This is a genomic window from Actinoallomurus iriomotensis, from assembly GCF_030269445.1.
Taxonomy (GTDB): Bacteria; Actinomycetota; Actinomycetes; order Streptosporangiales; family Streptosporangiaceae; genus Actinoallomurus; species Actinoallomurus iriomotensis.
This window is the reverse complement of record NZ_BSTJ01000001.1, coordinates 826135-939734: the sequence shown is the minus strand read 5'-3', so window position 1 is coordinate 939734 and position 113600 is coordinate 826135. Positions and strand designations below refer to the sequence as shown.

Below are 113600 nucleotides of genomic sequence, written 5' to 3'. Positions count from 1 at the left end.
CGGCACCGTACGGTGGACGACACCCCGTACGGCGGCGGCCCCGGCATGGTGATGAAACCCGAGCCGTGGGGCGAGGCCCTCGACGCGATCGCCCCGGCCGGGTCGACGCCGCGGCTGGTCGTGCCCACCCCGAGCGGGCGCCCGTTCACCCAGGAGACGGCCGTCGCGTACGCGGCGGAGCCGTGGCTGGTGTTCGCGTGCGGTCGCTATGAGGGCATCGACGCCCGGGTGATCGAGGACGCGCGGTCGCGGATGCCGGTCGACGAGGTGAGCATCGGCGACTACGTCCTCGCGGGAGGCGAGTCGGCCGTACTCGTCATCGTCGAGGCGGTGACGCGGCTCCTGCCGGGCGTGCTGGGCAACGCCGACTCGGTCAGCGACGATTCCTTCGCGCCGGGCCGGATGGCGGCGCTGCTCGAAGGCCCGGTGTACACCAAGCCTCCGACCTGGCGCGGACGCGAGGTGCCCCCGGTGCTCATGTCTGGCAACCACGGCGCGATCGCCCGGTGGCGGCGCGACCAGGCCCTGCGCCGTACGGCCGCCACGAGACCCGATCTGATCGCCCGCAACACCCTGGACGACGCCGATCGGAGTACCCTGGCGGACGCCGGTTTTCCGATCGACGGCGAACATATGGCACACTGAGATGTCGGCCCGGCTTCATGCTGGGCGCGCCCAGACTTCCCAGAAGACCCCATCGCGTTGTGGCACCGTGTGCCGCGCGCGTGTCCAACACGAGGAACCTCAGTCATGCACACCCTGATCCAGGAGATCGAGAACGCCGCGAAGCGGTCGGATGTACCGGACTTTCGCCCGGGTGACACGCTCAAGGTTCACGTGCGCGTGACCGAGGGAAGCCGCAGCCGTATCCAGGTCTTCCAGGGCGTTGTGATCCGGCGCCAGGGCGGCGGCGCCCGCGAGACGTTCACGGTCCGTAAGGTGAGCTACAGCGTTGGCGTGGAGCGCACGTTCCCGCTCAACAGCCCGTCGATCGACAAGATCGAGGTCGTCACCCGCGGCGACGTCCGCCGTGCGAAGCTCTACTACCTCCGCGACCTCCGCGGCAAGGCCGCGCGCATCAAGGAGAAGCGCGACAACTGACCGCGCCTCCGACGAAGCCCTCCTCCCGAACGTGATCCGCCGGAAACGGCGATGTTCGGGAGGATCGGTGCTTTTAGCGCAGGGATCGTTCGGTGCACCGAGTGCCGTGACCGCGGAGGCGGTGTTGCTGCTTCCGGTCATCGGTGCCGTGACGCGGGGCCGCCCTCTTCCGGAAGGTCAAGTCTCGGCAAGGTCGAGTTGAGCCGACGGGGCCTTACGGGTACAACGGGCACTGCGAATCGTCCGGGACGGCGCAATGGCGTTCCAGGGCGAAGTTCTCTATTCGGATGACTCCGGCGCCCTTGCTGGAGACGACACGCGGCCGATAACCTCCCGTGCGGCCTTAGGGCATTAGGCTTCCTAATGATGAGCGACGACGAGCAGGGCCTGCGCGAGCCCGCGCCCACTTCCGGTGAAACGCGCCACGACCTGTCCGGGAACTCCCGGGACGGCGTGAGGCACGAAGGGCGCGAGCCGAACGGTACGCCCGACGATGCGGCCCTGGTCGGAGACGAGGCCGACTCCGGTGACGACGACTCGTCACACAAGGGGCGGAAGAAGAAGCAGGGGTCGTTCTGGAAAGAACTCCCCATCCTCGTCGTCGTGGCGCTCGCCCTGGCCATGGTCATCAAGGCCTTCGCCGTGCAGGCGTTCTACATCCCGTCCCAGTCGATGGAGAACACCCTCAAGGTCGGCGACCGGGTCCTAGTCAACAAGATCGTCTACCACACGCGCGACATCAAGCGCGGTGACGTGGTCGTCTTCAACGGGCTCGACTCCTGGGACCCGGAGGTCCAGTACCCCCAGCCGAAGAACCCGGTGTCGAAGGTGCTCCACGCCGTCGGCAGCGCGTTCGGGGTCGTGCCGGGGGAGAAGGACTACATCAAACGCGTCATCGGTGTGCCAGGCGACCACGTGGCATGCTGCGACGCCCAGGGCCACGTGACCGTCAACGGCCACCCGCTCGTCGAGACGTCCTACATCTACACCGACCCGCAGACGGGCGAGCAGAACCGGCCGTCGGACAGCAAGTTCAAAATCACCGTGCCGGCGGGCCACCTGTGGGTGATGGGCGACCACCGCGAGGTGTCGTACGACTCGCGCGGCCACATCGGCGACCCGGGCGGCGGCACGATCCCGGAGAGCCGCGTGATCGGCCGAGCCTTCGTCGTCGTTTGGCCGCTGTCCCGGCTCAAGACGCTGCCGATCCCGTCGACCTTCAGCACCCCGGGGCTGGCCTTGGAGAACGGCGTCCTGCCGGAGACACCACTGGCACTGGGCCTGATCGGCGCCATACCGGTCACGCTCCTACGCCGCCGTTTCCGCATCCGCCGCTCCCGCTGACCGCCTGTCGCTCGATCGCGTCGAGCTGACTTACGCGTCCTGCTGGACAGCGTGTTAGGGCGGGCAGATTCCGCTGTCCGGTTGCCCGCCGCCTCGCCCCGGTGTCGTCGGTCGACGGCCGAACCAGGGCGACTCCCTCCTCCGAGTTGAGCCGCGCCACCCGGCCGCCGCTCGTGACGGACGGACGCCCGGAGAGAAGTCGTAGGCGCGGCGGATCCCGTATGGCGTGGGAGCCCTTCGCTGGACTAGAGCCACGCCGCGCGCTGTTTGAAGGCCGCCGTTTCGGCCGTGTCCCTTGGCAGCGCGCAGCGTCTTTCGGCCCAGCTCGCCGCGCCGGACGCCGGACGCCGGACGCCGGACGCCGGGCGCGGGGTACCGGGACGCCGGACGCCGGGTGCTGGGCGCCGCTTCGCCGGGATGGACGATCGCGCGTCGGCCCGGCCGCGGCGTCCGTCCGGTCAGGCGTGCCGCAGCGGCTGCTCACCGCCCCTGCGTACCGCCGCGCGGCCGTGTGACGGCGGTCCGCGTCGAGCCGGCCTGCCAGGAAGCCGTCGGCGACACACTCGGCCACCGAATGCCGGCAGCCCCTGTACGGGGCATTCCCGAAGCCTTACCGCAGGCCCGACCGCATGCGTGGCTTGGCCGGTCCTGGTCTCTTTGTGGGGCGGAGAGTTGTTTTCCTCCCTTATGGGGCGGAAGTCAACGTCTGGTGGCTTTGATGCCCGCACTGCCGTTCAATCGAGGTGCGGCCGCGATCCGAACGACGGATCACTTCCTTCTGCGCCTTCCTGAAAAAGATATGCCAGGTCTTTCGGTCGCCGTGGGTGGGGCGATCAGCTCTTCTCACCTGCGCCATCTCGGTTTCGGACGTCCTTTCCCGCCGGTGTTCGAGCGCGGGCTCGGCCGTTGGCGACGTACCCTGCGTCATGTGCACATCGATGTCCGGGCTCACCGGCCCCGAGGTCTCACTCCCCGGCGCGACGCCGGGCTGTACGCCTACGAGCGGGTGCTCGAACGCGCCGGGCTCGGTCCCGTCGCAGGGGTCGACGAGGCGGGGCGGGGAGCGTGCGCGGGACCACTCGTCGTCGCCGCGGTCGTGCTGGCGCCGGGACGCCGCGGGCGGCTCGAAGGACTGGCGGACTCCAAGTTGCTCACCGCCGCCCGCCGGGAACGCCTCTACGTGGAGATCACCGAGACGGCCTCCGCCTGGTCCGCGCTGGTGATCCCTCAGGAGGAGATCGACCAGATCGGGCTGCACCGGTGCAACATCGCCGGCATGCGCAGGGCGCTGGCCGGCCTGACCATGGTGCCGGGTTACGTCCTCACCGACGGGTTCCGGGTACCCGGCCTGGTGGCGCCCGGCCTCCCGGTGCCCAAGGGCGACCGGGTGGCCGCCTGCGTCGCCGCCGCCTCGATCGTGGCGAAGGTGACACGAGACCGGATCATGATCGACCTGCACGAGCGCTATCCGGAGTACGGTTTCGCCGTACACAAGGGATATGTGACACGAGCGCACACGGCGGCGCTTCGAAAGCATGGTCCATGTCCTGAGCATCGGCGTTCTTTCATCAACGTGGCACGCGCGGCGAACGGGGAGATCGAAGAGACTTGCGTGGTCACGGGCTCGGCGGAGGAGGAGGATGCTCCGGTCACCGGGGAAACCGACTGGGACGCGTCAGAGTACGAACGCACCGCCGGCCGGGCGGATGTCGCCTGAGTCGGTAGTACGGGGAGGGGAACGGCCATGAGCGCAGAGGATCTCGAGAAATACGAGACCGAGATGGAGCTCCAGCTCTATCGGGAGTACCGCGACGTCGTCGGCCTGTTCGCGTACGTCGTGGAGACCGAGCGCCGCTTCTACCTGACCAACACGGTCGACCTGCAGGTGCGCAGCACGGACAACGGTGAGGTCTTCTTCGAGGTCACGATGCAGGACGCCTGGGTCTGGGACATGTACCGCCCTGCCCGCTTCGTCAAGAGCGTCCGCGTGGTCACCTTCAAGGACGTCAACGTCGAAGAGCTCGCCAAGAGCGACCTGGAGCTCCCCGAAGGCTGACATCTTCTCCTCATGGCCGGGATGAGTCACGGCGCAGCCTCCACCCTTTCGCGCAGCGTTCGACGAATCCGCCCGCGGCGAGCGCGCCGAGGCAGGTGAGCGCGGTGTCGAGGTCGACGCCGGCGGTCACCGCGATGCGAGCGGCGCCCGCTCCGCCCCGCGCCGGAAGCGCTTCGAGGACATCCCGCGCCGCCGGGCCGAGCTGATCACGGTCGAGCACCGGGCCTCGGCGTACCGGTGCGAGGTCATCGCCGATCAGCCCGACCCGGTCGAGTACGTCGGCGGTGTCAGTGACGCAGACGGCCTCCGCCCATTCGCGCAGGATCGTGTGGCAGCCGGCCGACGTCGGTGACGTGACCGGCCCGGGCACCACCATGACCGCACGCCCGAGGTCACGGGCATGGCGAGCCGTGCTGATGGCGCCGCTGCGCTGGGCCGCCTCGACCACCACCGTGCCACGGGTCAATGCCGCGATCACTCTGTTCCGGATCAGAAAACGCGGACGGGTCGGCGTCGCTCCAGGCGCGAGCTCGCTCACCAGCAGCCCGCTCTGGGCGATCTCCGCGAACAGCGCCGAATGCGAACTCGGGTAGGTCACATCCACTCCACAGGCGAACACCGCCACCGTGGTCCCGTCGCCGCTGAGCGCACCACGATGCGCCGCGGCATCGATCCCGTAGGCGCCGCCGCTGACCACGGTCCAGCCGTTGTCCGCCAGTTCGGCCGCCATCTCGGCGGCGACGTGCACTCCGTACGGCGATGCGGCACGGGCACCGACCAGCGCGACCGAACGCAGACAGCCGAACCGCAGATCCTGGTCCCCGAGGACCCACAGTGCGTACGGCCGGGCCGCCCCGAGATCGTCGAGCTGGGACGGCCACTCGGCGTCACCCGGGCAGAGCAGCCGCCCGCCCTGCTCTTCGCAGCCGGCCAGAAGGCGTTCGGGGTCGGCCTCGGACAGCCGGGCGCGCCAGGCGGGGAACCGCCGTCGGAGTTCGGTCTCGTCGTCGCCGTCGGGCGCTTCACCGGCCCGTATCGCCTCGATCGCGCCTTGGGCTCCTGCCAGGCCGACCAGGCGGCCTAAGCGTTCATCACCGGGCTCCGCCACAGCGGTCAACAACGCCCGCGCCAACCGCTCTTGGGCAGGGACGGTCATCAGAGCTCTCCTTCGTCTGGATGCTGAACGCGGCCGCCGGTCTCCGTGCCGCCGGCCAGCGTGCCGTCGGACGCTGCGCTGTCAGGCCCGGCTGTCGGCGACCGTGGTGGCGGGCGCCGTGCTGTCGGAGGCACCGCGCCGTCGGGCGCCGTGTCGTCGGACGCTGCGCTGTCAGGCCCGGCTGTCGGCCACCGTGGTGGCGGGCACCGTGCCGTCGGACGCTCGCCGCTGGGCACCGTGCCGTCGGACGCTCGCCGCTGGGCACCGTGCCGTCGGGCGTCGTGCCGCTTGGCCGTGGGGATGTCGTCGTCGGCCCGAGGGCGTACGTCGAGTGTGCGCAAGGGGCGGATGCTCGCCGGCGTCGGGTCATCGGGGGCCGTCGGGGGAGGGCCGGCTGGTCGATGGTGATGGTGGGTGGGGTCAAGTGCGGCCTTCCCAGAGGCCGAGGGCCTCGTTGACCTCGTCGGCGGTAGGGGTCTCCTTGCCGCGTAGATCGGTGAGGGTCCAGGCGACGCGGACCACTCGGTCGAGGCCTCTCGCGCTCAGGCGGCCGTCGGCCAACGGGCGGTCGAGGGCTGCGAGGGCGGCGTGCGGTGGGGCGAAGCGACGGCGTAGTTCGCGGCCGGGGATCTCCGCGTTCGTGCGCCAGGGGGTGTCGGCCAGGCGTCTTCTCGTGCGTTCCCGTGCCGTGAGCACCCGTTCGGCCACCACCTCGCTGGACTCGGCGAGAGTCAGGTCGTAGCGGAGTTCGGCTCTGGTCACCTCTTCCAGCTCGGACTTGAGGTCGACGCGGTCGAGCAGCGGCCCGGACATGCGCGCGAGGTAGCGCCGGCGTACGGAAGGGGCGCAGCTGCAGTCTCGGAACCTCGGAGCCGCGCAGGGGCACGGGTTCGCGGCCAGGAGCATCGTGAACCTGGCCGGGAAACGGGCCGTCGCGCCCGACCTGGCGATCACGACCTCGCCCCCTTCGAGGGGCTGCCGTAACGCGTCCAGGACGCCGCCGCCGAACTCCGGGCTCTCGTCCAGGAAGAGGATGCCCCGGTGCGCGAGCGAGGCGGCCCCCGGCCGGATCAGCCGCCCGGCGCCGCCGCCGACCAGGGCCGCTCGCGAAGCCGTGTGATGCGGTGCCTGGAACGGCGGCCTGGTGATCAGCGGCTGGTCCGCCGGAAGCGTGCCGGCGACCGAGTGGATCGCCGTCACCTCCAGCGCCGCGCCGTGGTCGAGGTCGGGCAGCAGCGTGGGGAGCCGTTCGGCCAGCATCGTCTTGCCGCAGCCCGGCGGGCCGGTGAAGCACACGTGGTGACCGCCCGCCGCGCTGATCTCCAGCACCTTGCGCCCCACCGGCTGCCCGCGGACGTCCGCGAGGTCGAGGTCGCCACGCCGGGCCTCGGCCCGTGACGCCAGCACGTCGGCCGGTGCGCGGCTCGTCAGGTCGGCGGCCTCGTCCTCGGGCTCTTCGGGCGGTGGCAGGTCGCGCAGCAGCGCCAGCAGGGCACGGAGCGAGCCCACGCCGACCACCTTCACGTCCGGCACGAGCGATGCCTCCGAGACGTTGCCCTTCGCCACGATCACCGTCTCGGCTCCGCTCTCGGCCGCGGTCAGGACCGCCGGCAACACGCCGGACACGGGCCGGATGCGGCCGTCGAGACCCAACTCGCCGATCATCACGAGGCCCGCGCAGGCCTCGATGGGCACGGCTTCGTTCGCGCCGAGCACCGCTACGGAGATGGCCAGGTCGAACCCGCTGCCGCGCTTGGGCATGCTGGCCGGGAAAAGACTCACGGTGACGTGACGGTTGGGCCACGTCTCCCCACTGTTGAAGATGGCCGCCCGTACGCGGTCGCGCGCCTCGCTGAGCGCGGTGTCCGGGAGGCCGACCAGATGCAGGCCGGGCACGCCGTTGGTGATGGCGGCCTCGACGTCGACGATCTGGCCGTCCACCCCGAGGAGGGCGACGGCTCTGGTGCGGGCGAGCGCCATTCAGCACACCGCCTTGAGATGGTCGACGTCGAACCGCCCGGGCCCGGCGCGTAAGAGCCCGATCACATCGATGCGGACGGCGGCGGCCTGGCTGATGCCGTGCGACGCCAGCCACCGCATCGCGAGCCGTCGCAACCGCTCCGCCTTGGCCGGCGTGATCGCCTCCAGCGGAGTGCCGTACGCCGCCCGTGAGCGCGTCTTCACCTCGCAGACCACCAGGCCGGATCCGTCATGGGCCACGATGTCGAGCTCGCCCTCCGGGCATCGCCAGTTGCGCTCGATGATCGTCCAGCCGAGCCCCATCAGATGCCGGACGGCGGCGTCCTCTCCGAGCCGTCCGAGCACGTCCTTCGCGCGCATGTCCTCACCTCCGACCATCGAAACTGCCGGAAGATCACGCTCAGTGGTAGAGGGTGTACGGACTGTGGATAACTCGGCGTTCAGGCTCGTCGTCCCACCAGGGCAGAAGGCGTACGGGGGATCGGCCCACGAGGATCAGCGGGTCCAGATACGAGAGCCCCCGCCGAAGCCCCCAGTGCAGGCACGCGACCTGACCGCAGTGGCCGAGCGCGCCCTCCACCACGCCGATGCGCGTCCCCGCCGTCACCGCACGTCCAGGCCGCACCGTCGCACGTACGGGCAGGTAAGTCGTGCGCAAGCCGCCGTGGATCACGGTGACCACCCCTCGCCCCGCCAGGTCTCGTGCGTAACCCACCCGGCCGGGCCCGGCCGCGTACACCGCCTGTCCCGGGCGGGCCGCCAGGTCGACGCCCCGGTGACCGGGCTCCCACGGGTGCGCCGGAGGATCGTACGGCCGTAGGACCTCGGGCGCCGGGCGCAGCGGCCACCGCCACGTCGTCCCGCCGGCGTCATCGGCGGGACCGGAGGGCAGCAGCGTCGTGATCACCAGTAGCAATCCGCTCCACGTCATGCCGCCACAGCCTGCGTTCGCCCGGCGTCCGCCACCAGAGCCTCCGCTCCGATGTGGATAACTCCCGCTGATTCCACGCCAGGGGCGCACCGCCGGTACACTGACTGAACGGTCGCATGACCGAATTCGCGCGCCCGCCGGCCATCGGCGAACGGTGGGGCGGCCCTCTCGGTCCGTGACGGCAGTCACGGCAGGGGCACGCACGGGCGCAAGACAACCGAGACCGGCCCGAAAAGGGCCAGACAGGAGCGGAACGGGCATGGCACCCGTCGTTACGATGAAGCAGCTGCTCGAGAGCGGCGTGCACTTCGGGCATCAGACCCGGCGCTGGAACCCGAAGATGAAGCGTTTCATCTTCACCGAGCGCAACGGCATCTACATCATCGACCTGCAGCAGTCGCTGTCCTACATCGACCGCGCCTACGACTTCATCAAGGAGACGGTCGCGCACGGCGGCACGATCCTGTTCGTCGGCACCAAGAAGCAGGCGCAGGAGTCGATCTCCGAGCAGGCGCAGCGCGTCGGCATGCCCTTCGTCAACCAGCGCTGGCTGGGCGGCATGCTCACCAACTTCTCGACCGTCCACAAGCGCCTGACGCGCCTGAAGGAGCTCGAGGAGCTCGACTACGACGACGTCGCGGGTTCGGGTCTGACCAAGAAAGAGCTCCTCATGCGCAAGCGTGAGAAGGACAAGCTCGAGCGCACTCTCGGCGGCATCCGGGACATGGCGCGTGTGCCCAGCGCGGTGTGGATCTGTGACACCAAGAAGGAGCACATCGCCGTCAACGAGGCGCGCAAGCTCGGCATCCCGGTCGTCGCGATCCTCGACACCAACTGCGACCCGGACGAGGTCGACTACCCGATCCCGGGTAACGACGACGCCATCCGCAGCGTCAGCCTGCTCACCCGCGTGGTCGCCGACGCCGTCGCCGACGGTCTGATCGCCCGTGCGGGCGCCTCCGCCTCCGGCGACGAGAAGCCGGCCTCCGTGGGAGCCGAGGAGCCCCTGCCGGAGTGGGAGCGCGAGCTGCTGGAGAAGAAGGCCGAGGCCGACGCGGCCGAAGCCCAGGCCCCGGCCCCGGCCGAAGCCCAGGCCCCGGCTGAGACCCCGGCCGAAGCCCAGGCTCCGGCCGAGGCTCCCGCTGAGGCGCAGGCTGAGACGGCGGAAGCGCAGCCCGCCCAGGAAGCCTGACGGCCGGCCGACAACCGAAGACGAAAGAGACAGACCACAATGGCGAACTTCACCGCCGCCGACGTCAAGCGGCTACGTGAGCTCACCGGCTCCGGCATGATGGCGTGTAAGAACGCCCTCACCGAGGCGGAGGGCGACTTCGACAAGGCCGTCGAGCTCCTGCGTCTCAAGGGCGCCAAGGACGTCGGCAAGCGCGCCGAGCGCACCGCCGGCAACGGCCTGGTCGCCCAGCACTTCAAGGGCGACAACGACGGCACGCTGATCGAGCTCAACTGCGAGACCGACTTCGTCGCGAAGAACGAGCAGTTCATCGCGCTGGCCGACCAGATCGCCGCGTTCGTCGCGAACACCGACGCGGCGGACGTGCCGGCGCTGCTCGGCGCGGAGATCGAGCCGGGCATCACCGTTCAGCAGCTGATCGACAACAACAGCGCCAAGATCGGTGAGAAGCTCGAGCTGCGCCGCTTCGCCCACTTCACGGGCGGCTACGTGGCCAGCTACCTCCACAAGTCCGACCCGTCCCTGCCGCCGACCACCGGCGTGCTGGTCGAGCTGGACACCGAGAACGCCGAGGTCGCCAAGGACATCGCGCAGCAGATCGCCGCGATGTCGCCGAAGTACCTCAGCAACGACGACGTTCCCGAGGACGTCGTCGCCAAGGAGCGGGCCCTCGCGGAGCAGATCACGCGTGAGGAGGGCAAGCCCGAGCAGGCGATTCCGAAGATCGTCGAGGGACGCGTACGGTCCTACTTCAAGGACTTCGTCCTTCTCGAGCAGCCCTTCGTGAAGGACCCCAAGAAGACGATCGCTAAGGTCCTCCAGGAGTCCGGCGTGAGCGTCAAGCGCTTTGCCCGGTTCAAGGTCGGACAGGCCTGAGGGTCGCCGAAGACAGAACGAGAGACGAGGGAGCCGCCGCCGTGCAGGAGAAAGAACCGACCGACACGACGGCGGCTCCGTCGTCCCAGTCCCACGGCTGGAAACGTGTCCTTCTGAAGCTGTCCGGCGAGGCGTTCGCCGGCGGTGAGGGGCTCGGCATCGACCCGGCGATCGTGCAGCACATCGCCAAGGCGATCGCCGAGGTCACGCGCGAAGGGGTCCAGGTCGCCGTCGTCTGCGGCGGCGGGAACATGTTCCGCGGCGCGCAGATGTCGGCCCGCGGCATGGACCGCGCCCGTGGCGACTACATGGGCATGCTCGGCACCGTGATCAACTGCCTGGCTCTGCAGGATTTCCTGGAGAAGCTCGAGGTCGAGACGCGGGTGCAGACCGCGATCACCATGGGCCAGGTGGCCGAGCCGTACATCCCGCGGCGCGCCATCCGCCACCTCGAGAAGGGCCGCGTGGTCATCTTCGGAGCGGGGATCGGCCAGCCGTTCTTCTCCACCGACACCGCCGCCGCCCAGCGGGCCCTGGAGATCTCCGCCGACGCGGTGCTCAAGGGCACGCAGGTCGACGGCGTGTACGACGCCGACCCGAAGAAGAACCCGGACGCCTTCCGGTTCGACCGGCTGGAGTACGGCGAGGTGCTGCAGCGCGGGCTCAAGGTCATGGACGCCACCGCGATCAGCCTGTGCATGGACAACGGCCTGCCTATTGTGGTCTTCGACCTGATGGGACAAGGCAACATCGTGCGTGCCGTACGTGGTGAAAAGATCGGCACATTGGTATGTCCGGCGGACAGTTGAAATACAGGAGCCTAAGGTGATCGACGAAATCCTCCTCGAGGCCGAGGAGAAGATGGACAAGGCCGTCACGGTCGCCAAGGAAGACTTCACCAGTATCCGTACCGGCCGGGTCACGCCCGCGATGTTCAACAAGATCACCGCGGAGTACTACGGGACGCAGACGCCCATCAACCAGCTGGCGTCGTTCCAGCTTCCCGAGCCGCGCATGGTCATCGTCCAGCCGTACGACGCCTCGTCGATGAACGCGATCGAGAAGGCCATCCGCGAGAGCGACCTGGGTGTCAACCCGGGCAACGACGGGAAGATCATCCGTGTGGTCTTCCCCGAGCTATCGGAGGAGCGCCGCAAGGAGTTCATCAAGGTGGCCGGGCACAAGGCGGAGGAGGCGCGGGTCTCGATCCGCAACATCCGCCGTCACGCCAAGGACGCCTTGGACAAACTCGCCAAGGCCGGTGACGCGGGCGAGGACGAGGTGCACCGCGCGGAGAAGGATCTCGACGACTTCACGCACAAGCACGTCGCCAAGATCGACGAGTTGCTCGAGCACAAGAAGGCCGAGCTGCTCGAGGTCTAGTGGGACTCGAACAAGCCCCCATGCCGGCACCGGAGATCCCGGAGGAGCAGGCGGACACGGGCAAGAAGAAGCGCGGATCCAGCCGTAACCTCCCCATCGCCGTCGCGGTCGGTGTGGGGCTGGGCGCCGTGGTGCTGCTGTCGCTCTACACGATCAAAGAGATCTTCCTCGGCGTCGTCGTCGTCTTCCTGGGCGTCGCCGTCTGGGAGTTCATCCGGGCGTTCGCCTCGCGTGGCATCCGGATCCCGTGGGTGCCGGTCATGGTCGGCGGGCTCGCGACGCTGCTCTGCACCTACTTCTGGGGTACGACCGCGCTGGTCGCGGGCTTCGGCCTGACCGCCCTCGCCGTCCTGCTCTGGCGGCTGCCCCAGGGCCAGGACGGCTACGTCCGTGACGCGACGGCGGGTGTCTTCGCCACGGCGTACATCTGGTTCCTCGCCGGGTTCGTCGTGCTCCTGCTGGCCGCTCCGGACGGCGCCGACCGCGTACTGATCTTCATCGCGGTCACGGTCGCCAGCGACATCGGCGGATTTTTCGCCGGTTCCTTCCTCGGCAACCACAAGCTGGCCCCCACGATCAGCCCGAAGAAGACGTGGGAGGGCGTCAGTGGCTCGGCGCTGACCTGCATGGTCGTCGGAGGGTTCCTGCTGCCGTGGCTGCTGCACGGCCACTGGTGGCAGGGCGTCATCGTCGGCGTGGCCGCGGTCTTCTCGGCGACTCTCGGCGACCTGATCGAGTCGGTGATCAAGCGGGACCTGGGGATCAAGGACATGGGCAGCCTCCTGCCCGAACACGGAGGAGTCATGGACCGCCTCGACTCCCTGCTGGCCACCGTTCCGGTGGTCTGGCTGCTGTTCCAGGTGTTCGTGCCGCCCGCGTAGACCTGTGACGCCGGGCGGCCGATCGGTGCCGCCCGGCGTGTCGTACGGGCCGGGCGGCGGCCCGCGGTTCGGCTATTCGCCCACGATCCAGCTGCGGCCCTGGCGGGCGAGGCGTTCGATGAGGGCGTCCGGACCCTCCTGCTTGCCGTACTGCCGCTCCGCCTCGGTGATCGGGACGATCCACAGCCACTGCACCGGGTCGCCGCCGAATGAGAACGCCGTCAGGTCGGGAGCGTTCGGCCCTTCGAGACGGTTCGGATTGTCGAGCAGGAGGACGCCCTCCCACTTCGGGCCGAGCGGGAATGTCCGAGCCTCGTGATACCACTTCACGTTGTCGCCCGGCGCGAAGGAGGTGACGGCCTGCCATGGATACTGCGCCAGCCACGGGAAGACCCGTCCCGCCTGCACGCTGGGCAGCGTCGTGGCGACCGCGAGTTCGATACGGGCGTGTTCGCCCACATTGTCCTCGTAGAGCTCGACCGTGGGCATCCGCTGGCAGCTCATGCCGACGGTCGACAGCACGTTGTACGACCGGTCGCCGCGCGCCGGGCGCTCGGAGACGCCCACGACCGGCTCGCGCCGTGGCGGCGTGGTGGTCGCCGGAGTGGCGGGTACGGCGGGCCGTGGCGCGGGTGTGGCGGGCTGCGACCCGTTCTCCGTACGGCTCGGCTGGCGGCCGATGTCATGCCAGTAGTAGCCGCCCGGTCCGAGGCGGCTCAGGAGATGGCCGAGCAGTGACTGCTGGAAGGCCTCCCAGGCGCCCGATCCACGCCGCCAGCTCCAGAACGCCTCGGCCTGCAGTATCCGCGGACCGAGCTCGTCGATCTCATCGTCCAGCGCGAACGCGAACGGGCTCCGGCCGATCGCCTCCCGCGCGTATCCGGGGATGCCGCGGTCAATGTCGGACCAGCCGGGGATGACGCACAGCGGCTGCCCGGCCTCCATCAGCGCGACCCCGTCACCCTCCTCGAACCACACGACCTCCAGCGTCCGGGGGTCGAGCGGCGGCCGCCCCTTGGGGTGTTTCGTACGGCCGCTGGGCAGCGCGGGCACCAGGCCGGCGTTGAGCCGCGCCAGATCCGCGTGGTACGGCGCCTCCTGGTGATTGGCGACCCAACTGGCCGCGACGGTCCCCCCGTCACTGGTGCGCAGGTACGCCGCCGTGGCGACCTGGTCGTACTCAACGTCGAGGACACGGCTTCCGTAGGGACTCGTGTCACTGAGCAGGACCCGCGCCTCCCGCGGCGTTCTACGCAATACCGGCATAGGAAGGGACTGTAGTGATTCCGGAGCCCGAGCGGAGCCACGACCTGCCGACAGAACACCCTCTTGTCCAAACCGGCCCCTGAGACGCACATGCCGGCCCGAATTCGTGCCGGTCCGGGGGTTCCTGATTGGGACGCGCCGGTTCGGCACCACGCCTGTTCGGGTCCATTCGGGGCCTGACTGGTTGTGCCGGTTGAAGGCTCTGCCTGGTCGGGTCCATGCCTGCGTTGGCCGGGCCTGCGCCTGGACGGTCCGCGCCTGGTCGGGCCTGCCCCTGGCTGGGCGGTCCGAGCCTGGTCGGGACTGCCCCTGGTCGGGGACTGCGCCCGCCTGGTCGGATCCGCGCCTGCCCGTCGGGTCTGCGTCGGGGCGTGGCAGCGTCTGGGTGGGTCCGCGCCGGTTTGAGCCGGCGTCTCTTCGAGTCCGGCCGGGTGTGCGCCTGTTCGGGGTGTGCGTCGACTCCGGACATGTGCAGGTTCGGGCTTGTTTCGCGGCTGTCGGAGGCTGCCGGTCGCTTCCTCGCGGGGCGGGTGTCGGTGCTGGTGACACCGTTTCAGGCGGGGCCGTGCCGGGCGGAGGTGCCGCCGGTGACTGACGTGCGGTCAAAGCTCTCCCGGGCGTCTGCCACACTGGTACGAACATGTCCGCTCAGCTCACCTTCGCCGCTCCGCGGCGGGCCAAGCCGCCCCGGCATCTCGCAGACCTGTCCCCGGACGAGCGCCGGGAGGCCGTCGCGGCACTCGATGAGAAGCCGTTCCGTGCCGACCAACTGTCCCGGCACTATTTCGGCCGGCTGGTCGACGATCCGGCTGACATGACCGACCTGCCGGCCGCGGTTCGGGACCGTCTCGTCGCCGAGCTGATGCCGTCCCTGCTCACCGCGGTGCGTGATCAGGTCTGCGACGAGGGCATGACCCGTAAGACGCTGTGGAAGGCGTTCGACGGCACGTTGATCGAGTCGGTGCTGATGCGGTACCCCGACCGCGTGACGATGTGCGTGTCCTCGCAGGCGGGCTGCGGTATGAACTGTCCGTTCTGCGCGACCGGACAGGCGGGGCTCACCCGTAACCTGTCGACGGCCGAGATCGTCGAGCAGGTGGTCGCCGGCGCCCGTGCGCTGGCCCGAGGCCAGATTCCCGGCGGCGCCGGACGGGTCAGCAACATCGTCTTCATGGGGATGGGCGAGCCGCTCGCGTCGTTCAACAACGTGGTCCGGGCGATTCATCGGTTCAGCGACCCCAGCCCGGCCGGGCTCGGCATCTCCCAGCGCAACATCACCGTCTCGACGGTCGGTCTCGTCCCCGCGATCGGGCGGCTCACCGACCTCGACCTGAAGGTGCGCCTCGCGGTGTCGCTGCACGCACCCGACGACGAACTGAGGGACGAGCTCGTCCCCATCAACACGCGCTGGAAGGTCGCCGAGGTCCTCGACGCCGCCTGGGCGTACGCCGACCGCACCCGGCGGCGCGTCTCCATCGAGTACGCCCTCATCCGCGACATCAACGACCAGGCCTGGCGCGCCGACCTGCTGGGGCGGCTCATCAAGGGCCATCCCGTGCACGTCAACCTGATCCCGCTCAACCCGACGCCCGGCTCGAAGTGGACCGCCTCACGGCCCACCGTCCAGACCGAGTTCGTCCGGCATCTGGAGGCACACGGCGTGCCGGTCACCGTACGCGACACGCGTGGCCAGGAGATCGACGGAGCCTGCGGTCAGCTCGCGGCGATGCCTCAGGAAGCCCCGCTGCGGTCCCAGCAGGGATAGGGCACAAGCCACTCCGGTGCCCCGGCACCGGTCCTCGGCGAGGCGGGCCCCGAGAGAGCCGATCGTCTGCCGCAGGCGAGCGTCCGAGGAGGTCGATCCCCGCGCTTCGAACGTGATTCGAGAAGGCCGATCTCGTACTCGGTAGGAGGACGATTCCTGCGCTGCAGGTGGGGCTGGCGGAGGCTGATCCCGTACCTCGGGCGGGTTCGAGCAGGCAGATCCTCGCCCTCGGAGAGATCCGAGAAGGCCGGTCCTGTCTCGCGGGCGGGTCAGGGGGCGGCTGATCTTGTATGGGGGTGAGCCCGGGGAGGCCGGTCCTGTCTCGCGGGCGGGTCAGGGGACGGCCGATCCTGTACGGCGGTTGGACCCGAGGAAAGCCGATTTTGTACGGCGGGTGGGGCTGGAGGAGGTCGATCCTGTATCTCGGGTGGGTCCGAAGTCAGGCCGATCCCGCGTGCCTCGGGTGGGGGTCGAGGAGTCCGACCCGGGCCGCAGGCCGGATACGGCCATGACGTATCGCCTGTTCGTGCATCGCCTGTCCGGCGGAGATCGGAAACAATGATCAGATGCCAGACTTTCCGCGTGCCCTCCGCGGCTACAGTCCCGCTCAGGTGGACGCGCTCATCGGCCGGATCGAGGGGACGCTCGGCCGGCGTCCGCTGTACGCGCCGCCGGTGACGGCCGATGAGGTCAACGCCGCGAAGTTCGGGCGGGCGGTGCGCGGATACCGGATGAAGACCGTGGACGAGGCGCTCGAGGAGTACATCCGCACGCTGGAGGACAAGGCCGGCGGCAACCGCATGGCGTCCGGTGAGGTGGACCGGCTCGTCGGCCTGGTGAGAAACGTGCAGTTCAGGACGACGCGGGTCGCCCCGGGGTACGACGAGCAGGAGGTCGACGACTTCCTCAACGCGACGATCACCGCCCTCCGCGAGGGGACCGCCCGCGCGTCGGTGGTGAAGAAGTCGGTGTTCGCGGCGACCCGGATGCGGCCCGGCTACCGCCAGGCGGAAGTGGACGCCTTCCTGGACCGTCTGGCATCCGAGATCGAACGCCTCCGCTCCGACAGCTGACGGCGGTCGCGATCATGGGCAGGTGCGGCGCAGCCTGACCTACAGGGTGATCGCGATCAGGTCCAGCCGAGGATATGTGCGGGGGCGGCGGTTGCGGTCGTGGCAAGGTGCGGCGCAGTTGGACCTACAGGGCGATCGCGATCGGAGTCCAGGCGGGGTGTGTGCGGGGCGGTCGCGGGCGGGCGCGATGTCGCCGGGCGTACAGGGTGGGCGGGTGCGGCGCAGCCAGACATGCAGGGTGACCGCGATCGGGTCCAGCCGAGAGTGTGTGCGGCGGGCGGGGGTAGCGGTCAGGGGCGGGTGCGGCGTAGTCGGACGTACAAGGCGATGGCGATCGCGGTCCAGGCGAGGGTGCGTGCGGCCAGTTCCGGGAAGGCGTGTGTGAGGTCGGCGGGGCCGTGGCCGGCTGACCGCATCCAGTCGATCATCGGGACCGCCAGGAAGCGTAGCCCCGTCATGCCGAAGATCAGGTTGAGGGCGCAGACGCCCAGCAGGACGAGGATCGAGGTGCCCGTCGACGGGATGACGGCGCGGCTGGTCAGCGCCCCCACCGCGGTCGCGCCCAGCGCCGACAGAGGGGACAGCGCGGCGCAGACCAGCATGGCCTGGACGCCCAGCCCGGAACCGGCGGCCATGGCCAGCAGGTAGATCGGGGCGATCAGCGCGAGTACGACGCTGAAGACGTACGCCGACAGCAGGCCGGCGATGAGGGCCCGCCGGCGGCCCGCGGTGACCGCGGACACGTACCGCTGGACGTCCGGTTCGGTGTCGAGGAGGCCACGCGCCGCCCAGGCGCAGATCGGGAAGACCAGCACGGCCGCGTCGGCGATGGCGTTCACCGTTCCCTGCCGTACTTCGGCCGGTGTGCCGCCGACCGGGCTGGAGAACATGATGGCCAGCAGCAGCGCCAGCGCGAGCACCGGATGCAGCGCACGCACCGACCGCACGTACCCGCTGAGCTGGTAGCGCATCACGGCGACCGTCGACCGTCGTAGGGGGAGCGGCGGGGCGGCGAGCGGCGACCGGCGGCGGTCGAGGCGGGCGGTCATCGGCGGCGGGCGTGGTAGCCGTCGGCGGTCAGGCGTTCGACCAGGGCGTCGGCCTCGTCGGAGCGTACGGTGACCTCCACGATCGTGTGTTCGTCCGGTATGTCTCCCACCGTCACCGTGTGGCCTGACACCCGCCACCGGACGACGTCCGGGAGTTTTCGCAGGTCGCCCTGATGATCGCTCACGACCACGGACGTGCCCTCCGCGGTGAGGGCGGACAGGATCGACGGCAGCGCCGCGCGGGTCTCGGAGTCCAGGCCCGCGAAGGGTTCGTCCAGCACCAGGAGTTCCGGTTCGGCGATCAGTGCCTGGATCAGGCCCGCCTTGTGGGCGCTGCCCTTGGACAGGTCGGGCAGCCGGGTGCCGAGCAGGCCGGAGAAGCCCAGGCGCGCCGCCCATTCTCCGACCGTGGACTCGTCGACGCCCCGGATCCGCGCCATGTGGCCCAGGTAGGCGCCCGCGGTGAAGGGCTGGGCGGCCGGGAAGATCTCCGGGGCGTACCCGATGCGCGGCGGCCGGTCCGACACCTGGCCGCGCACCGGGGGGACCACTCCGGCCAGCAGCCGCAGCAGCGTCGACTTGCCCGCTCCGTTGGCCCCACTGACCTCGATGAGCCGCCCACGGGGTACGGTCAGCGTCACATCGCGGAGTACCCATGGCGCGCGTCGCCGGTAGCGGAACGCGACCTGCTCCAACTGCACGACCCTGGACTCTACCGGCGTCACGTAAGACCAACGTAAGCGGAAGAATGCCACCATGGACTGCGCGTTCTGCGAGATCGTCGCGGGGAGGCGACCCGCCCACGTCGTGCTGGACGACGACGGGCCCGCCGTGGCCTTCCTCGACACCCGGCCCCTGTTCAAGGGGCACACGCTGCTCGTGCCGCGGGAGCACTACGAGACCCTGCCCGACCTGCCGCCCGAGCTGCTGGCCCCCTACTTCGGCGCCGCCCAGCGGCTCGCCGAGGCGATGGAGACCGTGCTGGGGGCCGCCGGGTCGTTCGTCGCGATGAACAACCGGGTCAGCCAGAGCGTGCCGCACCTGCACACCCATGTCGTGCCGCGCAACCGCAAGGACGGCCTGCGCGGGTTCTTCTGGCCGCGCACCAAGTACGCCTCCGACGACGAGGCGCGCGAGTACGCCAAGCGTCTGCGCGAGGCGCTCGGCTGATGCTCGCCGAGGCCACCGAACCGCGCACCGGGACGCCCCGCCGCCAGGCGGTGGCGGTCGGGGCCCTCACCGTGGTGGTGGCGGCCGTCTACTCGGTGTACGCCCTCGTACGGTTCTGGGCCTTCCGCACCACGACGTACGACCTGGTGATCTTCGACCAGGCGGTACGGTCCTACAGCCGCCTGCACCTGCCCGTCGCGATCGTCAAGGGCGTGCACAACGGGTTCGGCGCGCAGTTCAACGTGCTCGGCGACCACTTCTCGCCGATCCTCGCGCTGCTCGCCCCGCTGTACTGGATCCACGACGGGCCGCAGACCCTCCTCGTCGCCCAGTCGGTGCTGCTGGCGCTGACGATCGTCCCGCTCTGGGCGTTCACGCGGCGGCGGCTCGGGAGCGGGCCGGCGTACTGCGTCTCCGCCGTGTACGCGCTGGCGTGGCCGGTGGCCGAGACGCTGGCGTTCGACTTCCACGAGATGGCGTTCGCGCCGGTCCTGTCGATGCTCGTGCTCGAACGCCACGAGGCCGGCCGGCGGTGGCAGAGCGCGGCGGCGGCCGGCGCTCTGCTGCTGGTGAAGGAGGACATGGGCCTGCTGGTCGCCGGCTTCGGGCTGTACCTGCTGACCCGGCCGGGCGAACGGAGACGTGCGGCCTTTCTCGTCGTGGCCGGGGTGTTCTGGACGTGGCTCGCCTCACGGGTGCTGATCCCGGCCTTCGGCGGCTCGGCCGACTACTACTGGGCGTACGACGCGCTCGGCCGCGATCTGCCGCACGCGGCCTCCGGTGCGCTCACGCATCCGTGGACCGTCGGCCGGCTCCTGGTCACCCCGCACGTCAAGGTGACGACGATGCTGTGGCTGGTGGCCCCGCTGCTGCTGCTTCCGCTCCTGTCACCGATCACGCTGGCGGTGCTGCCGCTGCTGGCCGAGCGGATGCTGTCGAGCCGGTTCGGGCACTGGTGGGAACCGCGGTTCCACTACAACGTCGCGCTGGCCGCCCTCCTCGTCGCGGCGGGCGTCGACGGCGCGGCCCGCCTCGGGCGGCTGCTGCCGCGGCTGCGGGCCGAGCACGTGTGGCCGGTGGCCGCCCTGGCCGCGACGCTGGCGGTGGTCCCGCACTTCGCCTTCGCCAAGTTCGTCGAGCGCGGCTTCTACCGGCGCGACGCGCGGGCCAGGGCCGTGGCCGCGATCCTGCCGGCCATCCCGGACGGCGCGCTGGTCGAGGCGCCCAACGGGGTGGGCCCGCAGCTGAGCGGCCGTACGCGGGTGCTGTTGTGGGACGACCGGCCGCGCTGGGCGCCGTGGGTGGTGGCCGACGTGGCGGCTCTGGACTTTCCGTTCCCCTCGCTGCAGGCTCAGCGCGACCGGGTGAGCCTGCTGCGGCGCGAGGGCTATGCGGTGGTCCGGCAGCAGGACGGGTACCTGCTGCTCAACCGCCCGGGGTCGGTTCCCGATCTGCGCCCTGCCCGCTGACCGCTCGGCCGTGGGTCAGACGGCGGCGCACGGTCGCCGCTCTCCGTGCGGCACTCGGGAGCGATGAGCCCGTGTGATGGTCGTCTCGATGGCCAGCAGTGCCAGTGCGACGCCGGCGAGGCATGCGCCGATCCAGGCCACCGCCGGGTAGCCGAGCCCCGCGGTGAGCGCCGTCCCGCCGAGCCACGGGCCGACGCTGATGCCGATGTTGAACGCCGAGGTGTTCCCCGCGACCGCCAGTGTCGGTGCCGCCGGGGCGATTCCGAACACCCGTGAGTTGAGCGCCGGGTTGGTGCCGAACCCGGCCAGTCCCAGCAGCAAGACCAAGATCACAACGGCGACGGCATGCGGTGCGGCGAGCCCGAGCATGACCGAGGTGACCAGCAGCCCGGTGAAGCCGGCGGCGAGGACGCCGAGGGGCCGAGTGTCGGCGGCGCGGCCACCGACCGCCATGCCGAGCAGTGCACCGATGCCGTACACGAGCAGGACGCCGGGCACCCAGGCGGCATCGAGGCCGGTCGTGTCGACGAGCATCGCGCCCAGGTAGGAGAACGTACCCAGTAGCGCGGCGGTGGAGACCGCCGTCATGGCGTACGACAGCCACAGCCTCGGCGGGGCGAGCCCGCGCAGCTCTTCGCGCACTCGCGGCGTGGTCGTGGGGCGGAGGTCGGGCACCTTGGCGAGCACGGCGAGGATGGCCAGGGCGGCGAGCGCGGCGACGCACCAGAACGCTCCTCGCCAGCCGAGGTGCTGGCCGATCCAGGTGCCGGCGGGCAGTCCGATCACGGTGGCGACGGTGAGACCGCCGGCGACGATGCTCATCACGCGTCCGCGCCGGTCGGGTGCGACGAGTGCCATGGCAGTGCTTCCACCGACGGCCCAGAATCCGGCATAGACGAATGCGCCGACGAATCGGGCGGCGAACAGCACGGCGTAGCTCGAGGTCAGCGCGCCGACCACGTGCGCGAGGACGAAGATCGCCAGGAAGGCGGTCATGGCCCGTTTGCGCGGCCAGCGCAGCGTGACGATGGCCAGGGTGGGCGCGCCGATGAGCATGCCGAGCGCGAATCCGGAGATCAGCAGCCCTGCCTGCGAGATCGTGACGTGGAGATCGGCGGCGAGTTCCGGCAGCAGGCCGGCGAGCATCAGTTCGCTGGTGCCCTGGGCGAAGATCGCGAACCCGATGATCAGGACCGGGACGGGCATCAGAGCATCGACCCGCCACTCGCGTCGATCCACTGCCCGGTCACCCATCGTGCGTCTTCCGAGGCGAGAAAGGCGACGACGTCGGCGATGTCGTCCGGCTGCGCGACGCGGTTCAGCGGAGACAGAGCGGCGATCGCGGCGCGGCCCTCCTCCGTCGCGAGCCTCGCGGTGTTCATGTCGGTGTCGGTCGCGCCGGGGCCGACGGCGTTGACCGTGATCGCGCGCGGTCCGAGTTCCTTGGCCAGGGACGCCGTCAGCGAGTCGACCGCGGCCTTCGACATCGCGTACGCCATCAGCTCCGGGAGTCGCGCGCCGTGGGTGAACCGGGTGGAGACATTGATGATCCGGCCGCCGTCGCGCAGCCGCGACAGGCCATGCTGGGCGAGGAAGAACGCCGCCTTGGTGTTGACCGCGAAGACCTCGTCATAGCGCGCCTCGTCGACCTCGGCGAAGGGGATCCGCCCGCCCAGGACGCCCGCGTTGTTGACCAGGATGTCCACCCCGTCGGCGTGTTCGTCGAACGCCGTCCACACCGTCTCGGCGTCACCCGGGATCCCGAGCCGAGCCTGGATCGCGAAGGCCTGGCCACCGCCGTCGCGGATCGTCCCGACGGTCCGTTCGGCGGCTTCGGCGCTGCTGCCGTAGTGCACGCCGACACGTGCGCCGTCGCGAGCCAGCCGAAGCGCGATCGCCCGGCCGATTCCCCGGCCCGCACCGGTGACCAACGCCGTCTTACCCGTCAGCGATCCCATGAGCACTCCTTTCTCTAACGGCCGTTACAAAACGAACCGTAGCATATTGTCTAACGGGCGCTATAAAATGGGCTCATGGCGACGACGCGTGGACGTCCCTCCTCCTTCGACCGGGACGCGGTCCTGGACAAGGCGATCCGGCTGTTCTGGCGGCGGGGCTACGAGGGCACCTCGGTACGGGATCTCAGCGAGGAGCTCGGGATCGGTGCTCCGAGCATCTACAACGCCTTCGGCGACAAGCGGACGTTCTTCGCCGAGGTCCTCCGCGTGTACGACGAGAAGTACGGCGGGTTCATCGACGCGGCCCTGGCCGAGGAGCGCACCGCCAAGGAGGCGGCCGCACGCGTCTTCGCCGAGGCGCCGACCCGTTACAGCCGTCGCGGCCTGCCGACCGGATGCCTCATCATCAGTGGCGACGCCGGTACCGCCGACGTCACGGTGGCGACGCGGTTGCGGCGCATCCGGGAGGCCAAGGTCGCCGCGTTCGCCGACAAGATCCGCGCCGACCTGACCTCCGGTGAGCTTCCCGCCGACACGGACGCACAGGCATTGGCCCGCTACACGATGTCGACGCTGAGCGGAATCGCGCAGGCGGCCCGCGACGGCGTACGCAGGACCGAACTCGAGCACGCCGCGCGGATCGCACTGGGCGCGTGGCCGTGAACGTCAAGCCCGGTCACATCGGTTCCCGGCCTGCGCCCGGAGGGAGCAGGCCGGCGATGTGGGCGGGCGCCGGGAGGCCGTCCGGAAGCGCCGGGTCGGGTACGGGCGGACGGGAGACGACCTCCAGCGGCACGACCCCGGCCCACAGCCCCAGCGAGGCGTCCGGGCCGTCGCCGTCCGCCGGCGGTCCCTCCGCGACCTTCACCGACGCCTCGTCCAGGGGCAGGGCGAAGATCACTGTGGCGGCGAGCTCCTTACGGCTCGGTCGCCGCGCGTAGTCCCACTGGCCGGGCGCCGCGTGCTCGGTCAGCACGCGCAGCCCCTCCACTTTGGCCTCCCCGGACAGCGCGCGCGGCAGGCCGTACACCATCGCGCTGCGGTAGTTGACCCCGTGCTCGAACACCGAGCGGGCCAGCACCAGCCCGTCCACGTGCGTCACCGTCACGCACACCGTCCGCCCGCCCGCCAGGCTCCGGCTGGCGACCGACCCGTGGAAGTACAGGAAGGAGTCGTCGAAGCCGTACACCGTCGGCACGACCATCGGCGCGCCGTCGACGATGACGCCCAGATGGCAGACGAATCCGGCGCGCAGCACGGCGAACAGGGCCGCACGGTCGGTGCGGCCCTGGTCGCGCAGCCGCCGATGCCGCGTGCGCTCCGTGCCGGACAGCCCCGAGGCCATCAGACCCGCGTCCACGCCTCCGTCAGCACCGACCGCAGGATCCGTTCGATCTCGTCGAAGTGCTCCTGGCCGCAGATCAGCGGCGGGGCAAGCTGGATGACCGGGTCGCCGCGGTCGTCGGCGCGGCAGACCAGGCCCGCGTCGAACAGCGCCGGCGACAGGAACCCGCGCAGCAGCCGTTCGGACTCGTCGTCGTCGAAGGTCAGCTTGGTGGTCTTGTCCTTCACGAGCTCGATGCCGTAGAAGTAGCCGTCGCCGCGTACGTCGCCGACGATGGGCAGGTCGTTCAGCCGTTCGAGGGTGGAGCGGAAACCGGCCTCGTTCGCGCGGACGTTCTCGAGGACCTTCTCCTTCTCGAACACCTCCAGGTTGGCCAGGGCCACGGCCGTCGAGACCGGGTGGCCGGCGAAGGTGATGCCGTGCAGGAACGTCGCGGTTCCTTCGTTGAACGGCTCCATCAGCCGGTCGTCGACGAGCATGCCGCCCAGCGGCGAGTAGCCGGAGGTCAGGCCCTTGGCGAAGGTGATGATGTCGGGCCGGTAGCCGTACCGGTCGGCGCCGAAGTAGTGGCCGAGCCGGCCGAACGCGCAGATCACCTCGTCGGAGACGAGCAGCACGCCGTGCCGGTCGCAGATCTCGCGGACCCGCTGGAAGTAGCCGGGCGGCGGCGGGAAGCAGCCGCCGGAGTTCTGCACCGGCTCCAGGTACACCGCGGCCACCGTCTCGGGCCCCTCGCGCTCGATGGCCCGCTCGATCTCGTCCGCCGCCCACTGCCCGAACCGCTCCAGCGAGTCGCCGTGCTCGGGCGCGCGGTAGAAGTTGGTGTTCGGCACGCGTACGGATCCGGGCACGAGCGGTTCGAACGGCGGCTTGATGCCGGCCAGGCCGGTGATCGACAACGCGCCCATCGACGTGCCGTGGTAGGCGATGTCCCGGCTGATCACCTTGTAGCGCTCCGGCTGCCCGACCAGCTTGAAGTAGTTGCGGGCGAGCTTGAACGCCGACTCGACGGCCTCGGACCCGCTGGTGGTGAAGAACACCCGGTTCAGGTCGCCGGGCGCGAGGCCGGCCAGGCGCTCGGCCAGCTCGACGGCGTTCGGGTGGGCGTAGGACCAGAGAGGGAAGTAGGCCAGCTCGCCGGCCTGGCGGCCCGCGGCCTCGGCGAGCTCGGTCCGGCCGTGGCCGAGCTGGGAGACGAACAGGCCGGACAGCCCGTCCAGGTAGCGACGGCCCCGGTCGTCGTAGACGTACGGGCCCTCACCGCGCACGATGACCGGAATCTCGCTGTCCTTGTACGCCGACATCCGGGTGAAGTGCAGCCACAGATGGCGTTTTGCCGAATCCTGTGTGGTCATGGGCCGCTCAGCCTCCTTACGCTGGGTCATCGCGTTCCCCAGGAGTAGATCTGCTTGCGCAGTTTGAGGTAGACGAAGCTCTCGGTGCTGGTGACGGTCGGTACGGCCCGGATGCGGCCCAGGAGTTCGAGGAGGTGGTCGTCGTTCTCGCAGACGAGCTCGGCGAGCAGGTCGAAGGACCCGGCGGTGATGACGACGTAGTCGATCTCGTCGATCGCGGCCAGCGCGTCCGCGACCGCGGTGAGGTCGCCCTCGCACTTGACGCCGATCATCGCCTGCCGTGGGAAGCCCAGGGACAGCGGGTCGGTGACCGCGACGATCTGCATCACGCCGGCTTCGAGCAGCCGCTGCACCCGCTGGCGCACCGCCGCCTCCGACAGGCCGACGGCCTTGCCGAGCGCCGCGTACGAACGGCGCCCGTCCGCCTGCAGCAGCTCAATGATCTTCTTTGACGTCTCGTCGAGGTTCACACCGGTGCGCCGCCCGCTCGGCGTCTGCCGGACCGGCGGTGGGTGTTCGTCGCTCATCGAGTCCTCCTCGATGCGACATCGTGTCACCTGTGCCGTGATTGTCAAGGAATCCATCGTGAAATCCGATTGTAACAACGGAATCCCTTGTTTCACCTCGACGGTTCTGCCATGGTCGGGGCCATCCGTTCCGGACCCCGGAGGTCGAGGGTGACGCTGCGAAACTTCGTGGGCGGCGAGTACGTCGAGGCCAAGGACGGCCGCGTCTCCGACGTGGTCGACCCGAGTACGGGCGAGCCGTACGACCAGGCTCCGGTCTCCGGACCCGCGGACGTCGACGCGGCGATGACCGCGGCCGAGGCCGCCTTCCCGGGCTGGCGCGACGCCACGCCCGCCGAGCGCAGCCTGGCCCTGCTCCGCATCGCCGACGCCGTCGAGGCCAGGGCGGAGGAGTTCGTCCAGGCCGAGTGCCGCAACACCGGCAAGCCGCTCCAGCTCACCCGGGACGAGGAGATCGGCCCGATGGTGGATGAGTTCCGGTTCTTCGCCGGCTGCGCCCGCCTGCTCGAAGGCCGGTCGGCGGGGGAGTACCTGGCCGGCCACACCTCGATGATCCGCCGCGAGCCCATCGGCGTCTGCGCGCAGGTCACACCGTGGAACTACCCGATGGTCATGGCCACCTGGAAGATCGCGCCGGCGCTCGCGGCGGGCAACACCGTCGTGCTCAAACCCTCCGATACGACGCCTGTCACCACGCTCCTTCTGGCCGAGATCGCGGCCGAGTTCCTCCCGCCCGGCGTGCTCAACGTCGTCTGCGGCGACCGCGACACCGGGCGCGAACTCGTGGCACACCGGATCCCGCAGATGGTCTCGGTCACCGGATCCGTACGGGCGGGCAAGGAGGTCGCCCGGCAGGCCGCCGACACGCTCAAGAAGGTGCACCTCGAGCTCGGCGGCAAGGCCCCGGTCATCGTCTTCGACGACGCCGACGTGGAACGTGCCGCCCAGGGCATCGCCGAGGCGGGCTACTTCAACGCCGGGCAGGACTGCACCGCGGCCACCCGCGTGATCGCCGGTCCGGGCGTGCACGACGACTTCGTCGCCGCACTGGCCGAGCGGGCGCGCACCACCACGGTCGGCCCGCCGTCGCAGGAGGACGCCTTCTACGGCCCGCTGAACAACGCGAACCAGTTCGCCCGCGTGAGCGGCTTCCTCGACCGCGTGCCCGCGCACGCCGAGGTCGTCGCCGGCGGCGAACGCCTGGGCGACCGCGGCTACTTCTACGCGCCCACCGTCGTCACCGGGCTCGCCCAGGACGACGAGATGATCCAGGACGAGATCTTCGGCCCGGTCATCACCGTGCAGCGCTTCACCGACGAAGAACAGGCATTGCGCTGGGCCAACGGCGTGGACTACGGCCTGGCGGCGAGCGTGTGGACCAGGGACCACGGCCGTGCGCTGCGGATGGCCAAGGGCCTCGACTTCGGCGCCGTCTGGATCAACACGCACATCCCGTTCGCGTCGGAGATGCCGCACGGCGGCTACAAGCACTCGGGGTACGGCAAGGACCTGTCGATGTACGGGTTCGAGGACTACACGCGGATCAAGCACGTGATGAGTCACATCGGAGTCTCGTGACCGAGCGGAGCGAGGGAACCATCGAACACAGCACGGTGGTCACGAGGCCGACGAAGGAGGTCTCGTGACCGATACGAAAGAGGCGGGGACGCCCGTCGGCGCCGACCTCGCGGCGATCGAGCTGAACGGCGTCAAGAAGACCTTCCACGCGCACGGTGACGCGGTCGCGGCGGTCAAGGGCATCGACGTGTCCATCGGCGAGGGCGAGTTCTTCTCGCTGCTCGGCCCGTCCGGGTGCGGCAAGACCACGACGATGCGGATGATCGCCGGGTTCGACGAACCCACCGAGGGCGAGGTCTTCCTGCACGGCCGGAACGTCGTCGGCGTGCCGCCGAACAAGCGGGACGTCAACATGGTGTTCCAGTCGTACGCGCTGTTCCCGCACATGAGCGTGTTCGAGAACGTCGCCTTCGGGCTGCGCCGCAAGGGCGTCGCCAAGAGCGAGGTCGCGCGGCGCGTCGGCGAGATGCTGGAGATCGTCGACCTGAAGGGCCGGGAGAAACGGCGACCGCGCGAGCTGTCCGGTGGCCAGCAGCAGCGGGTGGCGCTGGCCCGCGCTTTGGTCAACCGCCCGCGCGCCCTGCTGCTCGACGAGCCGCTCGGCGCGCTGGACCTCAAGCTCCGCCAGGCGATGCAGGTCGAGCTCAAGCGCATCCAGCGCGAGGTCGGCATCACGTTCGTGTACGTGACGCACGACCAGAACGAGGCGCTGACGATGTCGGACCGCATCGCGGTGATGAACGACGGCCGGATCGAGCAGCTCGGCACGCCGCGGGAGATCTACGAACGGCCCGCGACCACCTTCGTCGCCGGCTTCATCGGCACCTCCAACGTGCTGTCCGGCACCGTCGCCCGCGCCGGTGCGGGCCGCGCGGTCATCGAGCCGGGCCTGGGGGAGCGGATCGTGGTGCCCTGCACCGCCGCGCCGGGCGAGGAGATCGAGCTCACCGTACGGCCGGAGAAGATCGACGTCCGCTCCGATCCTCCGGCCGGCGACGGCTGCGCGCTGCGCGGCACCGTGACCGAGGTCGTGTACCTCGGCATGTTCACCAACTACAACGTGACGACCTCCACGGGCGCCGAGGTCGTCGTCTTCGTGCAGAACGTCTCCTCCGCGGACGACGTCGCCACCCGGGGGGACAGCGTCTGGCTGTCGTGGGATCCGCGCCACTCCTACGTGATCGGAGCCTGACATGAACACCAACCCCGCTCTTCTCCGCGGCATGACCGGCCGCCGGGACGCGCTCCGGCTCTTCGGCCTGGCCGGCGCGGGTCTCGGTCTGGCCGCCTGTGGCGTCAAGGGGCAGAAGGCGGCCCCGCCGAAACAGAACGACGTGCAGAAGTACTGGGCCGGCAAGACCAAGAAGGGCCACCTGAACTTCGCGAACTGGACCCTCTACATCGACAAGAACCGGACACCGCTGAAGGAGTTCACCCGGCAGACCGGCATCACGGTCACCTACCGCGAGGTCATCTCGGACGACCCGCAGTGGTTCGGCAAGATCGCCCCGCAGCTTCAGGCGGGCCAGTCGATCGGCTACGACCTCATGGTGGTGACGAACGGCCTGGAGTTCACCAAGCTCGTCGAACTCGGCTACCTCGTGCCGCTCGACCACTCCCAGATGCCGAACTTCACCAAGAACGTGGGGGCGGCGTACAAGCAGGAGTCCTTCGACAAGGGGAACGTCTACAGCGTCCCGTACGCGACCGGGCTCACCGGCATCGCGTACGACCCGAGCAAGACCGGGCGTGAGATCACCAGCATCCAGGACCTGTGGGACCCGAAGTTCAAGGGCAAGGTCGGGATGATGTCCGACGTGCAGGAGATCGGGAACTTCGGGATGTTCGCCGTCGGCATCGACCCGGAGAAGTCGACCCCGGACGACTGGAAGAAGGCCGGCGCCAAGCTGCAGGAGCAGAAGGACAAGGGCATCGTCCGCAAGTACTACGAGAACGACTACATCGACGCGCTGTCGCGCGGCGACGTGTGGCTCACCATGGCCTGGTCCGGCGACATCTTCCAGCAGAACCTCAACGAGGGATCGAACCTGAAGTTCGTCATCCCCAAGGAGGGCGCCACGATCTGGACCGACAACATGATGATCCCCAAGACCGCGGACAACCCGGTCGACGCCCTGATGATGATGGACTTCTTCTACCGGCCGGAGATCGCCGCCAACCTCGCCGAGTTCATCAACTACGTGACGCCGGTGCCGGCGGCCAAGGACGTCATCGCGGCCGACGCGGCCAAGGCCACCGGCTCGAAGAAGAAGACGCTGGAGTCGGTGGCGTCCAGCCCGCTGGTGTTCCCCACCGACGCCGACTACGCCAGGCTGCGGCACTACCGCTCGCTGACCCCCGCGGAGGAGAAGGACTACACCGCGGTCTTCCAGCACATCACGGCGGGTTGACCGATGCGCCGACGCCTCGCGCCGTACGCGCTGATCCTGCCCGGGGGGCTCTGGCTCGCCATCTTCTTCGTGGTGCCGATGGTCGTGATGCTGTCGTTCTCGCTGATGCAGGGCGACGTCGTCAACGGTTTCTCGCTCACCTGGCACTGGCAGAACTACAGCGAAGCCCTGTCCGACTACGACGACCAGCTCATCCGGTCGCTGGTCTACGGGGTGATCGCCACCGCCGCCTGCATCGTGCTGGCCTACCCGGTGGCGTACTGGATCGCCTTCCGCGGCGGCGCGCGCAAGACGACGTTCCTGTTCCTGCTCCTCCTGCCGTTCTTCGTGTCGTTCGTGCTGCGGACCTTCTCCTGGAAGTTCCTGCTGGCCGACGACGGCATCGTGCTGTCCCCGCTCAAGCACGCCGGACTCCTGCCGCAGGACTTCCACGTGATCGCCACCGGGTTCGCGGTGGTGGCCGGTCTCACGTACAACTACCTGCCGTTCATGGTGCTGCCGATCTACGTGGCGCTGGAGCGGGTGGACCCGAAGATGATCGAGGCGGCGCAGGACCTGTACGCCTCGCCGGCGCAGGCGTTCGCGCGGGTGGTGTTCCCGCTCTCGCTGCCGGGGGTGTTCGCCGGGGTGCTGATGACGTTCGTGCCGGTCAGCGCCGACTACGTGAACGCCACCGTGCTCGGCGGCACCAACAACACGATGATCGGCAACATCATCCAGAACCTCTACCTGGTGAACAACGACTACCCCCAGGCCGCGGCGCTGTCCTTCACACTGATGGCGATCCTGCTCATCGGGATCTTCCTGTACGCCAGGGCGCTGGGCACCGAGGACGTCCTGGAGGTGGCGACCCGATGACGTCGGTCGCGGCGGAGGAGAGCACCGGTACGGCATCGCGGAGGACGCGCGGGCGCTGGGGCGACCGGCTGCTCTTCGGCTACACCTGGCTGATCATCGTCTGGCTGTGCCTGCCGATCGCGGTGATGATCGCGTTCGGGTTTAACGACACCAAGGGCCGGCTCAACCTCACCTGGCAGGGCTTCACGGTCAAGTGGTACGGCCGGCTGTTCTCGGTGCCGGACCTGACCACGGCCCTGGTGAACTCCCTGACGATCGCGCTGGTCGCCACGGCCGTCAGCGCCGTCCTCGGCACGCTGATCGGGCTGGCCCTCGGCAGGTACCGCTTCCGCGGGCAGGGCGCGCTGAACCTCGTGCAGTTCGCCGCGATCTCCGCGCCGGAGACGGTCATGGGCGCGTCCCTGCTGTCGTTCTTCGTGCAGCTGAACGTCGGGCGCGGCTACTGGACGATCGTCATCGCGCACATCATGTTCTCGCTGTCGTTCGTCGCGGTGACCGTGCGCTCGCGGGTGCTCACCCTCGACCCGGCGATCGACGAGGCGGCCCGCGATCTGGGCGCGACCGGCTGGACCGCCTTCCGGCTCGTGACCCTGCCGATGATCTTCCCGGCGGTGCTGGCCGGCGGCCTGCTGGCGTTCGCGCTGTCGATCGACGACTTCATCATCACGAGCTTCAACAGCGGCTCCACGCTGACGTTCCCGCTGTGGATCTGGGGCGCGCAGAAGAACGGCCTTCCCCCGCAGGTCAACGTCATGGGGACGCTGATCTTCGTGGCCGGGGTGCTGCTCGCGGTCGGCAACGCGCTCCTCGCCCGCCGGCGCAGGTGATGAACGCGCTGAGGGCGCTGGCCGAGGCCGAGCCCACTCCGTACTGGCTGGCCGACCCGGCCGCGCCCGAGCCCGCCGCCGCCCTGACCGGCCCGGTCTCCTGCGACCTCGCGGTCGTCGGCGGCGGGTACACCGGGCTGTGGACCGCGCTGCGCGCCCGGGAACGCGACCCGTCGCTCGACGTCGTCCTCCTGGAGGCCGACGTCGCCGGCGGCGCCGCCTCCGGGCGCAACGGCGGCTTCTGCGCGGCGAGCCTCACGCACGGGCTGGGCAACGGCCTGGCCCGCTGGCCCGGGGAGATCGCCACGCTGGAGCGGCTCGGCCGGGAGAACCTCGACGGCATCGAGGCCACGCTCGCGCGCCACGGCATCGACGCGGAGTTCGAACGCACCGGCGAGCTGGACGTCGCCACCGAGGACTGGCAGCTCGCCGACCTCGCCGAACTGGCCGAGCGCGCGGACGAGGCCGGGCGGTCCCTCGAACTGCTCGACGCCGGCGCCGTACGGGCCGAGGTGGACTCGCCGACCTACCACGGCGGCCTGTGGGACCGGGACGGCGTCGCGCTCGTGCACCCGGCCAAGCTCGCCTGGGGCCTGCGGCGCGCGTGCCTGGCGGCGGGAGTGCGGATCTTCGAGCGCACGCCGGTACGCGCCATCGAGGAGGAGGGCCGCGGACTCCGGCTGCGGACCCCGTACGGCACGGTCACCGCCGGGAGGGGCGCGCTGGGCACCGGCGGCTTCCCCGCGCCGCTGCGCCGCCTGCGCCACTTCATCGCGCCCGTCTATGACTACGCGCTGGTCACCGAGCCGCTCTCCGACGCGCGGCTCGCCTCGGTGGGCTGGCGGAGCCGTACGGGGGTGGGCGACTCCGGCAACCGGTTCCACTACTACCGGCTGACCGCCGACAACCGGATCCTGTGGGGCGGCTACGACGCGATCTACCACTTCGGCGGCGCGGTGCGCGCCGAGCTCGAACGCCGGCCGGCCACGTTCGCGACGCTCGCCGGGCACTTCTTCACGACGTTCCCACAGCTCGACGGCGTGCGCTTCACTCACGCGTGGGGCGGGGTCATCGACACGTGCAGCCGGTTCTGCGCCTTCTTCGGCACCGCGTACGGCGGGCGGCTCGCGTACGCCGCGGGCTACACCGGGCTCGGCGTCGGTGCGACGCGGTTCGGCGCCGACGTCATGCTCGACCTGCTGTCGGGCGAGGAGACCGAGCGCACGCGGCTGGCGATGGTCCGCTCCAAACCGGTGCCGTTCCCGCCGGAGCCACTGCGGTACGGCGCGGTACAGCTCACACGCTGGTCCCTGGCCCAAGCGGACCGCCACCAGGGCCGCCGCAACCTGTGGCTACGCGCCCTCGACGCCTTCGGCGTCGGCTTCGATTCGTGATGATGGTCGGGCTCGCCTCCTCACTCGCTACGCGGACGGCTCGTACCTCACCGGCCGCTCCGCTCGCTCGTCGGCTCGCCGCTCCGGTCAGTCGTCCCCGTGGCCGAACGCCACCGCGGAGATGTCGAGGTAGATCGCCTCGGGTTCGGGGACGTACTCCACCCGGGACAGGGCCTGGTCCTGGCCCGCGGACTCCAGCACGATCGTGCCGTACCCCAGCATCCGGCCCAGGATCGAGCGGTCGACCGTCAGGTCGGTGACCTTCGACAGCGGCATCATGTCGACGCGCCGCGTGACGATGCCGTGGACGAGCATGGCGCGGACCTTGGTGACCGCGAAGAACTCGTCGGACCACTCGAACACCTTGAAGACCAGCCGGGAGGCGACCATCAGGAAGCCCACCCAGATGACGGTGACGGCCGTGGAGTTGTGTACGAAACCGGTGAGCACGCCGGCGAGGATCAGCGCGCCGAGCGTCTCGAAGACCTGCTGCAGGAACACGGCGGGATGACGGCGGATCAGCACCGTGTCGTCGTCCATCTCCTGCGGAAGCAGGTACTTCTGGAGATGGTGCGGATTGACGTTGCGTACGGCCAGAAAACCCGGGATCGGCACGTCCGCACTCTAACCCGAGGCCGCCGCGTTCGTGATCCATTTGGCCGCGCGTGGCCTGTTCCGGGGGCTCAGTCGCCGGTGACGCCGTCGAGCATCTCCCGCAGGATGTCGAGGTGGCCGTTGTGCCGGGCGGTCTCCTCGATGAGGTGCACGATGATCCATCGGAGCGTGACGTGCCCGCCCCGCCCCCGCTCGAGCTTCGACTCGGTGTCCAGGCTCAGCGAGCGCAGGACCTCGTTGTTGGCCGAACACTGCCGCTCGTACGCCGCCAGCAGCTCCGACAGCGGCGTGCCGTCGGCGCGGAAGTCGGCGTCCGGGTCCTCTTCACTCCACGGCTGGTCGTCCGGGCCGCCGAGCAGTGTGTGCTCGACCCACCCGCGCTCCACCCAGTAGAGGTGGCTGACGAGCCCGGCGACGGTCATGAGGGGAGAGGAGGCGAGCAGCGGGCGGTGCGCGAGGTCCTCGGCCAGTCCCTCGGTCTTGACGAAGACGGTCGCCCGGTGCCAGTCGAGCCAGGAGATGAGCATCGAGCGCTCATCGGCGGCGTGCGGTGCGTCAGTACGGTTCATGACCTGGGATCATGCCGGTCGGCCCGGCCTGCGGCAACCGGCTGCTCACGGCCGGCCGCGCTCGTCTCGTAGGCGGTCACGATCGCGTCCAGCAGCCCGGGGAAGCGGCGGTCGAGATCCTCCGCGCGGAGCGTGGTCCACCGGCGCGTGCCCTCCTCGCGCTGCCGGATCACCCCGGATTCACGCAGCACGCGGAAGTGGTGGGACAGCGTCGAGGGCGCGACGTCGACCGGGAACGTCCCGCACGCGCGCTCCGGCGCGGAGCGCAGGGTCCGGACGATCGTCATCCGGGTCGGGTCGGACATCGCGTGCAGGATGTCCAGCACGTCGAACTCCTCCGGCTCGGGATGGGTGAGCGCCGTGCGGCGGCGCTGAGATCTCGGCATCGTTCCCTCTTTCATTCGACAAACATCGTACAACGGTTGTACGGTTTTCGTCGTTCTACGAACGTCGAAACTAGAAGGAGTCCTCATGCGCGCGTTGGTCATGACCGGGCCGTCCCAGGACGCCGGCCGAACGAGGGTCGCGGAGGTCGAGGAGCCTCATCCGGGCGCGGGCGAGGTGACCGTCGAGGTGGAGTACGCCGGGATCAACTTCATCGACGTGATGGCCCGCCGCGGCGACCCCGGCTACGCGAAGGAGTGGCCGTACCGGCCCGGCCTGGAGGTGTCCGGCACGGTGCGGGAGACCGGACCGGGCGTCACGGGCCTCGAACCGGGGCGGCGGGTCGCCGCGTTCACCGGTGGCGGCGGCCTGGCCGAGGTGGTGCGCGTGCCGGCCGCCTCCGTCGTGCCCGTGCCCGGCGGCGTCCCGTCCCCGGTCGCCGCGGCGGCCCCGCTCATGTTGACCACCGGGCTCCTCCTCCTACGCGACGCCGCGCGCTTCCGGCCCGGGGAGACCGTGCTGGTGCACTCGGCCGGCGGCGGGGTCGGGGGCGCGGTGGCCCGGCTCGTGCCGGCGCTCGGCGGAGGCCGCCTCATCGGGACCGTGGGCCGGCCCGCCGGCGTCGGCTCGGCGCTGGAGAGCGGGTACGACGCCGTGGTGCCGCGCGACGCCGGCCTGGAGGAGGCGATCCGCGCGGCCACCGGCGGCACCGGGGTGGACGTCGTGCTCGACCCGCTGGGCACCCGGGCGCTCCGCACCGACCTCGCCGTCGCCGCGCCCGGCGGCCGGATCGTCCTGTTCGGCAACGCCGGTGGCGGGGAGCAGGACGCGCTGCCCGCGGCCGGCCGGCTGATCGGCGGCAACCTGTCGATCGGCGGCTTCAGCATGAGCGGGCTGTGGGCGCACGCCACGCACCGCGCCGCGGCCGGCCTGCGCGATGTCCTCGGCCTGGTCGCCGACGGCACGCTGGACCTGCCGGTCACCGAGGCCGGCTCACTCGCGGAGGTGCCGGAGATCCATCAGCTGCTCGCCGAGGGACGGGGGAGGGGCAAGTACGTCGTCCGGCCCGGGGCGTGACCGGCCCTTCGAGGAACAACCGAACGAAAGTCGCGGTAGCTCGGCTTCCACCACCGGACCACCACCCGGCGAGCGTCAGCGGCGGGGTGCGGGAGTAGCCCTCGAAAATGATGCGAAGGCGGTGTCGGATCGGGTCGGTCGTGTTCGTGGAAGTGGTGAAGCCGCCCAGCGGTGGTGGCCTGAGAAAACGGAGCAGCACCATGAGCACCACCTTCACAGTCGACTACTTCTGCAGCCTCGACGGCTACGGCATGGCCGAAGGCTGGCCCGGGTACTGGGGGAAGGAAGGCCCTGAGGTCCGCGAGGACCGGGTGCGCACCTTCGCGCAGGACCAGGTGCTCGTCTTCGGCGCGACGACGTTCCGGCAGTTCCGGAAGTTCGTGCGCATGTTCGACGAGCCCTACTACGACAGCCTGAACGAGCTGCCGAAGGTCGTGTTCTCCAGCACGCTCGAAGATCCGCTCGGGTGGCAGAACTCGACGGTTCTCAACGAGGACGCCGTGACGGCGATCGAGCGGCTGAAGCGCACCACGGACGTCCCGATGCGTTCGCACGGCAGCATCTCGCTGAACCGCGCTCTGCTCGCCGCCGGCCTCGTCGACCGGCTCGAAATCCTCATGTTCCCCGCCATCTCAGGTCGCGCTGGGCAAGCGGCGCTCTTCCACGACGGGGCGGAGTTCGACCTGGAGCTCATCGATTCGACCGTGCTCGATGGCCGGACGCAGAAGCTCGTGTACGTCCCGCACCTTCACGGCGAGATCCCCAAGGGCGTCGGGCCGCACCTCCGAAACGCGGACTAGTCGTGGCAGGACAGGACCGAGAGGATGTGGGCACGCTGGATCAGTGCGGCCTGTCCTGAGGAGTGATCGACGCGCAGGATGCCCCGACCCGCGCCCACCGAAACGCGTGGGCGCGGGTCGTTGCGTCGTTCGCCAAGCGGTTCGGTAACCTCGGCACCGCCGAGGACGCGGTTTCAGAAGCCTTGGTGACCGCCGCCGAGCGATGGCCGGTGAAAGGCATCGCGCCCGACCCCGGCGCGACAGCAGCCGCGACCGGCCCGGATCCGCGCTCGACCTGGCCGGGTTGCGACTCGACTCCAAGGGCGTGACGATCCGGGTTCACCGAGCGCCCGCAGCAGGCGCCGGCTGGAACACCGGACCGCCCCACCACACTGTCTTGACGCCACCGGAGATGACCTTCAGATGCAGTACCTGATTTCCGTGATCCACGACCAGGCCGGCCTTGCCACCCCGGAGGAGCACGCTGCGATCGACGTGTTCAATGACCGGCTCCGGGCCGAGGGCCACTGGGTCTTCGCCGGCGGCCTCGCGGCGCCCGGCACGGCCACCGTCATCGACAACCGGGGCGGGGAAACGATGTTCTCCGACGGGCCGTTCGTGGAGTCGAAGGAGTACCTCGCCGGCTTCTACGTCATCGAGGCCCCTGACCACGACGTGGCGCTCAAGCTCGCCGCCGAGGGGTCGAGGGCGTGTAATCGGAAGGTCGAGGTGCGGCCGTTCCTGTGAGCGGGGTCGATGTGCGGGAGGCGACCACCCACGTCCAGCCGTGAGGAGTGGCCCGGGACGAACTCGGGCCTGATGTTCTGAAAAAGATTTCGAAGGCGGTGTCGGATCCGGTCGCGGGTCTTCGTGGTGGGGGTGAGAGGTCGCCCACGAGGGGCGCCCCGACGGAATCGAGAAGGACGTTCCTCATGACCACCTTGATGGAGCCGGGCACGGTCACCGCACGCCGCTCCGGCCGCCTGATGTGGGCGATCCTGGGGCTGGTGCTGCTCGCCGACGCCCTCGACGTGATCGATGGAACGGTCACGAACATCGCCGCCCCGACCATCGCCCGAGAGCTCAACGGCGGTGAGAGTTTGATCAAGTGGCTGGGACCGGCGTACATGCTCGCCATGGGGGTCCTGCTCGTGGTCGGCGGACGGCTGGGTGACAGGTTCGGCCAGCGCAGGCTTTTCCTGACCGGCATGGGCGGGTTCACCCTGGCCTCGGCGGTCGCCGGGTTCTCACCCGACCCGGCCCTGCTCATCGTCGCCCGGGTCGCTCAGGGAGCGTTCGGGGCCCTGCTCATCCCGCAAGGAATGGCGATCATGACGAAGGCGTTCGCCCCCGCCATGCTCGCCAAGGCGTTCGGGCTGTTCGGCCCGGTTCTGGGCCTGTCCAGTGTCGGTGGCCCGGTCCTGGCCGGTTTCCTCATCAGCGCCGACGTGTTCGGTCTGTCCTGGCGCCCGATCTTCCTCATCAACATCGTCCTTGGCGTCATCGGGCTGGTCATGGCCGTCAGGATTCTGCCGCGTGACGACGGCGACCGGTCCGCCGTCGTCGACGGCTGGGGCTCCGGCCTGCTCGGGGTCGCGATGCTCGGGCTGCTGTACGGCCTGATCGAGGGCTCGACCAACGGCTGGAGCGTCCTCCCGATCGTCTCGATCGTCGTCGGCGTCCTGTTCTTCGCCGCCTTCGCCTACCGTCAGCGCACCGCGACCCACCCGCTCATCACGCCCTCGCTCATGAAGAACCGGGGTTTCACCTCCGGACTGCTCGTGTGCCTGGTCGCCGTCGCCGCCGGCACCGGCCTGCTCTTCGTGCTGTCGCTGTTCCTGCAGGAAGGGCTGCACGTCAGCCCGCGGGACGCCTCGCTCGGTCTGGTGCCGCTCACCCTGGGGCTCGTCGCCGCCGGGTTCGCCGCCATGGGAGGCCTGGTCGCCAAGCTCGGCCGCCGGCTCGTCTTCATCGGCCTCACCGTCGACCTCGCCGGTTGCGGGTGGGTCCTGGTCCTCATCGATCACTCCGGGACGAACGCCGGCCTCTGGGCGCCGGCCCCGGCGTTCTTCGTCATCGGCATCGGCCTCGGCCTCAGCTTCGCCACGATCCCCACCGTCGCTCTCGGCGACGCCAAACCCGACGAAGCCGGCAGCGCCAGCGGCGCGTTCAGCTCCATCCAGCAACTCGCCTCAGCGATCGGCTCGGCCGCGATCACCTCGATCTTCTTCCAAGCCACGACCTCCGGACCCGCCCACGCGATGAAAGTCAGCCTCATCGTCGTCCTGGCCGTCACCGCTCTCAGCCTCCCGGTCGTCGCCCTGATGCCCCGCACGGCACCATCAGAACCCCAGCAGTGAGCGACCGGCCGCACATGACCCCCGAACGATGAGACCCTCGGGACCACACGGTCCCGAGGGTCTCATGCCGATCCGGCGGGTCGAGGTCTGGCCGGAGGATCAGTAGACGCTGACGCCGTACGCGCTCAGCGCCTCGGTCACCGGCTGGAAGAAGGTCGTGCCGCCGGAGGTGCAGTTGCCGCTGCCGCCGGAGGTCAGACCCAGGGCCGTCGTCCCCGCGTAGAGCGGGCCGCCGCTGTCGCCGCCCTCGGCGCAGACGGTGGTCTGGATCATGCCGTACACGGTGCCCTCGGAGTAGTTCACCGTGGCGTTGAGCGCGGTGACCCGGCCGGAGTGGACGCCGGTCGTGCTGCCGCGCCGGGAGACCGTCTGGCCCACGGTCGCGTTGCCCGCGCTCGTGATGTCCTGGCTGCCGACCGTGCCGGACGGCGTGCCGCTGGTGGTGTAGCGGACGATCGCGTAGTCGTTGCCCGGGAACGAGCTGCTCTGCGTGTTACCCAGCGCCGAGGTGTGGCTCGAGTTGGAGTACCACGTCGAGGCGATGTTGCCGCAGTGACCGGCGGTCAGGAAGTAGTACGTGCTGCCGCTGCGGACGTTGAAGCCGAGCGAGCAGCGGTACTGCCCGCCGTAGATGGCGTCGCCGCCGCTCAGCCGCGTGGTGAACGCGCCCGCCACGTGGTTGACGCGGACGGTGCCGCCGAGCTGCTGCGCGGCCTTGGTGACCTGGGCCAGCCGGGCGCCGGTGACGGTGCTGTCGACCGACAGCACGACCTGGTCGGTGGCCGGGTCGACCGCCCACGCGGTCCCCGGCACGCGCGCCGTGCTGTCCAGCGTGCTCGTGGCCTGGGCGAGCCGGGCGCCGCTGTAGGCGACCGTCTTGGGCACGGCGCCGGCCGCCCGCACGACCTTCGCGTCGGACGCGTTGGTGACGGTGACGACGAGCTTGTTCGTGGCGTGGTCCAGGTAGGACCCGGCGGAACGGGACCCGAGCTGGCCGGCCAGTTTGCCGGCGACCTGCGACGGATCCACCTGCGAGGCGGACGCCTGCGCGGATGCGGCGACGAGTGTGCCGCCGACCAGCCCGGCCGCCGCGACGATCAGTCCGGCGCGTCGGGATGCAGTGAACCTCACACGAGCCTCCCTCAGGGGTGGCGGGCGCGCCCTGGTGGCGCACCCGAGGGATGGCGCGGTACGGCGGGGCCCGCTCGCGCGGAAGGTCTGGGGGCATCCGCGCTCACGGGGCCTGAGAACCGAGTACCTTGCCTGCCGAGAGGTTCACGCATCTAGTAAAATTTTGCAAGATTCCTTGTAAGTCCGGTTATGGCCATGGAGCCCGTATCCTCGGGGCTGATCGGGCGTTGGACACGAAGCGGGGCGTCAGGCGGGGAGTCCGGAAGCGCCTACGTGGGGTAGCCGATCGATCACGGATCACTCTCGAAGGTCAAGAGCTACCTGAGAGTTCGCTGTAAATACCCGGCCCAGGTCAGACGACCTGCCCGAATGTGAGAGCCTTGCCTAACGATGGACCATCCTGTATTCGTAGCATTCATCCTGGTAGCAGGCCTGATCATGGCCGTCCTCGCGCAGTGGCGCGGGTGGCGGCCATCGTTGCGGACCTCCCTCGCGGTGGGCATCGGACTGCGGCTGATCCTCCTGGTGGTCGCCGCGACCGCCGCATGGCAGCCGGTCGACTACAACGAGGGTTTCCGGCACGCCGGGCGCGCCATCCTGCACCACCAGGATCCGGTGCTCGCGACGCAGGGGTCCTGGCACTTCCTGCCGATGATCCCCTACTTCTACGCGCTGGTGCTGGCCACCGGTCTGCCGTGGGAGGTCGCCGGCCGCGTGGTCACGTTCGTGGCCGACGCCGTCCTGATCGTGCTGGTCGGCAAGCTGGCCGGGCCGAAGTACCGGGCACAGGCGCGGTTCCAGTACGCCTGCAACCCGATAGCCCTGATGGTCGCGATCATTCACGGCCAGGTGGAGCCGGTCGCCCTCGCGTTCCTCGTCGGCGCGTACGTCGTGGCACGTGCCACACCCGCACCGGACGGTGAGGGCCGAAACCGGGCCGCGATGTACGCCGCGTGGGCCGGGGCGCTGTTCGGGTTCGCGCTGTCGGCCAAGAGCTGGCCGATCATCCTGCTGCCGGTGCTGCTGGCCATGCTGCCCACCTGGCGCCAGCGCCTGTACGGGCTGGTCGCGGCCGGTGCGGTGCCGGTGTTCTTCCTGGTGACGCTGCCGCTCGTGGTGGACAGCTCGTGGTCGGGCATCCTCGACGTCGCCCGCTATCTCGGTGAGGTGCGGCCCATCGTCGGCGAGTGGGGCTGGACCGCCGTGATGACCGGTGGCGACTGGCAGCTCGTCTCGGCCGCCGCCTCGATCGGCCAGGTCATTCTCTACTCCACGATCGCCCTCGTCATGTGGCTGTGGTGGCGCTCGGACCGGATCGACCAGACCTCGGCGATCCTGCTCGCGTTCATGATCGTGACCCCGCGGATGGGCGCGCAGTACCTCCTCTGGTTCGTGCCGTTCCTGTGCGCCCGCCCGACGCGCTGGAGCCGCCCGGCCCTGGGGCTGGCCGCCGTCTGGGCCGGGCTGGGCTACCTCTACCTCACCCAGTTCGACGACAACGGCTGGTGGAAGAACCACGAGTGGTGGGCGATCAGCTCGGTGGCGGTCATCCCGCTCCTGGCCCTGGCGATGCCCTGGGCCCGCCGCGTGTCCCGCCCGACCAAGGAGACCGCGCTCCCGGAGACCGAACTCGTCACCACGGGATGATCTAGGCCCTAGGCTGCCCGCATGGCGGCAACCCGTGTGGAGCAGGTGACGGTCCCCGGCGGCGCGTACGACCTGACGGTCTGGCTTCCCGGCTCCGGCGGCGGGCCGGGAGTCCTGCTCGTCCCGGAGATCTTCGGCGTCGGCGACTACATCCACGCCGTGGCCGAGGACCTCACCGGCCTTGGGTACGTCGTGGCGGCGCCGGACCTGTTCTGGCGGCTGAGCCCCGGCTGGCGGGCCGTACACGACGAGGAGGGCGTCGCGCGCTCCCTCGAACTCGGCGGGCGCCTCGACTTCGAGCAGAGCGTGGCCGACGCCGCCGGCGGGCTGCGGCACCTCATGGCCCTGCCGGAGGTCGCCCGTGGCGAGGCGACCGGGACGGCGGGCATCCTCGGCTTCTGCCTCGGCGGGTCGATCGCCTACTTCCTCGCGGCCCAGAACGCCGCGGCCGCGGTCGTGTCCTTCTACGGCTCGGAGGTGCCCGGCCGGCTCGACCTGCTCGACGCGATCGAGTGCCCGCTGCAGTTCCACTTCGGCGGCAGCGACCCGTACATCCCGCGCGCGGACGTGGCCGAGGTCGAGAAGGCGGTCCGCGGCCGGCCGAACGCCGAGATCCACGTCGAGGAGCAGGCGGGGCACGCCTTCCACAACCGGAAGGCGCCGATGTTCCACGACCCGGAACCGGCGGCCCGCGCCTGGCGCCGCGCCGAGGAGTTCCTCGCCCGCCACCTGCCCGTCTGACGCCGCCGGGATCAGCGCCGGTCGACGAACTCCAGCAGGCGGTCCGGGTCCAGGGCGTACGCGGTGACGCCGTCGCGGCCGGTCATCGTCTCGGCCGCCAGCAGGGCGTTCACGACGGCCTCCTCGGTGGCCTCGATGACACCGTGGAAGAGCGGGTCGAGGTACGCGTCGGCCAGCACGTCGACCTGGAAGACCCGCGGCGGCTCGGTGCCCGGCGCGTCGGAGGGCAGCCGGCCGCGGTTCGCGGTGGAGAACGCGAGGAAGCCGTCGCCGCTGAAGTTCTCCCCGGCGCCGCCCGTACGGGCGATGCCCAGGCCCGCGCGCTGGGCCAGCCGCCGGCACTGGTGGGGCAGCAGCGGCGCGTCGGTCGCCACGATCGCGATCACCGATCCCGCGCCCTCGGCCGCCGGCGCCACCGGGCGCGGCACGTCGTCGATCCGCACGGGGACGCCGTCGACCGTGAGGCGTTCGCGCCGTCCGTGGTTGGCCTGCAGGAGCACGCCGACCGTCCAGCCGCCCTCCACGACGCGCGAGGACGTGCCGATGCCGCCCTTGAAGCCGTGGCAGATCATGCCGGTGCCGCCGCCGACGTTGCCCTCGGCCACCGCGTCGCCGGGCCCGCTCCGGGCCGCCGCCTCGTACGCCTCGCGCACGTGGGCGGCGGTCACGTGGCCGCCATCGATGTCGTTGAGCACGCCGTCCCAGGTCTCGCCGACGACCGGCAGCCCCCAGGAGCCGTGCCCGCGGCCCCGGCGTTCGACGTCGATGAGCGCGTCGCGGACCACGCCGACGCTGTGGGTGTTGGTCAGCCCGATCAGCGTGGTGAGCATGCCCCCGTCGTGGATCCACGCGGTGCCGGTGATCTCGCCGTTCCCGTTGAGCCAGTGGAAACCGGCGTACAGCGGCTCGTCCTCCAGCACGCCGTCGTGCGGCAGGACCACCGTCACGCCGGTACGCACCGGGCCCTCGCCGACCCGCAGCGGCCCGTCGCCCCGGATGATCGTCGTGTGCCCGACCCGGACACCGGCCACGTCGGTGATCGCGTTCGCCGGTCCGGTGTCCGCGGTGCCGATCCGGATCCCGAGGTCACGTGCGCGTTCTCTCAAGAGCGGTCCCTTCGTACGGAGTCGAGTGCGAGGAGGGCGACGTGCAGGGACGCGCAGGACTCCACGTCCTCCAGGTCCGTGTCGAGGACCCGTTCGATTCGCCGCAGCCGTTCGTACAGGGCCGGGCGTGACAGGTGGGCCCGCTGGGCCGCGAGCGCCTTGTTGCGCCCGCTGTCGAGGTAGAGCGCGAGCATGTGGACGAGGTCGCCGCCGCGGCGTGCGTCGTGGGTGAGCAGCGGGCCCAGCTCGCGTTCGATGAAGGTCTGCAGCCGGGCGTCGTCGCGCAGCAGGTGCAGCAGCCCGCGCAGGCGCAGGTCGGGCAGGCGGTAGAACGGCCGCTCGTCGCCTCGCCGCGCGGCCACGTCGGCGACCTGCTCGGCCTCCAGGAACGAGCGGCGTACGTCGCGGATCGACTCGACGATCGACCCGGCCGCCATGACGAAGCCCCGTCCGGCGTCCGCGGCGCCTCCGACGGAGCGGTGGGCGCGCAGCCGCTTCGCGACCTCGCGCAGGATCCGCTCGTCCTCGGCGCGGGCGGGCAGCGAGGCCAGCACTCCGACCCGTGCCTGGGGCGACCCCTCGTCGAGGGCCCCGACGAGGGCGGCGAGACTCGCGTCCCGGCAGGCGGCGGCGGTCGCGTCGGCCAGCTCCGCGAGCGGCGGGAGCTCGGTCGTGCCGGCGGGGCAGGGGAGCACCACGATGCCGAGGAGACGGCGCCCGGTGAGCGGCACACCGAGGGCCCGCGCGCGTGCCGCGGCCTCCTGCGGGTCGGAGTAGGCGTGCGCGAGGATCCCGGCGATGACGGAGCCGTGGGCCTGGCGTTCGAGGCTCTGGGCGTGCTGGTCCAGCAGGCGCCCGAGCGCGAGAGTCGTCGCCGCGCGCTCGATCAGGACGACGTCGCGCGGGGACGGCGGCCCCTCACCGGCGATGATGAGCCGCCCCCAGTCCTCGCCGCGCGCCCCGACGACGGTCACGAGCCACCGGGACGACGCGTCGTAGGCGGTGCGTTCCTCCGTGCGCACCGCGCGGGAGCGGGTCTCCCAGCTCGCCAGCAGGTCGGCGGGGTCGGTGCCCGCGGCGTCGGCGGCCAGCACCTGGTGGGCGAGGTTCTCCAGCACCACCGGACGGCCGGACAGCCGGGCCGCCTGGCGGACGACCTCGTCGGGCGGCGCCCCGTCCACCGACAGCTGCGTGAACACCTCGTGCAGCTTGTCCGAGGCGCGCAGCTCGGCGAGCTGCGCGTCGATGATCTGCGCGTGCACGGCCTCGGTGACGTCCACGAACGGTGTCTCACGCGCCCAGGCGATCAGCGGCAGCCCGTACTCCTCGGCCGCGGAGATCAGCGCGGCCGGCAGCGTGCTGGCGTACTTGCGCCCCAGCTCCACGATGAGTCCGCAGGCGCCGACCTCGGCCAGCTCGGCGACGTACCGCCGCAGCCGGCCCGGCTCGTCCGGCAGCGCGATGCCGGTGGTGAGCACCAGCTCCCCGCCGCGCAGCAGGTGGGCGATGTCGGTGACCTCGGCGCTGTGCACCCACCGCACGCGGGCGTCGAGCCGGTCCGCGCCGGCCACGACACGTGGCTCGCCGCGTCGTACCGCGTCCAGGTGCAGAACGTCGGCCAAAGTGGGCAGCACATTCGTGATGTTATGAAACGGGAGAGAGGAGTGCCGAAATGAAGCGGTTGAGCGTGGCCGAGATCGAGCGCGAGCTGGCCGGGACGCCGGGCTGGGAGCTCGTGGAGGACTCCATCGTCCGCACCGTGAAGTTCCGGGACTTCAAGGAGGCGATGGCGTACGTCAACCGGGTCGCCGAGGTGGCGGAGGAGCTCAACCACCACCCCGACGTCGAGATCCGGTGGAACGTCGTCGTCCTCACCCAGACCACCCACGCCGCCGGCGGCCTTACCGAGCACGACTTCCACCTCGCCCGGCGGCTCAACGCGCTGTGATCGCCGGCTCGCCGAGGATGACAGGCTGCCAGGCGCGGAGCGCGATTCCTGACACTGTGCTGCCTGGCGCTTGGCACGGAAGGACAGGAAGACTCTAGACATGTCGGACTTGCTTGCACGCCATCGCGCGGTCATCCCCACCTGGGTGACCCTCTACTACGACGAGCCCATCGAGATCGTCAGCGGCCGGGGCAACCGCGTCACCGACTCCGAGGGCCGTACCTACCTCGACTTCTTCGCCGGCATCGTGACCAACACCCTCGGCTACGACATCGCCGAGGTGCGCGAGGCCGTCGAGCGCCAGCTCGCGACGGGGGTCGTGCACACCTCGACGCTGTACCTCCTGCGCGGGCAGGTCGAGCTGGCGGAGAAGATCGCCCGGCTGTCCGGCATCGAGAACGCCAAGGTGTTCTTCACCAACTCCGGCACCGAGGCGAACGAGACGGCGCTGCTGCTCGCGACGTACACCCGTAAGTCCAACCAGGTGCTCGCGATGCGGCAGAGCTACCACGGCCGGTCGTTCGGCGCCACCTCGATCACCGCCAACGCCTCGTGGAAGAACAGCGCGCTGTCGCCGCTCAGCGTCTACTTCCTGCACGGCGGCGACCGGCACCTCGCGCAGTTCCGCGGGCTGTCGGACGACGACTACGTCAAGGTGTGCGTGGAGGACCTGCGGCACACGCTCGCCACCGTCGTCGGCGGCGACGTGGCCGCGCTGATCGCCGAGCCGATCCAGGGCGTCGGCGGCTTCACCGCGCCGCCCGACGGGCTGTACGCCGCCTACCAGGAGGTCCTCGCCGAGCACGGCGTCCTGTTCATCGCCGATGAGGTGCAGACGGGCTGGGGCCGTACCGGGCAGAACTTCTGGGGCATCCAGAACCACGGCGTGACGCCCGACATCATGACCTTCGCCAAGGGGCTCGGCAACGGCTTCGCGATCGGCGGTGTGGTCGCCCGCGGCGAGCTGCTCGACGCGCTGCACGCGACCGGGCTGTCGACGTTCGGCGGCAACCCGATCTCCACCGCGGCCGCGAACGCCACGCTCGACTACATCCTCGATCACGACCTGCAGGCGAACGCCGCCAAGGTGGACGAGCGGATCATCGACGGGCTCCGGGCCGCGGGCGCACGGCTCGACGTCGTCACCGACGTGCGCGGCAGGGGCCTGATGTTCGCCATCCAGCTGTCCTCACCGGAGGCGGCGAAACGCCTGCTGGAGGCCACGAAGGCCCGCGGGCTGCTCGTCGGCAAGGGCGGCCTGTACGGCGACACCGTCCGGATGGCGCCGCCGCTCACGCTCACCGAGGACGAGGCGGAAGAGGGCCTGAACATTCTCATCGACGCGCTGGAAGAGATTTCATGACCGATGCACGGATCACCCACTGGATCGGCGGCAAGCCCTGGAGCGGCACGGCCGAGCGCCGGGGCGACGTGTACGACCCCGCGACCGGGCAGGTGAGCGCGCAGGTCGACTTCGCGACCGCCGACGACGTCTCCTCGGCCGTCGCGACGGCCAGGGAGGCGTTCCCCGCGTGGCGTGACACCTCGCTGAGCAAGCGTTCCGGCATCCTGTTCGCCTTCCGTGAGCTCGTACGGGAGCACCGGGACGAACTGGCCGCGCTGATCAGCGCCGAGCACGGCAAGGTGCGGTCGGACGCGGCGGGCGAGGTGGCGCGCGGGCTGGAGGTGGTGGAGTTCGCCTGCGGGATCCCGCACCTGCTCAAGGGCGGCTTCTCCGAGAACGTCTCGACCCGGGTCGACTCCTACTCCATCCGCCAGCCGCTGGGCGTCGTCGCGGGCATCACGCCGTTCAACTTCCCGGCGATGGTGCCGATGTGGATGTTCCCGGTGGCGATCGCGACCGGGAACACCTTCGTGCTCAAGCCGTCGGAGAAGGACCCCTCCGCCTCGGTCCGGCTCGCCGAACTGTGGCGGGAGGCGGGCCTGCCCGACGGCGTGTTCAACGTCGTGCACGGGGACAAGGTGGCGGTCGACTCCCTCCTCGCGCATCCGGACGTACGCGCGGTGAGCTTCGTCGGCTCCACGCCGATCGCGCGCTACGTGTACGAGACCGCCACGTCGCACGGCAAGCGGGTGCAGGCGCTCGGCGGGGCCAAGAACCACATGCTGGTGCTGCCCGACGCCGACCTCGACCTGGCCGCCGACGCCGCCGTCTCGGCGGGCTTCGGCTCGGCGGGGGAGCGGTGCATGGCGATCTCCGTGGTGGTCGCCGTCGAGCCGGTGGGCGACGAACTGGTCGCCAAGATCAAGGAACGCGTCGCGCGGCTCCGCGTGGGCCCGGGCACGTCGCCGGAATCGGAGATGGGCCCGCTGGTGACCCGGCAGCACCGCGACAAGGTGGCGTCCTACCTCGACGGGGGCGTCGCCGAGGGCGCCACACTGGCCGTCGACGGGCGCTCGCACCCGATGCCCGAGGGCGAGGGCTTCTGGCTCGGGCCGACGGTCCTCGACCAGGTCAGGCCGGAGATGACCTGCTACCGGGACGAGATCTTCGGCCCGGTCCTGTCGGTGGTGCGCGTGCCGTCCTACGACGCCGCGATGGAGGTCATCGCGGACAACCCGTACGGGAACGGCACCGCGATCTTCACCAACGACGGCGGCGCCGCCCGCCGGTTCCAGAACGAGGTGGAGGTCGGCATGATCGGCGTGAACGTGCCGATCCCGGTGCCGATGGCGTACTACTCGTTCGGCGGCTGGAAGGCGTCGCTGTTCGGCGACACCCACGTCCACGGCACCGAGGGCGTGCACTTCTACACGCGGGGCAAGGTCGTCACCGCCCGCTGGCTCGAGCCCGAGCACGGCGGGGTCAACCTGGGCTTCCCCACCAACGGCTGAGCGACCCGCCGGCGACCGGGCGAACCCGGCTCCGGTCGCCGGCGGCGCCGGTCACGGCTCTCCGGCGGCCTCGGCCGAGCCCCAATAAAGGCGCGTCGGTTTTCGTAATTATGCGCACCTTTTGGTGGTCTCACCTTTTCGCCGGGCGGAAAAGACGGGGTTCCCGGATTTCGCGGCGCACGCTGCGGGTTTTCCGGGCGGGGCGAAACGCGCTGCACGGTGATGTGGCCGAGAAGGGGCGGCCTCGGAGGGTGGTCACCGGCCGCCGAGTAGGTCACCATGGCCTCAGGGGGACCGCTCAACAGGTCCAAGGCGGACGGCGCCTCGGCCGGCGCCGTCGAAACGCAGTCCGTGGACGGCGGGGAAGATCTTTTCTGTCGCCATGCCGAGCGTGGCGTTGAACAGCGCTTTTGTCCTGCCTAACTTCGTTGACTGGGCAAACTACAAACAATAGCTAGGCCTCTTGACCTCCTCTGTGGCATACGACACACTTCGTACTGTCGACTTTTGCTTCTCGCGAAAAATAAGACGTTCCCCGGTCGTCAGGGAGCCCCCATGTCTGCCGACGAATCGCTCGACCAGCAGCCGTATTCGTTACTGGCCATGCTGGCGGCACGTTACCCGCACTGGACGATCTGGTTCGGGCAGGCGACTCGTCACTGGTGGGCGCTCCCGCCGCACGAGCGGGGATCGAACCACTTCATCGAGGCCATCAACTTCATCGAGGCCATCAACGTGAAAGAGCTGGTCGAGTCGATCGAGGTCCTCCAGGCACGCCGCCGTGTGCCGGGCCCGGCACCGCAGCCGGGCGGCATTCTCTTCGGCGAGGCCGAGACGTCACGGGCCGGCCGGGTTCCGGCGGCCGCGTGGCCCGGTGGCCCGCGATGACCGCTCATTCACCGGCCACCGACCGCCGCGGTCTCCGCCGCCTCCAGAGCCGCGGTCTCGGGCGAGCGATTTTCAGTCGCGCCGCCTCCCCCTCCAACACCTCCGTGACAGGCGTGACTGCAGAGGGGTGCTCACCCGAGGCCGCATGACGCCCGGACAACCGCGTAGCCCCCGGCGCGGTTGTCCGGGCCTCTCCCTTTCTCCCCGCTTCCCACCGGCGTTGATCCGGACCACGTGCACATCCGCTCCCGTACGTCGTTACGCTCACCGCAGAGGTTCCAACGCGACGAACGGAGCGGCATGAGGCGTTCGCGGATGCTCGCGGCGGCCGTGATGGCCACCGCACTAGGTCTCGCGGGCTGCAGCGGCGGGGGCGGCGAGGATGTCCGGCGCACCAAGGAGGTGCGGGCCGCGCAGACCATGGGCCAGGGCGAGGGCCTGGTCTCCCTCGTGAGCTGGAACGGCTATGCCGAGAGCGGGGGGAACGACCCGCGCGTCGACTGGATCACCCCGTTCGAGAAGAAGACCAAGTGCCAGGTCAAGATCAAGTACGCGGCGAACCCGCAGGAGATGCTCGACCTGATGTCCAAGCCGAACCTCCACTACGACGGGGTCGCGGCCACACCGGAGATCGCCGGCGAGCTCATCGCCTCCAAGCAGGCCGTGCCGATCAACACCGATCTCATCGACGACTACAAGGACCTCGAACCGGAGCTGCGCTCCCAGCTCACCGTGAAGGGCAAGCACTACGCCGTGCCGTTCACCTGGGGGGCGAACCTCCTCATGTACGACCCGCGCACCGTGCGCCCGCAGCCGGACAGCTGGGCGGCGCTGTTCGATCCGGCGCAGGCGAAGAAGTACGCCGGGCACCTGGTCGTGCGCGACAGCCCGTTGACGCTGGGCGACGCCGCGCTCTACCTGCGGTCGCACAACCGCAAGCTGCACATCAAGGACCCGTTCGCGCTCACGCCCAAGCAGCTCGCCGCGGCGGGCGCGCTGGTGGCCAAGCAGCGGCCCATGGTGAAGACCTACTGGCTCAACCCCTCGGACGCGATCGCGGCGTTCGCCACCGGCGACGCGGCGCTGGGCGAGGTCTGGCCGTACCAGGTCGACGTGCTGAGCCGCAGCGGAAGGCCGGTCGCGGGCGTCACGCCGCGCGAGGGCGTGACCGGCTGGATGGACGCGTGGATGATGAGCCCCCGCGCCGACCATCCCAACTGCATGTACCAGTGGCTCAACTGGGCGAGCTCGCCCGAGGTGCAGCAGCAGGTGGCCGAGTGGGACGGCGTCGCGCCCGCGAACCCGGACGCCTGCGCCCGTGACCGGCTGCGCCCGCAGTTCTGCAGCGCTTACCACGTGGGGGACCGCGGCTACCTGAGCAAGGTGATGTTCGCCCGGATGCCGGCGGCGAGCTGCGTGAACAGCAAGAGCTGCGCCGACTACGCGGACTGGAACCGCGCCTGGCAGGACGCCCGCGGCTGACCGGCCCCGGACATGTGAAGAGACGCGCGCCCGGCCGCCCCCGCCGGGCGCGCGTCTCTCATGAGCGTCCTGGGCTCCCCCCGGACTCAGGACGCTCTCCAATTAGGCTCTGGTCAGGCTCTCTTCCAGGCTTTCGGTTCGCCTGGCCGGCCGGCGCGCGGTGGCTCGTCGGCGTACGGGCTGCGGGATGATCCGCAGGGCCGGCACACAGTCGTCGCACGCGAACACCCGCGAATCGTCCGGCAACCGGCCCACGTGGGCCCTCGGCCGCGGCCACTTCTTGTGGCACACGACGCAGGCCTCTCCGTAGCGCTGCGCGGCGGTCAGACCGTCCGGGTCGAATGTCGGACCGGAACGGGCCATGAAGCTCAGCTCCCCCCAACTTCGTCGGCTCCGCTTCGGCTCCATTTCTATCGCCGTGAAGGTGTTTATTCAGTCGCCGAAATCGCAAAGCACGGCAAAACTGCGGCAACGGCCGATTACCTTACGCCGCGACCGTCCCACCGGACCAGAATCCGGAATGCCGACCACAAACCACCTGGTCACACCCTCTTGCCGACGTAGCGCGGGCGACCTTCAGGGCAGGTCCTTCTTCAGCCCGATGGTCTTCGCCAGGTCATTCAGTTCGGCTTCGAACAATGGATTCATGTCGTCGATCATGAAGTCCATGTGACCGAAGACCTCAATGGCCACCAAGCCGTACAGGCGCACCCAGGACCCCGCGAACAGCCGGATGACGCCCAGCGGGGCGTCGTCGTCCTCTCCGCAGCACGCGGTGGCGAACAGCCGTAGCTGACGCCTCAGCGCAGGCGGGATCTCCTCGTCCGGCGGCACGGGGAACGGCTGCCGCCGCCAGAGTTCGATGAACAGGGCGAAGAAGATGGCGCCCAGCCGTCCGCCGGCCTGCTGCACGCCGGCCTCCTCGGGCTCGGTGAAGCCCGGCACGGGCGCGCCGAAGACCATGGCGAACTCCGGCCGGTGCTCCAGCGACCAGTCGCGGAAGGCGCGGGTCACCGCGACGAGGCGCCCGTCGAGGTCGTCGGCGGGCAGCGCGTCGCGCGCCACCTCCATCGCGTCGCACATCTCGTTCGTGTACGTCTCGATCATCGCGGCCAGCAGGTCGTCCAGGCTCGCGTAGTACCGGTAGAGCGCCGGGGCGGTCATGCCGAGGTCCCGGGCGATGCCGCGCAGGGAGATGCCGGACGGGCCCTGGACGCGCAGGTGCTCCCTCGCCACTTCCTTGATCTCCAGCAGCGTCGCGTCGCGCATGCGTTCCCGGCGGGTCGTCGGCACGGTTCTCCCTTGACGGTCGTGAACAGTGTGTGCTTGAGTAAACGCCGTTAACGGTAAACGGTGTTTACTCTTGCTATCACCGATAACAGACTACTCGGAGAGCAGGCACATGTTCGAATCTCTCGGCCGCTTCGTCCAGCGGCGACGCCAGTGGGTCATCGTCGGCGCCCTGGTCCTGATCGCCGCCGCCTCCGTGTGGGGGACGGGGGTCTTCGGAGCGCTCAAAAACGGGGGCTTCGACGATCCGAGCTCCGGTTCCTCCCACGCCGCCAAGATCATCAACGACCGGATCGGCCCGGCCGACGACGAGCTGGTCGTGCTGTACGAGAGCGCGTCCGCGACCGTGGACGACCCGGCGTTCCGCGCCGCCGTAACCGGCACCCTGGCCCGCCTTCCCTCGGCCGACGTCCCCCACGTCACCACCTACTGGAACACCGGCTCTCCGGCACTGGTCTCCCATGACCGGCACGCGACGTACGCCGCGATCCGGCTGGCCGGCGCGGACCTGCCGGATCGCCTGAAGACCTACGACCGGATCCGCGACCACCTGGCCGCGCCGGGGCTGCGCACCTTCCGCGGAGGCGTCATCGGCACCAACGCCGAGCTGAGCCGGCAGACCTCCGCCGGCCTCGCCCGCGCCGAGATGATCTCGACGCCGATCCTGCTGCTGCTGCTCGTGGTGATCTTCGGCAGCCTGGTGTCGGCGCTCCTGCCGCTGGCCATCGGCGGCGTGGCGATTCTCGGCGCGTTCACCGCGCTGCGGCTGATCACCCTCGCCACCGACGTCTCCACCTTCGCGATCAACATCGTGACGATGCTCGGGCTGGGCCTGGCCATCGACTACGCCCTGTTCATCGTGACCCGCTACCGCGAAGAGCTGCGCCGCACCGACTCCGAGCGGGAGGCGCTGGTGCGGACCATGGCCACCGCCGGCCGTACGGTCGCCTTCTCCGGCATCACGGTCGCCATCGCGCTCGGCGGCCTGCTGTTCTTCCCCCAGATGTTCCTGCGGTCGATGGGCCTCGGCGGCATGGCGGTCGTGCTCGTCGACATGCTCGCCGCGCTCACCGTCCTGCCCGCGCTGCTGGCGCTGCTCGGCCGTCGCGTCGACGCGCTGCGGTTCGGACGCCGGCGCCGGGGCGAGAACAGCCGGGACGAGCGGGAGCGGGGTGCGTGGTCGCGGCTCGCGGGCAGCGTGATGCGGCGGCCCGTCGCGTACGCCACCGGCTCGGTGCTGGTCCTCCTCGTGCTGGGCGCGCCGTTCCTCGGCATCCGGTTCGGCGGTATCGACGTGCGCGCGCTGCCGCCCGGCGCCGAGCCGCGCACCGTCTCGGCGACGCTCGACCGCGACTTCTCCCACGGCGCGCTGTCCCCGATCGACGTCGTCGTCGCGGGTGATGTGGCAAAGGCGGACCTGGACGGGTACGTCGGCCGCCTGCGGGGCGTGCGCGGGGTCGCCGGCGCGGACGTCGCCGGTACGGGCCGGAGCGCGACGCACGTCGCGGTGCGCACGCCGGCCGACCCGCAGTCGGAGCAGGCGCGCGACCTCGTCCGGCGGATCCGCGCGCTGCCCGCCCCGGGACAGGTGTACGTCGGGGGCCAGAGCGCCGAACTCGTGGACCTGCTGAGCAGTCTCGGCCACGTGCTGCCGTGGACCGCGCTGTTCGTCGGCGTGGTGACGTTCGCGCTGCTGTTCGCCGCACTCGGCTCGGTGGTGCTGCCGCTCAAGGCGCTCGTGATGAACGCCCTGTCGCTCAGCGCGGCGTTCGGCGTGATGGTCTGGGGCTTCCAGGACGGGCACCTGGCCGGCCTGCTCGGCTTCACCTCCACGGGGGCGGTGGAGGCGTCGCAGCCGGTGCTCATCCTCGCGGTGGCCTTCGGGCTGTCGATGGACTACGAGCTGTTCCTGCTCAGCCGGATCCGCGAGGAGTGGGACCGTACGGGGGACAACGCCGCCGCGGTCGCCGCCGGGCTCCAGCGCACCGGCGCGATCATCACGAACGCCGCGCTGCTCCTGGCCGTCGTGATCGGCGCCTTCACCACCTCCGGGATCATGTTCATCAAGCTGATCGGAGTGGGACTGCTGACCGCCGTGGTGGTCGACGCCACGCTCGTACGGGCGCTGCTGGTTCCGGCCACGATCCGCCTGCTGGGGCGGGCCAACTGGTGGCTGCCCAGCCCGCTGCGCCGCCTGCACTCCCGCGTCGCCCTCAGCGAGGCCGGTTAGCGGAGGCGCGAGCCGGGCCGCCGCGGTCCGGTGGATCGAGGTCGATCCACCGGACCGTCTCCGCCGGAAGGGGTATTTCCCCCGGCGATGACGCTATTTTTCGTTATATGAACACTGGTGTCGGGGCGGTGCTGGCGGGCCGGTACCACATCCTCGGGCAGCTCGGCCGGGGCGGGATGGGCGCGGTGTGGCAGGCCCGGGACGTCGACCTCGACCGTCTGGTCGCCATCAAGGAACTCCGGCTCCCCGAGCACGTCGCCGCGGAGGAACGCCGCGTCTGGTACGCCCGGATGGAACGCGAGGCGCGGGCCGCGGCCCGGCTGAGGCACCCCGGCATCGTGACGGTGTACGAGCGCGTGCTGGGCGACGACGGGCGCCCGTGGATCGTCATGGAGCTCATCCAGGGCGGCTCCCTGCAGGACCTGCTCCGCGAACAGGGACGGCTGCCCGTCCCGCAGGCCGCCGCGATCGGCGGGCAGGTGCTGGCGGCCCTGTCGGCGGCGCACGAACGGGGCATCGTGCACCGCGACATCAAGCCCGCCAACGTCCTCCTCGAGGGCGACCGGGCCGTCCTCACCGACTTCGGCATCGCCGCACTGGACGGCGACGCGACCCTCACTCACACCGGCACGCTCCTGGGCACGCCGGCCTTCATGGCACCCGAACAGGTACGCGGCGACCGCGCCACCCCTCGATCGGACCTGTGGTCCCTGGGCGCCACGCTGTACGCCGCCGTCGAGGGCCATCCTCCCTTCTCCGGGCCCACGCACGGGTCCGTCTTCATCGCCATCGCGACCGAGAACCCCGCCCCGCCCGTGCACGCCGGCCCGCTCACCGAGGTGCTGGCGGGGCTGCTGCGCAAGAATCCCGCCGAGCGGCTGACCGCCGACGCCGTCCGTGGCCTGCTCACCTCCATCACGGACGAGGAGCGACCGCCGAGCCGGCCCGACGCGACGCCGGCGCTCGCGCCACCGCAGGGGACGGTCCCGCGCCCGGCCGCGGGACCACAGCCGCCGACTCCCTGGTCGCCGCCCGTCCGTACGCTGGTCCGCCGGCCGGGCCGGACCCGGACGGCGGCCGTCGCGCTGGCGGCCGGCCTCGCCCTCGTCGCGGCCGTCACCGCGGGCGGCTGGATGGCGTGGTCGTCGGATTCGGGGCACCATGCCGGAAGGGCCGGTCGCTCCGCCCGCGCCACGGCCACGTCCGCGCCGCGTGAGATGACCCTGTCCACGGGCGACAAATGCATCTTCGACCTGGCGTTCGCCCCCGACGGCAAGAGCCTGGCGAGCGCCGGCGAGGACGGCACGATCCGGCTTTGGGACGTGGCCACCGGCTGTCAGACGGCGACGCTGCTGAACGAACCGGGCGACGAGAAGTTCCACGTGCTGTTCAGCCCCGACCGCAGGACCCTGGTCACCGACGGCGAACGCAACGGCGAACTCCGGCTGTGGGACGTGGCCACCCGTCGTGTCATCGCCACCCTCACCGACCCGGACGGGGCCTCGGTCGACTCGCTGGCGTTCAGCCCGGACGGCGGCACCCTCGCGGTCGGCGCGGACATCATCCCCACCATCGGCGATCCGGGGACCCGCCTGATCCGGTTCTGGGACATGCGCGACCGGCGTGTCACCGCCACGGTCTCCGGCATGAAGTACGCCATGGACACACTCGCGTTCACCCCGGACGGCGGGACGCTCGCCTACCCCGACAACAAGACCGTCCGGCTCATGGACGTCGCCACCCGCCGTGTCACCGCCAACCTCACCGGCCACGACGACTTCGTCCGCTCGGTGGCGTTCAGCCCGGACGGCAAGCTCCTCGCCAGCGCCAGCGACGACCACACCATCCGGCTCTGGAACATGTCCACTCACCGGTCGGACGCGGTCATCACCGGCAGCGAGGGCGGCAGCATCGCCTTCAGCCCGGACGGCACGACTCTGGCCGCCCGCGGCGGCGATGACACCAAGGTCGTTCGTCTCTGGAACGTCGAAAGCGGCGACCTCGACGCCTCGTTCACCGGTCACACCGACACGATCTACCCGGTGGCGTTCAGCCCGGACGGACGGACCCTGGCGACCGGCGCCAACGACGGCACCATCCGGCTCTGGAAGGTGAGCTGACCCGTCAGCGGGACGGGCGCCCGATGGCCGGCAGTGCCTTCTCGAAGCAGACGCTGGGCGAGGGCCGCCGCCCGAACGGCGCGATACGGACGTAGCCGCGCGAGACGTACAACCCGGCGACGCGCAGATCGGCCGCCGCGAGGCGGACGACCGCGAACCCACGCCGCCGGGCGAGATCCTCCACCCCGGCCAGCAGCAGCCGCGAGAGGCCCTGCCCGCGGTACGGCGGCCGTACGTAGAGGCGCTCGACCTCGGCGGTGTCGTCGGCGATCCGCCGCAGCCCGGCGCAGCCGACCGGGCCGTCCGGCGCGTCCGCCCGCCGGGCGACGACGAACACGACTCCGGCGTCGGGCACGTGCCCGCCGTACGGGGCCGCCCCGGACCGGGGACGGGGAACGACCACCGGGCCCATCACCTGGCCGATCACCGACGCGTCCGCGCGTGGCCGCGCCTCCGCCAGGAGACCGGTCACGATCGGGTCGTCGAACGAGGCCACGACCAGCTCGACGCGCGCGCTCCGCTCGCTCATGAGCCCTCCTTCGTCGGGGAGAGACCGGGCGCGCGTGCTCATTGACTCACTCGCTCCGCTCGCTCATGCGGGACAACAGTAGGGATCCGGGGGCGGGCAGGCCCGTATTTCACGCCTGCTGGGCGCGGTCGTACATGCGGCGGATGGCGTTCCCGAAATAGGGGCCGTACATCGTGGCCGGGTCGTCGGCGTACTTGAAGCTGCTCACCGACGTCACGACGCCCGTGCCGGTGCCCGCGTCGAACCGGGTCAGCCACGGTCCGCCGCTGGAACCCTCGGTCATGTCGCAGCGCAGCCCCTCGTCCTTGGTGATCTTGTGGGAGTCGGGGTAGGTGCGTCCGCTGCAGTAGGTCAGCCGCTCACCGTCGTACCGCCCGCCGGCGGGGTAGCCGAAGCCGTACACCAGCGCGCCGCGCGGCTGGTCGAAGGCGATGCCCTGCGCGCCGACCACGTCGGTGACGTGCCGCTTGCCGGAGGTCGACAGCGCGACGAGCGCGACGTCGTAGTTCTCGTCGCCGCGCGTCGTCCACGGCCCGGGCACGAACAGGTGACGGGCGGGGAAGGCGCCGTACGGCCGGCGGCCCTGGTCATAGCCCGGCACGTAGATCCAGTGCTCGGCCCAGTTTCCGGCGGCGTCCCGCGCGCAGTGCCCGGCGGTGACGACGAGGTCGCGGTTGGCGCTGGCGACCGTGCCGGCGGAGCAGACGTAGTCGCCTCCGTTGATGGTGAAGAAGACCTTGCCGGTGGTGGCGCGCACGGCGCCGCGCGAGGTCCAGGGTGCGCCCGGGGTCGCGACGGAGCGGCGGCTGGACTGCTGCTCGGGCACGCTGCCGGGGATGGTGACGGGGGTGCCCGCGGCCGGCCCGCCGTCCGCGCCGCCCTTGGCGGACAGGTGTGAGCGCTGCGGGGGGACGACGGCGCGCCGCATCCGCTCGACCGTCCAGTAGCGGAGGGTCGCGGACGACGCGGTCGCGATCACGTGGTCGGTCACGGCGGTCACACCGGGCGCCGGATGCGAGGTCGCGGAGCCGAGCATGCCAAGGGCGGCGCTGACGGCGGGGACCACGAGAGCGAAGGGGGATCTGGTGAACATGAGCCAAAAGTGTGCAGCACCGAGGGTGATCACAGGCTCACTTTGAGTAAAACGGCGCTCGTGATCGGGTGATGTGTGCTTTGACCTCGCGGCGCCGTCCGGTCCTGGTGAGAATGGAGGAGTGATTTACGAGGAGAACTCCGCCGCGAGCGGTCCGAAAGACGTCGTGATCCTGGGTTCCACCGGGTCGATCGGCACGCAGGCCATCGACGTGATCCGGCGCAACCCCGACCGGTTCCGCGTGACCGGGCTGGCGGCCGGCGGAGGCCGGGTCGACCTGCTGGCCGCGCAGGTGCTGGACCTGCGCCCCGAGGTCGTCGCGGTGGCCAAGGGCTCGGCCGCCGAGGACCTGCAGCTCGCCCTGTACGCCGAGGCGCAGAAGCGGGGATACTCCTCCGGCGACTACCGCCTGCCCCGGCTCCTCGCCGGCCCGGCCACCATCGCCGAGGTGGCGGCGTGGCCGTGCGACATCGTGCTCAACGGCATCGAGGGCGCGGCGGGGCTCGCCTCGACCCTCGCGGCCCTCGACGCGGGGCGCGTCCTCGCGCTCGCCAACAAGGAGTCGCTGATCATCGGCGGGCCGCTCGTCCGGCAGCGCGCCAAGCCGGGCCAGATCGTCCCGGTCGACTCCGAGCACTCGGCGCTCGCGCAGTGCCTGCGCGGGGGAGACCGCGGGGAGGTGCGGCGGCTCGTCGTCACCGCGAGCGGCGGCCCGTTCCGCGGCCGGAGCCGCGCGGAGATGGAGGATGTCACGCCCGAGCAGGCGCTCGCGCATCCCACCTGGGCGATGGGCCCGCTCGTGACGATCAACTCCGCCACGCTGGTCAACAAGGGCCTGGAGGTGATCGAGGCGCACCTGCTCTACGACGTGCCCTTCGACTCGATCGAGGTCATGGTGCACCCGCAGTCGGCCGTGCACTCGATGGTGGAGTTCGCCGACGGCTCGACGATCGCGCAGGCCAGCCCGCCCGACATGCGCCTGCCGATCGCCCTGGCCCTGGCGTGGCCCGACCGGGTGCCGGACGCCGCCCCCGGCCTCGACTGGACCCGCGCGCACACCTGGGAGTTCTTCCCGCTCGACAACGAGGCGTTCCCCTCGGTACGCCTCGCGCGCGAGGTCGGGGCGGCCGGCGGCACCGCGCCGGCGGTCTACAACGGCGCGAATGAGGAGTGCGTCGCGGCGTTCCTCAACGGAAGCGTCAGATTCCCGGCGATTGTCGACACCGTCGCGCGGGTAGTGTCGGAGCACATGAGCGGATCCGGCGCCCGTACACCGGCCGCGCTGACGCTCGACGACGTGCTGGCCGCCGACGACTGGGCACGGACCCGGGCACGGGAGCTGACGACTGGTTGACCCACCTCTACGGCCTCCTCGGAGTCGTCGCCTTCGTGGTGGCGCTCCTGCTGACCGTCGTGCTGCACGAGGCCGGGCACCTGATCACCGCGAAGCGCTTCGGCATGAAGGCGTCGCAGTTCTTCGCGGGGTTCGGTACCACCCTGTGGTCGCGCCGGCGGGGTGAGACGGAGTACGGCATCAAGGCGATACCGCTCGGCGGCTTCGTGAAGATCGTCGGCTACACCCCGCTGGAGGAGGTCGACCCCGCCGACGAGCCGCGGGCCTTCTACCGGCAGCCCGCGCCGCGCCGTGCGGCGGTCATCGTCGCCGGCGTGGTGATGAACCTCCTCCTGGCGTTCCTGTTGCTGGTCGGGCTGGCCGCCGGGGTCGGCCTGCCGTCCGACCGCGCCGCCACGACCGTCGTACGGCGCGTGTCGCCCTGCGTGACGGCCGCCGCGACCTGTGCCGTCCGCGACCCGGAGTCCCCGTCGAAGAAGGCGGGCCTGCGGGCGCACGACCGGATCGTGTCATTCGGCGGACGCCCGGTGCGCGACTGGGACCAGCTGTCCGCGGCGATCAGGGACACCAGCCCCGGCCGCCCGGTGACGGTCGTGGTCGAGCGGAACGGCCGGCGGCTCTCCCTGCCGGTGACCGTCGCGGCCCTCGACGGTCGCGGCTACCTGGGGGTGGAGCCGGTCGCGCGCACGCGGCGGCTCGGCCCGGTGGCCTCGGTCCGGTTCGCCGGGCGGTTCATGGGCGACATGACGGTCTCGGTCGCCAAGGTGGTCGCGGACATCCCGCACGCGATCCCCAAGCTGTTCGGCCACGAGCGCGCCAGCACGCCCGGCGGCCAGGCGGGGAGCATCGTCGGCGGCGCGGAGGCGTCGGGACAGGTCTTCTCCTCCAGCGACACGTGGCGCGACAAGCTCACCTCGTTCGTCCTGCTCATCGTCTCGCTGAACCTGTTCGTCGGGCTGCTCAACCTGGTGCCGCTGCTGCCGCTGGACGGTGGTCACCTCGCGGTGGTCTGCTACGAGCGGATCAAGGCCCTGGTCTTCCGCGTGCGGGGGCGGCCGGATCCCGGGCCGGTCGACATGACGAAGCTCATGCCGCTGACGTACGTCGCGGTGACGCTGCTCGTCGGGCTCGGGGTTTTGCTGATTCTCGCCGATGTCTTCAACCCACTCAAAGTGCCTCAATAGACCCTTCGGGTCCGCATAACTCCACCCGTTGCCTAGGCTTATACCTGTACGTCCATGTGACAGTGCCAACTCGAAGGGAGGGCGCGGCAGCCCCCGGAGCACACGGCTCCGTGCCGCGTTATCGATGAGCGTCGATCTCGGGATTCCGCAGGCGAGGCCCAAGCCGATCGCCCCGCGCCGCAAGTCGCGGCAGATCATGGTGGGCTCGGTTCCGGTGGGCGGTGACAGTCCGGTGTCGGTGCAGTCGATGACGACCACCCTGACCTCGGATGTCAACGCCACTCTTCAACAGATCGCCGAGCTGACGGCGTCGGGTTGTCAGATCGTACGGGTGGCGGTGCCGTCGCAGGACGACGCCGACGCGCTGCCGGCGATCGCCCGCAAGTCGCAGATCCCGGTGATCGCCGACATTCACTTCCAGCCCAAGTACGTCTTCGCCGCGATCGACGCGGGATGCGCGGCGGTGCGGGTGAACCCGGGCAACATCAAGAAGTTCGACGACAAGGTCGGCGAGATCGCCCGCGCGGCCAAGGACGCCGGCATCCCGATCCGCATCGGCGTTAACGCCGGGTCGCTGGACAAGCGCCTGCTGGAGAAGTACGGCAAGGCGACCCCGGAGGCGCTGGTCGAGTCCGCGCTGTGGGAGTGCTCGCTGTTCGAGGAGCACGACTTCCGCGACATCAAGATCTCGGTCAAGCACAACGACCCGGTCGTGATGATCAACGCCTACCGGCAGCTCGCCGCCCAGTGCGACTACCCGCTCCACCTCGGCGTCACCGAGGCCGGGCCGGCGTTCCAGGGCACGATCAAGTCCTCGGTGGCGTTCGGCGCGCTGCTGGCCGAGGGCATCGGCGACACGATCCGAGTCTCGCTGTCGGCGCCGCCGGTCGAGGAGGTCAAGGTCGGCCTGGCGATCCTGGAGTCCCTGGGCCTGCGGGAGCGCGGCCTGGAGATCGTCTCCTGCCCCTCCTGCGGGCGCGCCCAGGTCGACGTCTACTCCCTGGCCGACCAGGTCACCGCCGCGCTGCAGGACTTCCCGGTCCCGCTGCGGGTCGCCGTCATGGGCTGTGTCGTCAACGGCCCCGGCGAGGCGCGCGAGGCCGACCTCGGCGTCGCCTCCGGCAACGGCAAGGGCCAGATCTTCGTCAAGGGCCAGGTCATCAAGACCGTGCCCGAGTCCGCCATCGTCGAGACCCTCATCGAGGAGGCCGTGCGCATCGCCGACGAGATGGGCGTCGACGTCACCGGCGAGGGCCCCGGAGCCGCCGTCACCGTCTCCTGAGCGTGGTTGACGGCTCCGCGCCCGCCTGACCACTAGGCTTTCCCGAGCCCCCGGCCGAACGGCCGGGGGCTTTGTCGTGGCTGGCCACTGTTGGCCTGCCCCTTCCCGGCCGTACGGCGTCGTCACGAAAATCGTGCGTTACCGCATGAACCGGGGTTCATCGCCGAACCCCGCGCGAAAGGGGTTACGTGAAAAAGCTTGCCATCACGGCGGCCGCCGCCGGAGCCGGTCTGGTCGCGTTGGCGCTGGCGCCGACCGCCGCCCAGGCCCGCCCCGCCCAGCCGACCGCGAGCCTGAGCTGGTCGGCGTGTACCGATCCGGGCCTGAGCGGTCTGGAGTGCAGCAGCCTCCAGGTGCCGCTCGACCACTCCAAGCCGCACGGCCGGCAGATCACCCTGGCGCTGTCCCGCTACAAGCACACGGGCACGACCGGCTACCAGGGGTCCCTGCTGGTGAACCCGGGCGGACCGGGCGGCACCGGCCGTGACTTCGCGCTTCGCGTGGCGAACGGTCTGCCGGCCGGTCTCAAGGCCACCTACGACGTCATCGGGTTCGACCCGCGCGGCGTCGGCGGGAGCAGCCCGTCGCTGAGCTGCGACCCGAACTACTTCCAGCCGGTACGGCCCGACTACGTGCCGACCACCAAGGCGCTGGAGACGACCTGGCTGAAGAAGGCGGCCGGGTACGCCAAGGCCTGCGGGAGCAAGTACGGCTCGCTGCTCCAGCACATGAAGACGACGGACGCCGTCCAGGACATGGACGACATCCGCGCGGCGCTGGGCCAGAAGCAGATCAACTACTACGGCGCGTCCTACGGCACGTACCTCGGCTCGGTGTACGCGACGATGTACCCGTCGCACGTCCGCCGCATGGTGCTGGACAGCAACGTCAAGCCGAGTGACGTCTGGTACGACGCCAACCTCGAGCAGGACAAGGCGTTCGAGGGCAACATCAACGCGCTGTTCGCGTGGGCGGCCAAGTACGACTCGGTGTACCACCTGGGCACGACCCAGCAGGCGGTGCGGAAGGTCTTCTTCGACACGCGCGAGAAGCTGATCAAGTCGCCGGCCGGCGGTGTCGTGGGCGGCGCCGAGTTCATCGACACCTACCTGGTCGCCGGGTACATCGACCTGGGCGCGTACTGGCCGTACCTGACCAACGCCCTGGCCCAGTACAAGGCCGGCAACAGCCAGCCGCTGGTGGACGCCTTCAACCTCCTGGGCGCGACCACCGACGACAACGGCTACGTGGTCTACAACGCCGTGCAGTGCAGCGACGTGAAGTGGCCGAAGAACTGGAACACCTGGCGCAAGGACAACTGGAAGCTCTACGACCAGGGCTACCAGTTCGAGACCTGGTCCAACGCCTGGTACAACGCGCCGTGCCTGACCTGGCCCGCCAAGCCCGGCAAGCCGGTCGACGTGGGGCACGCCAAGGGCGTTCCGCCGGTGCTGCTCTTCCAGGCGACCAATGACGCCGCGACGCCGTTCCCCGGCGGCGTGGAGATGAACAAGCGGCTCAAGGGGTCGCGCCTGGTGATCGAGGACGGCGGCCGTACGCACGGCGTCGTCGAGCGGGGCAACACCTGCATCGACTCCAAGTTCGCCGCCTTCCTCACCGACGGCACCCTGCCGGCGAACCAGACGCACTGCCCGCGTCTGCCCGAGCCGGTTCCGCCGTCCTCGGCGTCGTCGGCCACCGCCAAGGCGGCCGTCGCGCAGCAGTTCCCGCAGGCGCTCGCCCGCCCGTAGGAGCGACGGAGAAGACCCCCGGCGGCGCGCCGGGGGTCTTCCCATGCCTCGGCGTTCCCACCAGGCAATTACGATCCCGCAACAGTTAAAACGCCCCCTTTTCGCCAAATGGCACAGACGAAACAATCTGCGCATTCAGCTCAGCGCGGTTCGTCGTCGGACGCCGCGCGCGTAGGGGGTTTCGTTGAAGAGACTTGCTGTCATCACGGCCGCGGCGGGCCTGAGTATCGCCGCGTCGGCCGTGGCCGTGTCCGCGTCGGCCGAGGGGACGGCGGCGCCCTCCGCGATCGCCTGGGCCAAGTGCGCCGGCGGCGACCCTTATCTGGCCAATGCGGAATGCGCCCAGATCCAGGTGCCGCTGGACTACGGCCACCCGAACGGGAAGAAGATCTCCGTCGCGATCTCGCGGGTCAAGCACACCGATGACGCGCACTACAAGGGCGTGCTGATCGGCAACCCCGGCGGCCCGGGCGGCAGCGGCCTGTACCTGTCCGGCGGCCTCGCGAGCTGGTTCAGCGGCGTCGGCCACGACGAGATCCCGGCCGACTACGACATCATCGGGTTCGACCCGCGTGGTGTGGGGGCCAGCCGGCCGGCGCTGACCTGCGACCCGCACTACTCCGACCCCGTGCGCCCCGACTACGTCCCGCACTCGGCGGCGGACGAGGCGGTCTGGCTCAAGAAGTCCAAGGCGTACGCGCAGGCCTGCGCCAAGCAGTTCGGCTGGCTCCTGCCGCACCTGCGCACCACCGACGCGGCGCGCGACATCGACGCCATCCGCTCCGCGCTGGGCCAGAAGCAGATCAGCTACTACGGCTTCTCCTACGGCACCTACCTCGGCGCGACGTACGGCACGCTGTTCCCGCAGCGCGTCCGGCACATGATCCTCGACGGCAACGTCGACGACCGCGGCGTCTGGTACGACGCGCAGCTCGAGCAGGACAAGGCGTTCGAGCGGAACATCAAGTTCTTCTTCGGCTGGGTCGCCAAGTACGACTCGGTCTACCACCTCGGCACCACCGAGGCGAAGGTGGAGCAGGCGTACTACGCCATCCGCGCCAAGGCCGCCAAGCAGGCCATCGGCGGGAAGGTCGGCCCCGACGAGCTGGACGACACCTTCCTCAACGCCGGATACAGCACCGGCTGGTACGAGCCGACCGCCGACGTGTTCTCCGCGTACGTGACGAAGGGCGACGCCTCGGCGATCACCGACTTCTACGAGAACTACGTCTTCTCCTCCGACGACAACGGCTTCGCGATGTACAACGCCGTGCAGGCCGCCGACGCGCGGTGGCCGCGTAACTGGAGCAAGTGGCACAACGACGCGGCGAAGCTCTACAAGCAGGGCTACCACTACAACACCTGGGGCAACGTCTGGTTCAACGCCCCGGTCGCCTTCTGGCCCTTCCAGGGCGGCCCCAAGCTGAAGATCAAGGCCAAGGGCATGACCCCGGCGCTCCTCGTCCAGTCGACGCTGGACGCCGCGACGCCGTACCCGGGCGGCGAGGAGATGCACAAGCTCCTGCCCTCCCGCCTCGTGGCCGAGATCGGCGGCAAGACCCACGCCAACACCCTGAACGGGAACGCCTGCCTCGACGACAAGGTCGCGGCGTACCTGGCCACGGACGCGCTGCCGAAGGACAAGCCGGGCAACGGACCGGACACGACCTGCCAGGCGCTGCCGGACCCGGTTCCCTCCGGCGCCGCGGCCAAGGCGTCGGCCAAGAGCTCGGCGGGATCCGTCACGCCGCGGGTGCCCACCCGTCCGCTGATCGGCCGTCCCTGACGTCCGGCCGAGACCAATGGCACCCCCGGCCGCCGGCCGGGGGTGCCGCTTGTCGGAAGTGCCGTAGATCTCCGAGGATCTCCGGTGGTGAGACGACTGTCGCACCTTGGGAGAGATCTTCGGGCGATACTGCCGTACCCTTGACACCGTGAGCGGAGCGGATCTGTCGGCAGGGCGGCGATCCGGCCCGCATTGCTCCGAGCGAGCAGCTGAGGAGATCTCGTGAGCCCGGTGCTCCGGACCTCGCCGGTCCGCCTGCTGGATGACCGCCACCTCGACGAGGCGCTCGCGATCCTCGACGCCGACCCGGTCTCCAACGTCTTCGTCAGCTCCCGCGTCCACGTCGCCGGGTTGGACCACCGCCGGCTGGGCGCCCAGATGTGGGGCTGTCTCCACGACGGCCGGCTGACCTCCCTCTGCTACTCCGGCGCCAACCTCGTGCCGGTCGCCGCCGACGAACAGGCGATCCGCCACTTCGCGGACCGGGCGCGCTCGCAGGGACGGCGGTGCTCCTCGATCGTCGGCCCGGTCGGGCCGGTGACCCAGCTCTGGAACGCCCTGCGCCCCTCCTGGGGCGCGCCGCGCGCCATCCGCGCCACCCAGCCGGTCATGTCGACCACGTCGCCGCCGCCGGTCGCCCCCGACACCAGGGTGCGGCGGGTCACGATGAAGGACTTCGACACCCTCTATCCCGCGTGCGTCGCCATGTTCACCGAAGAGGTCGGGATCTCGCCGCAGACCGGCGACGGGGGAGTGCTCTACCGCGCGCGGGTGGCCGAACTCATCCGCTCGGGCCGGGCGTTCGCCCGCATCGAGGGCGGACGCGTGGTGTTCAAGGCCGAGATCGGCGCGGTCACCCCCCACGCGTGCCAGGTGCAGGGCGTGTGGGTCAACCCCGAGCTGCGCGGCCGCCGCCACGCGGTGCACGGCATGGCGGCCGTCGTGGACGAGGCGCTGCGCTCCATCGCGCCCGCGGTCTCGCTGTACGTCAACGACTTCAACACCCCGGCGCGCGCGACCTACCGCCGTGTCGGGTTCCGGGACGTCAACACCTTCATGTCGGTGATGTTCTAGGCGAGGCGCCGGCGCCGGGGAACCGCCGTCGGCGGTCGCGCGTCGGAGCGAATGACGTCGCCCGTGGAACGGATGGGAAACCAGGTTGGGGATCGGATCGAAGGCCGGTGTCGCCGCCGAACGCCTCGGGCTCTTCCGTGCGCTCGGCAGCCTGCTCCGCTCACCGGCGACCCACGCGATCGGCGACGCGGCCCGGACGAGTTCGGCTGCGCTGCGCACGACGCTCCGCTCGACCACTGAGGCGCTGGGCCGCGGCAAGGAGTTCGCCAAACGCGTCCTGACGCGTGACCCGATCGACGTCGCGAGCGGCGAAGTGGTGCTCCGGCAGGTCGACGTCGAGCTCGAAGCCGTGCTCCCGATGGTGATCGAGCGCACGCACCTGTCGTCCTGGACCCAGGGCCGGCTCTTCGGCCCCTCGTGGGCCTCCACTCTCGACCAGCACCTGGAGATCGACGACGACGGTGTCTGCCTGGCGGGGGAGGACGGCATGGTGCTGGCCTACCCCGAGCCGCCGCCCGGCCAGAGCGTGCCGCCCGAGAACGGCCCGCCGCGTCTGCTGGCCCGCACCGCCGAGGGCGGCTACACCGTGTCCGAACGGGGGACGGGCCGCACCTGGCACTTCGCGCCGTTCGGCGAGGCCGGGCGCACGATGCCGCTGCGGGCGATCACCGACCGGAACGGCAACCGCATCGACCTCGCCTACGACGAGGCGGGGATCCTCCGCGAGCTGCGACACTCGGGCGGCTACACCATCGGCGTGCGGGTGGAGAACGGCCGCGTCCGGAGCCTGTGCCTGCGGAGCGGGGAGCCCGCCGGCGACATCGAGCTGGTCCGCTACGGGTACGACGAGGTGGGGCGGCTGACCGACGTCGTCGACTCCTCCGGCGAGCCGTTGCGGTTCTCCTACGACACGCTGGGACGGCTGACGGGATGGACCGACCGTAACGGCCACTGGTACCGCTACGAGTACGACGAGCAAGGCCGCGCGGTGCGGGGCACCGGATCCGGCGGGTTCCTGGACGCCACCCTCACGTACGACGTCTCGGCGCGCGTCACGACCGTCACCGACTCACTCGGCCACACCACCGCCTACCACCTGAACGAGATCGGCCAGGTGGTCGCCGAGGTCGATCCTCTCGGACGCGAGACGCGGCGTGAGTGGGATCTCCACGACCGGCTGCTGGCCGAGACCGACCCGCTCGGCAACACCACGCGTTACCACTACGACACGGCCGGAGACCTGACCGCGGTCCAACGACCCGATGGTCACCAGGCCCGCGCGACCTACAACGACCTGGGCCTGCCCGTCGAGGTGACCCAGGCCGACGGCGGTGTCTGGCGCTACGGCTACGACGAGCGGGGCAATCTGACACACCGCGCCGATCCGCTCGGTGCCGTCACCCGGTACACCCACGACGAGCGCGGCGTGGTCACATCCGTCATCGACGCCACCGGTGGCGTCCAGCGGCTCCGGTCGAACGCCGCCGGACTCCCCGTCGAGGTGACCGACCCCGACGGTGCCACCAGCCGGTACGAGCGTGACGCCTTCGGCCGGGTGGTGACCGCCGTCGACCCGCTGGGCGGTAGCACCAGGCTCCGCTGGACCGTGGAGGGACGGCTCACCGAGCGGGTATTCCCCGACGGCACCGTGGAGCGCTGGACCTACGACGCCGAGGGCAATGAGGTCGAGTACGCCGACGCCTCCGGGCAGGTGACGCGGACCGAGTACACCAACTTCGACGTACCGACCGCGCGCACGACACCCGGGAACGGCCGCCTGGAGTTCACCCTCGACACCGAACTGCGCCTGGTCGCGGTGACCAACCCGTCGGGTCTGATCTGGCGGTACGAGTACAACGCGGCCGGCGAGCTGGTAGGCGAGACCGACTTCAACGGCCGGACACTCGGCTACGTCCACGACGCGGCCGGCCGGCTGACCGAGCGGGTCAACGGCGCCGGCCAGGTCACCCGCTATACCCGAGACCGGCTCGGCGACGTCGTCCGGCAGTACGACGACCAGGAGACGGTGTTCACCCGTGATCTCGCCGGCCGGGTCATCCGTGCCGTCAACGCGGACGCCGACGTGCGCATCGATCGTGACGCGATCGGCCGGATCACCGCGGAGACCTGCAACGGCCGCGTGCTGTCCAACGTGTACGACGCGCTGGGACGCCGTGTGGGGCGGCGCACCCCCAGCGGCGCCGAGTCCGTCTGGAACTACGACGCCATGGGCCGGCCGCTCGCGTTGCGCGCCGACGGGCAGACGGTGCGGTTCAAGTACGACCTGGCCGGCCGTGAGGTCCGCCGGTACATCGGTGACGGCGCGATCCTCGACCAGCGCTGGGACGCGGGACACCGGCTCATCGCCCAGACGCTGTGGGGGGCGCCGGTGCGGGACCGCCGGGTCACGACGGGCCCCGCGCCTTCCGCGCCCGGTGCGGCGCGGCTCCTGCAACACCGCGCGTACCGGTACCGGCCGGACGGCCACGTCATCGGCATCGCCGACCAGATCTCGGGGGAGCGGCGGTTCGAGCTGGATCCGGGCGGCCGTGTCACCTCCGCGGCCCACGCCCGGGGCTGGACCGAGCGCTACGCCTACGACCAGGCCGGGAACGTCACGTTCGCGGCCTGGCCGGAGTCCTCGGCCGCCGACGCGCCCGCCGATGCCGGAGAACGCGAGATCCACGGCACCCTGGCGCGCCGCACGGGCACCACACACCACGAGTACGACGACCAGGGCCGCGTCGTGGCCCGGCGCCGGCGCACGCTCTCGGGACAGGTGCGGGTCACCCGGTTCACCTGGAGTGCCGACGACCGGCTGGTCGCCGTCACCGTGCCGGACGGCTCGACGTGGCGGTACCGCTACGACCCCTTCGGCCGGCGGATCGCCAAGCAGCGGGTGTCGGGCCGGGGCGGCGAAGAGACGGTCGAGGAGCAGATCGACTTCACCTGGGACGAGTGGGTGCTGGCCGAGCGGACCCACACCGTGCGGGGCGGGGACGGTGCCACGACCACGTGGAACCACGGGCCAGGGACGTTCCGGCCGCTGACGCAGACCGACCGCACGCTCGCACCGTCGCAGGAGTGGGTCGACCGGCGGTTTCAGGCGATCATCAGCGATCTCACCGGCAGCGCCACCGAGTTGGTGGACGCGGCGGGCCACGTCACCTGGCACCGGAGCCGCACCGTCTGGGGAGTATCGCTGCCCTCGACCGGCGCCGAAGACGCCTGCCCGCTGCGTTTTCCCGGCCAGTATCACGACGCTGAGACCGGCCTCGACTACAACTACCACCGGTACTACGACCCGGCCACCGGCCGGTACCAGTCGCCCGATCCGCTCGGCCTGACACCGCAGCCGAACCCGCACGCCTACACCCGTAACCCGATCACGCTGATCGACCCGCTGGGCCTGTCGCCGTATCCCGCGGAACAGAACCTGGTGCCCAACGTCGGAAACGGTGATTCGCCAGGTCTTGCGACATTGCATTACCACGGCAAAGATAATCACTTCAGTATTGAGGTTACAGACGGCACTTCGGTCTCCCACACGCATTTGATGCCTCATGATGGTGTGGCGATTGTGGGCCCGTATGACGGCCCTCAGGGCATCATGAGTCATACCTTCGATCTGCCCAACGCCAAGGGTGCTCTTGAGTTCCAGCGAGACACACAAGGCGATTGGGGAACGTATCAGGAACTGGGCAATAGCTGCCTGACCTACTGTACGTCCGTGCTTCGAGCCGGTGGGGTCGACGCGCCTGCGGGGAAGCGTGCCATACCGTGGGCGAGGAAGCTGATGTCCGGCGGGTAAGGATCGGTTCCCGCCTCCTAGGTATGAAAGTGTAGAAATGGCCATAAGGAATTCAGAGGCTCTTGACGTACTGATCCGGGTCGCCGCCGACTCCAGGGTTTCCTGGCGGGCTGTCGAGCTTGCGGGACGAGGTATCTCGGCCGATGCCGCGGGAACCATCTGGGTGATGGACTCGGGAAAGAAGTCGCTGAGCGGAGACGCGTTCGCCGACCTGCTGATGGCTCAGGTGGAATTGGTGGATGAACTCGCCGACACTTGGCGGCTGTTCGACAAGCAGGATATCTCGCTCAAGGAATTCGAGGTGCGGCTCGAAAGCATCGTGGTCAGGTTCGAAGAGTGGGGTCCCCGGTCTTAGCGCCGACCACCTCGTCGCGGGCCGGCGGGCTCGCCGCACCGGCCGGCCTGACACCGTACGGCCTGGGTGTTTCAGCGTCTCCGTGCCGTCCCTAGAATCGGTGGGGAAGGGAAGGAACCGCCGGCGGGCTTGGGGGAGGCCGCTGAGTGGTCGACAGCAGTGGAGACACCGCCCGCCGGGTCGCGCGGGCGCGTGAGCGGTTCCTGGCATCCGGGGACGCGCCGCAGACGCCCCTGCGTGCGGGGATCATGGAGTCCTGGCGCCGTTCGCTGCTCTTCGGCATCGACTGCGAACGCCTTGAGGCCCCCTATTTCGGCGACCTCGACACCGATGGCCGCCTCATGTACGCCGCGCGCCCGGTCCTGGACCGCCTGGAGGAGATGCTCGCCGACGCCGCGATGGGCGTGCTGCTCACCGACGCCCACGGCCGCGTACTGGACCGGCGGGTGCGGGACCGCTCCCTGGTCCGCCAGCTCGACGAGATCCTGCTCGCCCCGGGCTTCAGCTACGCCGAAGAGCACGTCGGAACCAACGGCATCGGCACCGCGATCGAGACGCGCGGTGCCTCCTGCGTGTTCGGCAACGAGCACTTCATCGAGCCGCTCCAGCGGATGGCGTGCGCCGGCGCGCCCGTCCGCGACCGCCTCACCGGGCGGCTGGCCGGGTTGCTCGACATCACGGCCTGGAACGCGGACGCCGGCCCGCTCATGATGGCCGTGGCCCAGAACGCCGCCCAGGAGATCGCCCAGCGGATGGCCGAGGCGGGGTCGGAGGGCGAGCGGGCGATGCTGGAGGAGTTCCTGGCCGTCCGGGCGCGCGGCAACCAGCCGATCGTGTCGGTCGGGGAGAACCTGACCATGGTGAACCGGCCGGCGGCCGACCTGCTCGACCAGGCGGACTACGCGATCATCCAGGACAAGGCGGCCGAGCTGTCGACGCCGGGCCGGGAGACCGTCGGCCAGGTCACGCTGTCGCGAGGCGAACCGGCCTCTCTCCGGTGCCGTACCGTGCGGACCCACGCCGGGACGGCGGGCGCCGTGCTGGAGATCACCATGGTGGAGGACCGGCCGTCGTACCGGGTGCCGGACCGGCCCTCCGAGCTGGGCCTGGCGGGCGGTTCGGTGGCGTTCCGCCGGGTCTGCGCCGAGTTGCAGGAGCGGTGCCGGGCGCGTACCTGGACGATCGTGGAAGGTGAGCCAGGAGTGGGCAAGCTGACCGTGGTGGCGGCCGTGCACCGCCACTGCGGCCCCGAGGGCACGTTCTCGGTGATCGAGCCGGAGGACGTGGACGAGGACCCGGCCGCCTGCCTGGACCGTACGGCCGCGGCCGCGCGTGTCCCCGGCTCCACCGTGGTGCTGCGCCACCCGGAGCGGTACACCCCCGCCGCGCTCGCGGCGATCGTGACCTGGATGGACTCCTGGCCGGAATCGACGGCCGCCTCCGCGGACCGGCCCTGGGTGGTCGCCACCCTGCCGGTGGGCACCGAGCTCGCCGACGAGCTCCCGCACCGGCTCCCGGTCACCCTGACCGTGCCGGCGCTGCGTCACCGGATCGAGGACGTACGGGAACTCGTACCCGCGTTGCTGCGCGGCTTCGCCGCAGGCCGGGCGGTGTCGTGCGGCCCGGCGGCCATGCGGGTCCTGCTGCGGTCGGCCTGGCCGGGCAACGTGGCCGAGCTCGCGGACGTGCTGCGGCAGGTGCTGACCCGCCGGCGCACCGGGCAGATCGAGCCCGCGGACCTGCCGGCGTCCTGCCACGCGCGGAGCCGGCGCGTCCTGACCCCGTGGGAGACCTCCGAGCGCGACGCGATCGTCGAGGCGCTCCTGAAGACCGGCGGCGACCGGGCCGCGGCGGCCGACCTGCTCGGGATCTCCCGCGCCACCATCTACCGAAAGATCAACCTTTACGGCGTCTCGGTCGGGCCCCGCCCGGCCGGGGGACGGCGCGCCATCTCAAGATGAGACACCTCCCGGCGGGGGATGTGGGCTTATCTGGAGTCATGGTCGAGACGACGACTCAGAGCGTCTGCTCCTCTTCGGCTCGGCGGTTTCACCGACGAACCACCGTTCCCGGCAGGACCATGACCATCAGCTGCCTGATCGTGGATGACAACGATCGTTTTCTCAATGCCGCCGGCGCGCTGCTCGAACGCGACGGCATCACTGTCGTCGCGGTCGCCACGAACTCCGCGGAGGCGCTGCGGCGGGCCGGGGAGCTCCGGCCGGACGTCCTCCTCGTCGACGTCGAACTGGGCCACGAGAGCGGCCTGGACCTCACCCGCCGGCTCATGGCCGCCGCGTCCGTCCCTCAGGCGCGGGTGATCCTCATGTCGGCGCACTCCGAGGACGACTTCGGCGGCCTGATCGACGCCAGTCCCGCTCTGGGGTTCCTCGCCAAGGCCAGACTGTCCGGAGGCGCGATCCGCCGGCTCCTCGGCGACGGACACCGGGTCCCGGGATGAGCGAACCCCCGCGGTGCGCGATGCTCGGGGCATGACAGATCGCAGACGCGGGCGGGCCGAGCCCGAGACCGACACGACCGTACGGTCGGAGGACTGGGACGGGCGAGACCTGACGGGTGAGCGCCACGAGCGGGTGGCGTTCATCGACGTCGACCTGACCGAGACCGTCACCCAGGGCACGGTCTTCACCGACTGCGTGTTCCGCGGCGTCCGGTTCAACGCGTCGGCGCACACCAACACGGCGTTCACCAACTGCGCGTTCACCCGGTGCGCGTTCTTCGACGCGACCTTCACCGGCTGCAAGCTCGTCGGCAGCGCCTTCGACACCTGCACGTACGGGCTGCTGAAGGTCTCCGGAGGCGACTGGTCCTTCGCCGAGCTGGCCCGGGCCGACCTCGGCGGCGCCTCCTTCGAGGACGTGCGGATGCGGGAGGCCGACCTGACCGGCGCGCGGCTCGGCGGTGCCACGCTGCGGAACGTCGACCTGTCCGGGGCCTCGCTCCACCGTGCCGATCTGACCGGTTGCGACCTGCGGGGCAGCGACCTGTCCGCGCTCGATCCGCTCTCGGTCGAGCTGAAGGACGCGGTGATCGACCTGACGCAGGCCGTCATGATCGCGACGGCGCTCGGCCTGGAGGTGCGGTCGGAATGAGCACCGTGCCGCCGGCCGGCCCGCGGGTGCGCCGGGCAGAGGTGACCGACGCCGCCGCCCTCGCGCGGATGCGCGAGCTGATGCTGCGGGAGATGGACAAGGCAGACGTCGAGGACACGGCGTGGCTCGCCGTCGCGGAGGAGTGGTACGCGCGACGGCTCCTGGACCGGCGGGGCTTCGCCGCCTTCGTCATGGACGATCCCGAGCTCGGAGTCGTCAGCAGCGCGGTCGGCGCCTGTGTCGAGCGCGCGCCGGAGCCGGGCAACCTCACCGGGCTGCGGGGCCATGTCTCCAACATCAGCACCGATCCCCGCCGGCGCGGGCGTGGGCACGCTCGCGCCTGCCTGAACGCGCTGCTCGCCTGGTTCCGTGACGAGACCGGCGCCCACATGCTCGATCTGAACGCCACCGAGCACGGCATGGGGCTGTATCTGTCGGCCGGATTCGCCGCGCCGCGCTACCCCGCGCTCCAGCTCTGGGTCGAGCGGCCCGTTCTCGATCACGGGATCTAAGAGACTTTTCGGGGAACCCTTCTCAAGAAGGGCATGGGTTCCCGCCGGGTGTGCGCCCGGCGGGGATCGAGGGCGTGGACGTACGGGCGGGTGATCTGGTGCCGGAGCCGAAGAAGGTCGGGCTGCTCTACCGGGATCTCGGCATCGCCGACATCTCGGTCGGCGACGGGAGACGCGGCAACGCGCTGTCGAGCGACGACTGGCGTGAGCTGGCGCAGATCTTCCACCGCCTGGCCGAGGACGACCAGGTGCGCGCGGTGGTCGTCCGCGGCCAGGGCGGGACGTTCAGCGCCGGCTCGGACATGCGCGAGTGGGTCCAGGCGGACCGGATGGACGTCGCGGAGAGCTTCGCCGCGATGGAGGCGGCCTTCACCGCGATCGAGGATCTGCCGGTGCCCGTGGTCGCCGAGGTCGAGGGCGTGGCGGCGGGTGCGGGATGCCAGCTCGCGCTGGCCTGCGACCTGCGGGTGCTGGCCGACACGGCACGGATCGGGATGCCGATCGCCCGGCTCGGCATCCTCGTCAGCCCGCTGTTCGCGGCCCGGCTGAGCGTGCTGGCCGGTCCGGGGGTCGCGCGGGACCTGCTCTACACCGGGCGCCTCGTGTCGGCCGAGGAGGCGGTGCGTCTCGGCCTGGCCACCCGGAGCGTGCCCGCCGCGGACCTGGGGGCCACGACGCGCCGGCTCGTGCTCTCGGTGGTCCGCCATCCGCCGTCGGCGATCCGCGCGGCCAAGCACGCGGTGGACGTGGCGCTCGCGCCGGCCCGCGCGGCGGCACGGGCGCAGGCCGAGGGGCCGCCGGTCGCCTACGACGACTTCCAGCGGGGGATCATGACGTTCCTCTCGCGGAGCCCCGCGCCCGGCCCCGACCGGCACGGTGATTCATCGGACGGCTGAATTCGCCGACCGCATAATGTGCCCACAGTGAAATTCATTGACCGGATGAGATTTCGCGGATAAGTGCGCGATAAACGCTCCGCCCGTGGCGAACGACCTTTTTATTAATGCTGAACCGCGATTAGTGTCGTTGGCGCCGAACACGCGACAACGAACGGGTGGCATTGTGACGTCACAGACCCTGTCCCGGCCGCTGAACGACGCGAGCGCCGTCGAGCCGCCGCTCGTCTCCACCGGAGAGCAGCTCCACCACCGCCTGCTGCGGAAGCGCATCGTCTTCCTCGGGCAGGAGGTGGACGACGAGATCGCCAACCGCATCTGCTCCGAACTGCTGCTCCTGTCCGCCGAGGACCCGCGCGGCGACATCCACCTCTACATCAACTCGCCCGGCGGCTCGGTCACCGCCGGCATGGCGATCTACGGGATGATGCAGTACGTCCCCAACGACATCGCCACCGTCGCGATGGGGTTCGCCGCGTCGATGGGCCAGTTCCTGCTCTGCGCGGGAACGCCGGGCAAGCGATACGCCCTGCCGTACACCCAGGTGGTCATGCACCAGCCCCACGGCGGCGTCGGCGGCACGGCCACCGACGTGAAGATCATGGCCGAGCAGATGCGGCACACCAAGCGCACTCTCGCCGAGCGCATCGCCTTCCACACCGGCCGGCCGCTGGAGCAGATCGAACGCGACTCCGACCGCGACCGCTGGTTCACCGCCGAGGAGGCGCGCGAGTACGGCATCATCGACCACGTCGTGCCGGCCGCCCGCCGGGTCGACGGGCCCCTGGCGAGAACGTCATGACCGCGCGACTGGCCGCGGCCGCACGCCACGTGTTGCCGTCCTACGCCGAACGCACGCCGTACGGGCACAAGGAGACGAATCCCTACGACAAACTGTTCGAGGAACGCATTGTCTTTCTCGGCACCACGATCGACGATGCCGCGGCCAATGACGTGATCGCACAGTTGTTCACCCTGGAGTTCATGGATCCCGACCGGGATATCAGCGTCTATATCAATTCACCCGGCGGGTCGCACACGGCGATGACCGCGATCTACGACACGATGCAGTTCGTCCGGTGCCGGATCCAGACCGTGTGCGTCGGGCAGGCGGCGGGCCCGGCCGCGGTGCTCCTCGCCGCCGGCGCGCCGGGCCGGCGCGCGGCGCTGCCCCACGCGCGGATCCTGCTGCACCAGCCCGCCACGGAGGGCACCCGCGGGCAGGCCAGCGACATCGAGATCCAGGCCGAGGAGATCCTGCGCGTCCGGGCGCAGATCGAAACGCTCCTGGCCCGGCACACGGGCCAGGACGCCGACCGGGTGGGCCGCGACATCGAGCGCGACCGGTTCCTCACCCCGGAGCGGGCCCGGACGTACGGCATCGTCGACGAGGTCATCGCGAGCCGCAAACGCAGCCGGTACGTCCTGACATAGCCGGACCGGGACTCGGTCATGATGATCTCCGCAGGGCTCCGTCCCCGCAGGCCGGGGCGGAGCGAGGGTCCGCACGAATGACCGGGGAGCCAAGCCGGGCTGCGGCGTGCCGGGCGACGGCAGACCGGCGAGAAGCCGCAGGAACCGGGGCTTGCCGGAGTCGTCGGAGCCTGGCACCGCGATCCGCTCGCCGTACCAGACCTCCAGGCGGCGATCCTGACCTGCCTGTCCGGCCCGGCCGAGCGGCGGGCGTTCCGTCGTTGCGGGGGCCGGGCCGGTGAAGATCCCCTAGCCTCGACCGGCATGAGTCCCGACCTGTCCGCCGGCGGCGATCCGGCCGTGCACGCCACGGCCATGAGGGCGCCGGTCCGGCTGCTCGCCGCCACGGCGGCCGCCGCCGGCCTGCTGCTCGCCTCCACCACGGTGCTGATGTGGGCGACCGGCGTGGTCTGGCACGTCGAGCAGCAGCCGTCGGACCCGTCCGCCGACGTGTTCGTGGCCGTCGAGACGTCCGGGACCGGCCTCTGGGACGGTCCGAACGCCGGGAGCGCGCTCCTGCTGGTGACCGTCGCCCTCGCCACCGCGGCGCTCGCCGGCACGGGCGCCCTGCGGCGACGGCCTCGCCTGGTCCGGCTGTCGAGCGCGCCGGCCGCGGTCGCCTTCGCGGCCACGTGGGCCCTGATCGTCGGCACCTACGTCTGGGGAGGCTCTCGCCTCCGGAGCGACGTCGGCGGCCATCACATCCGGATCGTGCTACGACCGCGCCCGCGCGTCGAAGCCGCCTGGCCCGCCGCCCTCTGCCTCTCGGCCGTGGCCCTGGCGGCCGCGATCGGCGCCTGGTGGATCATGCGCCGGCGATACCGTGCCCTGCCGAGCGGTCGTCCGCCGGGCTAGTCGCAAGGCCGTGTAGTTAAGCGGTTGTAGCGATGTCAAGGGTCTGTCGGTGTCAGGATCTCGACGCTCACGGTGGCTTTGTAGCTGGTCCGGTCGATTGTGGCCTGACCGGCGCCCGCCAGGCGCTGCTCGCGGGGTTGGTCGCGCCGGAGCAGCGGACACGTACCCGGGCGGTGATCCAGGCCGCGGGCCGGACCCGCATCCACAGCCGCGCCTCCACCGGCAGCCCGAGCGTCGCGGACGGGATGTCCACCATGTACGTGAGGATCCCGTTGCGGCGCAGGTGGTCCATCCGCCGTTTGACCGTCGAGTCCGACCAGCCGGTGATCGTCGCCAGCTCCGCGTACCCCATCCGCCCGTCCCGGGCCAACGCCTCCAGCAGTGTTTCGTCGCCGGTGTCCAGCTCGATCGGGCCGTTGTCGGCGACCGGCGGGTCCGGCCGCAGGGCGGCGGCCTGGTTGTCGCTCAGCCAGTGCAGCCCGACCCAGTCGGTGGGTGAGGTGAACGCGCGCAGCAGCGAATGCGCCGACACCGACGTGACGCGTCGGGTGCGGGGAGTTTGGCCAGCAGCAGACTGTCCCGCTCACCGGTGGATCGGGCCTGGGTGTTGCAGGAGATCTCCGTCCCGCCGGACAGCAGGTACACCCACGACGTGTCCGGGCGTTCGGCCAGGGCCGCCGCGACCGCGCCGGCCGCGACCGGCGTGCAGCGCAGCCGGATCGTCCACGGCGTGTAGCCCAGTCGGGCGCCGTTGACCGCGCCGACCACGCGCAGCATCCCCGCTGATCTGAGCCGCTGGTACCGCCGGGCGACCGTGTTCTCCGAGACCCCGATGACCGCCGCGATCGTCCGCAGGGGCGCGCGGCCGTCGATCTGCAGTGCGTGCACCAAGCCCCGGTCGACGTCATCGAGCGCGACGGTATCCACCAGCGGTGACTAACTACTGACGGTATCCGGCGCAGGATTATCACGTTGATCACGAACCTAGGATCGTCGTATGACGATTGTTCCGTTCCGTATCGACATCCCCGACGCTGACCTGGCCGACCTGCACGACCGGATCGGCCGAACCCGGTGGCCCGACCAACTCGACGGAGTGGGCACCGCCTACGGCGTGCCGCTGGACCGCGTCCAGAAGCTCGCCGAGTACTGGCGGACCGGCTACGACTGGCGTGCGCACGAAGCGCGTCTCAACGCGTTGCCGCAGTTCACCACGGAGATCGACGGCCAGAGCATCTACTTCATCCACGTTCGTTCCCCGGAACCGAACGCGTTGCCGCTGCTGCTGATCCACGGCTGGCCCGGTTCGGTCCTGGAGTTCCTGGACTGCGTCGGCCCGCTCACCGACCCGCGTGCGCACGGCGGCGACCCGGCGGACGCGTTCGACGTGGTCATCCCCGCCATCCCAGGGTTCGGGTTCTCCGGCCCCACCAAGGACACCGGCTGGGACGTCCGACGCGTCGCCGCCGCCTTCGCCGTGCTGATGCGGCGCCTGGGCTACGACCGGTACGGCGCGCAGGGCGGCGACTGGGGTTCGATCATCTCCCGCGCCCTGGCCAACCAGGACCCGGAGCACGTGGTGGGCGTGCACGTGAACTTCCTCGTGGCACCACCGCCCAAGGACATCGACGTCCCGCTCAGCGACACCGACCAGGCGCGGGTGGACGCGATGCGCACGTACATGGCCCAGCCGGCGGGGTACTTCCGCCAGCAGGCCACCCGCCCACAGACCCTCGCCTACGGACTGACCGACTCACCGGTCGGGCAGCTGGCGTGGATCGCGGAGAAGTTCGCCGAGTGGACGGACCCGACCAGCACGGTCAGCGACGACCTGTTGCTGACCAACGTGATGCTGTACTGGCTGACCGGCACCGCGAACTCGTCCGCACGGATCTACTACGAGTCGTTGGCCGTGCGAGGCGCGCCGATGACGTTCGACCCACCCCTCGGGGTGGCGGTGTTCCCGCACGAGCTGGTGCCCGCCGTGCGGGGCCTGGTCGAGCGGCAGCACCGGGTGACGCGGTGGTCGGAGTTCGACCGGGGCGGCCACTTCGCCGCACTGGAGGTTCCGGACCTGCTCGTCCCGGACGTCCAGGCGTTCTTCCGCGACCACCGCTAGCCTCAAGGCCGTGAAGTTTGGTGGTGCGCGGTGATGTCCAGCCCGGTGAAATAGGCAACGGAGTTCCTGCTAGAACGGTGTCGACCAAGATCACCAGAAGCAGAAACTCCGTTGGATACCAAGTCTGTCATCACCCGCACCATCGCCGTGGCCGGGGGTCGATACGCCCCTGGCCACCTCGGTGAACTCACCCAGCACCTGTCCTTCGAGATGGTCGATGAGGCCCTGACCGCGACCAAGACCACCCAGTCCCGCCTGCGGGATCTGCCCTCCCGGGTCGTGGTTTACCTGGTATTGGCCGCCTGCCTGTTCCCCGAGGTCGGTTACCTGGGGGTATGGCGCAAACTCACTGCCGGGTTGACCGGCCTGGCCTGCGCCACTCCCAGCGCTGGCGGGCTGGGCCAAGCACGCCACCGTGTCGGGGCAGCACCGCTGCGGTGGTTGTTCGACCTGCTCCGTGGGCCAGCGGCCATCCTCGGGCAACACGGAACGTGGTGGCGCGGGCTGCTGGTCTGCGCGATCGACGGCACCACCCTGACCATTCCCGACAACCCCAGGCTGCTGGCCCGGTTCACCAAGCAACGCGGCAACCACGGTGGCACCGGCTACCCCCAGATCCGACTGGTCGCGCTGCTGGCCTGCGGCACCCGCACGCTGCTCGACGCAGTCTTCGGCCCGACCACGAGCGGGGAAACCACCTACACGCCTCGCCTGCTACGCAGCCTGCGGGCGGGCATGATCCTGCTGGCCGACCGCAACTTCGGCGCCGCCAAGCTCCTGGCCCAGATCGCCGCCACCAGCGCGGATCTGCTGGTACGCCTGAAAAACGGCCGCACCATGCCCGTCCTGGCCCGCTACCCCGACGGCTCCTACCTCTCGATCCTGAGCGGCCTGCGGGTACGCGTCATCGAGTGCGAGATCACCATCGCCACCAGCGCCGGCCGCCGCACCGGCCTCTACCGGCTGACCACCACCCTGCTCGACCCACACGCCTACCCCGCCGCCGAGTTGATCCGGCTCTACCACGAACGGTGGGAGATCGAGACCGCCTACCTGGAGCTGAAATCCTCCATCCTGGGCGGTCGAGTGCTGCGAGCCCGGACACCAGTCGGGGTCGAGCAGGAGGTCTACGCCCTGCTGGTGATCTACCAACTGCTGCGCACCGCCATCACTGACGCGGTGATCACCCGGCCCGGGACAGATCCGGACCGGGCCAGCTTCACCATCGCCTGGCACACCGCCCGCGACCAACTCGTCCAAGCCTCAGGCGTCATCGCCGACACGGCCATCGATCTGGTGGGCACCATCGGCCGCCACGTCCTGGCCAACCTGATGCCCGCGCGGCGGTTGCGGGTCTGTCCCCGGATCGTCAAACGCGCCATCTCCAAATACCAGGCCAGAGGCTCGAACATCGACCGGACCAGCTACAAAGCCACCGTGAGCGTCGAGATCCTGACACCGACAGACCCTTGACATCGCTACAACCGCTTAACTACACGGCCTTGGGGCTAGTCGTCGTCCGCCGATGGCAGTCCGCACTCGCCGATCTCGTCGAGCAGCCGCTCGCGGGCGGCGGCCAGGCGGGCGCCGTAGCCGGGTATGAAGATCTCCGTCAGCGATCCGTCCAGCGTCCCGGCGATCCGGTGAATCGGTGACCAGACCGCCCGATCCTGGTTCACCAGGCCGTCGAACTCCGCGGTGCCGATCACGCGGTCGAGCCAGTCGGAGAGCAGGAGTGCCTGATCACGCGTGAGTTCGATCGTCAGGTCGTCGTCGGTCATCGCGGGCGTGCGTCAGCGGACCAGGGCGTCCAGGAGGCGGTCCAGTTCGGCGGCGGGGTCGCCGGTCAGGCCGGCGTGGACCGGGCCGGTCTGGACGATGGTGCTCCGCGGCGCGGTCAGCCAGCGGAACCGGCTGCCGAGCGGCTCGTCGCCGGCCTGGCCGGCGTGCGGGCCGCCGCCGCAGGTGCACTCGACCGCGGTCAGCGCGGCGCGTACGCCGTCCAGGTCCAGGTCGGGGTCGAGCGCGCGGAGCCGGGTGGCGTCGATGTGCACGCGGCAGCCGAGGAAGTCGCGGGCCTGGCAGTAGACGATCACGCCGACGTTCATGCTCTCGCCGCGCTCGACCCGGGGGACCACGCGGAGCGCGGCGTACTCGAAGACGTTCATGAGCGCAGCCACCCCCGACGTGCCGTGCCCCGTGGGGCCGGTGGGCGCGGGGGCTGGACGGGTCCGACCTCGGGCAGCCACACCGAGGGGTCGGCGGCGCGGGCGCGCAGATGCGTCACGTAGGCCGCCGCGACGTCGGCGGGGGAGGCGAAACCCGGCTCGTCCTCCAGCCATTCGACCGGCACCAGGTCCACCACCGCACGCAGCAGGTCGTCGGTGATCCGCGGGGCGAGCTCGCGGCCGGCCGAACCGAGTGCCTCGTCGTCGACGAACGTGGTGAGGACGTGGTCGCTCGCGTCGTACGGCTTGGCGGTGAGCCGGTCCGCGCTCGCCCACGCGTGGTGGAAGTACAGGCTCGCCCCATGGTCGATGAGCCAGACGTCGCCGTGCCAGACGAGGAGGTTCGGGTTGCGCCAGCTGCGGTCGACGTTGCCGATGAACGCGTCGAACCACAGCACCGAGGCGGCGAAGCCGGGGTCGGGGGACCAGGCGAGCGGGTCGAAGCCGAGCGAGCCGGGCAGGTAGTCGATGCCGAGGTTGCGGCCCGGGCTCGCCTTGAGCAGGTCCTGCACGTCCGGGTCGGGCTCGTGCCGCCCGATCACCGGGTCGAGGTCGACGGTGACGATGTCGGGGATCCGCAGGCCGAGCCGCCGTGCGAGCTCGCCGGCGATGACCTCGGCGATCAGGGCCTTGCGGCCCTGGCCGGCGCCGTGGAACTTCACGACGTACGTGCCGAGGTCGTCGGCCTCCACGATCGCGGGCAGCGACCCGCCCTCGCGCAGCGGCGTCACGTAGCGGATGGCGGTGACGTTGGACAGCACGGGCATACGGTATCGAGGTGTGGCGGCATGCGAGCACGAACGTGCGCGCATGCCGCCCCCGACGCCACGGACCCAGGCGGGCAGGCCCCGGAGCCGCCCGCCCGGGGCCAGTGCATCCTAAGCGCGCGTCCGCCACTTCCTCTGATGCATATGCCACACGTCGGCCGTTCTGGATGTCCGTATCCGGGGCAGAAGGCGGAACAGTCGCCAGGCATCGCCCTGCGGGACGCGGAGGGCTCCACGGAAGCGCGGTCGTCCTTTACCCTCCTCTCGGGCGATATACGGCATATCAGTCATACCGGGCCGCGCCCGAAAGGGGCATCGATGAGTGTCGAGGTGGACGAGAGCGCGATCGCAGGCGTGGACCTGGACGTCCTGGACGAGATCCAGCGGCGGGTGCTGTGGCTCGCGGTGCGCATCGTCGACGCAGCCAACCGCGAGCGCCGGACCGGCGACGGCATCAAGGTGGGCGGCCACCAGGCCTCCAGCGCCTCGCTGGTGACGGCGATGACCGCCCTCTGGTTCGCGTACCTGCGGGCCGAGGACCGCGTCAGCGTCAAACCGCACGCCTCGCCGGTGTTCCACGCGATCAAGTACCTGCTCGGCGACCTCGACCGCTCCTACCTCACCACGCTGCGGGCCCGCGGCGGGCTCCAGTCCTACCCGAGCCGTACCAAGGACCCCGACGACGTGGACTTCTCCACCGGCTCGGTCGGGCTCGGCGCGGCGGCGCCACTGTTCGCCGCCGCGGTGCGCCGCTACGTCGACGCGCACTGGGGCGGCGACCGGCCGCGACCGCCGCGGTTCGTCGCCCTGCTCGGCGACGCCGAACTGGACGAGGGCAACGTCTGGGAGGCCATCGCCGACCCGGCGACGCAGGGCCTCGGCAACGTCATGTGGCTCGTCGACTTCAACCGCCAGTCGCTGGACCGGGTCGTGCCGGGCGTGCGGATCGCGCAGTGGCGCGGCCAGTTCGAGGCGGCCGGCTGGCACGTCGTCGAGGTCAAGTACGGGCGGCGGCTGCGCGAGGCCCCCGCGTCCGTACGCGGCTGGATCGACCTGATGTCCAACGAGCAGTACCAGGCGCTGTTCGGGCTGACCGGCCCGAAGCTGCGTGAGGTGTTCCTCGACGGCGCGCCCGCCGAGGTCGGCGAGGCCGTGGCCGGCCTGCCCGACGACGAGCTCGCCCGGCTCGTCCAGGACCTCGGCGGCCACGACCTGGTGGCGATGCTGGAGGCGTACGCGCAGTGCGACGCCGTCACCGACCGGCCCAGCGTGGTGTTCGCCTACACGGTCAAGGGACACGGCCTGCCGATCGCCGGCAACCCGCGCAACCACTCGGCCCTGCTCACCGCCGAGCAGATCGCCACGCTGCGCGACGGCATGGGGCTCTCCGGGGACTGGGACCGGTTCGACCCGGCCACGCCCGCCGGCATCCTGTGCAACCAGCGGCGCGAGGCGCTGCGGCGGCCACCGGCGAGCGTCGCGCTCGACGTGACCGTGCCCACCGCGACCGGCCTGCGCACCACGCGCCCGGTCTCCACCCAGGACTCCTTCGGCAAGATCCTCGTGGACCTGTCGCGGGACGAGAGGCTCGCGCCGTACCTCGTCACGACCGCGCCGGACGTGGCGACCTCCACGAACCTGGCCGGCTTCATCAACCGCATGGGCGTCTTCGCGCCCGCCGAGCAGCGCGCGTGGAGTCCCGACCCGCTGCTGAGATGGACCGAGGGACCGCAGGGCCAGCACATCGAGCTGGGCATCTCCGAGATGAACCTGTTCCTGCTGCTCGGCCAGCTCGGTCTCTCCGGTGACCTGCACGGACGTCCGCTCCTGCCGGTCGGCACCGTCTACGACCCGTTCGTGTGCCGCGGTTTGGACGCCTTCATCTACGGCGTCTACTCCGGCGCCCGGTTCGTCGTCGCCGGAACGCCGTCCGGGGTGTCGCTCGCCCCCGAGGGCGGCGCGCACCAGTCGAGCATCACCGCCTCGATCGGCCTGGAGCTGCCGAACGTCACCTACGTCGAGCCGGCCTTCGCCACCGCGCTGGACTGGCTGCTGTGCGACGCCCTCGGCCGGATCGCCGCCGGACCGGGAGAGACGCCGACGGCGGTGCCGGCCGAAGAGGGCGCGTACTACTTCCGGCTGACCACCCGGCCGCTGGACCAGACGCCGTTCGAGGAGGCACGGGCCCGGCTCGGCGACGCGGTCCTGCGGCGGCAGGTCCTCGCCGGGGCGTATCCGCTGCGCGAGTCGGACGTGGCCGGTCCCTCGGTCACCCTGGCCGCCACCGGAGCCGTGCTGCCGGAGGTGCTCGCCGCCGCCCGCGAACTGGAGGAGGAGGGCGTCGCCGCGAACGTCGTCGACGTGACCTCGCCGGACCGGCTGTACTCGGCCTGGCGGCGCACGCTCCGCCAGGGCGTACGGACCGCGACGACCCCGTCCCAGGCGGGCGTGCTGCGGGCGGCGTTCCCGAACCGGACGCCCATCGTCACCGTGCACGACGCCGCCTCGCACGCCATGGCCTGGCTCGGCTCGGCCCTCGGCGTGCCGTGCGTGCCCCTCGGCGTCGACGAGTTCGGCCAGTCGGGCTCGATCCCGGAGCTGTACGAACTGCACGACCTGCTGCCGGGCTCGATCGTCAACGCCGCTCTGGCCGCCCTGTCCCTCTGACCCGACCGGCCGCCTCGCGGTGCCGCCCCCGGGACCTTGGGGCGGCACCGCCGGCCGCCTTCGTCATGCCGGTTCGCCAAAAGATCGTGATATGAACCGGCAAGGTGGCCGAATGCGGGCATGGTCCGGCGGAACCGTGCCCCGTACGCCGCTCGTCTTTACGATTGTGATCATGTCCGGGCCGTATACGTGGTCGACCCTTCCTGAGGGGGACGGGGTCGAGTTGCGGGACACGGCCTCCCGGCGGTCGACCGTCCTCCGTCGGCCGCCCCCCGACCTGCTCGAGATGGACGACATCGTCCGCATCGAGGCCCTCGCGTTCCGTGAGGGCGACCGGCCGCAGGCGGAGCTGTTCGGGGCGATGGACACCGACCCGTTGCGCGTGCTCACCGGGATGAACTGGCTCATCGCCTTCTGGGCCGTCCTGTGGGACCTGCGCGGCGGCGAGCCGGCCGACGAACTGATCCGCTCGCTCGACTACAACGGGCCCTGGCGCAGCGGCGCCATCCCCGAGCGCGAGCAGGTCTGGCGCACGATGAGCCAGCGCGTGCGTTCGGGCGTGCTCGCCGCGCTCACCGGCAACCCCGAGGCCCACCGCGTGTACGAGGACGAGGTGCGCCGGCTCGCGCCCGACGTCTTTCTGCACGTCACCCTGACCATCATGGACACGCTGAGCCGTGACCTGGTGAGGCGGGGGCTCGACCTCGACGGCATGGCCGCCGGCCTGGCCGAGCGCACGCGTCCCGGCCACGTCGGCGGGCCGTCGTTCTCGCCGCCGCGCTGACGGATCAGCCGGTGGGCAGCCGTTCGCCGCGGACGGCCTGGATGTCGATGGCCACGCGCAGCGTGGTGCCGATCGCGCCGATGCCCGCCGACAGGATCTGGTTGTAGACCATCGAGAAGTCCTCACGCCGCAGCTCGGTCGTCGCGCGGAACGCCGCGCGGACGCCGCCCCACGGATCGGGGCCGGTGCCGAGGTAGGACAGGTCCAGCTCCACCGGACGCCGGACGTCCTTCAGGGACAGCGCGCCGTGGACGGTCCAGTGTTCGCCGCCGGCCGGCACGACGCGGGCGCCCAGGTAGCTGATCACCGGGAAGCGCTCCACGTCGAGGAAGTCGGGACCGCGCAGGTGCCCGTCCCGCGTGGCGTTCGCGGTGTCGATGGTGGCGGCCTTGATCTCGGCGCTCACCCGGGACCGCTCGACCGGCTCGGCCACGTCGATGCGCCCGCCGAACTCCCCGAACCGCCCGTGGATGCTCGACAGGCCCAGGTGCCGGACGGTGACCATGATGCTCGAGTGCGCCGGATCGATCGTCCACGGCCCGGGGAGGGGCAGCTCGGCGGCGCCGGTCTGGCGGTCCAGCACCACGGTGCCGAGCTCGGCCGCGCCCGCGGGCCCCACCTTGGCGGTGGAGGCCGCGGGGGCGTACCCGATGGCCGTGACGATCGCGGTGTAGCGCCCGGTGGGCAGCGGCCCGGTGCACACCACGCCCTCGGGGTCGGCCTGGGCCCGGGAGACCTGCTGGCCCGTCATGTCGGCGACGGTCACGACCGCGTGCGGCACGGCCCAGCCGTCCCTGGTACGGATCCGTGCGCGTACGCCGCGGTGGTCCGCTGACATCGATGTCTCTCCTCGGTGGGTCACTCGTCCGGGTGGCTGAGGGTGAGGCCGAACGGCTCGGGCGCCGTCTCGCCGATCATCACGGCGGCGGCCACCGGCGGGTAGCCGCTGGCGATCACGGTGTACGTGCCGGGGTCGAGGTCCTCGAAGGCGTACGCCCCGTCGGGACCGGTGGTGGCGGTCGCGACGACGTTGCCGGCGGCGTCGACCAGCGTGACCCGGGCGTCGGAGAGCAGCAGGTTGTCCGACCCGGCGCGTACGGTGCCGTGCACGCGGGCGCCGGCCGGCAGCTCGACCTCGCAGTGCGTGGTGCCCTGGCCGTCGACGGCGACCGGCAGCGCACCCGGCCGGTGACCGTTCGCGGTCACCGCCACGACGAAGGTGCCGGAGACGAGGTCGTCGAACTCGAACTCCCCGGCCGCGTCCGTCCGGGCCGAGGCGATCACCTCGCCGTGGGCGTCGGTCACCACCACGATCGCGCCGTCGACGCGTGCGCCGGTCGCGGCGCTGCGCACCACGCCCGCCAGGCCGGAGGTGCCCGAGAGCGTCACGTCGTAGTGGAGCGGCTCGTGGGCGACCGCGACGGTGGCGGCCTGCGGCTGGTGCCCGTCGGCCGCGGTGATCAGCATGTACGGGCCGACGCCGGGCGCCCGGAGCGCGTAGACGCCGTCGACGCCGGTGGTGGCCCGGTCGACCTGGCGGCCGCCCAGGTCGATCAGGGTCAGCGCGGCGCCGCAGACCGGCGCGCCGTCGCCGCCGCGCACCCGGCCGTGCACCGGAGTGCCGAACGAGCCCGGGCCGGCCGACGCCATCGGCGCGTACACCGGTGACGTCCGCGCGGCGAGCGGCCCGTCGTCCACCGGCTCGCCGCGTGCTCCGACGGAGGCCAGCTGCCTGGCCGGCGGCGGCGTCTCGGCGGTCACGACGGCTTCGCGCACACCGGGCTCGCGTACGCCGGGCTCGGCCACGACGCGGGCGGCGCGCCGCTCGCCCCGGCTGTCGACCAGCACGGAGACGACGACGGCGGCGAGGCAGATGACGCCCACCGCCCACCAGAGCGCGACGGTGAAGCCGTGGACGAGCCCCGCGGCCGCGAGCGCGGGCGAGGGCGGGCCCTGCGCGTGGGCCGCGATGTAGGAGGTGGTGGCGGTGGCGCCGATGGTGTTCAGCAGCGCGGTGCCGAGCGAGCCGCCGACCTGCTGTGAGGTGTTGACCATCGCCGAGGCGACGCCGGCGTCGTGCGCGTCGACGCCCGCGGTGGCGAGGTTCATCGCCGGCATCAGCGCCGCGCCCAGCCCGACGCCCAGGAGTAACTGGGCGGGCAGCACCGAGGTGGCGTAGGCGCTGTCGACCCTCAGCCGGGTGAGCAGCACGACGCCGCACGCCGCGACGAGGAGGCCGGGCACCATGAGCAGGCGCGCCGGCACCTGGTTCATCAGCCGCGCGGAGATCTGCGTCGAGCCCGTGACCATGCCGGCCGTCATCGGCAGGAACGCCAGGCCGGTCTCGACGGGGGAGTAGCGCTTGACGGTCTGGAGGTAGTACGTCAGGAACAGGAACAGGCCGAACATGCCGATCACCGACAGCCCGACCGAGAGGTAGGCGCCGCCCCGGTTGCGGTCGAGGATCACCCGCATCGGCAGCAGCGGCGTACGCGTCAGGGCCTCGACGACGGCGAACGCCACCAGCAGGACCCCCGCGCCGACGAGCAGGCCGACCACGCCGCGCTCGCCCCATCCCTCGGACTCGGCTCGGGTGAATCCGTACACCAGCGCGACCAGGCCGGCGGTGACGAGCACGACGCCGGGCAGGTCGAGGCGGGCGCGGGACCGGCCGGCGACCGGGTCGCGGACGAAGACGGCGCCGCCGGCCAGCCCGACCACGGCGACCGGCACGTTGACGTACAGCGCCCAGCGCCAGTCGAGATACTCGGTGAGCAGGCCGCCGGCGATCAGGCCCACGGCGGCGCCCCCGCCGGCGATCGCGCCGTAGATGCCGAACGCCTTGGCCCGCTCGGCCGGGGTGGTGAAGGTGACGGCGAGCAGGGACAGCGCGGACGGGGCGAGCAGCGCACCGAACGCCCCCTGCAGGGCGCGCGCGGCCAGGAGCATGCCCTCACCGGTCGCGGCGCCGCCGACCGCCGAGGCGGCCGCGAACCCGACGAGCCCGATCAGGAAGGCGTACTTACGGCCGATGAGGTCGCCGACCCGCCCGCCGAACAGCAGCAGGCCGCCGAACGCGAGCGTGTAGGCGGTGATCATCCACTGCCGGTCGGCGTCGGAGATGCCCAGGGCGTGCTGGGCGGAGGGCAGGGCGATGTTCACGATGGTGGCGTCGAGGACGACCATGAGCTGGGCGAGGGCGATGAAGACCAGCGCGATCCAGCGCCGGGGGACAGGAGGGCCGGAGACCGGTGCGGTCATCGACATGAGGAGACGTCTCCAAAGTTGGGGAATCAGCGCCTGGGCGAGCGGTGTGTCGGCAGGACTGCCATCGATCGGAGATCGTGGGGCCGGGCGGCGCGTGCGCCATGAGCCGCGCCACCCCCTGTCGCCCCGAATAACATAATGTACTGGTTCCGTCACTGAGGGTACATCAACGGTGTGATGGGATAAAGACCGAAGACGGCGCAAAAGACCCCGGCGCTGACCAGGGCGTACGGTTCCGGGACAGGACCGGCGGAGCGGAGCGGCTGATGGCGAACACACACGCGGTCGAGGTCGGCTCGGCCACGGTGGTCAAGCGGTACCGCCGGTGGGCCCAGGGCGAACACCGGCGCGAGTGGCGCGCGCTGACCCTGCTCGCCGAGCACGCGCCGGGCCTGGCGCCCGTGCCCGGTTTTCCCCAACCAACCGACCCCGACCGACCTCCCGGACGCGCCGACCTGGAAGCGGATCCGCCGAGCGTGACGATGACGCGCCTGGAAGGGGTGCCGCTCGCCGGCCGGCTGACCGGCGCCCAGGTCGGTGGCCTCGCCGAGGCGGTCGCCGGGGTCCAGACGGCGATCCCCGGGCCGGTCCTGCGCGCTCTGCCGTTCCGGCTGCTCCACCCCCTGGTCGTCCTGCGCCGGCTGCGTGCCTGGTGCGCGCGGCGACCCTCGCCGGACGGGGACCCGCTGGTCGCGCGGGCCTTCGGCGCGGTCACCGACTGGGCCGGCCGGCCCCGGCTGGACGAGGTCTTCTCCGCGGAGTTCACGCCCGTCTTCGGGCTCGGGGACGGCAACCTGGCCAACTACCTGTGGGACGGCGCCCGGGTCCGGATCGTGGACTTCGAGTACTCCGGGCTGAGCGACCGCGCCTACGAACTGGCCGAGGTGGTCGAGCACATCAGCGTGTGGGTGGGCGACGGTCTCGACGCGCCGGCGTTCCTGTCCCGGTTCGAGCTGACGCCCGCCGAGACGGCGCGGCTCCGCGAGTGCCGGCGGCTGCTGGCGCTGTACTGGTTCGGGTCCGTGCTGTCGGAGGATCCCGAGCGCCCGCGCAACCCGCCCGGCACGGCGGCACGCCAGGCCGGGCGCCTGCTGGCCCTTCTCGGCGCGTGAAGACTGGGGGCGTGAAGACTGGGGGCGTGAAAGCCGAAGACCGGTCCCGCTGCCACCCGGGACCGGTCCTCCGCCCGTCTCGGTCCGGACGCGCAGAGGACCTGTCGAGACGGTGTGCCGGGCCGGCGAAGCGATGGCTGCCGCTGGGACGCCGGCCGCAATGCCTACTATACCTACCTGAAATCCTACGTAAAGCTCACGTCAGCACATCGAGCACCGGCCGGTACAAGTCGGTGCGGATCCGGGCGACCGTGGCGCCGTCCTTGGCCGCCAGCGGGGCGGCGAGGGCGAGTGCGGTCGCGGCGACCTCCGCCTCGGCCACCGCCCGGTGGGCGATGCCCGCGGCGACGGCGTCCTCCCCGGCGTACCGCCGGCCGGTGACCATGGCCTCGTGCGCGGTGAGCTTCGGCAGCCGCGCCTGGATCAGCGCGCTCATGCCCGGCGTGAACGGCAGCCCGAGGTCCACCTCCGGCAGGCAGAACCACCCCCGGTCGGCGCGCATCACCCGGTAGTCGTGGGTCAGGGACAGCATCGCCCCGGCGGCGAACGCGTGTCCGTTGACCGCCGCGACCGTCGGCATCGGCAGCGTCAGCATCCGGGCGAACAGGCCGTGCACGCGTTCGAGGTACGGCCCCCACCGATCGGCGTCCGCGCTCAGCCAGTCCAGGTCGAGGCCGTTGGAGTAGAACTTGCCGGTGCCGGTCGTCACGAGCGCCTTGGGCGCCGGTGCGGCGGTCAGTTCGTCGAGGGCCGCGGACAGCGCGTCCAGGAAGTCGGGGCTGAAGCGGTTCTCACCGTCGTCGAACCGCAGGACGTGTACGTCGCCCTCGCGCCGCAGATCGATCATCGTGGCCTCTCTCGCAATCGTTATTACCCGTCGGTAACTGTAGAGGATCGCGCCGGCATTCCGTTCTCCCCGCCGCGAGAGCGCGCGGACTATAGCCTTGGCCTGGGCGACCTGCGTCATGACGCCGGCGTCCGACTTCCCCGCAACAGAAGAGGCCCGCATGACCGAGGAATCCGGGGCCGTCGAGATCTCGTTCGTCGACGGCAAGGACGTGCCGATCAAGCACAAGCACGCCGACCGCATGGTCGTCATGCGCGACTCCAGCAAGCCTGACGGCGACGCGCTCTACTACACCCCGAACGAATGGGAGGCCTTCATCCTCGGGGTCAAGGACGGCGAGTTCGACGACATGGTCGAGGAGCCCCAGAGCAGGTCCTAGGGCACCTAGCCGTCGGAGAGCGCACGGTGTTCGCGCAGCTGCGCCGCCACCCGGCGGGGATCCCCGGGTGGCAGCGCGGCGGCGAGCCGGCCGAGGATCTCCAGGTCGTCGTCGCCCGTCTGGGTGTAGGCCCACAGGTCGTCCGGGTCGCCGCGGTGCAGCAACTGCCGGCGCAGCTGGGTGCCGAGGTCGTCCCGCTCGATCTTGATCGCCGCCGACTCCGAGCGCGGCAGTAACGGCCCGGCGTAGAGACGTACGGCGCCGGCGACGTTGCCCGAGCCGAGCAGCCGCCGCACGTTGAGGAAGTCGGCCTCCACGTCGCAGTCGAGGCGGTACGGCTTGGCCCGCACCACGTCGCCGAGCTGACCGCGCAGCCGGTGGATCTCCGCGCGTACCGTCACCGGATTGCCCTCGTCGCCGTAGAGATGGAACGAGGACTGCTCGCAGGTCAGGCCGCGCGGGTGCAGGGCCATCAGCGCGAGGAGCTCGGCGTGGCGCAGCGACAGGGGGATGCGCCGGCCGTCGAGGACGGCGCACGGCTGCTGGTCGCCGAGCAGCCGTAGCTTGAGCGAGGGCCGGCCGCCCTCGACCGTGCGGAGCAGGAACGCCGAGCCGAGGTCCTCGGCGACCGCGGTGCGGCCGTCGGGCAGCGTCACCCGCCGTCCCGCCTCCGGGACGATGATCCGCCGGTCGCGCCAGCGGTCGGGATCGGCCGCCAGCACCCGCCCGGTCGTCGTCACCAGCACCCGGCTGTCGCCGCGCAGGCGGTGGAGGTGCCGGGCGAGCAGGCGTTCGTCGCGGCGGTGCATCTCCACCGTGAGCTGCGCCTCGGTCAGCCGCGCCGCCGCCTGGGCGAGTGCGACGACCGCCGGGTGCAGGCTGCTCTTCGTGCCGCTGATGTCGACGCAGCCGATCACCTGCCCGGTGTCGGGGTCGGTGATCGGCGCGGCAGCGCACGACCAGGTGTGCAGGACCTGGGCGAGGTGCTCGGTGGCCTGGATGCACACCGGCCCGCCGATGCTCAGCGCCGTGCCGATGCCGTTGGTGCCGACCGCCTCCTCGGCCCAGCGGAAGCCCTCGGCGAGGCCGATGCCGTCGGCCCGGCGGCGTACGGCGCGCGGCCCCTCGCTCCACAGCACGTGGCCGTCGGCGTCGGTGATCACCATCAGGTGGGCGGACGCGTCGGCCATCCCGCGCAGGGCCTCGCGCAGCATGGTCAGGTGCCGGTCGAGCGGGTGGGACCGCCGTACGCCGGTGATCGTGTCGGCGTCGAACACCAGGGGAGCCGACGCCAGACCGGGGTCGACGCCCGCGGCCAGCGAACGCCGCCACGAGTCGGTGACCACGGGCCGGGGGGCGTCGCCAGGGGCGTGTCGATCACCGTCGGCGATCGGATCGCGTGCCTTGCTGCTCCGCGTCAAGGGCGTCTCCAGGGGGCGGTGGTCCTACGAGCATCCAAGTCGACGGCTCAGGTTGCAACCCGATACGTAAAACCTTCACCTGCTATTTGTCACATACTGCTATCGAGCGAGTGCAACGTGTTTGCAACCCGCGGTCGCCTAGTGTGCGTACCGCGGCACGGCGGGTGACGACTTTCGCCCGGACGCAGCCGCACGACGGCGGTCCGCCCGGAGCCGTTTGAGGGGACGGGTCCGGCGCGCCGCGCCAGCGCCCGCCGCCGGGATGCCTCAGGGAGAGGGGCACTCCCGGTGGCGGGTCGCGGGCAGGGGGGAGAAGGCTTTGCTGTGCCTGACCTGCAATCGGGTGCGCCCGGCGCGGAGCCCGGCGGAGTACACCGTGGTCCGCGCGCAGGCGATCACCGTCCACGGCCTGTGCACCTGCGCCCAGCCCGGCGCCTGGCCGCCCGAGACGTACGAGGTCGCGGTCGCCGCGAGCCCGCCGGACCGAGGCGGCTGAGCCCGCTCAGGCCTCCGGCAGGTCCTCGAGCAGCTCGGCCCAGAAGCCCTCGACCGTGCGCTCGTAACGGATGCCGAGCTCCAGCGACTTGAGCTGCCACCGGTCGATGGCGCCGCCGAACGCCCGGTGGATCCGCTCGTACTCGTCGGCGCGCTCGCGGTGGGAACGCCGCTGGTCGATCGCGAGGTGGCGGATGTCGCGGGGCCGGGCGTGCCGGGCGAAGAAGAGCTTGAGCAGGCCGGGGTCGCGCACGTCGGTCCGGTCGGGGGTGGCCTCGGCGAGCCAGTCGGCCAGCGCGGCCCGGCCGGCGGCGGTGATGCGGTAGGTGCGGCGGCGCCGGCCGCCCGTCTCGGCCTCCACGTCGACCAGCCCGGCGTCGGCCAGGCGCAGCGGCTCGTCATAGAGCTGGGAGTGCGCGAACTCCCAGAAGTTGCCGATGCTCACGGCGACCTTGCGCTTGAGGTCGTAGCTCGTCGCGGGGCCGTCGGACAGCAGCCCGAGCACGAGATACGACGTCGCGGTCATCCGATGGTCGGCCACGGGGCTCCTCTCCGTCGACGCCTATCTTGGCCCATGTCCGCGCCGTGAAAGGCCGTCCGACCATCGAATCCGACCGTTGACCGCCTGATCGGTGAGGGCGCCCCGCCCCGCGGGTCGGTGACCCGGTCAGCTCGCGCCGGCGACCGTGGTGGGGACGTCGTGGTCGGTGAGGGCGGCGAGGGCGTCGGGCGGGGCGCCGGAGTCGGTGATGGCGTGGGCGAAGTCCGCGAGGTCGGCGACGCGGTGCAAGGCGGTGCGGCCGAGCTTGGCGTGGTCGACGAGCAGGACGCGGTGGGTGGCGACGGACAGCAGCGCCCGCTTGGTCACCACGATCTCCTGCTCCTGGTGGTGGACGCCGCCGTCGGAGACCCCGGCGAACGAGTAGAAGCCGAGATCGGAGTGGAGTGCCCGGGCCGACGCGGTGCACGGTGAGCCGAGGAACGCGTCGTGCGCCTCGTTGTACTCGCCGCCCAGCGCGATCAGCCGGATGTTCTTGCGGCCCATCATCAGCTGAATGATCGGCGCGAAGTTCGTGATGACGGTGAGCGGGTCGATGTCGGCGGCCAGCTCGGCCAGCACCAGCGTCGTGGTGGAGTCATCGAGCAGGACGGACATGCCGGGCTCGATCAGCTCCACCGCGGCGCGCGCGATGGCACGCTTCTCCGCGACGGCCAGCTGGCGCCGGTAGGTCACGTTGCTCTCGAAGACGCTGGACGGCTGGGCGGTCACCCCACCGTGGAACTTGCGCACCAGCCCGCGCTTGGCCAGCTCGTCGAGGTCGCGGTGGGCGGTGACGAGGCTGACGCCGAAGCGTTCGGCCAGCTCCTGCGCGGTAGCCGTGCCGACCCGCAGGATGTGCTCGGCCAGGTCCTGCTGGCGGGACGCCGGGTCCTTGCGGCTTCTCATGCGATGAAATTACCACCTTGATTTTAGCTTTGTGATGGTAATTTCTCGTTCCAGACTGATAAATCACAGTCGCGTCCACCTGATGGCCTACCGGACGGAGACCGGGCGATGGCGGCCACCACTCTTGACCTGGCGGACCTCTCGGGGTTCCGCCGCAAGCTCACCCTGCTGTCGTCGATCGGAATGTTCCTCGACGGCTTCGACCTGACGGTGATCGCCGTCGCGCTGCCGGTGCTGAAGAAGTCGTGGACGTTCACCCCGTTCACGTCCGGCGTCACCAGCTGCTCGGCCATTGTCGGGATGTTCGTCGGCGCGCTGGTCTTCGGCCGGATCGCCGACCGGCTCGGCCGCAAGAAGATGTACCTGCTCGACCTGATCGGCTTCGTGGTGTTCGCCGCGCTGGCCGCGCTGTCGCAGAACGTGTGGGAACTGATCGCCGCCCGCTTCCTGCTCGGGCTGTGTCTCGGCGCGGACTACCCGATCTCGTCGTCGCTGACCGCCGAGTTCGGCGCCGCGCGCGACCGCGGCCGGCTGGTCGTGGCGCTCAGCCTGATGTGGAACGTCGGCGCGCTGGCCGCCTATCTGGTGGGCGTGGCGTTCCTGCCCATCGGCCCCACCGCGTGGCGTTGGATGCTGCTCGTCGGCGCGGTGCTCGCGCTGGTCACGCTGGCGTTCAGGACCAGCATCCCGGAGTCGCCGCGCTACCTCATCGCGCAGGGCCGGCACGACGAGGCGCGGCGGGTCATCGCGAAGGTGGTGTCCGGCAGCGGCACGGCGGTCGCGCCGGAGGACGTGGTGCTCCCGGAGCCGCAGGCCGAGCCCGACCTCCCCACCGCTGCCGGCAGCGCCTCGTGGCGACGGCTGTTCGCCCGCGGGCTGGTCGGCGCCACGATCTTCGTCTGCGTGTTCTGGTTCGCGCACGACGTGGCGTACTACGGGATTCAGATGTACAGCCCGACGATCCTGACCGGGCTCGGCGGGTCGACCCAGCTGGCCGCGTACCTCGGATCGGCCATCATCGCCCTGCTCGGCGTGGTGGGCGCGGCGATCGCGCTCGCGTTCGTCGACTCGTGGGGCCGGCGGCCGGTGCTGATCACGGCGTTCGCCGGCGAGACGGCGGTGCTGGTGGTGCTGGCGCTCGTCCACGCGCCGGCGTTGGCGCTGATCGTGGTGCTGTTCGCGATGGCGATCCTGTTCTCCAACATGGGTCCGGGAACGCTGGACATGGTCTACTGCACCGAGCTCTTCCCGACCGAGCTGCGCGCCGCCGGCACCGGCCTGGGCACCGCGGTGAGCCGGCTCGGCGCGATCCTCGGCGTGCTCGTCTTCCCCGACATGGTGGCGGCGTGGGGCGTGAGCGGCGCCCTGTGGCTGTTCGTCGCGGCCGGGCTGCTCGGCCTGGTGATCACCGTGCTGCTGGCGCCGGAGACCAAGAACCGCAGCCTGGAACAGACCGCCGGGGCCCGCCGCGTTTCCGGCGGCACCGCGCCCGCCGCCGCAGGTCCCGACCTGGTGGTATCCACGACCGAGGAGGATCGGTGAACGACACGACACTGACGGTGCTCGGCTTCCGGGCCGGCCGGCCGGACGCGGACTCGGCCTGCTCCGGCTACCTGGTGCGGCACGCCGGCTCGACGGTCCTCGTCGACTGCGGGCCGGGCATCGTCACCGAGCTGGTGTCGCGCGGCCTGGAGCACCGGCTCGACGGGATCGTGCTCACCCACCTGCACCAGGACCACATGTTCGACGTGGTGCCGCTGGCCTTCACCCGGCTGCTGACGAAGACGCCGCCGGCCCGGATCCCGTTGTGGGTACCGGAGGACAGCACCGGCACGCTGGCCGCGCTGGACGAGTGGGTGGCGGTGCCGACCGATCCGGTGGTCGGCCGCCCGCTCGCCACCGCGTTCGACATCCGGCCGCTGGAGCGCGACGGCCGCACCGAGGTGGCGGTCGCGGACGGCATCACGCTGACCGCGTTCCGGGCCCGGCACGCGGTGCCGAGCGCGTCGCTGCGCTTCGCGCTGGGCGACCGAACGCTGGCGTTCTCGTCCGACACCGGCTGGTGCGACGGCGTGCTGGCCGCCGCGACCGGCGCCGACGTGTTCGTCTGCGAGGCCACCTACCTGGACGCCGACCCGGCCATGCTGGCCGAGCACGGTCATCTGACCGCCGCGCTCACCGGCGAGCTGGCCGTCGCGGCGGGGGTGGGCCGGCTGGTCGTCAGCCACCTGCTCGGGTACGACGACGCCGAGTCGTTCGAGGCGGCCCGGGCGGCGGCCGGCACGGTACCGGTGACGGAGGCCCGCGCCGGGCTGGTCGTGCCGGTCCACGCGGCCGGGGCGGCGCGGTAGCCGATGGCGCTCGTGCTCTGGGACATCGACCAGACCCTGCTCGACGCCGGCGCGTTCGACCGGGAGGTGTGGTTCACGCTCTGCGGGGAGCTGCTGGGCGTGCCACCGCGGCCGGTGCACGTGGTGCCGGGGCGCACGATCCGGCAGATCCTACGGGCGATCCTGCGGGAGTACGGCGCGGACGCGGCCACCGCGGAGCGGCTGCTGCCCGAGGCGCTGCGCCTCGAGGTGGAGCGGGTGGCGGCGGAACGTTCTCGGCTTGCGTCGCGGGGGCGGCTGCTGCCCGGCGTCCGTGCGGTGGTGGCGGCCCTGGACCGGACGCCCGGCGTCGTCCAGTCGGTGCTCACCGGCAACCAGGCCGCCACCACGCGGCTCAAGCTGGCGGCGTTCGGCCTGGCGCCCCCGCTGGACCTGCGGGTCGCCGCGACCGGCACCGACGACGAGCACCGCCCCAGCCTGGTCCCGGCCGCCCGGTCCCGCGCCGAGGCTCGCTACGGCCCTGGCACCGCCACCCCGACCGTCCTGGTCGGCGACTCGGTTCTGGACATCGAGGCGGCCCGTGCCAACGACGCCCGCGTCGTCGCGGTCGCCACCGGCATCACGTCCCGCGCCGACCTCACCGCCGCCGGCCCCGACGCCGTCCTCGACGACCTGGCCGACCTCCGTGCCTCTCTCACCGCCATCCTCCCGTCTCCGGTTCCCGGCCACGGCGCCGCCGCGCCGTAGCGGGCCGGTGGTGGCGTGGCGGCCGGCGCCGGAGGGGCCGACCAGGTCAGTAACCGGCTCCCGTGAGCATTCCGCCGTCGACCACGAACTCACTGCCCGTGCAGTACGTCGCCTCGTCCGAGGCGAGGAAGACCACGAGCGCGGGGATCTCCTCCGGCGTGCCCATCCGCCCGAGCGGCAGCGCGCGCAGGAACGCGTCGGCGCTCTCCGCCTTGGCCGACACCAGGGCCGCGTCGTCGGTGACCATCGGCGTGAGGATGGCGCCCGGGTGGATGGAGTTGACGCGGATGCCGTACTCCCCGAGCTCACGCGCGGCCGCCTTCGTCAGACCCCGTACGCCGAACTTGCTGGCGCTGTAGGCGGCCAGGCCGGTGGCGCCGACGAAACCCTCAGTGGAGGAGACGTTGACGATCGAGCCGCCGCCCGCGGTCCTCATCGCGCCGATGACCGACTTCACGCCGAGCCACTGCCCGACCAGGTTGACCTCGATGATCCGGGTGAACTGGTCGAGGGACATGTCCTCGATCCGGCCGTAGCGGAGGATCCCGGCGTTGTTCACCAGCACGCCGAGCCCGCCGAAGTCGGCCAGCGCGGTGTCGACGGCGGCCTGCCAGTCGTCCGGCCGGGTGACGTCCATCCGGACGAACCGCGTCGCGTCGCCGAGTTCTTCGGCGAGCCGTCCGCCCTCGGTCTCCAGCACGTCACCGAAGACCACGCGGGCGCCCTCGGCGACGAAACGCCGGACATGCGCCTCGCCCATACCCCGCGCGCCGCCCGTGATGAGCGCCACTTTGCCGTCAAGCCTGCCCATGGCACCTCTCATCTGGTCAAACGTCCGATAGAGGTTGGATCCGGACGCCGGGCGACCCGGCTTCGCGGCGCCAGACACTACGATGACCGATCAGACCAGACATCCGGGGGAGTGTCACGAACTCGTGCGACACAAAATCCTGTGGGCGTCCGTCGCGGCCGGGACGGTGGTCGTCCTCGGTCTCGCGGGCGGCGCCTATCTGTTGCTCAGAACCAAGGGAAGTCCGACGGCGACGGCGCGCGCCTTCCTGTCCGCGTGGGGGCGCGGCGACACCGCCGCGATGCGCGGAGAGACACTGACGCCGCCGCTCGACCTCGACCAGCAGTACCAGACGCTGAACAAGGGGCTGGGCGTCACGAAGGTACGGGCGACGCCCGGCGCCGAGACCAGGCAGGGCGGCCACGCGACGGTCTCCTTCGCCGCCGACCTCACCCTTCCGATGGGCACCTGGCACTACCAGGGACGGCTGCGGCTGACGACGGACCACCGCGAGTGGAAGGTCGCCTGGACGCCGGAGAGCATCCACCCGGACCTGCACAGCGGGCAGCACCTGACGATCAGCTACCGGTGGCCCAGGCGCGCCCGGGTGGTCGCGGCCGACGGCAGCCCGATCGACGGCACCGACGTCTCGGGCTCGGTGCAGCAGATCGTCGGCACCACGGCGCCGCTGACCGACAAGCAGGCCAAGAAGCTCGGCACGTCCTACCGCAAGGGCGACGTCGTCGGCCGGTCGGGCATCCAGCAGCGCTTCGACAAGCGCCTCGCCGGCACGCCCACGGCCTCGGTCATCGTCGCCGACGCGTCGAACCACCCGGTGAAGCAGGTCGGCGGCTTCGCCGGCAAGGCCGGCCGCGACGTGAAGACGACCCTGGACCAGCATGTCCAGCGCGCCGCCGCGGCGGCCCTGCAGGGGCAGAGCAAGCCGACGTCCCTGGTCGCGATCCGCCCGTCGAACGGGCAGATCCTCGCCGTCGCGAACTACCCCGGCGGCTTCGACCGCGCGTTGCAGGGCACCTATCCGCCCGGTTCGACGTTCAAGGTGGTCACGGCGTACGCGCTGCTGCGCAGCGGGCTCAGTCCCTCGGACACGGTGGAGTGCCCCAAGACGGCGAACGTCGGGGGCCAGATCATCCACAACTCCGAGGGTGAGGAGTCCGGCAGCATGACCTTCACCGAGGCGCTCGCCCAGTCGTGCAACACCGCCTTCGCGCTCCAGACGCAGAAGCGCCTCAACCCGTCCCGGCTGTCGAGTGCCGCGAGTCTCTTCGGCTTCAACCAGAAGATCGACCCCGGCATGCACGTCACGGCGGGCAGCTTCCCGTCGCCGACGAGCACCTCGGAGATGGCCGTCGCCGGGTTCGGGCAGGGACGCGACCTGGCCAACGCCCTCAGCATGGCGGAGGTGTCCGCCGGCGTCGCGGGCGGCACCTGGCATCCGCCGGTGTTCGTGTCCGACCCGCAGATCCCGCAGAAGGCCAAGGCGGGCCGGCTCGACTCTCGGCTGCGCTCGGAGCTGGCCACCATGATGCGTGCGGTCGTGACGACGGGCACCGCCAAGGACGCCGGTCTGCCGGCCGGCACGGCGGGCAAGACGGGCACGGCCGAGTACGCCTCGGGGAAGAACGGCAAGGAGCCGCCGACCCACGCGTGGTTCATGGGCTTCCACGATGACGTGGCGTTCGCCGTGATCGTCGAGGACGGCGGGTTCGGCTCCAAGACCGCCGCGCCGATCGCACGGCGCTTCCTCAACGGGCTCTGAGCGTCTCCCGCGACAGGTGGTCGGCCCGGCGTGTCGTCTCCGGCAGGCGGTAGCGCGGCGCCAGCCGCAACGTCAGCGCGCACGCCGTGTCGAGGTCGGCGCGGTGGCCGACGGACACGAACACGGGCTTCACCCCCGTCTGGGTGCGCAGGGCCCGCGCGACCACCTGCCCGCCGTCGCTGACCGGGCTCCAGGCGCCGCGTTCGGCCCCGGGCTCGTCGTACTCGCCGACGAGCCGGGTCTTGCCGACGCCGATCGAGGGCAGCCCGGTCAGCACCCCGAGGTGGCAGGCCAGCCCGAACCGCTTGGGATGCGCCAGCCCGTGGCCGTCGCAGACCAGCAGGTCGGGGGTGACGCTCAGCGCGCGCAGCGCGCCGACCAGCGCCGGCAGCTCGCGGAAGGCGAACAGCCCGGGGACGTAGGGGAAGCCGGGCCGGTCAAGGGCGGTCGTCTCCTCGACGACCTCCAGGGTCTCGGCGTCCAGCACGACCGCGGCCGCCGCCAGCCGGTCGTCGGCGTACGCGACGTCGAGCCCCGCCACCGTCCGCACGACCCGCGGACCGGCCGAGCTCAGGTCGGCCAGGGGCCGAAGCCGATCCTGGATCGCCACGGCCTCGTCGGCGTCGGTGGGCCAGGGGTGCAGATCCGCTACCTTCACGAGGGCACGCTACTCGCATCCGGCATGACGGATATCCGGGCATCTGTTACCTGTGACCGTCTGTGAAATGGTAAATGCGCGTCGTGTTTGGGTCAAAATAGGTCAAATAACGTATTTCAAGTTGGGCCATGAGCTTCTAACCTCGGTTTCAGGAGATCATCGCATCAGGGGGCGGGGTCACAGTGAAGATCTGGGGAGAGGAAGGCGTCATGGACGGAGTGTCCTGGACCTGACGATTCGGTAACGAAGGGGCGGCTCCGGTGCGACCGGGCCGCCCCTTCGGCCGCCGGACGCCTTCCGTAAGGTCGTGCGCGGAAACATTCCGTAGTTAAGGAGGACCCGTGTCCGGATTTCGGCATGTCGTGGTGTTCCGGTGGCGCGACGACGCGACCGCGGAGCAGAGGAAGACCGTCGAGGATCGGCTCGCGGAGCTGCCCGGCCTGATCCCCGAGCTGGAGGCCTACGCCTTCGGCCACGACGCCGGCGTCAACGCCGGGAACTTCGACTTCGCGGTGGTCGCCGACTTCGCCGACCGGGACGCCTACCTCGCCTACCGCGACGATCCCCGGCACCGCGCGATCATCGACGAGTTCATCAACCCGATCACCGCCGAACGCCACGCGGTCCAGTACGTACTCGAGCCGTAGGCGGCCGTACTCCTCGCGGAGTACGCGCCGGTCCGAGGTGTCATCGCGGGCATGACGCTTCGGGGGTGCCGGTAACGGGAGTCTGAAAGCCGGCACAAAGAAGAGGAGACTCCCGTGCATGACGGCCCGCTCGTCCGGCTGGCCCGGCTGTGTCATCGCCGCCGGCGCCGGGTCCTGTTGCTCTGGATCGTCGGCGCCGCGGTGGTGATGGCGGTCGGGTTCGGTTACTCGGCCCCGGCCGACAACGTGTTCGGCGGTGGCGGCACCGAGTCCGCGCGGGCCCAGGACCTGATCAAGGATCACTTCCCGCGGCAGAACGGCGACACGCTGACGCTCGCGATCCACGCCGACCAGGGCGTCGCCGCCGTACGGCCCCGCGTCGAGCGGGTCATCGGCGAGCTGTCCCACGGCCCGCACGTCACCTCGGTGAGCTCGCCGTACCGCGTGACCTCCCAGGTCTCGCCGGACGGCCGTACCGCGTTCGCCCCGATCCAGCTCGACCGGGCCTCCGCGGAGATGCCCACGGCCGGCGTGACCACGATGATCGCCCAGGCGCGCGACGCCTCGGGCGACGGGCTGACGCTCGCCCTCGGCGGGGACGCGGTCGCCGACGCCGAGACCCCGGGAGGCGGCCCCACCGAGGGCATCGGCCTGCTCGCGGCGGTGGTCGTGCTGCTCATCGCGTTCGGCTCGCTGCTCGCGATGGGACTGCCGATCGTCACCGCGGTCTTCGGCATCGGCACCGGTCTGGCCGGCATCTCACTGCTCGGTCACGTGCTGCCCGCTCCGTCGTTCAGCCCGATCGTGGCCGGGCTGATCGGCCTCGGCGTCGGCGTGGACTACGCGCTGTTCATCGTCACGCGCTACCGCGAGGCTTTGGACGACGGCGCCGAGCCGGAGGAGGCGACCGCCACGGCCATCGCGACGGCGGGCCGGTCGGTCGTGTTCGCCGGCACGACGGTGGTGGTCGCGCTCCTGGGGCTGCTCGTCATGGGCCAGCGGCTGCTGAGCGCGGTGGCCGTGGCGGCCTCGCTCACCGTCCTGATGACCTTGATCGCCGCGGTGACGCTGCTGCCCGCGCTGCTCGGCTTCGCCGGACGGCGGATCGACCGGTTCCGGGTGCCCGTACTGGCCCGGCGGGGCGGACGCCGCCCGCTCTCCGAGCGCTGGGCCGGGGTCATCCAGCGGCGCCCGGTCATCGCCGGCACCGCGGCCACGCTGCTGCTGCTCCTGCTCGCCGTCCCGGCGCTGTCGATGCGGCTGAGCTTCAGCGACGCCGGCAGCCGCCCGCACGACACCAGCGCGTACACCGCGCACCACATCCTCGCCTCGGGCTTCGGCCCCGGGTACGACGCGCCTCTGGTGCTCGTCTCGCGCTCGCCGGCCGCGGCGAACGCGGTCGCCGCGGCGGCCGGGCACACGCCGGGCATCGCGTCCGTGACCCCGGTGCGGACCAGTGACGACGGCGCCGCCGCCATGTTCGTCGCCTACCCGCGGACCGGGCTCCAGGACGCGGCCACACCGGACGTGGTCCACCGGCTGCGCGACACCGTCGTGCCCCGGGCCGGGGGCGGCGTGCTGGTCGGGGGACCCAACGCCGGCACGATCGACTTCTCCGACTCCGTGAGCGCGCGCCTGCCCTGGCTGATCGTCGTGGTCGTGGGACTGTCCCTGCTCCTGCTGCTCGTGCTCGTGCGCTCGGTCGCCATCGCGGTGAAGGCCGCGGTGATGAACCTCCTGTCCATCGTGGCCGCGTACGGCGTGCTCACCGCGGTCGTGCAGTGGGGATGGCTCGGCCACCAGCTCGGCTTCCCGGCGGCCACGCCGGTGACGCCGTGGGTGCCGCTGTTCATGTTCCCGATCCTGTTCGGTCTGTCCACCGACTACGAGGTGTTCCTGATCTCCAGGGTCCGCGAGGAGTACGACCTCGGCGCCGGGACGAGGACCGCGGTGACCCGCGGCCTGGCCCGCACCGCCCGCGTGATCACCGCGGCGGCCGCCATCATGGTCTGCGTCTTCCTGTCGGTGCTGCTGGTCGGCGACATCGCGGTCAAGCAGGTCGGCCTCGGCCTGGGCGTCGCCGTGCTGATCGACGCGACGGTCGTGCGGATGGTGCTGGTGCCGGCGGTGATGGAGCTGCTCGGCAAGGTGAACTGGTGGCTGCCGGGCTGGCTGGCCCGGATCCTGCCGGCCGTCGAACCCGGCCCGCCGGCGCGGACGCCGAGAGTCCCGGTGCGGTCGTAGCGAAGGTTTCGGCCCGCGCCGGGGAGGACCTCAGCGCGGGCCGGTCGAGATGCCGTCGAACAGCACCGCGACGTAGTGGTCGGCGACACCTTCGGCGTCGAGCGGGCCGGCCGGCTGGAACCAGCGGACCGCCACCCAGATCGTGTCGCGGATCATCCGGTAGGTCAGCCGCGCGTCGATGTCGTCGCGGAACAGGCCCGTCTCCTGGCCGCGCTTGATCTGGCCGACCCACAGCCGCTCGGTCTCCTCCTCGGCGCGCGCGAGGTAGTCGAACCGGTCGAACTGGCGCAGGTAGTTCCAGTCGTTCTGCATGACCATGACGGCCGCGCGGTGGGGCACCAGCGTGCGGAAGCAGTTGCGGACGAGCTCGGTCAGGACCGTACGCGGGTCGCCGCCGCGTTCGAGGACCGCCTTGTTGTCGGCGTTCAGCTCGTCGAAGAAGGAGGACAGGATCTCGTCCACGATCGACTCCTTGGAGTCGAAGTGGTGGTAGAGACTGCCCGAGAGGATCCCCGCCTCGTCGGCGATGTTGCGGACCGTCGTGGCCTGGTAGCCCTTCTCGGCGAACAGCTCGGCGGCGAGTCGCACCAGGTGCTCACGGCGCTCCGACGCGAGTACGGACGAACTCCTGCCCCGGCGCCGGCCACCGCCCGAGGCCCCTGAGCCACCCCGGTGCGGCCCGTTGTCCTTACTCGTGCTCACCACGCTGACATTATGACGCGCGCGCCCAACCGCTTGCTCGTTTGAACGATCATCGAATAGTGGACGTCGGACGTCCAACCGCCGGTTTCCGGCACGACGAGGCGGCGTCAACGGGGCCGGCGACCGGAGCCGAAGGAGATGACGAGGTAGTCGTCCAGGGGCTGGTAGCCGACACGCTGGTGGACGGCGACGCCGGCCGGGTTGGCGAGGTCGGCGAAGACCACGACCTCTTTCGCCCCGGCGTCGACGGCGGCCCGGCTCACGGCGGCGGCCGCGGCCGCGCCGTAACCGTGGCCCCGGTGTTCGGGCGGGGTGTAGATGGGCGCGATCCGCACCATGCCCGCGACCATCCGGGTACGGCCCGCGAGGGCGACCGGGACGCCGTCCTTCTCCCACAGTGCGAGACCGCCGTACCCGATCCGGTCGTCGACGGCCGCGCCGTGGTCACCGGGACGCTCGCGTATCTCCCGCTCGGCGGAGTGGTACCAGCCGAGCAGCAGGTCGCGGTCGGCGGGCACGGCCGGCCGGGAGCGGCCGGGCACCGGGACCGGTCGCACCCGGTCCAGCCGGTAGAGCCGCCGGCGCTCCCAGACCGTGGAGTCCGTGCCCGTCGCCGCGCGCCAGCGCGTGGCGAAGTCCTCGGCGATCTCGCGCCGCGCCGTCACTCCGGGCAGCGGCCGCCCCTCGGTCTTCAGCGCCTGCACCAGCTCGCGGACCCCCTGCCGCGGCATCAGGCTGAGCAGCATCGGGAAGGGCGGGGTGTGGACGAAGGCGCCGGAGACGCACCCCGCGGCGGGCAGCCAGGAACCGAGCACGGCGGGAGTGTCCCCGTACGCCGCCGCGCCCCGGGCGCGGAGTGCCTCCAGGACCGTGACCAGGACGGTGTTCTCGACCGGCCGTGATCTCAGGAAGCCGCCGGCGATCGCGTCAAAACGCGCGACATCCGACGTTGTTGCCCAGTCCATACTTCATAGTTGCGTTTCACCCGTGTTTTCGCCGGGAACTCGCGAACATGATCCACTTTGTGTCGCGAGAAACGGCGTCCGCGCGGGCCGGACGGCCGCCATGGCATCGTTGGCGCATGATTCAGATCGCGACACGAGAGGTCTACCGGAACCGCTGGATGTCCGTACGCGAGGACGACATCCGTCATCCGGACGGTTCGCCGGGCATCTACGGGGTGGTGGACAAGCCGACGGCGGCGCTCGTCATCCCCATGGAGAACGACGGGTTCCACCTCGTCGAGCAGTTCCGGTACGCGCTGTCGCGCCGCTCGTGGGAGTTTCCACAGGGCACCTGGCCCGATGACCGGCAGACCACGACGGAGGAGCTGGCGCGCGCCGAGCTGGCCCAGGAGACCGGACTCCGCGCGGCGACGGTCGAGCGGCTCGGCTCGTTCGCGATCGCGCCGGGGTTCACGAGCCAGCGCTGCGACCTGTTCCTGGCCACCGGCCTGACCGTGGGGGAGACCGACCGCGACCCGGAGGAGCAGGGCATGCGGCAGCAGTGGTTCTCCCGGGCCGAGTTCGAACGGATGCTGCGGGCCGAGGAGATCGTCGACGCGCTCACCCTGGCCGCCTACACCCGGCTCCTGTTGCGAGGCCGGTGAGGACGCGTCACAGGGCGGTCAGCGTACGGGTCAGCGCGTCCGCGCGGGTCTGCGCCAGACCGCCCTCGCGGACGCGCTGGACGATCTTCCGCCGGAGCTCGGTCACCCGCTGGTCCACGTCGACGTGCGTGCCCGCGGCGATCTCCGCCTGCAGATTGCCGATGAGGTTGTCCAGGTCGACCGCCACATCCGCGCGTACCTCGCTGGCCGCCAGGCCCTCGTCGACGGTGCGGCGCATCCGGGTCAGCGCGTCGATCGCGCCGGGCGGGGTCGTGCCCGGCACCGGTGACGTGGCCGAGGCGGTCGCGCCCGGCGTGGCCGGATGGCCGGTCCGCCGCTGGGCGGGCTTCGGCGACGGCGGCGGGGCGCCCGTCACGGTGTGCTCCGGTGAGGCGTTGAATGTGGCCGGCGACGGAGAGTCGGCCGGCGCGTGGCCCGGCGCCGCGACCGGGCGGAACGCCGAACCGCCCAGCAGCAGGCCGACCGCGGCGACGGCCGCGACGGTGGTGCCGCTCGCGACCAGGAGCAGCCGGCCGTGCGCGCCCTCGCCGCCGGCGGGCCGCCGGACCGTGGTGAGCGTGCGCGTGCCCGTGTGCCGGCCCGGTGCCGGCTCGGCGGGTGCCAGGGCGCGGTAGGCGCTGGCCGCCTCGTACGCCGCGGCCCGCTCGGCGGCCGGCGGCTCCTCGCCGCCGGTCTCCACGCCCAGCGCGGTGGCGATCTCGGCGGCCGACGGCCGGTCCGACGCCGCCGCGGCGACACAGCGTGCCTGCAGCCCGCCGAGGGTCTCCCCGGCCTCGGGGCGGCGGCCCTTCACCGCCTCGAACCAGACCACACCCAGGGCGTACACGTCCGCCGACGGCGACAGGTCGTGTTCCGGCGGGAGGTACGCCGGGGTGCCCATGCGCTCGTCGTCGGCGATGCCGAAGTCGAGCACCTTGACCCCGGTGGAGGTCAGGAAGACGTTGGTCGGCTTGATGTCGCGGTGGACGATCCGGGCGGCGTGCGCGGCGGCCAGGGCGGACGCGATCTCGCCGATCACCCGCTCGACGTCGGGCACCGGGAAGCACGCGTCGAGCGTGCCGCCGGTGAGCAGCTCCATCACGATGTACGGGGTGCCGTCGGACTCCCCGTAGTCGTGCACGGTCACGATGTTCGGGTGCGAGAGGGCGGCGGCCGCGCGCGCCTCTTCGCGGAAGCGCTCGCGGAACTCCGGGTCGCGTGCCAGCTCCTCGTCGATCAGCTTGACCGCGACCGGACGGATCAGCACCTCGTCGCGGGCGAGCCAGACGGACGCCATGCCACCGGTGCCGATCCGGCGGCGCAGTCGGTATCTGCCGGCGAGGAGCGAGTCCATACGATCAGTGTGGCGTACACGAGGACGCTCGTGTGACGAGATGCGTGTCCAAAATGACCATCGAATTTCCGACCGGCTCCCCGCGGATGCGCGCGACCAGCAGCCGGGCCATCTCCCGGCCCATCGCCTCCAGAGGCTGATGCACCGTGGTCAGGGGCGGGTCGGTGTGCCGCGCGGTGGCCGAGTCGTCGAACCCGACCAGCGCGACGTCGCCGGGAATCCGCCGCCCCTGCTCCTTGAGCACCCGCATCGCGCCGACCGCCATCGGGTCCGACGCGGCGAAGACGGCGTCCAGGTCCGGCGCGCGGGCGAGCAGATCGCGCATCGCGCGCTCGCCGGACTCCTCGCTGAAGTCGCCGCCGGCCACCAGCGAGGGCAGCCCGGCCGCCGACAGGACGTCGTGGTAGCCGTCGAGCCGGTCGACGCCCACGCGCATGTCCTGCGGTCCGCTTATGGTGGCGATCCGCCGGCGGCCGAGCCCGAGCAGATGCTCGACCGCCAGCCGGGCGCCTCCGCGGTTGTCGGCGTCGACGCAGCTCACCGGCTCGACGCCGACCGGCGCGCCGCCGAGCACGGTCGGCACGCCGCTGTCCTCCAGATGCCGGGGGAGCGGATCGCCGCCGTGCAGCGACACCATCAGCACGCCGTCGACGTGCTGGCCGGTCAGATACCGCTCGAACCGGCGGTGGTCGTCGGCCGACTGAGCGATGGCCAGCAGGAGCTGCAGACCGGTGCCGGCGAGGCCGGCGCTGATCCCGCGGATGATCCCGGCGAAGTACGGCTCGCCGAAGACGCGTTCCTCCGACTCGGACACGAACAGCGCGACGGTGTCGGTGCGGCGGGTGACCAGCGTGCGGGCCGCCCGGTTGGGGACGTACCCCAGCTCCTCGATGGCCCGCAGCACCGCCTCGCGCGCCTCCGGGCTGACCTTGGGCGACCCGTTGACGACGCGCGAGACGGTGCCGCGGCCGACACCGGCCCGGGCCGCGACCGCCTCGAGAGTCGGCCGGCCCCGCGTACGTTCTTTCACGCCTTCATTCTGCCGGTGACAGGCCGATGCCGCCTCGTTCGATCACGGAGGCGTACCAGCGGGCGCTGCTCTTGGGGATGCGCGCCTGCGTGGCGAAGTCGACGTACACCAGGCCGAACCGCTTGGCGTACCCCCAGCCCCACTCGAAGTTGTCCATCAGCGACCAGGCGAAATAGCCGCGCAACGGCACACCGGCGCTGATCACCGAGTGGCACGCGCGTAGGTGCGCCTCCAGGTAGGCGACCCGGTCGGGGTCCTCCACCCCCTCCGCCGAGACGACGTCGTCGAAGGCGGCGCCGTTCTCGGTGACGTACAGCGGGACGGACGGGTACTCGGTGCCCACACGCGTCAGAACCTCGGCCAGGCCCGACTCGTCGATCTCCCAGCCCATCGCGGTCACCGGCCGTCCGACCTGGACGAAACCGACGTGCTCGCTGCCCGGCCACGGCGACGCCTGCGCGAACGGCGAGGTGATCGCCGGTGCCGCGCCCTCGCGGCCGGTCACGAAGAAGCGGTTGTAGTAGTTGATGCCGAGCTGGTCGATCGGCCCGCCGACGATCGCCATGTCGCCCTCCCGCACCCCCAGGTCGTGCGGCGCGACGTCGGCGAGCACGTCCTCCGGATAGCGGCCGAGCAGCAGGCCGTCGAGGAAGAACCGGTTCTGCAGCCCGTCGATGCGGCGCGCGGCGTCCACGTCCTCCGGCGCGTCGCTCGCCGGGGAGACCGCGTACAGGTTCACCGCGGCGCCGACCCGCCTGCCGTCGCCCCGCAGCGCCTGCGCCGCGAGCCCGTGGCCCAGCAGCAGGTGGTGCGCCGCGCGTACGGACGCCTCGGGGTCGCGGCGGCCCGGCGCGTGGTCCCCGGAGGCGTAGCCGAGGAAGGCCGCGCACCAGGGCTCGTTGACCGTCGTCCAGTTCGCGACCCGGTCGCCGATGGCGTCGCACACGAGCGTGGCGTACTCGGCGAACCGGTACGCGGTCTCGCGGGCCGGCCAGCCGCCCGCGTCCTCCAGCGGCTGCGGCAGGTCCCAGTGGTACAGCGTCGGCCACGGCTGGATCCCGGCCTCGAGCAGGGCGTCGACGAGACGCCGGTAGAAGTCGAGGCCCTTTCGGTTGGCCGCGCCGGAGCCGCCGGGCTGCACGCGGGGCCAGGAGATCGAGAAGCGGTACGCGGTCAGTCCCAGCGAGGACATCAGCGCGACGTCCTCGGCGAACCGGTGGTAGTGGTCGACCGCGACGTCGCCGGTGTCGCCGCCGAGCACGTTGCCAGGGGTGTGCGCGAAGGTGTCCCAGATCGAGGGCCCGCGGCCGTCCTCGGCGGCGGCACCCTCGATCTGGTACGCCGCGGTCGCCGCGCCCCACACGAAGTCCGCCGGGAATCCGAGCATCGTCTCCGCCTGCGATGGCTGAGTTGTCATGCTTTGACTGCACCTTCCATGATCCCGCCGATGATCTGGCGGCCGAAGACGACGAAGACGATGGCCAGCGGGATCGTCGCGACGACGGTCCCGGTGAACATCAGCGTGTAGTCGTTGAAGTAGGCGCTGTTGAGCAGCGCGAGGGAGTACTGCACGGTCGGGTTGTCGGGGTTGAGCACCGCGCGCGGCCAGATGAACTCGTTCCAGGTCTGCATGAACGTGAACAGGGCGAGCACGGACGCGGCCGGGCGCAGCGCGGGCAGCACGACGCTCCAGAAGATCCGGAACGTCGAGGCGCCGTCGACGCGCGCGGCCTCGATGAGCTCGTCCGGCACGGCCTGCGAGGCGTACTGGCGCATCATGAAGACGCCGAAGCCGGTCACCAGGAACGGCACGATGACCGCCTGGAGCTTGCCGGTCCAGTGCAGGTGCACCATCACCATGTAGAGCGGGATGATCCCCATCTGCACCGGCACCATCATCGTGGCGACGATGACGAGCAGCAGCGCGTTGCGCCCGCGGAAGCGCAGCTTGGCGAAGGCGAAGCCGGCCAGCGAGGAGAAGAACACCGTCGACAGCGCCACCACGGCCGAGGCGATCGCGGAGTTGAGCAGCGCCTTGGCGAAGTGCGCCTGCTCGTTGTCGAACAGCCGGCGCATGTTGTCGCCGAGGTGCTGCCCGGCGATGAACGGGGGCGGCACCGCGCCGACCACGTCGTTGGTCCGGGTGGCGACGACGAACATCCAGTACAGCGGGAACGCCGACAGCACGATGGCGAAGATCAGCACCGCGTACGTGAGCGGGCTCGCCTGCCAGAGACGCGCCGAGCCCGCCACGGCGGCCCGCGTGCGGCCTCGGATGTAGGCCTTCATTTCTCGCCTCCCGCGAGCCGGCGGATGATCAGGAAGTTGAACAGGGAGAAGATCAGGATCATCAGGAACAGCATCCAGGCGACCGCCGAGCCGTAGCCGTACTGGAAGCGATTGAAGGCGTTCTCGAACATGTACATCGCCACGGTCTGCGACTGCCGCAGCGAGCCGCCGTTCATGTAGCCGTTGTTGAACAGCAGCGGCTCGGTGAACAGTTGCAGGCCCCCGATGGTGGAGATGATGGTGACGAACACGATCGTCGGCCGCAGCAGCGGCACGGTGATCTTCCAGAACTGCCGCATGCGTGACGCCCCGTCGATCGCCGCCGCCTCGTACAGGGAGTGCGGGATCGCCTGCATGCCGGCCAGGAAGATCAGTGAGTTGTAGCCGGTCCAGCGCCAGTCGACCATGGTCGAGACGGCCAGCCAGGAGGACCACTTGTTCGCCTGCCAGTCGACCTTGTGCACGCCGAAGAAGTGCAGGACCCAGTTGGCCATGCCGTAGTCGCGGCCGAACATCTGGGTGAAGACGATGGCGACCGCCGCGACCGAGGTGACGAGCGGCAGCAGCACGCCCATGCGGAACAGCGTGGGCGCCCGCATCTTGCGGTTCAGCGCGTTCGCCAGCAGCAGGGCGAGCAGCAGCTGCGGCACCGTCGCGATCACGAACATCCCGAACGTGTTGCCGACCGCGTTCCAGAACTGGTCGTCGGTCAGCAGCCGCGTGTAGTTGCGCAGGCCGATGAACTCGTGGTCGCCGATCATCTCCCAGTGGTTCAGCGAGACCCAGAACGTGTAGCCGAGCGGGAACAGCCCGAACACCAGGAACAGCAGGTAGAACGGCGAGATGTACAGGTACGGCGAGAGCGACACGTCCAGCCGGGAGAGCCGGGTCCGCAGGCGGCGCCGTCCCGGCGGCGCGACCGCGGCGCCGGCCGGTGCGGTGGGCCGCACGTCGAGAGCCATCGAGAGGTCCTTTCCGTCGATGAGGCCGTCGATGAGGCCGTCGCGGGGCGCGGGCGGCGGCGCCGGCAGGTGTCCCTGGGGAGCCCGGCGCCGCCGCCCGGTCTCACCCCGTTCCGGCGGCCTTCTTGGCGTCGGAGACCGCCTTGGACCAGCCGGAACCCGGCGAGAGCTTGCCCTGCGCGATGGCGCGCAGGTCGGCCTCGACGGCCTGGCGTACCTCCTGGTTGTCGGCGCCGAGGTACACCGGCTTGAGGTTCATCGCGGCCGGTGCGTAGATCTGGCCGACCGGTGCGTTGTTGAAGTACGGGTTGTCGAACGCCTTGACCGCGGAGTCGTTCAGCGCCTGCGGTGAGGACGGCAGGTTGTTGGCCGTCTTGAACGCCGCGACCTGGCCCTGCGCGCTGGTCAGGAACTTCACCAGGTCGGCGGCCTCCTTCGGGTGCTTGCTCTGGGTGGGCACCGCGAGCCAGGAACCGCCCCAGCTGCCGCCTCCGCCCGGCACGCCGGCCACGTCCCACTTGCCGCTCTGGCCGTCACCGCCGTACTGCTTGATCAGGCCGAGCATCCAGGCCGGGCACGGAGCGGTGGCGAACGCGTCCTTCTTCAGCGCCTGGCTCCACGGGTCCGACAGGAACTGCACGCCGTTGGCGAGCCCGGCCTGCGACATCTTCACGGTCTCGTCGAACGCGGCCTTCACGGCCGGGTTGGACTCCATGACGAACTTGTTGCCCTGGTCGAAGTACGTCTGGTTGGAGCCCTTGCCGGCCTCCTGCATGAGGATGGTGTTGTAGTACGTCTCGGGGGAGTCGATGAACTTGGTGCCCCCGCCGATCGCGGCGGTGAACTTCTTGCCGACGTTGATGAAGTCGTCCCAGGTGGCCCACTGCTTGGTCACCGCGTCACGGTCGCTCGGCAGGCCGGCCTTCTTGAACAGGTCACGGCGGTAGCACAGGGCCATGCTGCCGACGTCGGTGCCCAGCCCGATGAGCTTGGAGCCGTCCGGGCTCATCCCGCCCTGCCACTTCCACGGGATGAAGTTGTTCTGCAGCGAGCCCGCGCCGTACTTCTTCAGGTCGACGAACTTGTCCGGCTGGGCCTTGAACTTGACCATGATGCCCTCTTCGATCGCGACCACGTCGCCGGCACCGGCGCCCGCGGCGATCCACTGCTGGAGCCGCGGGGTGTAGTCGTCGAGCTTGGGGACATTCCGCTCGTTGATCTTGATGTTGGGGTGCTGGGCCTCGTACTGCTTGTACAGGTCCTGGTAGCCGAACGTGCCGAAGTCGTCGACGGTGAGAGTGATCTTCTCGTTGCCGTCGCTGCTCTTGCCGTCGTCCCCCGCGCACGCCGTCGCCGCCGCGAGCGCGGCCGACAGCACCACCGCCAGGGCGAACCGCCCGCGATGCCTGATGACCCTCATGACGAACCCCTCTCAGGTCGTCTCGTTAGCCGGGTTCGAATGCGCCGGGCTCCGCGGGCCCGGCGTCGTGGGAGCGCTCCCACGCAGCGAAGCGGGGAGGGGAGGGGAGTGTCAAGAGTTCGAAACCGGTTCGTTACACGGCCGCCACACGTCGCTGACGCTCCGGCCACATGACAGGCTCCCGAGCATGAGGCTGACCGAGGACACCGCCCGCGCCCGGCTGGCGTCGGCACCCGTCATGCGCCTGGCCACGGCGGACGCCACCGGAC

General features: G+C 70.9%; 108 protein-coding genes and 1 pseudogene (2 of these 109 only partly in view). 66 read left to right on the top strand and 43 right to left on the bottom strand.

Annotated elements, in window-relative coordinates; all coding sequences use genetic code 11:
• The 5 genes from trmD to QSK37_RS04435 all read left to right on the top strand — a co-directional run.
• Positions 1-645 carry the 3' portion of a tRNA (guanosine(37)-N1)-methyltransferase TrmD gene (trmD, locus tag QSK37_RS04455; protein ID WP_285617748.1) on the top strand. Its footprint begins 129 nt before the window's first position, so 645 of the gene's 774 nt are visible here — the last part of the coding sequence; the start codon falls outside the window, past its left edge; it ends in the stop codon at positions 643-645.
• A gap of 105 nt (positions 646-750) precedes the next feature.
• Positions 751-1101 carry a 50S ribosomal protein L19 gene (gene rplS, locus QSK37_RS04450; protein ID WP_285569071.1) on the top strand — a complete coding sequence of 117 codons (351 nt, stop codon included), beginning with the start codon at positions 751-753 and terminating at the stop codon, positions 1099-1101.
• A gap of 366 nt (positions 1102-1467) precedes the next feature.
• Positions 1468-2445 carry a signal peptidase I gene (gene lepB / locus QSK37_RS04445; protein WP_285617693.1) on the top strand — a complete coding sequence of 326 codons (978 nt, stop codon included), beginning with the start codon at positions 1468-1470 and terminating at the stop codon, positions 2443-2445.
• 928 nt (positions 2446-3373) lie between these two features.
• On the top strand, positions 3374-4162 hold the full coding sequence (locus QSK37_RS04440; RefSeq protein WP_285617692.1) for a ribonuclease HII: 789 nt from the start codon (positions 3374-3376) through the stop codon (positions 4160-4162).
• A 27-nt stretch (positions 4163-4189) separates the two neighbouring features.
• Entirely contained in the window at positions 4190-4501 is a 312-nt protein-coding gene (locus QSK37_RS04435) for a DUF2469 domain-containing protein (RefSeq protein ID WP_285569062.1), read from the top strand.
• Positions 4502-4511: 10 nt separating this feature from the next.
• Here QSK37_RS04435 and dprA read toward each other — a convergent pair whose 3' ends face one another.
• The 4 genes from dprA to QSK37_RS04415 all read right to left on the bottom strand — a co-directional run bounded on the left by dprA (position 4512) and on the right by QSK37_RS04415 (position 8568).
• Entirely contained in the window at positions 4512-5657 is a 1146-nt protein-coding gene (dprA, locus tag QSK37_RS04430) for a DNA-processing protein DprA (RefSeq protein ID WP_285617690.1), read from the bottom strand.
• A gap of 420 nt (positions 5658-6077) precedes the next feature.
• Positions 6078-7637, bottom strand: coding sequence for a YifB family Mg chelatase-like AAA ATPase (locus tag QSK37_RS04425; RefSeq protein ID WP_285617688.1), 1560 nt, complete (start codon positions 7635-7637; stop codon positions 6078-6080).
• Positions 7638-7997 carry a YraN family protein gene (locus QSK37_RS04420; RefSeq protein ID WP_285569052.1) on the bottom strand — a complete coding sequence of 120 codons (360 nt, stop codon included), beginning with the start codon at positions 7995-7997 and terminating at the stop codon, positions 7638-7640.
• A gap of 40 nt (positions 7998-8037) precedes the next feature.
• Entirely contained in the window at positions 8038-8568 is a 531-nt protein-coding gene (locus QSK37_RS04415; RefSeq protein WP_285617687.1) for a murein hydrolase activator EnvC family protein, read from the bottom strand.
• A gap of 259 nt (positions 8569-8827) precedes the next feature.
• Here QSK37_RS04415 and rpsB point away from each other — a divergent pair, with 259 nt between their 5' ends.
• Genes rpsB through QSK37_RS04390 form a run of 5 tightly spaced genes read left to right on the top strand, consistent with a single transcriptional unit; the run spans position 8828 to position 12900 of the window.
• Positions 8828-9760, top strand: coding sequence for a 30S ribosomal protein S2 (gene rpsB / locus QSK37_RS04410; RefSeq protein WP_285617686.1), 933 nt, complete (start codon positions 8828-8830; stop codon positions 9758-9760).
• A 39-nt stretch (positions 9761-9799) separates the two neighbouring features.
• The gene (gene tsf, locus QSK37_RS04405; RefSeq protein ID WP_285569045.1) at positions 9800-10636 is read left to right on the top strand and encodes a translation elongation factor Ts; all 837 of its coding nucleotides are present in this window, start codon (positions 9800-9802) and stop codon (positions 10634-10636) included.
• 41 nt (positions 10637-10677) lie between these two features.
• The gene (pyrH, locus tag QSK37_RS04400) at positions 10678-11445 is read left to right on the top strand and encodes a UMP kinase (RefSeq protein WP_285617684.1); all 768 of its coding nucleotides are present in this window, start codon (positions 10678-10680) and stop codon (positions 11443-11445) included.
• A gap of 16 nt (positions 11446-11461) precedes the next feature.
• Entirely contained in the window at positions 11462-12019 is a 558-nt protein-coding gene (gene frr / locus QSK37_RS04395; protein ID WP_285569039.1) for a ribosome recycling factor, read from the top strand.
• A gap of 20 nt (positions 12020-12039) precedes the next feature.
• Positions 12040-12900 (top strand): phosphatidate cytidylyltransferase, encoded by an 861-nt coding sequence (locus QSK37_RS04390; protein WP_285617682.1) that lies wholly within the window; start codon positions 12040-12042, stop codon positions 12898-12900.
• Between the two features lie 72 nt (positions 12901-12972).
• Here QSK37_RS04390 and QSK37_RS04385 read toward each other — a convergent pair whose 3' ends face one another.
• Complete coding sequence (locus QSK37_RS04385) at positions 12973-14166, bottom strand: suppressor of fused domain protein (RefSeq protein ID WP_285617681.1); 1194 nt, start codon at positions 14164-14166, stop codon at positions 12973-12975.
• Positions 14167-14806: 640 nt separating this feature from the next.
• On the opposite strand from QSK37_RS04385, the gene rlmN reads away from it, so the two are divergent.
• The gene (gene rlmN / locus QSK37_RS04380; protein ID WP_285617680.1) at positions 14807-15931 is read left to right on the top strand and encodes a dual-specificity RNA methyltransferase RlmN; all 1125 of its coding nucleotides are present in this window, start codon (positions 14807-14809) and stop codon (positions 15929-15931) included.
• Positions 15932-16497: 566 nt separating this feature from the next.
• The gene (locus QSK37_RS04375) at positions 16498-17004 is read left to right on the top strand and encodes a DivIVA domain-containing protein (RefSeq protein WP_285569029.1); all 507 of its coding nucleotides are present in this window, start codon (positions 16498-16500) and stop codon (positions 17002-17004) included.
• A gap of 290 nt (positions 17005-17294) precedes the next feature.
• On the opposite strand, the gene QSK37_RS04370 is transcribed toward QSK37_RS04375, so the two are convergent.
• Positions 17295-18053, bottom strand: coding sequence for a hypothetical protein (locus QSK37_RS04370; RefSeq protein ID WP_285617679.1), 759 nt, complete (start codon positions 18051-18053; stop codon positions 17295-17297).
• Complete coding sequence (locus QSK37_RS04365) at positions 18050-18754, bottom strand: ATP-binding cassette domain-containing protein (RefSeq protein ID WP_285617678.1); 705 nt, start codon at positions 18752-18754, stop codon at positions 18050-18052. The genes QSK37_RS04370 and QSK37_RS04365 overlap by 4 nt, the downstream gene beginning before the upstream one ends.
• A 43-nt stretch (positions 18755-18797) precedes the next feature.
• On the opposite strand from QSK37_RS04365, the pseudogene QSK37_RS04360 reads away from it, so the two are divergent.
• Together QSK37_RS04360 and QSK37_RS04355 are read left to right on the top strand one after the other, a co-directional pair.
• Positions 18798-19223: pseudogene (locus QSK37_RS04360) on the top strand (HIT family protein); the annotation flags it as partial.
• Positions 19223-20692 carry a DUF2079 domain-containing protein gene (locus QSK37_RS04355; protein ID WP_285617676.1) on the top strand — a complete coding sequence of 490 codons (1470 nt, stop codon included), beginning with the start codon at positions 19223-19225 and terminating at the stop codon, positions 20690-20692. The pseudogene QSK37_RS04360 and the gene QSK37_RS04355, both read left to right, overlap by 1 nt.
• Before the next feature lie 15 nt (positions 20693-20707).
• Here QSK37_RS04355 and QSK37_RS04350 read toward each other — a convergent pair whose 3' ends face one another.
• Positions 20708-21898: a Cmx/CmrA family chloramphenicol efflux MFS transporter gene (locus tag QSK37_RS04350; protein ID WP_285617675.1), complete on the bottom strand. Its 1191-nt coding sequence runs from the start codon at positions 21896-21898 to the stop codon at positions 20708-20710.
• Entirely contained in the window at positions 21898-22650 is a 753-nt protein-coding gene (locus QSK37_RS04345) for an SDR family oxidoreductase (RefSeq protein WP_285617674.1), read from the bottom strand. The genes QSK37_RS04350 and QSK37_RS04345 overlap by 1 nt, the downstream gene beginning before the upstream one ends.
• A 75-nt stretch (positions 22651-22725) precedes the next feature.
• Between QSK37_RS04345 and QSK37_RS04340 the strand changes: the two genes are divergently transcribed.
• Positions 22726-23313 (top strand): TetR/AcrR family transcriptional regulator, encoded by a 588-nt coding sequence (locus QSK37_RS04340; protein WP_285617673.1) that lies wholly within the window; start codon positions 22726-22728, stop codon positions 23311-23313.
• Between the two features lie 13 nt (positions 23314-23326).
• Here QSK37_RS04340 and QSK37_RS04335 read toward each other — a convergent pair whose 3' ends face one another.
• Genes QSK37_RS04335 through QSK37_RS04325 form a run of 3 tightly spaced genes read right to left on the bottom strand, consistent with a single transcriptional unit; the run spans position 23327 to position 25877 of the window.
• A complete protein-coding gene (locus tag QSK37_RS04335; protein ID WP_432705523.1) occupies positions 23327-24010 on the bottom strand; it encodes a pyridoxamine 5'-phosphate oxidase family protein in 684 nt (227 codons plus the stop codon).
• Positions 23995-25350, bottom strand: a complete 1356-nt coding sequence (locus QSK37_RS04330; protein WP_285617672.1) for an aspartate aminotransferase family protein — start codon at positions 25348-25350, stop codon at positions 23995-23997. The genes QSK37_RS04335 and QSK37_RS04330 overlap by 16 nt, the downstream gene beginning before the upstream one ends.
• Positions 25351-25376: 26 nt before the next feature.
• Positions 25377-25877 (bottom strand): Lrp/AsnC family transcriptional regulator, encoded by a 501-nt coding sequence (locus QSK37_RS04325; protein WP_285569007.1) that lies wholly within the window; start codon positions 25875-25877, stop codon positions 25377-25379.
• Between the two features lie 111 nt (positions 25878-25988).
• Between QSK37_RS04325 and QSK37_RS04320 the strand changes: the two genes are divergently transcribed.
• The 6 genes from QSK37_RS04320 (at position 25989) to QSK37_RS04295 (ending at position 32945) form a co-directional block, all read left to right on the top strand.
• Positions 25989-27455 (top strand): gamma-aminobutyraldehyde dehydrogenase, encoded by a 1467-nt coding sequence (locus QSK37_RS04320; protein WP_285617670.1) that lies wholly within the window; start codon positions 25989-25991, stop codon positions 27453-27455.
• 64 nt (positions 27456-27519) lie between these two features.
• Positions 27520-28647, top strand: coding sequence for an ABC transporter ATP-binding protein (locus QSK37_RS04315; RefSeq protein WP_285617668.1), 1128 nt, complete (start codon positions 27520-27522; stop codon positions 28645-28647).
• 1 nt (position 28648) lies between these two features.
• Entirely contained in the window at positions 28649-29866 is a 1218-nt protein-coding gene (locus QSK37_RS04310) for a polyamine ABC transporter substrate-binding protein (protein WP_285617666.1), read from the top strand.
• 3 nt (positions 29867-29869) lie between these two features.
• Positions 29870-30724 (top strand): ABC transporter permease, encoded by an 855-nt coding sequence (locus tag QSK37_RS04305; protein ID WP_285617664.1) that lies wholly within the window; start codon positions 29870-29872, stop codon positions 30722-30724.
• Positions 30721-31551, top strand: coding sequence for an ABC transporter permease (locus QSK37_RS04300; protein WP_285617662.1), 831 nt, complete (start codon positions 30721-30723; stop codon positions 31549-31551). The genes QSK37_RS04305 and QSK37_RS04300 overlap by 4 nt, the downstream gene beginning before the upstream one ends.
• The gene (locus QSK37_RS04295; protein ID WP_285617661.1) at positions 31551-32945 is read left to right on the top strand and encodes an NAD(P)/FAD-dependent oxidoreductase; all 1395 of its coding nucleotides are present in this window, start codon (positions 31551-31553) and stop codon (positions 32943-32945) included. The genes QSK37_RS04300 and QSK37_RS04295 overlap by 1 nt, the downstream gene beginning before the upstream one ends.
• An 87-nt stretch (positions 32946-33032) precedes the next feature.
• Here the strand turns inward: QSK37_RS04295 and QSK37_RS04290 are convergent, their stop codons facing one another.
• From QSK37_RS04290 to QSK37_RS04280, 3 genes are all read right to left on the bottom strand, one after another.
• On the bottom strand, positions 33033-33560 hold the full coding sequence (locus QSK37_RS04290; protein WP_285568991.1) for a PH domain-containing protein: 528 nt from the start codon (positions 33558-33560) through the stop codon (positions 33033-33035).
• Positions 33561-33628: 68 nt separating this feature from the next.
• Positions 33629-34129 carry a DinB family protein gene (locus tag QSK37_RS04285; protein ID WP_285617659.1) on the bottom strand — a complete coding sequence of 167 codons (501 nt, stop codon included), beginning with the start codon at positions 34127-34129 and terminating at the stop codon, positions 33629-33631.
• On the bottom strand, positions 34126-34515 hold the full coding sequence (locus QSK37_RS04280; RefSeq protein ID WP_285617657.1) for an ArsR/SmtB family transcription factor: 390 nt from the start codon (positions 34513-34515) through the stop codon (positions 34126-34128). The genes QSK37_RS04285 and QSK37_RS04280 overlap by 4 nt, the downstream gene beginning before the upstream one ends.
• Before the next feature lie 85 nt (positions 34516-34600).
• Between QSK37_RS04280 and QSK37_RS04275 the strand changes: the two genes are divergently transcribed.
• The 5 genes from QSK37_RS04275 (at position 34601) to QSK37_RS04255 (ending at position 38729) form a co-directional block, all read left to right on the top strand.
• Positions 34601-35590 carry a quinone oxidoreductase family protein gene (locus QSK37_RS04275; protein ID WP_285617656.1) on the top strand — a complete coding sequence of 330 codons (990 nt, stop codon included), beginning with the start codon at positions 34601-34603 and terminating at the stop codon, positions 35588-35590.
• Positions 35591-35790: 200 nt separating this feature from the next.
• Positions 35791-36390: a dihydrofolate reductase family protein gene (locus QSK37_RS04270; RefSeq protein ID WP_285617655.1), complete on the top strand. Its 600-nt coding sequence runs from the start codon at positions 35791-35793 to the stop codon at positions 36388-36390.
• A gap of 62 nt (positions 36391-36452) precedes the next feature.
• Positions 36453-36698, top strand: a complete 246-nt coding sequence (locus tag QSK37_RS04265; protein WP_285617653.1) for a hypothetical protein — start codon at positions 36453-36455, stop codon at positions 36696-36698.
• A gap of 94 nt (positions 36699-36792) precedes the next feature.
• On the top strand, positions 36793-37116 hold the full coding sequence (locus tag QSK37_RS04260) for a YciI family protein (RefSeq protein ID WP_285617652.1): 324 nt from the start codon (positions 36793-36795) through the stop codon (positions 37114-37116).
• A 185-nt stretch (positions 37117-37301) separates the two neighbouring features.
• Complete coding sequence (locus QSK37_RS04255) at positions 37302-38729, top strand: MFS transporter (protein ID WP_285617650.1); 1428 nt, start codon at positions 37302-37304, stop codon at positions 38727-38729.
• Between the two features lie 99 nt (positions 38730-38828).
• Here the strand turns inward: QSK37_RS04255 and QSK37_RS04250 are convergent, their stop codons facing one another.
• The gene (locus tag QSK37_RS04250) at positions 38829-39860 is read right to left on the bottom strand and encodes a S1 family peptidase (RefSeq protein WP_285568980.1); all 1032 of its coding nucleotides are present in this window, start codon (positions 39858-39860) and stop codon (positions 38829-38831) included.
• Between the two features lie 438 nt (positions 39861-40298).
• Here QSK37_RS04250 and QSK37_RS04245 point away from each other — a divergent pair, with 438 nt between their 5' ends.
• Positions 40299-41507: a glycosyltransferase 87 family protein gene (locus QSK37_RS04245; RefSeq protein ID WP_285617648.1), complete on the top strand. Its 1209-nt coding sequence runs from the start codon at positions 40299-40301 to the stop codon at positions 41505-41507.
• A 21-nt stretch (positions 41508-41528) separates the two neighbouring features.
• The gene (locus tag QSK37_RS04240) at positions 41529-42248 is read left to right on the top strand and encodes a dienelactone hydrolase family protein (protein ID WP_285617647.1); all 720 of its coding nucleotides are present in this window, start codon (positions 41529-41531) and stop codon (positions 42246-42248) included.
• An 11-nt stretch (positions 42249-42259) separates the two neighbouring features.
• Here QSK37_RS04240 and QSK37_RS04235 read toward each other — a convergent pair whose 3' ends face one another.
• Positions 42260-43354 carry a DmpA family aminopeptidase gene (locus tag QSK37_RS04235; protein ID WP_285617645.1) on the bottom strand — a complete coding sequence of 365 codons (1095 nt, stop codon included), beginning with the start codon at positions 43352-43354 and terminating at the stop codon, positions 42260-42262.
• Entirely contained in the window at positions 43351-44988 is a 1638-nt protein-coding gene (locus QSK37_RS04230) for a PucR family transcriptional regulator (RefSeq protein ID WP_285617644.1), read from the bottom strand. Before QSK37_RS04230 ends, QSK37_RS04235 begins: the two co-directional genes overlap by 4 nt.
• Positions 44989-45026: 38 nt before the next feature.
• Here QSK37_RS04230 and QSK37_RS04225 point away from each other — a divergent pair, with 38 nt between their 5' ends.
• From QSK37_RS04225 to QSK37_RS04205, 5 genes are all read left to right on the top strand, one after another.
• Positions 45027-45302, top strand: a complete 276-nt coding sequence (locus tag QSK37_RS04225; RefSeq protein WP_285617643.1) for a 4a-hydroxytetrahydrobiopterin dehydratase — start codon at positions 45027-45029, stop codon at positions 45300-45302.
• 100 nt (positions 45303-45402) lie between these two features.
• The gene (locus tag QSK37_RS04220; protein WP_285617641.1) at positions 45403-46665 is read left to right on the top strand and encodes an aspartate aminotransferase family protein; all 1263 of its coding nucleotides are present in this window, start codon (positions 45403-45405) and stop codon (positions 46663-46665) included.
• Positions 46662-48158: a CoA-acylating methylmalonate-semialdehyde dehydrogenase gene (locus QSK37_RS04215; RefSeq protein WP_285617640.1), complete on the top strand. Its 1497-nt coding sequence runs from the start codon at positions 46662-46664 to the stop codon at positions 48156-48158. The genes QSK37_RS04220 and QSK37_RS04215 overlap by 4 nt, the downstream gene beginning before the upstream one ends.
• Positions 48159-48713: 555 nt before the next feature.
• Entirely contained in the window at positions 48714-49046 is a 333-nt protein-coding gene (locus QSK37_RS04210) for a hypothetical protein (RefSeq protein WP_285617638.1), read from the top strand.
• A gap of 300 nt (positions 49047-49346) precedes the next feature.
• On the top strand, positions 49347-50528 hold the full coding sequence (locus QSK37_RS04205) for an ABC transporter substrate-binding protein (RefSeq protein ID WP_285617635.1): 1182 nt from the start codon (positions 49347-49349) through the stop codon (positions 50526-50528).
• Between the two features lie 102 nt (positions 50529-50630).
• On the opposite strand, the gene QSK37_RS04200 is transcribed toward QSK37_RS04205, so the two are convergent.
• Positions 50631-50891 carry a hypothetical protein gene (locus QSK37_RS04200; RefSeq protein ID WP_285580966.1) on the bottom strand — a complete coding sequence of 87 codons (261 nt, stop codon included), beginning with the start codon at positions 50889-50891 and terminating at the stop codon, positions 50631-50633.
• Between the two features lie 213 nt (positions 50892-51104).
• A complete protein-coding gene (locus QSK37_RS04195) occupies positions 51105-51821 on the bottom strand; it encodes a TetR/AcrR family transcriptional regulator (RefSeq protein ID WP_285617634.1) in 717 nt (238 codons plus the stop codon).
• A 109-nt stretch (positions 51822-51930) separates the two neighbouring features.
• Here QSK37_RS04195 and QSK37_RS04190 point away from each other — a divergent pair, with 109 nt between their 5' ends.
• Positions 51931-54048 (top strand): MMPL family transporter, encoded by a 2118-nt coding sequence (locus QSK37_RS04190; protein WP_285617632.1) that lies wholly within the window; start codon positions 51931-51933, stop codon positions 54046-54048.
• A gap of 107 nt (positions 54049-54155) precedes the next feature.
• The gene (locus tag QSK37_RS04185; RefSeq protein WP_285617631.1) at positions 54156-56168 is read left to right on the top strand and encodes a WD40 repeat domain-containing serine/threonine protein kinase; all 2013 of its coding nucleotides are present in this window, start codon (positions 54156-54158) and stop codon (positions 56166-56168) included.
• A gap of 4 nt (positions 56169-56172) precedes the next feature.
• Here QSK37_RS04185 and QSK37_RS04180 read toward each other — a convergent pair whose 3' ends face one another.
• Entirely contained in the window at positions 56173-56697 is a 525-nt protein-coding gene (locus QSK37_RS04180) for a GNAT family N-acetyltransferase (RefSeq protein WP_285617629.1), read from the bottom strand.
• Positions 56698-56806: 109 nt separating this feature from the next.
• Complete coding sequence (locus tag QSK37_RS04175) at positions 56807-57790, bottom strand: trypsin-like serine peptidase (protein ID WP_285617628.1); 984 nt, start codon at positions 57788-57790, stop codon at positions 56807-56809.
• Between the two features lie 166 nt (positions 57791-57956).
• Between QSK37_RS04175 and dxr the strand changes: the two genes are divergently transcribed.
• From dxr to QSK37_RS04095, 16 genes are all read left to right on the top strand, one after another.
• A complete protein-coding gene (gene dxr, locus QSK37_RS04170) occupies positions 57957-59144 on the top strand; it encodes a 1-deoxy-D-xylulose-5-phosphate reductoisomerase (RefSeq protein ID WP_285618878.1) in 1188 nt (395 codons plus the stop codon).
• Positions 59141-60328 (top strand): M50 family metallopeptidase, encoded by a 1188-nt coding sequence (locus tag QSK37_RS04165; RefSeq protein ID WP_285617627.1) that lies wholly within the window; start codon positions 59141-59143, stop codon positions 60326-60328. The genes dxr and QSK37_RS04165 overlap by 4 nt, the downstream gene beginning before the upstream one ends.
• Before the next feature lie 124 nt (positions 60329-60452).
• Positions 60453-61610, top strand: a complete 1158-nt coding sequence (ispG, locus tag QSK37_RS04160) for a flavodoxin-dependent (E)-4-hydroxy-3-methylbut-2-enyl-diphosphate synthase (RefSeq protein ID WP_285580951.1) — start codon at positions 60453-60455, stop codon at positions 61608-61610.
• 188 nt (positions 61611-61798) lie between these two features.
• Entirely contained in the window at positions 61799-63361 is a 1563-nt protein-coding gene (locus tag QSK37_RS04155) for an alpha/beta hydrolase (RefSeq protein WP_285617625.1), read from the top strand.
• A gap of 184 nt (positions 63362-63545) precedes the next feature.
• Complete coding sequence (locus QSK37_RS04150) at positions 63546-65147, top strand: alpha/beta hydrolase (protein WP_285617624.1); 1602 nt, start codon at positions 63546-63548, stop codon at positions 65145-65147.
• A gap of 231 nt (positions 65148-65378) precedes the next feature.
• Entirely contained in the window at positions 65379-66221 is an 843-nt protein-coding gene (locus QSK37_RS04145; RefSeq protein WP_285581014.1) for a GNAT family N-acetyltransferase, read from the top strand.
• 85 nt (positions 66222-66306) lie between these two features.
• Positions 66307-70032: an RHS repeat-associated core domain-containing protein gene (locus QSK37_RS04140; protein ID WP_285617623.1), complete on the top strand. Its 3726-nt coding sequence runs from the start codon at positions 66307-66309 to the stop codon at positions 70030-70032.
• A 37-nt stretch (positions 70033-70069) separates the two neighbouring features.
• On the top strand, positions 70070-70387 hold the full coding sequence (locus QSK37_RS04135; protein WP_285617621.1) for a hypothetical protein: 318 nt from the start codon (positions 70070-70072) through the stop codon (positions 70385-70387).
• A gap of 146 nt (positions 70388-70533) precedes the next feature.
• Entirely contained in the window at positions 70534-72348 is a 1815-nt protein-coding gene (locus QSK37_RS04130) for a sigma-54-dependent Fis family transcriptional regulator (protein WP_285617619.1), read from the top strand.
• 119 nt (positions 72349-72467) lie between these two features.
• Entirely contained in the window at positions 72468-72848 is a 381-nt protein-coding gene (locus tag QSK37_RS04125) for a response regulator (RefSeq protein WP_285617617.1), read from the top strand.
• A gap of 31 nt (positions 72849-72879) precedes the next feature.
• Complete coding sequence (locus QSK37_RS04120) at positions 72880-73500, top strand: pentapeptide repeat-containing protein (protein WP_285617615.1); 621 nt, start codon at positions 72880-72882, stop codon at positions 73498-73500.
• Complete coding sequence (locus QSK37_RS04115; protein ID WP_285617614.1) at positions 73497-74012, top strand: GNAT family N-acetyltransferase; 516 nt, start codon at positions 73497-73499, stop codon at positions 74010-74012. The genes QSK37_RS04120 and QSK37_RS04115 overlap by 4 nt, the downstream gene beginning before the upstream one ends.
• A gap of 74 nt (positions 74013-74086) precedes the next feature.
• A complete protein-coding gene (locus tag QSK37_RS04110) occupies positions 74087-74908 on the top strand; it encodes an enoyl-CoA hydratase/isomerase family protein (protein WP_285617613.1) in 822 nt (273 codons plus the stop codon).
• 193 nt (positions 74909-75101) lie between these two features.
• Positions 75102-75710, top strand: a complete 609-nt coding sequence (locus QSK37_RS04105) for an ATP-dependent Clp protease proteolytic subunit (RefSeq protein ID WP_285618877.1) — start codon at positions 75102-75104, stop codon at positions 75708-75710.
• Positions 75707-76342: an ATP-dependent Clp protease proteolytic subunit gene (locus QSK37_RS04100; RefSeq protein ID WP_285617612.1), complete on the top strand. Its 636-nt coding sequence runs from the start codon at positions 75707-75709 to the stop codon at positions 76340-76342. Before QSK37_RS04105 ends, QSK37_RS04100 begins: the two co-directional genes overlap by 4 nt.
• A gap of 303 nt (positions 76343-76645) precedes the next feature.
• Positions 76646-77236 (top strand): hypothetical protein, encoded by a 591-nt coding sequence (locus tag QSK37_RS04095; RefSeq protein ID WP_285617611.1) that lies wholly within the window; start codon positions 76646-76648, stop codon positions 77234-77236.
• A 67-nt stretch (positions 77237-77303) separates the two neighbouring features.
• Here the strand turns inward: QSK37_RS04095 and QSK37_RS04090 are convergent, their stop codons facing one another.
• Together QSK37_RS04090 and QSK37_RS04085 are read right to left on the bottom strand one after the other, a co-directional pair.
• The gene (locus QSK37_RS04090; RefSeq protein WP_285617610.1) at positions 77304-77768 is read right to left on the bottom strand and encodes an Lrp/AsnC family transcriptional regulator; all 465 of its coding nucleotides are present in this window, start codon (positions 77766-77768) and stop codon (positions 77304-77306) included.
• Positions 77702-78163, bottom strand: coding sequence for an Lrp/AsnC family transcriptional regulator (locus QSK37_RS04085; RefSeq protein WP_285617608.1), 462 nt, complete (start codon positions 78161-78163; stop codon positions 77702-77704). The genes QSK37_RS04090 and QSK37_RS04085 overlap by 67 nt, the downstream gene beginning before the upstream one ends.
• 70 nt (positions 78164-78233) lie before the next feature.
• On the opposite strand from QSK37_RS04085, the gene QSK37_RS04080 reads away from it, so the two are divergent.
• Positions 78234-79355, top strand: a complete 1122-nt coding sequence (locus QSK37_RS04080; RefSeq protein WP_285617606.1) for an epoxide hydrolase family protein — start codon at positions 78234-78236, stop codon at positions 79353-79355.
• A 111-nt stretch (positions 79356-79466) separates the two neighbouring features.
• Positions 79467-80828: an IS4 family transposase gene (locus QSK37_RS04075; protein WP_285617605.1), complete on the top strand. Its 1362-nt coding sequence runs from the start codon at positions 79467-79469 to the stop codon at positions 80826-80828.
• A gap of 35 nt (positions 80829-80863) precedes the next feature.
• Here the strand turns inward: QSK37_RS04075 and QSK37_RS04070 are convergent, their stop codons facing one another.
• The 3 genes from QSK37_RS04070 to QSK37_RS04060 are packed head-to-tail and all read right to left on the bottom strand — an operon-like array spanning position 80864 to position 82344.
• The gene (locus tag QSK37_RS04070; RefSeq protein ID WP_285617604.1) at positions 80864-81136 is read right to left on the bottom strand and encodes a hypothetical protein; all 273 of its coding nucleotides are present in this window, start codon (positions 81134-81136) and stop codon (positions 80864-80866) included.
• A gap of 12 nt (positions 81137-81148) precedes the next feature.
• Positions 81149-81523: a DUF3037 domain-containing protein gene (locus QSK37_RS04065; protein WP_285617603.1), complete on the bottom strand. Its 375-nt coding sequence runs from the start codon at positions 81521-81523 to the stop codon at positions 81149-81151.
• The gene (locus QSK37_RS04060; protein WP_432705522.1) at positions 81520-82344 is read right to left on the bottom strand and encodes a HipA family kinase; all 825 of its coding nucleotides are present in this window, start codon (positions 82342-82344) and stop codon (positions 81520-81522) included. Before QSK37_RS04060 ends, QSK37_RS04065 begins: the two co-directional genes overlap by 4 nt.
• A gap of 324 nt (positions 82345-82668) precedes the next feature.
• On the opposite strand from QSK37_RS04060, the gene QSK37_RS04055 reads away from it, so the two are divergent.
• Together QSK37_RS04055 and QSK37_RS04050 are read left to right on the top strand one after the other, a co-directional pair.
• The gene (locus QSK37_RS04055; protein ID WP_285617599.1) at positions 82669-85017 is read left to right on the top strand and encodes a transketolase-like TK C-terminal-containing protein; all 2349 of its coding nucleotides are present in this window, start codon (positions 82669-82671) and stop codon (positions 85015-85017) included.
• Positions 85018-85189: 172 nt separating this feature from the next.
• Positions 85190-85801 (top strand): hypothetical protein, encoded by a 612-nt coding sequence (locus tag QSK37_RS04050; RefSeq protein WP_285580917.1) that lies wholly within the window; start codon positions 85190-85192, stop codon positions 85799-85801.
• A gap of 4 nt (positions 85802-85805) precedes the next feature.
• Here QSK37_RS04050 and QSK37_RS04045 read toward each other — a convergent pair whose 3' ends face one another.
• Together QSK37_RS04045 and QSK37_RS04040 are read right to left on the bottom strand one after the other, a co-directional pair.
• Entirely contained in the window at positions 85806-86639 is an 834-nt protein-coding gene (locus QSK37_RS04045) for a YceI family protein (protein ID WP_285617597.1), read from the bottom strand.
• A 20-nt stretch (positions 86640-86659) separates the two neighbouring features.
• On the bottom strand, positions 86660-89062 hold the full coding sequence (locus tag QSK37_RS04040; protein WP_285617595.1) for an MFS transporter: 2403 nt from the start codon (positions 89060-89062) through the stop codon (positions 86660-86662).
• 272 nt (positions 89063-89334) lie between these two features.
• On the opposite strand from QSK37_RS04040, the gene QSK37_RS04035 reads away from it, so the two are divergent.
• Positions 89335-90180, top strand: a complete 846-nt coding sequence (locus QSK37_RS04035) for an aminoglycoside phosphotransferase family protein (protein ID WP_285617593.1) — start codon at positions 89335-89337, stop codon at positions 90178-90180.
• A gap of 196 nt (positions 90181-90376) precedes the next feature.
• On the opposite strand, the gene QSK37_RS04030 is transcribed toward QSK37_RS04035, so the two are convergent.
• Positions 90377-91027 (bottom strand): enoyl-CoA hydratase/isomerase family protein, encoded by a 651-nt coding sequence (locus QSK37_RS04030; RefSeq protein WP_285617592.1) that lies wholly within the window; start codon positions 91025-91027, stop codon positions 90377-90379.
• A gap of 160 nt (positions 91028-91187) precedes the next feature.
• Here QSK37_RS04030 and QSK37_RS04025 point away from each other — a divergent pair, with 160 nt between their 5' ends.
• Positions 91188-91406, top strand: coding sequence for a DUF397 domain-containing protein (locus QSK37_RS04025; RefSeq protein WP_285617591.1), 219 nt, complete (start codon positions 91188-91190; stop codon positions 91404-91406).
• A 5-nt stretch (positions 91407-91411) separates the two neighbouring features.
• Here QSK37_RS04025 and QSK37_RS04020 read toward each other — a convergent pair whose 3' ends face one another.
• Positions 91412-92827, bottom strand: a complete 1416-nt coding sequence (locus tag QSK37_RS04020) for a helix-turn-helix domain-containing protein (RefSeq protein WP_285617590.1) — start codon at positions 92825-92827, stop codon at positions 91412-91414.
• 319 nt (positions 92828-93146) lie between these two features.
• On the opposite strand from QSK37_RS04020, the gene QSK37_RS04015 reads away from it, so the two are divergent.
• Positions 93147-93323 (top strand): hypothetical protein, encoded by a 177-nt coding sequence (locus tag QSK37_RS04015; protein WP_285617589.1) that lies wholly within the window; start codon positions 93147-93149, stop codon positions 93321-93323.
• Between the two features lie 6 nt (positions 93324-93329).
• Here QSK37_RS04015 and QSK37_RS04010 read toward each other — a convergent pair whose 3' ends face one another.
• Positions 93330-93863, bottom strand: coding sequence for a PadR family transcriptional regulator (locus QSK37_RS04010; RefSeq protein WP_285580904.1), 534 nt, complete (start codon positions 93861-93863; stop codon positions 93330-93332).
• A 126-nt stretch (positions 93864-93989) separates the two neighbouring features.
• Complete coding sequence (locus QSK37_RS04005) at positions 93990-94769, bottom strand: DeoR/GlpR family DNA-binding transcription regulator (protein ID WP_285617588.1); 780 nt, start codon at positions 94767-94769, stop codon at positions 93990-93992.
• A gap of 108 nt (positions 94770-94877) precedes the next feature.
• On the opposite strand from QSK37_RS04005, the gene QSK37_RS04000 reads away from it, so the two are divergent.
• Genes QSK37_RS04000 through QSK37_RS03990 form a run of 3 tightly spaced genes read left to right on the top strand, consistent with a single transcriptional unit; the run spans position 94878 to position 97846 of the window.
• Positions 94878-96311, top strand: coding sequence for an MFS transporter (locus QSK37_RS04000; RefSeq protein ID WP_285617587.1), 1434 nt, complete (start codon positions 94878-94880; stop codon positions 96309-96311).
• Complete coding sequence (locus QSK37_RS03995) at positions 96308-97120, top strand: MBL fold metallo-hydrolase (protein ID WP_285617586.1); 813 nt, start codon at positions 96308-96310, stop codon at positions 97118-97120. Before QSK37_RS04000 ends, QSK37_RS03995 begins: the two co-directional genes overlap by 4 nt.
• Positions 97121-97123: 3 nt before the next feature.
• Entirely contained in the window at positions 97124-97846 is a 723-nt protein-coding gene (locus QSK37_RS03990; RefSeq protein WP_285617585.1) for an HAD family hydrolase, read from the top strand.
• Positions 97847-97892: 46 nt separating this feature from the next.
• Here QSK37_RS03990 and QSK37_RS03985 read toward each other — a convergent pair whose 3' ends face one another.
• Positions 97893-98657 (bottom strand): glucose 1-dehydrogenase, encoded by a 765-nt coding sequence (locus tag QSK37_RS03985; protein WP_285580892.1) that lies wholly within the window; start codon positions 98655-98657, stop codon positions 97893-97895.
• Positions 98658-98781: 124 nt separating this feature from the next.
• Here QSK37_RS03985 and QSK37_RS03980 point away from each other — a divergent pair, with 124 nt between their 5' ends.
• The gene (locus QSK37_RS03980; protein WP_285617583.1) at positions 98782-100416 is read left to right on the top strand and encodes a penicillin-binding transpeptidase domain-containing protein; all 1635 of its coding nucleotides are present in this window, start codon (positions 98782-98784) and stop codon (positions 100414-100416) included.
• Here QSK37_RS03980 and QSK37_RS03975 read toward each other — a convergent pair.
• A complete protein-coding gene (locus QSK37_RS03975) occupies positions 100403-101074 on the bottom strand; it encodes an endonuclease V (RefSeq protein ID WP_285617582.1) in 672 nt (223 codons plus the stop codon). The genes QSK37_RS03980 and QSK37_RS03975 overlap by 14 nt on opposite strands.
• Positions 101075-101415: 341 nt before the next feature.
• Between QSK37_RS03975 and QSK37_RS03970 the strand changes: the two genes are divergently transcribed.
• Both QSK37_RS03970 and QSK37_RS03965 read left to right on the top strand, forming a co-directional pair.
• Positions 101416-101721 carry a Dabb family protein gene (locus tag QSK37_RS03970; RefSeq protein ID WP_285617581.1) on the top strand — a complete coding sequence of 102 codons (306 nt, stop codon included), beginning with the start codon at positions 101416-101418 and terminating at the stop codon, positions 101719-101721.
• A 114-nt stretch (positions 101722-101835) separates the two neighbouring features.
• Positions 101836-103965 carry an MMPL family transporter gene (locus tag QSK37_RS03965; RefSeq protein WP_285617580.1) on the top strand — a complete coding sequence of 710 codons (2130 nt, stop codon included), beginning with the start codon at positions 101836-101838 and terminating at the stop codon, positions 103963-103965.
• A 30-nt stretch (positions 103966-103995) separates the two neighbouring features.
• Here the strand turns inward: QSK37_RS03965 and QSK37_RS03960 are convergent, their stop codons facing one another.
• Complete coding sequence (locus QSK37_RS03960) at positions 103996-104670, bottom strand: TetR/AcrR family transcriptional regulator (protein WP_432705521.1); 675 nt, start codon at positions 104668-104670, stop codon at positions 103996-103998.
• 104 nt (positions 104671-104774) lie between these two features.
• Complete coding sequence (locus tag QSK37_RS03955; RefSeq protein WP_285617579.1) at positions 104775-105632, bottom strand: GNAT family N-acetyltransferase; 858 nt, start codon at positions 105630-105632, stop codon at positions 104775-104777.
• Positions 105633-105748: 116 nt separating this feature from the next.
• On the opposite strand from QSK37_RS03955, the gene QSK37_RS03950 reads away from it, so the two are divergent.
• Positions 105749-106276: an NUDIX domain-containing protein gene (locus QSK37_RS03950; protein WP_285617578.1), complete on the top strand. Its 528-nt coding sequence runs from the start codon at positions 105749-105751 to the stop codon at positions 106274-106276.
• Positions 106277-106283: 7 nt separating this feature from the next.
• Here the strand turns inward: QSK37_RS03950 and QSK37_RS03945 are convergent, their stop codons facing one another.
• The 6 genes from QSK37_RS03945 to QSK37_RS03920 form a co-directional block, all read right to left on the bottom strand.
• A complete protein-coding gene (locus QSK37_RS03945; RefSeq protein WP_285617577.1) occupies positions 106284-107630 on the bottom strand; it encodes a protein kinase domain-containing protein in 1347 nt (448 codons plus the stop codon).
• Between the two features lie 4 nt (positions 107631-107634).
• Positions 107635-108660, bottom strand: a complete 1026-nt coding sequence (locus QSK37_RS03940) for a LacI family DNA-binding transcriptional regulator (RefSeq protein ID WP_285580881.1) — start codon at positions 108658-108660, stop codon at positions 107635-107637.
• 4 nt (positions 108661-108664) lie between these two features.
• Entirely contained in the window at positions 108665-110077 is a 1413-nt protein-coding gene (locus QSK37_RS03935; RefSeq protein ID WP_285617576.1) for a GH1 family beta-glucosidase, read from the bottom strand.
• On the bottom strand, positions 110074-110949 hold the full coding sequence (locus QSK37_RS03930) for a carbohydrate ABC transporter permease (protein WP_285580878.1): 876 nt from the start codon (positions 110947-110949) through the stop codon (positions 110074-110076). Before QSK37_RS03930 ends, QSK37_RS03935 begins: the two co-directional genes overlap by 4 nt.
• A complete protein-coding gene (locus tag QSK37_RS03925; RefSeq protein WP_285617575.1) occupies positions 110946-111911 on the bottom strand; it encodes a carbohydrate ABC transporter permease in 966 nt (321 codons plus the stop codon). Before QSK37_RS03925 ends, QSK37_RS03930 begins: the two co-directional genes overlap by 4 nt.
• 103 nt (positions 111912-112014) lie before the next feature.
• Complete coding sequence (locus QSK37_RS03920) at positions 112015-113331, bottom strand: ABC transporter substrate-binding protein (protein ID WP_285617574.1); 1317 nt, start codon at positions 113329-113331, stop codon at positions 112015-112017.
• Positions 113332-113518: 187 nt separating this feature from the next.
• On the opposite strand from QSK37_RS03920, the gene QSK37_RS03915 reads away from it, so the two are divergent.
• Positions 113519-113600, top strand: partial view of a TIGR03668 family PPOX class F420-dependent oxidoreductase gene (locus QSK37_RS03915; protein ID WP_285617573.1) — the beginning only. It continues 338 nt past the right edge of the window; 82 of the gene's 420 nt are visible here — the first part of the coding sequence; its start codon is at positions 113519-113521; its stop codon lies off the right edge, out of view.

Coding starts and splice junctions, on each gene's coding strand:
- QSK37_RS04115 (WP_285617614.1), top strand. CDS start 73,497: ATGAGCACCGTGCCGCCGGCCGGCCCGCGGGTGCGCCGGGCAGAGGTG.
- QSK37_RS04185 (WP_285617631.1), top strand. CDS start 54,156: ATGAACACTGGTGTCGGGGCGGTGCTGGCGGGCCGGTACCACATCCTC.
- QSK37_RS04300 (WP_285617662.1), top strand. CDS start 30,721: ATGACGTCGGTCGCGGCGGAGGAGAGCACCGGTACGGCATCGCGGAGG.
- QSK37_RS04425 (WP_285617688.1), bottom strand. CDS start 7,637: ATGGCGCTCGCCCGCACCAGAGCCGTCGCCCTCCTCGGGGTGGACGGC.
- QSK37_RS04340 (WP_285617673.1), top strand. CDS start 22,726: ATGGCGACGACGCGTGGACGTCCCTCCTCCTTCGACCGGGACGCGGTC.
- QSK37_RS04080 (WP_285617606.1), top strand. CDS start 78,234: ATGACGATTGTTCCGTTCCGTATCGACATCCCCGACGCTGACCTGGCC.
- QSK37_RS04125 (WP_285617617.1), top strand. CDS start 72,468: ATGACCATCAGCTGCCTGATCGTGGATGACAACGATCGTTTTCTCAAT.
- QSK37_RS04225 (WP_285617643.1), top strand. CDS start 45,027: ATGAAGCGGTTGAGCGTGGCCGAGATCGAGCGCGAGCTGGCCGGGACG.
- QSK37_RS04205 (WP_285617635.1), top strand. CDS start 49,347: ATGAGGCGTTCGCGGATGCTCGCGGCGGCCGTGATGGCCACCGCACTA.
- QSK37_RS04035 (WP_285617593.1), top strand. CDS start 89,335: ATGGCGAACACACACGCGGTCGAGGTCGGCTCGGCCACGGTGGTCAAG.
- QSK37_RS04100 (WP_285617612.1), top strand. CDS start 75,707: ATGACCGCGCGACTGGCCGCGGCCGCACGCCACGTGTTGCCGTCCTAC.
- QSK37_RS04255 (WP_285617650.1), top strand. CDS start 37,302: ATGACCACCTTGATGGAGCCGGGCACGGTCACCGCACGCCGCTCCGGC.
- QSK37_RS04025 (WP_285617591.1), top strand. CDS start 91,188: ATGACCGAGGAATCCGGGGCCGTCGAGATCTCGTTCGTCGACGGCAAG.
- QSK37_RS04030 (WP_285617592.1), bottom strand. CDS start 91,027: ATGATCGATCTGCGGCGCGAGGGCGACGTACACGTCCTGCGGTTCGAC.
- QSK37_RS04065 (WP_285617603.1), bottom strand. CDS start 81,523: ATGAACGTCTTCGAGTACGCCGCGCTCCGCGTGGTCCCCCGGGTCGAG.
- QSK37_RS04240 (WP_285617647.1), top strand. CDS start 41,529: ATGGCGGCAACCCGTGTGGAGCAGGTGACGGTCCCCGGCGGCGCGTAC.
- QSK37_RS04285 (WP_285617659.1), bottom strand. CDS start 34,129: ATGAACCGTACTGACGCACCGCACGCCGCCGATGAGCGCTCGATGCTC.
- QSK37_RS04000 (WP_285617587.1), top strand. CDS start 94,878: ATGGCGGCCACCACTCTTGACCTGGCGGACCTCTCGGGGTTCCGCCGC.
- QSK37_RS03945 (WP_285617577.1), bottom strand. CDS start 107,630: ATGGACTCGCTCCTCGCCGGCAGATACCGACTGCGCCGCCGGATCGGC.
- QSK37_RS04310 (WP_285617666.1), top strand. CDS start 28,649: ATGAACACCAACCCCGCTCTTCTCCGCGGCATGACCGGCCGCCGGGAC.
- QSK37_RS04175 (WP_285617628.1), bottom strand. CDS start 57,790: ATGTTCACCAGATCCCCCTTCGCTCTCGTGGTCCCCGCCGTCAGCGCC.
- QSK37_RS04120 (WP_285617615.1), top strand. CDS start 72,880: ATGACAGATCGCAGACGCGGGCGGGCCGAGCCCGAGACCGACACGACC.
- QSK37_RS03925 (WP_285617575.1), bottom strand. CDS start 111,911: ATGGCTCTCGACGTGCGGCCCACCGCACCGGCCGGCGCCGCGGTCGCG.
- QSK37_RS03985 (WP_285580892.1), bottom strand. CDS start 98,657: ATGGGCAGGCTTGACGGCAAAGTGGCGCTCATCACGGGCGGCGCGCGG.
- QSK37_RS04355 (WP_285617676.1), top strand. CDS start 19,223: ATGCTCGCCGAGGCCACCGAACCGCGCACCGGGACGCCCCGCCGCCAG.
- QSK37_RS04200 (WP_285580966.1), bottom strand. CDS start 50,891: ATGGCCCGTTCCGGTCCGACATTCGACCCGGACGGTCTGACCGCCGCG.
- QSK37_RS04005 (WP_285617588.1), bottom strand. CDS start 94,769: ATGAGAAGCCGCAAGGACCCGGCGTCCCGCCAGCAGGACCTGGCCGAG.
- rplS (WP_285569071.1), top strand. CDS start 751: ATGCACACCCTGATCCAGGAGATCGAGAACGCCGCGAAGCGGTCGGAT.
- QSK37_RS04095 (WP_285617611.1), top strand. CDS start 76,646: ATGAGTCCCGACCTGTCCGCCGGCGGCGATCCGGCCGTGCACGCCACG.
- QSK37_RS04350 (WP_285617675.1), bottom strand. CDS start 21,898: ATGCCCGTCCCGGTCCTGATCATCGGGTTCGCGATCTTCGCCCAGGGC.
- QSK37_RS04245 (WP_285617648.1), top strand. CDS start 40,299: ATGGCCGTCCTCGCGCAGTGGCGCGGGTGGCGGCCATCGTTGCGGACC.
- QSK37_RS04280 (WP_285617657.1), bottom strand. CDS start 34,515: ATGCCGAGATCTCAGCGCCGCCGCACGGCGCTCACCCATCCCGAGCCG.
- QSK37_RS04330 (WP_285617672.1), bottom strand. CDS start 25,350: ATGACCACACAGGATTCGGCAAAACGCCATCTGTGGCTGCACTTCACC.
- QSK37_RS03920 (WP_285617574.1), bottom strand. CDS start 113,331: ATGAGGGTCATCAGGCATCGCGGGCGGTTCGCCCTGGCGGTGGTGCTG.
- QSK37_RS04325 (WP_285569007.1), bottom strand. CDS start 25,877: ATGAGCGACGAACACCCACCGCCGGTCCGGCAGACGCCGAGCGGGCGG.
- QSK37_RS04390 (WP_285617682.1), top strand. CDS start 12,040: ATGCCGGCACCGGAGATCCCGGAGGAGCAGGCGGACACGGGCAAGAAG.
- dprA (WP_285617690.1), bottom strand. CDS start 5,657: ATGACCGTCCCTGCCCAAGAGCGGTTGGCGCGGGCGTTGTTGACCGCT.
- QSK37_RS03935 (WP_285617576.1), bottom strand. CDS start 110,077: ATGACAACTCAGCCATCGCAGGCGGAGACGATGCTCGGATTCCCGGCG.
- tsf (WP_285569045.1), top strand. CDS start 9,800: ATGGCGAACTTCACCGCCGCCGACGTCAAGCGGCTACGTGAGCTCACC.
- QSK37_RS03990 (WP_285617585.1), top strand. CDS start 97,124: ATGGCGCTCGTGCTCTGGGACATCGACCAGACCCTGCTCGACGCCGGC.
- QSK37_RS04345 (WP_285617674.1), bottom strand. CDS start 22,650: ATGGGATCGCTGACGGGTAAGACGGCGTTGGTCACCGGTGCGGGCCGG.
- QSK37_RS03930 (WP_285580878.1), bottom strand. CDS start 110,949: ATGAAGGCCTACATCCGAGGCCGCACGCGGGCCGCCGTGGCGGGCTCG.
- rlmN (WP_285617680.1), top strand. CDS start 14,807: ATGTCCGCTCAGCTCACCTTCGCCGCTCCGCGGCGGGCCAAGCCGCCC.
- QSK37_RS04435 (WP_285569062.1), top strand. CDS start 4,190: ATGAGCGCAGAGGATCTCGAGAAATACGAGACCGAGATGGAGCTCCAG.
- ispG (WP_285580951.1), top strand. CDS start 60,453: ATGAGCGTCGATCTCGGGATTCCGCAGGCGAGGCCCAAGCCGATCGCC.
- QSK37_RS04220 (WP_285617641.1), top strand. CDS start 45,403: ATGTCGGACTTGCTTGCACGCCATCGCGCGGTCATCCCCACCTGGGTG.
- QSK37_RS04385 (WP_285617681.1), bottom strand. CDS start 14,166: ATGCCGGTATTGCGTAGAACGCCGCGGGAGGCGCGGGTCCTGCTCAGT.
- QSK37_RS04040 (WP_285617595.1), bottom strand. CDS start 89,062: ATGACCGCACCGGTCTCCGGCCCTCCTGTCCCCCGGCGCTGGATCGCG.
- QSK37_RS04370 (WP_285617679.1), bottom strand. CDS start 18,053: ATGACCGCCCGCCTCGACCGCCGCCGGTCGCCGCTCGCCGCCCCGCCG.
- QSK37_RS04305 (WP_285617664.1), top strand. CDS start 29,870: ATGCGCCGACGCCTCGCGCCGTACGCGCTGATCCTGCCCGGGGGGCTC.
- QSK37_RS03955 (WP_285617579.1), bottom strand. CDS start 105,632: ATGGACTGGGCAACAACGTCGGATGTCGCGCGTTTTGACGCGATCGCC.
- QSK37_RS04190 (WP_285617632.1), top strand. CDS start 51,931: ATGTTCGAATCTCTCGGCCGCTTCGTCCAGCGGCGACGCCAGTGGGTC.
- QSK37_RS04210 (WP_285617638.1), top strand. CDS start 48,714: ATGTCTGCCGACGAATCGCTCGACCAGCAGCCGTATTCGTTACTGGCC.
- QSK37_RS04180 (WP_285617629.1), bottom strand. CDS start 56,697: ATGAGCGAGCGGAGCGCGCGCGTCGAGCTGGTCGTGGCCTCGTTCGAC.
- QSK37_RS04055 (WP_285617599.1), top strand. CDS start 82,669: ATGAGTGTCGAGGTGGACGAGAGCGCGATCGCAGGCGTGGACCTGGAC.
- QSK37_RS04375 (WP_285569029.1), top strand. CDS start 16,498: ATGCCAGACTTTCCGCGTGCCCTCCGCGGCTACAGTCCCGCTCAGGTG.
- QSK37_RS04415 (WP_285617687.1), bottom strand. CDS start 8,568: ATGACGTGGAGCGGATTGCTACTGGTGATCACGACGCTGCTGCCCTCC.
- QSK37_RS03950 (WP_285617578.1), top strand. CDS start 105,749: ATGATTCAGATCGCGACACGAGAGGTCTACCGGAACCGCTGGATGTCC.
- QSK37_RS04050 (WP_285580917.1), top strand. CDS start 85,190: ATGTCCGGGCCGTATACGTGGTCGACCCTTCCTGAGGGGGACGGGGTC.
- QSK37_RS04135 (WP_285617621.1), top strand. CDS start 70,070: ATGGCCATAAGGAATTCAGAGGCTCTTGACGTACTGATCCGGGTCGCC.
- QSK37_RS04320 (WP_285617670.1), top strand. CDS start 25,989: ATGGTCGGGGCCATCCGTTCCGGACCCCGGAGGTCGAGGGTGACGCTG.
- QSK37_RS04215 (WP_285617640.1), top strand. CDS start 46,662: ATGACCGATGCACGGATCACCCACTGGATCGGCGGCAAGCCCTGGAGC.
- QSK37_RS04295 (WP_285617661.1), top strand. CDS start 31,551: ATGAACGCGCTGAGGGCGCTGGCCGAGGCCGAGCCCACTCCGTACTGG.
- QSK37_RS04275 (WP_285617656.1), top strand. CDS start 34,601: ATGCGCGCGTTGGTCATGACCGGGCCGTCCCAGGACGCCGGCCGAACG.
- QSK37_RS04420 (WP_285569052.1), bottom strand. CDS start 7,997: ATGCGCGCGAAGGACGTGCTCGGACGGCTCGGAGAGGACGCCGCCGTC.
- QSK37_RS04260 (WP_285617652.1), top strand. CDS start 36,793: ATGCAGTACCTGATTTCCGTGATCCACGACCAGGCCGGCCTTGCCACC.
- lepB (WP_285617693.1), top strand. CDS start 1,468: ATGAGCGACGACGAGCAGGGCCTGCGCGAGCCCGCGCCCACTTCCGGT.
- rpsB (WP_285617686.1), top strand. CDS start 8,828: ATGGCACCCGTCGTTACGATGAAGCAGCTGCTCGAGAGCGGCGTGCAC.
- QSK37_RS04270 (WP_285617655.1), top strand. CDS start 35,791: ATGAGCACCACCTTCACAGTCGACTACTTCTGCAGCCTCGACGGCTAC.
- QSK37_RS04045 (WP_285617597.1), bottom strand. CDS start 86,639: ATGTCAGCGGACCACCGCGGCGTACGCGCACGGATCCGTACCAGGGAC.
- QSK37_RS04070 (WP_285617604.1), bottom strand. CDS start 81,136: ATGACCGACGACGACCTGACGATCGAACTCACGCGTGATCAGGCACTC.